At 56.5% G+C, this 114,323-nt stretch carries 105 protein-coding genes, 1 tRNA gene and 6 pseudogenes (1 of these 112 running past the window's edge); 53 read left to right on the top strand and 59 right to left on the bottom strand.

Going from position 1 to position 114,323, the window contains the following annotated elements; all coding sequences use genetic code 11:
- The 4 genes from PSEBG33_RS16335 to PSEBG33_RS16345 all read right to left on the bottom strand — a co-directional run.
- Window positions 1-208: the 5' end (the start) of a hypothetical protein gene (locus PSEBG33_RS16335; protein WP_032803433.1), read on the bottom strand. It extends 362 nt beyond the left edge of the window; the window shows 208 of its 570 coding nt (coding positions 1-208); the start codon lies at window positions 206-208; its stop codon lies beyond the left edge, outside the window.
- Between the two features lie 164 nt (window positions 209-372).
- On the bottom strand, window positions 373-969 hold the full coding sequence (locus PSEBG33_RS16340; protein WP_157264143.1) for a hypothetical protein: 597 nt from the start codon (window positions 967-969) through the stop codon (window positions 373-375).
- A 41-nt stretch (window positions 970-1,010) separates the two neighbouring features.
- Complete coding sequence (locus PSEBG33_RS29315) at window positions 1,011-1,496, bottom strand: GH39 family glycosyl hydrolase (RefSeq protein WP_005787144.1); 486 nt, start codon at window positions 1,494-1,496, stop codon at window positions 1,011-1,013.
- Window positions 1,469-2,002 carry a hypothetical protein gene (locus PSEBG33_RS16345; protein ID WP_005787142.1) on the bottom strand — a complete coding sequence of 178 codons (534 nt, stop codon included), beginning with the start codon at window positions 2,000-2,002 and terminating at the stop codon, window positions 1,469-1,471. The genes PSEBG33_RS29315 and PSEBG33_RS16345 overlap by 28 nt, the downstream gene beginning before the upstream one ends.
- Window positions 2,003-2,661: 659 nt before the next feature.
- Here PSEBG33_RS16345 and PSEBG33_RS27200 point away from each other — a divergent pair.
- A complete protein-coding gene (locus tag PSEBG33_RS27200; RefSeq protein WP_032803431.1) occupies window positions 2,662-3,270 on the top strand; it encodes a hypothetical protein in 609 nt (202 codons plus the stop codon).
- 225 nt (window positions 3,271-3,495) lie between these two features.
- Window positions 3,496-4,383: a LysR family transcriptional regulator gene (locus PSEBG33_RS16350; protein WP_005787139.1), complete on the top strand. Its 888-nt coding sequence runs from the start codon at window positions 3,496-3,498 to the stop codon at window positions 4,381-4,383.
- Window positions 4,384-4,574: 191 nt separating this feature from the next.
- Here PSEBG33_RS16350 and PSEBG33_RS27960 read toward each other — a convergent pair.
- From PSEBG33_RS27960 to PSEBG33_RS16385, 8 genes and pseudogenes are all read right to left on the bottom strand, one after another.
- A pseudogene (locus PSEBG33_RS27960) lies at window positions 4,575-5,744 on the bottom strand (XdhC family protein).
- Between the two features lie 37 nt (window positions 5,745-5,781).
- A complete protein-coding gene (locus tag PSEBG33_RS16355) occupies window positions 5,782-6,975 on the bottom strand; it encodes a xanthine dehydrogenase family Fe-S subunit (RefSeq protein ID WP_005787135.1) in 1,194 nt (397 codons plus the stop codon).
- Complete coding sequence (locus PSEBG33_RS16360; protein WP_005787133.1) at window positions 6,972-7,814, bottom strand: FAD binding domain-containing protein; 843 nt, start codon at window positions 7,812-7,814, stop codon at window positions 6,972-6,974. Before PSEBG33_RS16360 ends, PSEBG33_RS16355 begins: the two co-directional genes overlap by 4 nt.
- Entirely contained in the window at window positions 7,811-10,195 is a 2,385-nt protein-coding gene (locus PSEBG33_RS16365; protein ID WP_005787132.1) for a xanthine dehydrogenase family protein molybdopterin-binding subunit, read from the bottom strand. Before PSEBG33_RS16365 ends, PSEBG33_RS16360 begins: the two co-directional genes overlap by 4 nt.
- A gap of 175 nt (window positions 10,196-10,370) precedes the next feature.
- Complete coding sequence (locus PSEBG33_RS28615) at window positions 10,371-11,306, bottom strand: alpha/beta hydrolase (protein WP_087945236.1); 936 nt, start codon at window positions 11,304-11,306, stop codon at window positions 10,371-10,373.
- A gap of 213 nt (window positions 11,307-11,519) precedes the next feature.
- Window positions 11,520-13,016 (bottom strand): UbiD family decarboxylase, encoded by a 1,497-nt coding sequence (locus PSEBG33_RS16375; protein WP_005787129.1) that lies wholly within the window; start codon window positions 13,014-13,016, stop codon window positions 11,520-11,522.
- Between the two features lie 297 nt (window positions 13,017-13,313).
- Entirely contained in the window at window positions 13,314-13,928 is a 615-nt protein-coding gene (locus tag PSEBG33_RS16380; protein WP_005787128.1) for a nitroreductase family protein, read from the bottom strand.
- Between the two features lie 81 nt (window positions 13,929-14,009).
- A complete protein-coding gene (locus PSEBG33_RS16385) occupies window positions 14,010-14,402 on the bottom strand; it encodes a DoxX family protein (RefSeq protein WP_005787126.1) in 393 nt (130 codons plus the stop codon).
- A gap of 405 nt (window positions 14,403-14,807) precedes the next feature.
- Between PSEBG33_RS16385 and PSEBG33_RS16390 the strand changes: the two genes are divergently transcribed.
- Together PSEBG33_RS16390 and PSEBG33_RS16395 are read left to right on the top strand one after the other, a co-directional pair.
- Entirely contained in the window at window positions 14,808-15,080 is a 273-nt protein-coding gene (locus tag PSEBG33_RS16390) for a CopG family ribbon-helix-helix protein (RefSeq protein ID WP_005787124.1), read from the top strand.
- On the top strand, window positions 15,080-15,355 hold the full coding sequence (locus PSEBG33_RS16395; RefSeq protein ID WP_005787122.1) for a type II toxin-antitoxin system RelE/ParE family toxin: 276 nt from the start codon (window positions 15,080-15,082) through the stop codon (window positions 15,353-15,355). Before PSEBG33_RS16390 ends, PSEBG33_RS16395 begins: the two co-directional genes overlap by 1 nt.
- Before the next feature lie 220 nt (window positions 15,356-15,575).
- On the opposite strand, the pseudogene PSEBG33_RS16400 reads toward PSEBG33_RS16395, so the two are convergent.
- From PSEBG33_RS16400 to PSEBG33_RS27190, 3 genes and pseudogenes are all read right to left on the bottom strand, one after another.
- A pseudogene (locus PSEBG33_RS16400) lies at window positions 15,576-16,484 on the bottom strand (IS3 family transposase); the annotation flags it as partial.
- Complete coding sequence (locus tag PSEBG33_RS16405; RefSeq protein ID WP_005787119.1) at window positions 16,485-17,834, bottom strand: IS110 family transposase; 1,350 nt, start codon at window positions 17,832-17,834, stop codon at window positions 16,485-16,487.
- A gap of 223 nt (window positions 17,835-18,057) precedes the next feature.
- Window positions 18,058-18,300 (bottom strand): annotated as a pseudogene (locus PSEBG33_RS27190) (transposase); the annotation flags it as partial.
- A gap of 1,273 nt (window positions 18,301-19,573) precedes the next feature.
- Here PSEBG33_RS27190 and PSEBG33_RS28605 point away from each other — a divergent pair.
- Window positions 19,574-21,352 (top strand): GH39 family glycosyl hydrolase, encoded by a 1,779-nt coding sequence (locus PSEBG33_RS28605; RefSeq protein ID WP_005787111.1) that lies wholly within the window; start codon window positions 19,574-19,576, stop codon window positions 21,350-21,352.
- A gap of 401 nt (window positions 21,353-21,753) precedes the next feature.
- Here the strand turns inward: PSEBG33_RS28605 and PSEBG33_RS16410 are convergent, their stop codons facing one another.
- The 13 genes and pseudogenes from PSEBG33_RS16410 to PSEBG33_RS16465 all read right to left on the bottom strand — a co-directional run bounded on the left by PSEBG33_RS16410 (window position 21,754) and on the right by PSEBG33_RS16465 (window position 36,727).
- Window positions 21,754-22,764, bottom strand: a complete 1,011-nt coding sequence (locus PSEBG33_RS16410; protein ID WP_005787109.1) for an IS30 family transposase — start codon at window positions 22,762-22,764, stop codon at window positions 21,754-21,756.
- A 92-nt stretch (window positions 22,765-22,856) separates the two neighbouring features.
- Window positions 22,857-23,819, bottom strand: coding sequence for a DUF4880 domain-containing protein (locus tag PSEBG33_RS27950; RefSeq protein WP_005787107.1), 963 nt, complete (start codon window positions 23,817-23,819; stop codon window positions 22,857-22,859).
- Complete coding sequence (locus PSEBG33_RS16420; protein ID WP_005787105.1) at window positions 23,816-24,325, bottom strand: sigma-70 family RNA polymerase sigma factor; 510 nt, start codon at window positions 24,323-24,325, stop codon at window positions 23,816-23,818. Before PSEBG33_RS16420 ends, PSEBG33_RS27950 begins: the two co-directional genes overlap by 4 nt.
- 78 nt (window positions 24,326-24,403) lie before the next feature.
- Entirely contained in the window at window positions 24,404-25,597 is a 1,194-nt protein-coding gene (locus PSEBG33_RS16425; protein ID WP_005787104.1) for an MFS transporter, read from the bottom strand.
- Window positions 25,594-26,868, bottom strand: a complete 1,275-nt coding sequence (locus PSEBG33_RS16430) for an MFS transporter (protein ID WP_005787101.1) — start codon at window positions 26,866-26,868, stop codon at window positions 25,594-25,596. The genes PSEBG33_RS16425 and PSEBG33_RS16430 overlap by 4 nt, the downstream gene beginning before the upstream one ends.
- On the bottom strand, window positions 26,865-27,938 hold the full coding sequence (locus tag PSEBG33_RS16435; protein ID WP_005787100.1) for an LLM class flavin-dependent oxidoreductase: 1,074 nt from the start codon (window positions 27,936-27,938) through the stop codon (window positions 26,865-26,867). Before PSEBG33_RS16435 ends, PSEBG33_RS16430 begins: the two co-directional genes overlap by 4 nt.
- A gap of 14 nt (window positions 27,939-27,952) precedes the next feature.
- Window positions 27,953-30,615, bottom strand: a pseudogene (locus PSEBG33_RS27945) (TonB-dependent receptor domain-containing protein).
- 89 nt (window positions 30,616-30,704) lie between these two features.
- Window positions 30,705-31,559, bottom strand: a complete 855-nt coding sequence (locus tag PSEBG33_RS16440) for a class I SAM-dependent methyltransferase (RefSeq protein ID WP_005787095.1) — start codon at window positions 31,557-31,559, stop codon at window positions 30,705-30,707.
- The gene (locus tag PSEBG33_RS16445) at window positions 31,543-32,202 is read right to left on the bottom strand and encodes a hypothetical protein (RefSeq protein WP_005787093.1); all 660 of its coding nucleotides are present in this window, start codon (window positions 32,200-32,202) and stop codon (window positions 31,543-31,545) included. Before PSEBG33_RS16445 ends, PSEBG33_RS16440 begins: the two co-directional genes overlap by 17 nt.
- Window positions 32,199-33,095, bottom strand: a complete 897-nt coding sequence (locus PSEBG33_RS16450; RefSeq protein WP_005787091.1) for an alpha/beta fold hydrolase — start codon at window positions 33,093-33,095, stop codon at window positions 32,199-32,201. Before PSEBG33_RS16450 ends, PSEBG33_RS16445 begins: the two co-directional genes overlap by 4 nt.
- Window positions 33,096-33,109: 14 nt before the next feature.
- Window positions 33,110-33,619 (bottom strand): aromatic-ring-hydroxylating dioxygenase subunit beta, encoded by a 510-nt coding sequence (locus PSEBG33_RS16455; RefSeq protein WP_005787088.1) that lies wholly within the window; start codon window positions 33,617-33,619, stop codon window positions 33,110-33,112.
- Between the two features lie 30 nt (window positions 33,620-33,649).
- Entirely contained in the window at window positions 33,650-35,479 is a 1,830-nt protein-coding gene (asnB, locus tag PSEBG33_RS16460; protein WP_005787086.1) for an asparagine synthase (glutamine-hydrolyzing), read from the bottom strand.
- A 90-nt stretch (window positions 35,480-35,569) separates the two neighbouring features.
- Window positions 35,570-36,727, bottom strand: a complete 1,158-nt coding sequence (locus PSEBG33_RS16465; RefSeq protein ID WP_005787084.1) for an aromatic ring-hydroxylating dioxygenase subunit alpha — start codon at window positions 36,725-36,727, stop codon at window positions 35,570-35,572.
- A 637-nt stretch (window positions 36,728-37,364) separates the two neighbouring features.
- On the opposite strand from PSEBG33_RS16465, the gene PSEBG33_RS29730 reads away from it, so the two are divergent.
- From PSEBG33_RS29730 to PSEBG33_RS16515, 10 genes are all read left to right on the top strand, one after another.
- Complete coding sequence (locus tag PSEBG33_RS29730) at window positions 37,365-38,054, top strand: hypothetical protein (protein WP_005787082.1); 690 nt, start codon at window positions 37,365-37,367, stop codon at window positions 38,052-38,054.
- Window positions 38,055-38,228: 174 nt separating this feature from the next.
- Window positions 38,229-38,459 carry an AlpA family transcriptional regulator gene (locus PSEBG33_RS16475; protein WP_005787080.1) on the top strand — a complete coding sequence of 77 codons (231 nt, stop codon included), beginning with the start codon at window positions 38,229-38,231 and terminating at the stop codon, window positions 38,457-38,459.
- 4 nt (window positions 38,460-38,463) lie between these two features.
- Complete coding sequence (locus tag PSEBG33_RS16480; RefSeq protein ID WP_005787078.1) at window positions 38,464-39,336, top strand: ParA family protein; 873 nt, start codon at window positions 38,464-38,466, stop codon at window positions 39,334-39,336.
- 277 nt (window positions 39,337-39,613) lie between these two features.
- Window positions 39,614-41,203, top strand: a complete 1,590-nt coding sequence (locus PSEBG33_RS16485) for a ParB family protein (protein ID WP_005787076.1) — start codon at window positions 39,614-39,616, stop codon at window positions 41,201-41,203.
- Complete coding sequence (locus PSEBG33_RS16490) at window positions 41,200-41,748, top strand: DUF2857 domain-containing protein (protein ID WP_005787074.1); 549 nt, start codon at window positions 41,200-41,202, stop codon at window positions 41,746-41,748. Before PSEBG33_RS16485 ends, PSEBG33_RS16490 begins: the two co-directional genes overlap by 4 nt.
- On the top strand, window positions 41,745-42,935 hold the full coding sequence (locus tag PSEBG33_RS16495; RefSeq protein ID WP_005787072.1) for an STY4528 family pathogenicity island replication protein: 1,191 nt from the start codon (window positions 41,745-41,747) through the stop codon (window positions 42,933-42,935). Before PSEBG33_RS16490 ends, PSEBG33_RS16495 begins: the two co-directional genes overlap by 4 nt.
- A gap of 220 nt (window positions 42,936-43,155) precedes the next feature.
- Window positions 43,156-43,911, top strand: coding sequence for a PFL_4669 family integrating conjugative element protein (locus PSEBG33_RS16500; RefSeq protein ID WP_005787070.1), 756 nt, complete (start codon window positions 43,156-43,158; stop codon window positions 43,909-43,911).
- Window positions 43,908-44,426 (top strand): DUF3158 family protein, encoded by a 519-nt coding sequence (locus tag PSEBG33_RS16505; RefSeq protein ID WP_005787068.1) that lies wholly within the window; start codon window positions 43,908-43,910, stop codon window positions 44,424-44,426. The genes PSEBG33_RS16500 and PSEBG33_RS16505 overlap by 4 nt, the downstream gene beginning before the upstream one ends.
- On the top strand, window positions 44,423-44,878 hold the full coding sequence (locus PSEBG33_RS16510) for a single-stranded DNA-binding protein (RefSeq protein WP_005787066.1): 456 nt from the start codon (window positions 44,423-44,425) through the stop codon (window positions 44,876-44,878). Before PSEBG33_RS16505 ends, PSEBG33_RS16510 begins: the two co-directional genes overlap by 4 nt.
- Before the next feature lie 227 nt (window positions 44,879-45,105).
- Entirely contained in the window at window positions 45,106-47,058 is a 1,953-nt protein-coding gene (locus tag PSEBG33_RS16515) for a DNA topoisomerase III (RefSeq protein WP_005787064.1), read from the top strand.
- Between the two features lie 47 nt (window positions 47,059-47,105).
- Here the strand turns inward: PSEBG33_RS16515 and PSEBG33_RS16520 are convergent, their stop codons facing one another.
- The gene (locus tag PSEBG33_RS16520) at window positions 47,106-47,363 is read right to left on the bottom strand and encodes a hypothetical protein (RefSeq protein WP_005787062.1); all 258 of its coding nucleotides are present in this window, start codon (window positions 47,361-47,363) and stop codon (window positions 47,106-47,108) included.
- Window positions 47,364-47,571: 208 nt separating this feature from the next.
- Between PSEBG33_RS16520 and PSEBG33_RS16525 the strand changes: the two genes are divergently transcribed.
- From PSEBG33_RS16525 to PSEBG33_RS16570, 12 genes and pseudogenes are all read left to right on the top strand, one after another.
- Entirely contained in the window at window positions 47,572-47,913 is a 342-nt protein-coding gene (locus tag PSEBG33_RS16525) for a helix-turn-helix domain-containing protein (protein WP_005787060.1), read from the top strand.
- A 910-nt stretch (window positions 47,914-48,823) separates the two neighbouring features.
- Window positions 48,824-49,417, top strand: a complete 594-nt coding sequence (locus PSEBG33_RS16530) for an STY4534 family ICE replication protein (protein ID WP_005787058.1) — start codon at window positions 48,824-48,826, stop codon at window positions 49,415-49,417.
- A gap of 70 nt (window positions 49,418-49,487) precedes the next feature.
- Window positions 49,488-49,745 (top strand): hypothetical protein, encoded by a 258-nt coding sequence (locus tag PSEBG33_RS16535; protein ID WP_005787056.1) that lies wholly within the window; start codon window positions 49,488-49,490, stop codon window positions 49,743-49,745.
- A 96-nt stretch (window positions 49,746-49,841) separates the two neighbouring features.
- A complete protein-coding gene (gene radC / locus PSEBG33_RS16540; protein ID WP_005787054.1) occupies window positions 49,842-50,336 on the top strand; it encodes a RadC family protein in 495 nt (164 codons plus the stop codon).
- A gap of 52 nt (window positions 50,337-50,388) precedes the next feature.
- A pseudogene (locus PSEBG33_RS27935) lies at window positions 50,389-51,154 on the top strand (ABC transporter substrate-binding protein).
- Window positions 51,155-51,243: 89 nt separating this feature from the next.
- Entirely contained in the window at window positions 51,244-51,786 is a 543-nt protein-coding gene (locus tag PSEBG33_RS27170) for a PilL N-terminal domain-containing protein (RefSeq protein WP_032803421.1), read from the top strand.
- Window positions 51,783-52,454 carry a hypothetical protein gene (locus tag PSEBG33_RS16545; RefSeq protein WP_005787049.1) on the top strand — a complete coding sequence of 224 codons (672 nt, stop codon included), beginning with the start codon at window positions 51,783-51,785 and terminating at the stop codon, window positions 52,452-52,454. Before PSEBG33_RS27170 ends, PSEBG33_RS16545 begins: the two co-directional genes overlap by 4 nt.
- Window positions 52,455-52,463: 9 nt before the next feature.
- The gene (locus PSEBG33_RS16550; RefSeq protein ID WP_005787047.1) at window positions 52,464-53,183 is read left to right on the top strand and encodes a TIGR03759 family integrating conjugative element protein; all 720 of its coding nucleotides are present in this window, start codon (window positions 52,464-52,466) and stop codon (window positions 53,181-53,183) included.
- Complete coding sequence (locus PSEBG33_RS16555; protein ID WP_005787045.1) at window positions 53,165-53,713, top strand: hypothetical protein; 549 nt, start codon at window positions 53,165-53,167, stop codon at window positions 53,711-53,713. The genes PSEBG33_RS16550 and PSEBG33_RS16555 overlap by 19 nt, the downstream gene beginning before the upstream one ends.
- Window positions 53,710-54,225: an integrating conjugative element protein gene (locus tag PSEBG33_RS16560; RefSeq protein ID WP_005787043.1), complete on the top strand. Its 516-nt coding sequence runs from the start codon at window positions 53,710-53,712 to the stop codon at window positions 54,223-54,225. Before PSEBG33_RS16555 ends, PSEBG33_RS16560 begins: the two co-directional genes overlap by 4 nt.
- Window positions 54,226-54,234: 9 nt before the next feature.
- Window positions 54,235-56,340, top strand: a complete 2,106-nt coding sequence (gene traD, locus PSEBG33_RS16565) for a type IV conjugative transfer system coupling protein TraD (protein WP_005787041.1) — start codon at window positions 54,235-54,237, stop codon at window positions 56,338-56,340.
- 86 nt (window positions 56,341-56,426) lie between these two features.
- A complete protein-coding gene (locus PSEBG33_RS16570; protein WP_005787040.1) occupies window positions 56,427-57,158 on the top strand; it encodes a TIGR03747 family integrating conjugative element membrane protein in 732 nt (243 codons plus the stop codon).
- Window positions 57,159-57,242: 84 nt separating this feature from the next.
- On the opposite strand, the gene PSEBG33_RS16575 is transcribed toward PSEBG33_RS16570, so the two are convergent.
- On the bottom strand, window positions 57,243-58,412 hold the full coding sequence (locus PSEBG33_RS16575; RefSeq protein ID WP_005787038.1) for a hypothetical protein: 1,170 nt from the start codon (window positions 58,410-58,412) through the stop codon (window positions 57,243-57,245).
- 194 nt (window positions 58,413-58,606) lie between these two features.
- Here PSEBG33_RS16575 and PSEBG33_RS28595 point away from each other — a divergent pair, with 194 nt between their 5' ends.
- The 9 genes from PSEBG33_RS28595 to PSEBG33_RS16615 are packed head-to-tail and all read left to right on the top strand — an operon-like array spanning window position 58,607 to window position 66,095.
- Window positions 58,607-58,963, top strand: a complete 357-nt coding sequence (locus PSEBG33_RS28595; protein ID WP_157264141.1) for an RAQPRD family integrative conjugative element protein — start codon at window positions 58,607-58,609, stop codon at window positions 58,961-58,963.
- The gene (locus PSEBG33_RS16580) at window positions 58,960-59,199 is read left to right on the top strand and encodes a TIGR03758 family integrating conjugative element protein (protein ID WP_005787034.1); all 240 of its coding nucleotides are present in this window, start codon (window positions 58,960-58,962) and stop codon (window positions 59,197-59,199) included. Before PSEBG33_RS28595 ends, PSEBG33_RS16580 begins: the two co-directional genes overlap by 4 nt.
- Window positions 59,200-59,216: 17 nt before the next feature.
- On the top strand, window positions 59,217-59,588 hold the full coding sequence (locus tag PSEBG33_RS16585; RefSeq protein WP_005787032.1) for a TIGR03745 family integrating conjugative element membrane protein: 372 nt from the start codon (window positions 59,217-59,219) through the stop codon (window positions 59,586-59,588).
- 7 nt (window positions 59,589-59,595) lie between these two features.
- Window positions 59,596-60,009: a TIGR03750 family conjugal transfer protein gene (locus PSEBG33_RS16590; protein WP_005787030.1), complete on the top strand. Its 414-nt coding sequence runs from the start codon at window positions 59,596-59,598 to the stop codon at window positions 60,007-60,009.
- On the top strand, window positions 60,006-60,647 hold the full coding sequence (locus tag PSEBG33_RS16595) for a PFL_4703 family integrating conjugative element protein (RefSeq protein WP_005787028.1): 642 nt from the start codon (window positions 60,006-60,008) through the stop codon (window positions 60,645-60,647). The genes PSEBG33_RS16590 and PSEBG33_RS16595 overlap by 4 nt, the downstream gene beginning before the upstream one ends.
- On the top strand, window positions 60,644-61,456 hold the full coding sequence (locus PSEBG33_RS16600; RefSeq protein ID WP_005787027.1) for a TIGR03749 family integrating conjugative element protein: 813 nt from the start codon (window positions 60,644-60,646) through the stop codon (window positions 61,454-61,456). Before PSEBG33_RS16595 ends, PSEBG33_RS16600 begins: the two co-directional genes overlap by 4 nt.
- On the top strand, window positions 61,446-62,969 hold the full coding sequence (locus tag PSEBG33_RS16605) for a TIGR03752 family integrating conjugative element protein (RefSeq protein ID WP_005787025.1): 1,524 nt from the start codon (window positions 61,446-61,448) through the stop codon (window positions 62,967-62,969). The genes PSEBG33_RS16600 and PSEBG33_RS16605 overlap by 11 nt, the downstream gene beginning before the upstream one ends.
- A complete protein-coding gene (locus PSEBG33_RS16610; RefSeq protein ID WP_032803419.1) occupies window positions 62,932-63,348 on the top strand; it encodes a TIGR03751 family conjugal transfer lipoprotein in 417 nt (138 codons plus the stop codon). Before PSEBG33_RS16605 ends, PSEBG33_RS16610 begins: the two co-directional genes overlap by 38 nt.
- On the top strand, window positions 63,348-66,095 hold the full coding sequence (locus tag PSEBG33_RS16615) for a conjugative transfer ATPase (RefSeq protein WP_005787021.1): 2,748 nt from the start codon (window positions 63,348-63,350) through the stop codon (window positions 66,093-66,095). The genes PSEBG33_RS16610 and PSEBG33_RS16615 overlap by 1 nt, the downstream gene beginning before the upstream one ends.
- A 24-nt stretch (window positions 66,096-66,119) precedes the next feature.
- On the opposite strand, the gene PSEBG33_RS16620 is transcribed toward PSEBG33_RS16615, so the two are convergent.
- From PSEBG33_RS16620 to PSEBG33_RS28590, 3 genes are all read right to left on the bottom strand, one after another.
- Window positions 66,120-66,866 carry a zeta toxin family protein gene (locus PSEBG33_RS16620; RefSeq protein WP_005787019.1) on the bottom strand — a complete coding sequence of 249 codons (747 nt, stop codon included), beginning with the start codon at window positions 66,864-66,866 and terminating at the stop codon, window positions 66,120-66,122.
- Window positions 66,863-67,111 (bottom strand): hypothetical protein, encoded by a 249-nt coding sequence (locus PSEBG33_RS16625; protein WP_005787017.1) that lies wholly within the window; start codon window positions 67,109-67,111, stop codon window positions 66,863-66,865. Before PSEBG33_RS16625 ends, PSEBG33_RS16620 begins: the two co-directional genes overlap by 4 nt.
- 185 nt (window positions 67,112-67,296) lie before the next feature.
- Entirely contained in the window at window positions 67,297-67,638 is a 342-nt protein-coding gene (locus tag PSEBG33_RS28590) for a LasR-specific antiactivator QslA (protein ID WP_232289416.1), read from the bottom strand.
- A 76-nt stretch (window positions 67,639-67,714) separates the two neighbouring features.
- On the opposite strand from PSEBG33_RS28590, the gene PSEBG33_RS16630 reads away from it, so the two are divergent.
- The 5 genes from PSEBG33_RS16630 (at window position 67,715) to PSEBG33_RS16650 (ending at window position 72,299) form a co-directional block, all read left to right on the top strand.
- Complete coding sequence (locus tag PSEBG33_RS16630) at window positions 67,715-67,969, top strand: helix-turn-helix domain-containing protein (protein ID WP_005787013.1); 255 nt, start codon at window positions 67,715-67,717, stop codon at window positions 67,967-67,969.
- Between the two features lie 115 nt (window positions 67,970-68,084).
- Window positions 68,085-69,041, top strand: a complete 957-nt coding sequence (locus PSEBG33_RS16635; RefSeq protein ID WP_005787011.1) for a TIGR03756 family integrating conjugative element protein — start codon at window positions 68,085-68,087, stop codon at window positions 69,039-69,041.
- Window positions 69,038-70,420: an integrating conjugative element protein gene (locus PSEBG33_RS16640; RefSeq protein ID WP_032803418.1), complete on the top strand. Its 1,383-nt coding sequence runs from the start codon at window positions 69,038-69,040 to the stop codon at window positions 70,418-70,420. The genes PSEBG33_RS16635 and PSEBG33_RS16640 overlap by 4 nt, the downstream gene beginning before the upstream one ends.
- Window positions 70,421-70,423: 3 nt before the next feature.
- The gene (locus PSEBG33_RS16645; protein WP_005787008.1) at window positions 70,424-70,732 is read left to right on the top strand and encodes a hypothetical protein; all 309 of its coding nucleotides are present in this window, start codon (window positions 70,424-70,426) and stop codon (window positions 70,730-70,732) included.
- Window positions 70,733-70,742: 10 nt separating this feature from the next.
- On the top strand, window positions 70,743-72,299 hold the full coding sequence (locus PSEBG33_RS16650; RefSeq protein WP_005787006.1) for a conjugal transfer protein TraG N-terminal domain-containing protein: 1,557 nt from the start codon (window positions 70,743-70,745) through the stop codon (window positions 72,297-72,299).
- A gap of 9 nt (window positions 72,300-72,308) precedes the next feature.
- Here PSEBG33_RS16650 and PSEBG33_RS28585 read toward each other — a convergent pair whose 3' ends face one another.
- A complete protein-coding gene (locus tag PSEBG33_RS28585) occupies window positions 72,309-72,674 on the bottom strand; it encodes a DUF3742 family protein (RefSeq protein ID WP_005787005.1) in 366 nt (121 codons plus the stop codon).
- A 449-nt stretch (window positions 72,675-73,123) separates the two neighbouring features.
- Here PSEBG33_RS28585 and PSEBG33_RS16655 point away from each other — a divergent pair, with 449 nt between their 5' ends.
- Window positions 73,124-73,453 carry a hypothetical protein gene (locus PSEBG33_RS16655; protein WP_005787003.1) on the top strand — a complete coding sequence of 110 codons (330 nt, stop codon included), beginning with the start codon at window positions 73,124-73,126 and terminating at the stop codon, window positions 73,451-73,453.
- A 132-nt stretch (window positions 73,454-73,585) separates the two neighbouring features.
- Entirely contained in the window at window positions 73,586-74,548 is a 963-nt protein-coding gene (locus PSEBG33_RS16660; protein ID WP_005787002.1) for an ArdC family protein, read from the top strand.
- Between the two features lie 131 nt (window positions 74,549-74,679).
- On the opposite strand, the gene PSEBG33_RS16665 is transcribed toward PSEBG33_RS16660, so the two are convergent.
- Window positions 74,680-74,877, bottom strand: coding sequence for a hypothetical protein (locus PSEBG33_RS16665; RefSeq protein WP_032803416.1), 198 nt, complete (start codon window positions 74,875-74,877; stop codon window positions 74,680-74,682).
- A 223-nt stretch (window positions 74,878-75,100) separates the two neighbouring features.
- On the opposite strand from PSEBG33_RS16665, the gene mobH reads away from it, so the two are divergent.
- Window positions 75,101-76,825, top strand: a complete 1,725-nt coding sequence (gene mobH, locus PSEBG33_RS16670) for a MobH family relaxase (RefSeq protein WP_005786999.1) — start codon at window positions 75,101-75,103, stop codon at window positions 76,823-76,825.
- Window positions 76,826-76,899: 74 nt separating this feature from the next.
- Here mobH and PSEBG33_RS16675 read toward each other — a convergent pair whose 3' ends face one another.
- The 11 genes and pseudogenes from PSEBG33_RS16675 to PSEBG33_RS16715 form a co-directional block, all read right to left on the bottom strand.
- Window positions 76,900-78,693 carry a hypothetical protein gene (locus PSEBG33_RS16675; protein WP_005786998.1) on the bottom strand — a complete coding sequence of 598 codons (1,794 nt, stop codon included), beginning with the start codon at window positions 78,691-78,693 and terminating at the stop codon, window positions 76,900-76,902.
- A gap of 2 nt (window positions 78,694-78,695) precedes the next feature.
- The gene (locus PSEBG33_RS30125) at window positions 78,696-79,187 is read right to left on the bottom strand and encodes an ABC-three component system middle component 2 (protein ID WP_032803415.1); all 492 of its coding nucleotides are present in this window, start codon (window positions 79,185-79,187) and stop codon (window positions 78,696-78,698) included.
- On the bottom strand, window positions 79,175-80,215 hold the full coding sequence (locus PSEBG33_RS16680; protein WP_032803828.1) for an ABC-three component system protein: 1,041 nt from the start codon (window positions 80,213-80,215) through the stop codon (window positions 79,175-79,177). The genes PSEBG33_RS30125 and PSEBG33_RS16680 overlap by 13 nt, the downstream gene beginning before the upstream one ends.
- An 852-nt stretch (window positions 80,216-81,067) precedes the next feature.
- Complete coding sequence (locus PSEBG33_RS16685; protein ID WP_005786995.1) at window positions 81,068-82,909, bottom strand: tyrosine-type recombinase/integrase; 1,842 nt, start codon at window positions 82,907-82,909, stop codon at window positions 81,068-81,070.
- 235 nt (window positions 82,910-83,144) lie between these two features.
- A tRNA-Gly gene (locus PSEBG33_RS16690) sits at window positions 83,145-83,220 on the bottom strand.
- 60 nt (window positions 83,221-83,280) lie between these two features.
- A complete protein-coding gene (pgsA, locus tag PSEBG33_RS16695) occupies window positions 83,281-83,841 on the bottom strand; it encodes a CDP-diacylglycerol--glycerol-3-phosphate 3-phosphatidyltransferase (protein ID WP_003190391.1) in 561 nt (186 codons plus the stop codon).
- A 32-nt stretch (window positions 83,842-83,873) separates the two neighbouring features.
- Window positions 83,874-85,697 carry an excinuclease ABC subunit UvrC gene (uvrC, locus tag PSEBG33_RS16700; protein ID WP_005786993.1) on the bottom strand — a complete coding sequence of 608 codons (1,824 nt, stop codon included), beginning with the start codon at window positions 85,695-85,697 and terminating at the stop codon, window positions 83,874-83,876.
- 1 nt (window position 85,698) lies between these two features.
- Window positions 85,699-86,340, bottom strand: a complete 642-nt coding sequence (gene uvrY, locus PSEBG33_RS16705; RefSeq protein WP_005786991.1) for a UvrY/SirA/GacA family response regulator transcription factor — start codon at window positions 86,338-86,340, stop codon at window positions 85,699-85,701.
- A 160-nt stretch (window positions 86,341-86,500) separates the two neighbouring features.
- Window positions 86,501-86,632, bottom strand: a pseudogene (locus PSEBG33_RS29725) (transcriptional regulator); the annotation flags it as partial.
- 184 nt (window positions 86,633-86,816) lie between these two features.
- Window positions 86,817-87,254 carry a GNAT family N-acetyltransferase gene (locus PSEBG33_RS16710; protein ID WP_005786988.1) on the bottom strand — a complete coding sequence of 146 codons (438 nt, stop codon included), beginning with the start codon at window positions 87,252-87,254 and terminating at the stop codon, window positions 86,817-86,819.
- Window positions 87,255-88,004, bottom strand: a complete 750-nt coding sequence (locus PSEBG33_RS16715; RefSeq protein ID WP_005786986.1) for a carbon-nitrogen hydrolase family protein — start codon at window positions 88,002-88,004, stop codon at window positions 87,255-87,257.
- Window positions 88,005-88,150: 146 nt separating this feature from the next.
- On the opposite strand from PSEBG33_RS16715, the gene PSEBG33_RS29915 reads away from it, so the two are divergent.
- Complete coding sequence (locus PSEBG33_RS29915) at window positions 88,151-88,285, top strand: hypothetical protein (protein ID WP_269745279.1); 135 nt, start codon at window positions 88,151-88,153, stop codon at window positions 88,283-88,285.
- A gap of 338 nt (window positions 88,286-88,623) precedes the next feature.
- Complete coding sequence (locus tag PSEBG33_RS16720) at window positions 88,624-89,703, top strand: 3-deoxy-7-phosphoheptulonate synthase (protein WP_005786985.1); 1,080 nt, start codon at window positions 88,624-88,626, stop codon at window positions 89,701-89,703.
- Window positions 89,704-89,743: 40 nt separating this feature from the next.
- Here PSEBG33_RS16720 and PSEBG33_RS16725 read toward each other — a convergent pair whose 3' ends face one another.
- The 7 genes from PSEBG33_RS16725 to PSEBG33_RS16755 all read right to left on the bottom strand — a co-directional run bounded on the left by PSEBG33_RS16725 (window position 89,744) and on the right by PSEBG33_RS16755 (window position 100,411).
- Window positions 89,744-90,166 carry a hypothetical protein gene (locus PSEBG33_RS16725; protein ID WP_005786982.1) on the bottom strand — a complete coding sequence of 141 codons (423 nt, stop codon included), beginning with the start codon at window positions 90,164-90,166 and terminating at the stop codon, window positions 89,744-89,746.
- 134 nt (window positions 90,167-90,300) lie between these two features.
- Window positions 90,301-93,915, bottom strand: coding sequence for a transporter substrate-binding domain-containing protein (locus tag PSEBG33_RS16730; RefSeq protein WP_005786980.1), 3,615 nt, complete (start codon window positions 93,913-93,915; stop codon window positions 90,301-90,303).
- 7 nt (window positions 93,916-93,922) lie between these two features.
- Window positions 93,923-94,549 carry a response regulator transcription factor gene (locus tag PSEBG33_RS16735; protein WP_005786978.1) on the bottom strand — a complete coding sequence of 209 codons (627 nt, stop codon included), beginning with the start codon at window positions 94,547-94,549 and terminating at the stop codon, window positions 93,923-93,925.
- 291 nt (window positions 94,550-94,840) lie between these two features.
- Complete coding sequence (locus PSEBG33_RS16740) at window positions 94,841-95,557, bottom strand: MgtC/SapB family protein (RefSeq protein ID WP_005786976.1); 717 nt, start codon at window positions 95,555-95,557, stop codon at window positions 94,841-94,843.
- A gap of 167 nt (window positions 95,558-95,724) precedes the next feature.
- The gene (gene mgtA / locus PSEBG33_RS16745; protein ID WP_005786974.1) at window positions 95,725-98,430 is read right to left on the bottom strand and encodes a magnesium-translocating P-type ATPase; all 2,706 of its coding nucleotides are present in this window, start codon (window positions 98,428-98,430) and stop codon (window positions 95,725-95,727) included.
- A 479-nt stretch (window positions 98,431-98,909) separates the two neighbouring features.
- Complete coding sequence (locus PSEBG33_RS16750) at window positions 98,910-99,254, bottom strand: antibiotic biosynthesis monooxygenase family protein (protein ID WP_005786972.1); 345 nt, start codon at window positions 99,252-99,254, stop codon at window positions 98,910-98,912.
- Complete coding sequence (locus PSEBG33_RS16755) at window positions 99,251-100,411, bottom strand: cytochrome P450 (RefSeq protein WP_005786970.1); 1,161 nt, start codon at window positions 100,409-100,411, stop codon at window positions 99,251-99,253. Before PSEBG33_RS16755 ends, PSEBG33_RS16750 begins: the two co-directional genes overlap by 4 nt.
- A 74-nt stretch (window positions 100,412-100,485) precedes the next feature.
- Between PSEBG33_RS16755 and PSEBG33_RS16760 the strand changes: the two genes are divergently transcribed.
- The gene (locus PSEBG33_RS16760) at window positions 100,486-101,223 is read left to right on the top strand and encodes an ArsR/SmtB family transcription factor (protein WP_005786968.1); all 738 of its coding nucleotides are present in this window, start codon (window positions 100,486-100,488) and stop codon (window positions 101,221-101,223) included.
- Between the two features lie 17 nt (window positions 101,224-101,240).
- Here the strand turns inward: PSEBG33_RS16760 and PSEBG33_RS16765 are convergent, their stop codons facing one another.
- The 3 genes from PSEBG33_RS16765 to PSEBG33_RS16775 all read right to left on the bottom strand — a co-directional run bounded on the left by PSEBG33_RS16765 (window position 101,241) and on the right by PSEBG33_RS16775 (window position 103,610).
- Window positions 101,241-101,585 (bottom strand): FKBP-type peptidyl-prolyl cis-trans isomerase, encoded by a 345-nt coding sequence (locus tag PSEBG33_RS16765; RefSeq protein WP_005786966.1) that lies wholly within the window; start codon window positions 101,583-101,585, stop codon window positions 101,241-101,243.
- Window positions 101,586-101,942: 357 nt separating this feature from the next.
- Entirely contained in the window at window positions 101,943-102,563 is a 621-nt protein-coding gene (locus PSEBG33_RS16770; protein WP_005786964.1) for a hypothetical protein, read from the bottom strand.
- Between the two features lie 78 nt (window positions 102,564-102,641).
- The gene (locus PSEBG33_RS16775) at window positions 102,642-103,610 is read right to left on the bottom strand and encodes a hypothetical protein (RefSeq protein WP_019821429.1); all 969 of its coding nucleotides are present in this window, start codon (window positions 103,608-103,610) and stop codon (window positions 102,642-102,644) included.
- Between the two features lie 203 nt (window positions 103,611-103,813).
- On the opposite strand from PSEBG33_RS16775, the gene PSEBG33_RS16780 reads away from it, so the two are divergent.
- Together PSEBG33_RS16780 and PSEBG33_RS16785 are read left to right on the top strand one after the other, a co-directional pair.
- Window positions 103,814-105,310 (top strand): PAS domain S-box protein, encoded by a 1,497-nt coding sequence (locus tag PSEBG33_RS16780; protein WP_005786959.1) that lies wholly within the window; start codon window positions 103,814-103,816, stop codon window positions 105,308-105,310.
- 103 nt (window positions 105,311-105,413) lie between these two features.
- Window positions 105,414-105,686, top strand: a complete 273-nt coding sequence (locus PSEBG33_RS16785) for a DUF1652 domain-containing protein (RefSeq protein WP_005786957.1) — start codon at window positions 105,414-105,416, stop codon at window positions 105,684-105,686.
- On the opposite strand, the gene PSEBG33_RS16790 is transcribed toward PSEBG33_RS16785, so the two are convergent.
- Complete coding sequence (locus PSEBG33_RS16790; RefSeq protein WP_005786955.1) at window positions 105,649-106,842, bottom strand: MFS transporter; 1,194 nt, start codon at window positions 106,840-106,842, stop codon at window positions 105,649-105,651. The genes PSEBG33_RS16785 and PSEBG33_RS16790 overlap by 38 nt on opposite strands.
- Window positions 106,843-106,930: 88 nt before the next feature.
- Window positions 106,931-107,239 carry an RcnB family protein gene (locus tag PSEBG33_RS16795; RefSeq protein WP_005786954.1) on the bottom strand — a complete coding sequence of 103 codons (309 nt, stop codon included), beginning with the start codon at window positions 107,237-107,239 and terminating at the stop codon, window positions 106,931-106,933.
- Window positions 107,240-107,507: 268 nt separating this feature from the next.
- Between PSEBG33_RS16795 and PSEBG33_RS16800 the strand changes: the two genes are divergently transcribed.
- The 3 genes from PSEBG33_RS16800 (at window position 107,508) to PSEBG33_RS16810 (ending at window position 111,461) form a co-directional block, all read left to right on the top strand.
- Window positions 107,508-108,065, top strand: coding sequence for a helix-turn-helix domain-containing protein (locus PSEBG33_RS16800; protein WP_032803410.1), 558 nt, complete (start codon window positions 107,508-107,510; stop codon window positions 108,063-108,065).
- Between the two features lie 11 nt (window positions 108,066-108,076).
- The gene (locus tag PSEBG33_RS16805) at window positions 108,077-109,423 is read left to right on the top strand and encodes a glutamine synthetase family protein (RefSeq protein WP_005786950.1); all 1,347 of its coding nucleotides are present in this window, start codon (window positions 108,077-108,079) and stop codon (window positions 109,421-109,423) included.
- 178 nt (window positions 109,424-109,601) lie between these two features.
- On the top strand, window positions 109,602-111,461 hold the full coding sequence (locus PSEBG33_RS16810) for a DUF3857 domain-containing transglutaminase family protein (RefSeq protein WP_005786948.1): 1,860 nt from the start codon (window positions 109,602-109,604) through the stop codon (window positions 111,459-111,461).
- A gap of 123 nt (window positions 111,462-111,584) precedes the next feature.
- Here PSEBG33_RS16810 and PSEBG33_RS16815 read toward each other — a convergent pair whose 3' ends face one another.
- The gene (locus PSEBG33_RS16815; RefSeq protein ID WP_005786946.1) at window positions 111,585-112,478 is read right to left on the bottom strand and encodes a LysR family transcriptional regulator; all 894 of its coding nucleotides are present in this window, start codon (window positions 112,476-112,478) and stop codon (window positions 111,585-111,587) included.
- Between the two features lie 129 nt (window positions 112,479-112,607).
- Here PSEBG33_RS16815 and PSEBG33_RS16820 point away from each other — a divergent pair, with 129 nt between their 5' ends.
- On the top strand, window positions 112,608-114,275 hold the full coding sequence (locus PSEBG33_RS16820) for a GMC family oxidoreductase (RefSeq protein WP_005786944.1): 1,668 nt from the start codon (window positions 112,608-112,610) through the stop codon (window positions 114,273-114,275).
- The last annotated feature ends 48 nt before the right edge of the window (window positions 114,276-114,323 follow it).

The raw sequence follows: 114,323 nt of genomic DNA, 5'->3' as shown, positions 1-114,323 counted from the left end.
AAACATATTCTAAATCCTCGCTCGTGGATTTTTTTTGTGTTGAACCTGCCCGCACAGCGTCGACTACATACGCCTTCCATTTATTTATTTCCGGCAACTGTTTGACAACGCTACCAACGACATTCAACTTACTCATAGCCGAGCAGCCACCGAGCAAAAGCACGGCCAAGATAACAGAAACGGCATATTTTCTCACATCAAACTCCATACTATAGTTCATAATTAGACAAAATCACGTCAACATACACTTACGTTTCGACACCCCCACACCATCGATGAGAAACAGGGGGCATGTTTACCCCCATACCTTCCGAACATCAATTTACAGACAACACTACAAGAAAAACCATCAAATTGCAACCGCCTCATCATTTAACTTAAATCAATCTCAACAAGAAGTACCTGGTACTCTTTAAATTCCGGTCGATTGATTGATAGCTTATTATTAATGATCGTCCCTTTTTCGGGGCTAGTGGCGTTAGTCGTAAGCGACTCATCATCCAAAGTGGTAACAATATCTCCACCCGCAGACAGCCACGAAAATTTCGCTTCGTAACTCTTGACGCCAAATGAGACAGGAACGTCAAGGCTTAGTACTAGCCCTTTATTATCTTTATAGTCGAGCTTCTGATTCTCCAAGCCCCCTGCGGGAAAGCCGGGGGCTTTAGCTATTTCAGATGGGTAAGGACTTTTAAAATTCGAATAGTACCAAAGACCAACATCACTCCCAGGACTACCTCTAAGTAAGTCTTTCTGAATAGCATCTATATCGGTGGATTTTGTATCAATTTCATATTGTTTGTAGTTATACTTTTTCGACGTAATATACTCCCTATCAATCCTATAGTTTGATATTAAAATTTGTAGTTTTCTTTGACCCTTGCTGTCCAGTGGTTTGTCTGTGCCAGCCAAGCTGACAAACCCAAGAGTATCTTGTTTGTAATCATAATCCGGATTTGTGCTGCCCACCTGCCCAGGGGTCTCTATGTCTAGCCGATACGGTGTGCTTCTCATTTTTTCAAAAGCAAGAAATGCTTTTGCTGCATAAGTATAGTTTTTTCTTTATTGATAAAGCCAAGATGCATAGCGTCACACCGATAAAAATAGCTTTTATCAATATGTGCATCCTGCATATAAATTAAACTACTGCAAATAAGCGATGCGGTTTGCATTACTTGAGCGGCAGAAACCCTTCCAGTATCGACCAGCGGGGTTATGTGCCATTCTGTAAGGAAAGATTTAGTCGTAATAAATCCCTTGCGGTTGAGCAAATCCCTTACTTTTTTACCAAGTACATAACAGTCAAAGGGGTCTGATGATCCATCACAGTAATGATGCCATGAGAAAAAATCCAGAGGAACATTATTGCTTTTACAATAATCAAGCAGTCCATCTACATACCCTTTGTCGTTTGCAGCAGGGTTGGCGACGCCAGACGTCCCCACTTGTATGCTCGCATCAACGGATTTTATTTTTCTTGCTGTTTTGGCATACAATTCATAAAAACTTGAGCAGTCCCATTGTAAAAGTCACCCAAGTCAGGCTCGTTCCATACCTCAAAGTACGAAACTGGCTTTCTTAATTGGATGAGGGGTTTTCCCTCATATTTAGTTGCCCAAGTAGCTACATAAAACGCCTTTTCTGCAAACACCTCAGGGTCTGGGATTTTATTAGATGCCCCTAAAGAGCGACCAACCCTATAAAGAGTTTCGACGTCGCTCCCTAAATTGTCATAATGATTATTAATGTATATGGGGGTGGCCAGAGCTTCTATCTTGCATACCTTGGGGTCAAATGGATTAGCCGCGGACATTTCATCTGAGGATAAGTCTTTATGGAGTGTGACTCTGGAATTGGCAATGTCCGCCATAAGTTTTTTGGCTTTATCGAGGTTGCTTGGTTGAACGGAGTACACTGGCTGTGACAGATTTTTTGGATCTATATTAGTATCCGCATCCGACAATCCAAACCAATCGTGCGTGCGAATATCCTTAATCCTCATGGCCTTGTATCTATCTCATAAGTCGGGATAGCCTGGAAATAGTTTTTTAGCGGAACCATTCCCACCGCTCAGCATAACTATTTGTTTAGAAATTTGATTTTCACGTAGAAAAATATTAATCGTTTTTGGAGTATCAGCCATGACGCAGCCCTCTGATTGATAAAAATAATTGCCGATCGGTTGATGATTTGCTTGTTACTCTATGGATAAAGTTTAACGGTGTGCCCTCAAAGAGCTACCCGCTACTGGACTGGGTTATCGATGATCGAAAAAAATAGCCATTAACAACAATATGGGACGTCACGCTTTCGAGTCGGCATAACAACCCGTTAACTGCCTCTGGCGCCTAATCAATCTCAGCAAAAATTTCCATAGTTCTTATGTAACAAACGCCAATATTTTCTTAAGAAGGACAAAATATAAAGCCACAAAAATGAGAACCTTCCTGCCAAAAATGAGAAGCAATTTACCTGCTGGCTCTGTTGTCGGAGCAATTAGAGATTGAAAATCGTCAACGCCTCCTCTACCGTTTGACTTGCTACGCTAGGGACCAGCTCAGAGACTCTCAACGAGCCGAACTATTTTTTCAGCACCATGTCCCATGGTTAATGAAATTTTCATGCCTTATCCGACCACACAATTAAACGGTGATTTAAGTAATGACCTCAGGGAAATTGCTACTGCTCGTTATATCGTTACCATTCTTAATTTCAGGCTGCTCTGCAATAAATTTCATTTCAGCTGTTTGGAAGGTGGCACCTATTATCAACGAAATAGAAAAATGGGATCACTATGCTAATGAAAAAATCCCGCAGGTAGCGACACGAAAAAAAGCAAGCTCGCAAGAAATAGAGCTTGTCGACAAACGACTAAAAGTCGAACTCCCCAAATCGATAATACGACTGGGCAAAAACGTCGGAAAAAATGTGGACCCGGACAAAAAACGCGCCCAAAACGATGGCGAGCTAAAATTTAAATATCTGAATATGATCACGCTTAGAGATAAATCCAACGAGTTACTCGGCTACTGCATCCACTTTGATTTTATTAGTCCGACTGATACTGCCGAGCTAAAAACTAAATCCTCCAGCAGCTTTTTCTATTTGGACGCAACACAAGAGCTGTCTATTCTGGCGCAAGGGGAAATTTTTATGAAATCACTTTGCGGCGATGCATTTTACTCAAGCCTACCTACCGATTTAAAAATAAAAGAAAGCAATAAACCTATGCCTGCTGGAAAGGCTTCGCTCTCCCATTCGGCTCAATAACACTGCGTACTGCGGCAACCACGAGGAGTGGTGCCGATGAAGGAATCGGTGGCTATTCTATTGTCAGGCATCATTTGACTAACAGCAGCCTTGGAGGCTATGCCCCTAATATCACCCCTCATGAGGCATGGCGTAGCCTCTCGTTGACCCTAAAAAGGTAATTAAACGCTCAATGAGATAAAATGACGTAAATATTGAATGCTCTAAAAACGAGAAGGGCCACACATGGATTTCAACGCAGTCCGTATGTTCGTCAGCGTGGCTCAAACCGGTAGTTTGTCCGCCGCAGCCGAGCGCCTAGACATCCCATTAGCAACCTTGAGCCGACGCATTCGCGAGCTTGAACAGCAACTGAAAGTGCAATTGCTCGAGCGCTCAGTACGCGGCACCAAGCTCACCGACTCGGGGATACGTTTGTATGAGCATGCCAGCCGTGGCATCGAAGCACTGGTCGAGGGTGAACTAGCAGTACTCAATGATCAGACGCGGCTAAAAGGGCGCTTGCGATTGTCGCTCCCCCCCTCGTTTGAACCCTGGTGGGAAGTCTTGGCCGCATTTCAACGCCAATACCCACAAGTCCAAGTCAGTGTCCATACAGGCGCTCGACGTATAGACCTGATCGAAGACGGGGTTGATGTAGCTCTACGAGTTGGCATGATCAGCCACGAGACCATGGTCGCTCGCCACCTGATAACCTATCGCCACGTGCTAGTGGCCAGCCCGGCATTAATTGAGCAACGGGGTGTGCCTGTCAGCGTCGAGGCCTTACACGACTATCCTTGCGGCGTATTTACCCAAGGCCGCCAGGGAGTGTGGCAGTTGGGAGACAAGGCGATCACACCAGAGGCAATACTGTCGACCAATGACTATGCTCACCTACGCAGCCGTGCGCTGGCCGGCGATCTAGTGACAGAACTACCACCTTTTCTGGCAGCAACTGCGATTCACGAAGGGACACTACAGGCAGTGCTGCCCGACCACCCATTGCCAGAACAGCAAATCAACCTGCTCTATCCCTCACACCGTCATCCGTCAGCTATCGTTCGGGCGTATCTGGCATTTGCACAGGGCTATGTGGAGTATTTGGCAAATGTATCGTCGACGAATCGTTGATTCGGGTGGTACAGCAGAAAGCCGATCAACCTAACGATTGCCGCGATCAGGAGGAAGAAAGGACTCGCTCCTGCACTACACATTGCTGCGTAATCCCCCTAAACCTCGAATGCAATATTTAACCTCCATAACTTTCGAACTACGCGTCTGAAGCAATCGGTTGACCATCTACCATTGAAGAGCAGGCTGACTCACTGGCTTCGTGAATGGTCGTTTTGCGGAGTTTCAGCTTCCCGCCACTGCGCCCATTGAGGTAGGCGGTGATCTCGCCAACAATGGCCAAAGCAACACTCACGGGGGGTATCGCCTCCCAAATCCAACCCCATCGGGTAGTGAAGCCTGGATAGTGCTTGCGGTAGAGGGCTCACACCCATATCTTCGATTAGTCGTTCTGTTCGCTCGCGGGGCCCTAATTGTCCAACGTAGGTCGGTGAACAGTGCAAAACGTTTTCCAGCCAATACCGATCCTACAGATAGCTATGGGTCATGACTACCATTGCGGCACCGTCAATCGTACTGGACAGGTTGAAGGGTTGATCCACATGCACAACCATTACCTGGCTAGCAGCAGGAAATCTCTCTAGGCGAGCATAGTGCGCACGTCCATCCACCACCACCACCACCACCACCACCACCACCACCACCACCACATGCCAGTTCAGCTCCCTGGCAAACCACACCAAAGGCTGGGCATCATGCCCCGCACCGAAGATTACCAGCCGAGGCTGTGGCGCAATGTACTCAAGGAATACCTCGACTTCATCTGAGCCACTCGCGTAGGTTATCAATCGGGATTGTTTACGATCCAGGGTACGGTGTAAGCCTTCCCGTAGCGTCTGTTCAAGCGTTGTACAATAAATCCCCTCATGCGGGTTCAGGTCGGAAACCAGCCCCATCCGCGCGCCCACTCGTACGCGAGATCTTGGGCACGCCGAAATGACCGTCGCCAGGGCTGCCGGCAGACCGGTAGCTTTTACCTGTTGAAGCACATTGACCAACAAGTTTTGCTTACCGGCATTTTGGCGTTCAAGTAATACATATATGGTGCCGTTGCAGCCAAGGCCAAATGTCAGCGCCGCGCCTTCATCATCGGCGTCCGTCTCTTCCTGCTCTGCCGTGCTGTAACGACGTACCACTGCTTCGCCTGACTCTGTCAACCACCAAGCTTTTCTGGCCACGTCTTGCTCCAGGCAGCCACCACTGATGGTTCCAATGATCTGACCAAAAAGTGGGATCAGCATTCGAGCGCCAGGGCGCCGATAAGCTGAGCCCTCAACCTTGACAACCGTAGCCAGCACCGCATCTATTTGTGCGCTGTCGGCGTGATTGAGTGCATCGAGCAAGGCGTACAAATCAGACATGACCGCTCGTCCCCGTCATATTCTCAAGATGACCTTTTCAGCCGAACCAACCCTTGATACGGTTCCAGATGATGCTCATACCCAGGGCAAAGACATTCAATTTAGGCGGCTCGGTCAACGGTTTCGCATGGGGGTCCATGCGCAGTTCCACATTACGACCGAAGTCGAGGATCATCCGTGCAACGAAGTCTTTTACCAACCCTGAGCGCGAGAATTGCGCCAAGGGTCCTTGCAGCGAATAGAGCATTTCTACTTCCACCAGCGTGGCCCCCGCTTTACCGGGCAAAACTCGGTAGCAAATCTCGCCACTGGCACGTGATTGGCTGATCGTGTCCTGACCACCGCCCTTAAGCATGCCCAAACGTTGTTCCTCGTTACGCGTCAAGCGCGCCGCGCCGGCGAATTTGGCTGCCATTGGGCCGAATTTGATGGCAATGAAGCCCTTGACTCGCTCGCCATCGTTTTCTTCAAGGTTGGCACCAGGAAGACATCCGGCAACGGCTTCCAGATCAGCCATAAACGCCCAGACCTGTTCAGGCGGATAAGCCACATTGAAGCGTCCATCCATACGGGTTCCACCTTTGACTCCAGCTGGCACGCGCTCGCTCGAGGACTCTAGCGCAGGGCTGGCGGAACGCTCGACATCAGATGTCTGCACGTTGTGCTCTGTGGTAAACGAAACGAAGGTCCCACCACTGGTGGGTATCGCAACACCATGGCCTTTCAGAGCCTGTGCACGTGCAGACCCGATCGCTGCGTCCGGCTGTTCACGCAACTGCTTAAGGACGCTACGAATAGCTTCAACTATGCCCATGTAGCCCGTGCAACGACAAAGATTGCCTGACAGCTCGACGCGAATCTGATGCTCATTGGCCTCGGGCAAACGCAGCAAAATGTCACGCGCTGTGGTCAACATGCCGGGCGTGCAGTAACCACATTGCAGGGCATGGTGCTCAGAGAACGCTTCACGCAAGAGCGCCATCACCGGGTCCTGCTCAAAGCCCTCGACAGTCGTCACCTGTCGGCCTTCACAGGCCACGGCAAAAGTCGTGCAAGAGCGCACGGGCTGACCGTCGAGCAATACGGTGCAGGCACCACAAACGCCATGCTCGCAGCCCAAGTGTGTGCCTGTAAATCGACCCTCCTCGCGAACGAAGTCGCCCAGGTGCATCCTCGGTGTAATGTCACGCTCGAGCACATGACCGTTAACATTGATGCGTACAGACGTCATAGCCGAGACTCCTTGAAAATCGAATCCAGACACCGACTCAAGGCGGTGAGACTTTGTTGCCGCTCCACTGCGTCTTTACCAGGTGTCACACTTGCAATGGCGTTTGCCAACGCGCAAGGTTCAAGTGCTGCGGCTCCAAGACGCGCGACCTCTACCGATAACTCCTCGAGCAATGCAGGTGGACCATCCAGCGCGCCGAGAGCAATCCTGGCCAAGCCACGATCCGGGTCGAATACCGCCGAGCAACTGGCTTCGGCGAACTCACCAGTTTTTCGACACAACTTGTGATAGCCCCAGGTTGCACGCGGTCCAAGACGCGGAATACGCAGCCCGACAATCAGTTCATCCTCAGCCAGCGCCGTGGTATAGGCGCCGAGCATAAACTCGGCCATCGTCAACTGACGCGTTCCTCGAACACTACGTAACTCCACTTCGGCGCCCATGACAAAAGCCACCAACACCCAGTCAGCCGCCGGATCCGCGTGGGCCAGGCTGCCACCAACCGTTCCGCGGTTGCGGATAGCCCGGTAGGCGATCTGGGGAGCGACCTCGGCGAGCAACGTTCCGCGAAGTGTGGCGAACACGCCATCTTCAATCTGTGAGTGAGTAATCGAACCGCCGACCAGCAGCCACTCGCCGTCCTCGCTCACCTGTTGCATCTCGGTAAATCCGCTTACATCCACTACTCGATTCGGACGTGCCAGACGCAGGTTGAGCATGGGGCCCAGTGACTGACTGCCGCCCATGACCTTGATGATATCCCCCGACTGATCGGCCAATGCTTGTAGCCCGGCCCACAGAGTTGCAGGACGTAGATAATCGAACGCAACGGCTTTCATACCGCCGCCTCCCGCTTGTTGCTTTCTGCCCGAGCATCGGCTAACGCCTGTAGCAACCGGCGCGGCGTCAGCGGAGTTTGGACCAGTTCTACGCCAAGATCCGCGAGAGCATCATTAACCGCGTTAAAGATGGCTGCGGGAGGTGCGATAGCTCCACCCTCCCCCATACCTTTGGCACCAAACTCGGTATAAGGAGAAGCCGTCTCAATGTGATGAATCCGCACATTCGGTACTTCGGTCGGACCTGGCAAGATGTAATCCGCCAGCGTAGAGGCCAGTGGCTGACCATTACCGTCATAGGGCATTTCTTCATACATAGCAGTGCCAATACCCTGGGCGATCCCGCCATAGGTCTGCCCCTCCACCAACATCGGGTTGATCATCGTTCCGCAATCCTCCACCACAACGTAGTCAAGGATGTCCACTTCTCCGCTGTCAGTGTCGACGGCAACCAGCACCGCATGGGTCGCGTATGTAAACACTCCAGTATCGACGGTAGGCTTGAAGCCCGTGGTGACCTCCAGCCCAGCGGGGTTAACGTCAGTCGGCAGCGTATGAGGCTTGAGGTACCAAGCAGCCCCTACGTCATCCAGTGACACTGAGCCTCGATCGCACAACACCCTGCCATCTTGCAGATGGACCTGTGCATCTGGTACTCCCAGCAAAAATGCCCCGATGTGAATCAAACGCGGCAGTAACTCGCGACAGGCGCTGGCAATGGCACCACCAGCCATGACCATGGACCGCGAGGCGTACGTACCCGTAGAGAATGGTGTCCGCCCCGTATCGCCATGCAACACCTTAATTCGAGCAATATCGATCCCCAGTATCTGGTGGGCCACCTGGGCTAAGCTCGTTTCCATGCCCTGACCATGAGAATGCACACCTACCCGTACTTCAAGGCCACCGTCCGGTGTCATACGCACAGTCGCCTGCTCGTGACCGGGTATAATCGGAGTTCCCCAGCTAGCGAATACCGAAGTCCCGTGGGCTGATTGCTCGGTATAGGTCGCATAGCCAAGACCAATGCGACGACCGTCAGCTTCACCCCGATGCTGCCGCTCTCGAATCGCCAGTGCATCGATCATTTCCGCGGCCTTGCGTAGACTGGCCGGATAGTCACCGCTGTCGAGATGTTTGTTGGCGACGTTAACAAACGGCATTTGCTCAGAACGAACCAGATTGTCCATCCGTACGTCCAGTGGATCACGCCCAACCGCTCGTGCCAGAGCGTCGATAGTCAACTCCATGGCAAAACAGACCCCGGTACGGGCTACCCCGCGGTAGGGCACAAAACCAGGCTTGTTGGTTGCCACGCATTCGGTGACGCAACGGTAACCTTGAAAAGCGTAGGGGCCAGGCAGATTGCCAATTGCCTGACCGGGCTCCAGGCCAATGGTGAACGGCCAGACCGAATAGGCACCGCCATCAATGACGATTTTGGCATCAAGCGCTAACATCCGCCCCTGAGCATCTGCATAAGCGGTCATGACATATTCATGCTCGCGACTATTAGCCCCCGCTGTCAGATGCTCACGGCGATCTTCGATAAAGCGGAACGGCTGCTTGAAGGTCATGGCCAGCCAAGCGACACAAAGCTCTTCCTGCTGCAATACGCATTTATAGCCAAAAGCACCACCAACATCCGGGGAGATCACCCGTACTTGCTCCTGATCCAGTTTCAAACACCGGGACAGGATAGTGCGAATCATATGCGGTACTTGAGTCGCTGTAATGACAATGAGTTGACTCTGGCTGTGATCCCAATACGCTAGAACAGCTTTGCCCTCCATCGGGACCATGCATTGGCGTGCCAGCTTCATTCGGCGCGTGACCGTCACGCTGGCCGTCGCCGCATGCTCACTGAACGCCTTGTCGGCATTCAAGGTGACGAAGCGGTTGCTGTGCCACGACTCATGAATAAAATCATCTGTCGCCGCGACGCTACCGGCTGTGTCGGCATATACAGGTAGGTCTTCATAATCGACCATCACTTGCTCAACCAGATCTTCGGCCTCTGCCCGAGTCGCCGCACAGGTCATCACCACCGGCTCACCAACAAAACGCACCTTACCGCTGGCTAACGGTGGTTGAGACGAGGGCTGATACGTGGGGAGGGTCGAGTCGGCCACGATGTCGCTGACACTGTTCATGTCAGCGCGTACGAATGCTTGCCCCTTCAAGGTTGTCGGTACGTCTATCGAGGTGATCAGGGCGTGAGACAGAGGGCTGCGCAGAAAGGCCACTTCCCGAAGCCCTGGCATGTGGTAGTCAGCAACAAACTTGCCCCGACCGTGCAAATGCCGCTCGTCTTCCTTTCGCCTAACTCGAGCCCCAACCCCCTGACCCGACTTGCCAAAATCCACGTTACCTTCGCTCATATCTAGTTGACTCCGAAATTTCGAAAAGCGAAAAGACGATACTTGCTGCTTTACAGGTAAAATGACTGAATCAAACCTTTAAGAAAAACTAATGACTTACACAAGCGTGCCTATCTTTCTTCGGAAGCTTATATTTACCAAAGCTCCCCCCTGAAAAACCAGACGCGCCCATACCCTAAAAATTATCGAAGATTTTCTTTATAAAATTTGCCACTTGATTAAGTGCTTGCTCACCCATAGGTTGATTATGTTGAGCCTGAAAATATTGTATAAACCCATGCTCAACGTCGTAATAAGTATCCTCCTCTACGACGACGCCGGCTGCTCGCAACTTTTGTGCATACAAAGCTCCCTCATCTTTAATTGGGTCAAACTCCGCAGTAATAATCAAGGCGGGCGGTAACGCCTCCAACTCAGCACGGAGCGGCGCAGTCATCGGCGCGTGATGTTGAGTCGGACTCTCGGGCACATAACATTGAAGCACTAGCTCCATCACATCGCGCGTTGGAAAGCGCCTATCTGAAAGCTTTTTCCACGACTCTGTCTCACCGTAGTTACCAGTATTAGCATAAAGGAGTACTTGCGCTTTAACTCGAGGTCCACCTTGGTCACGCGCCATTAGGCAAACTGCAGCCGCTAAGTTTCCTCCTGCACTATCACCTGCAACAATGATGGATTGTGGATCTCCACCAATTTCGCCTCCGTGTACAGCAAGCCATTGCAACGCAGCATAAGTATCCTCCAGACCGGCCGGGAAAGGTGCTTCAGGCGCCAACCGATAGTCAAGTGACACCACTGTACAATCACTACGATTGGCCAGAGCTCTTAGCATTACGTCATGGGTATCCAAATCACCCGAAACGAAACCACCCCCATGTGTGTATAGCACGATCCCCCGTCGCTGGCCGTCTTGGGCTTGCGCCATCGAAAAAGGGGTATACACGCGTGCGCGCAACATTCGAAGTGGCGCATCGGCAGGAATATCAATATCCGATATTGCAGATACTGGCTCCGGCTTACCTGCCATTGGAATCATCGAACGATAATTGGTCCGCATCTCATTAGCAAAAGCGAGGAGTTTAGGATCAGAACGATATTGCTGATTACGCATAGCGAAGAGCCTATATAAATTAAAAATTAAACCGAGCACCTACCCTCGTGCAGCGGGCAGATCAACTATAACGTTAGATCTAGCATTGAACATACCGCACTCAACTACCTCTCACCACACATGTCATTATACACGCCACCAATCGACGGCCAAAAAAACAGTCAAACAATTCATTATACTCCGAGCCTGACTGCAGTGTAGCCATATACTTTATTAGTTATCTGCGAACCCATAATCCTTCCACCTATCTAATACTTGGTTCACAACTGTATCAGGATAGGAGTGTTTGAACGACGCAGTGGTGGCTCGCATCTCACCTTTAAACTGTTCGGGAAATAGACAATTGATAATTGCCTTACCACCTGCCCCACGCTGCTTATCGTCTGCATTAAGATACGGCACCATTGGAAACTCACGCACATCGGGCAGCGAGTAATGGTCAAAATACGGATGGTATCGAGTTGCAAGACCCCATACAACTTCATCGATATTGGTGACATCAATATCATTACTCACCAAGATTAATTTTGGAATCAGATATCCAGCATGTGAGCCGAACACCACTTCCGAAACCTTGCTCACAAACTCATCTGCAGTGGTATTCATTTTCACGAGGGCGCCAATCTCTACCGACAGCACAGCCCAGCATGTCGCCGCCTCATACGAACACCAAACCATATCGACGGGCAAACCAGCTTGCTGGCAAACCTCAAGCAACTGAGCAGAAATCATAGTTCCCCAAATTGTGTGGTTTTCCTCTGGGGGAAGACCTGCCACACAAATTGGAAGAATGGGGCTATTACGAAATGTCACTGCATGGACATGGAAGATGGGTTGCATACTACCCTGGTGATGCTGATAACCATGGTATTCGCCCATCGGCCCTTCGATGGCCCTTTCAGTCAGACTTATTTCACCTTCCAGTACGATTTCGGCATTTGCAGGAACCATCAGGTTATTAGTTTCAGCTTTGACAACCTCTAGGCCCTGCCCCAGCAAGGCTCCTATGTAACCAGATTCGCTCACCCCCTTCGGCAATGGCATACCCGCAACTGCAAGTGCTGCAGGCGGTGCGCCTAGGACCATGGCCCAGGGGGTGGGTTTACCCTGCAGAGTCCACATCTCTCTTACAATGCCAATATGCTGAGTAGAGATTGCCGGCCCGGTTAAAGAGTTACGGCCATTGAGCATCATGCGCCCAATACCCCAACTGTCCCAAGAACCGTCAGGCGATTGGACAACGTGGAAACCATACGTCCCAAAATAGCGACCGCCATCGGCCTGATGGAGCAAGGGTACGGGGAACTTTGTTAGGTCGACAGCCTCACCAACCCATATATTTTCCTTGACCGGCCCAGTATCTACAACAATTGGCTCTATTGGTTTAGCTTTTACAGCACTTCGGATTTTCTCCACCAACTCCTGTGGTGAGGTAGTTTCAGGCATGCCGAAATGAAGTGCGAGGCGAGAGTATGCCTTTCGTTTTGAGCTGAGCATACCGGCAGGAGCACCTAAAATTCGCGCACCTGGCATTGCCCCTTTAAGCACGTGGAATAGCGGTGCAGGAAGCCGTTTTTCATACACGCGCCGGACGATCGCGGCCACTTCCAGTATTGGATCAACTGCAGTCTTAACGTCCACAAGATCCTCTCGTTGACGTAGCGTATCAACAAATGTGCGGAAATCCAGAGCGCTTTTAATGAGACTCATACTTTAACTCCTTTCTTTATGAGAAGGATTGCCAAGTGATCTGTCCGGAGGTTTGAGGCCGCTAGCCTCATGCTCAAGCATATCCAGAAGGCGACCAACATTCTGAATAACGGCGGCGCCCAATGTTTCCTATCCTTTATAGATAGAGCGCACGCCGGGGAAAACCGTCACACCTAAATCGCCACTAATTTCGCAGATATACTTCTATTCTGTGCGTGAAGCTCAGCGGTAGTAGTCAAGTCAACGCTATAACCGGCAAGGTGTGAAAATAAAAACCGGAGCGATTGCCCTGCCCACTTAAGCGAACTTGAGCACTTCACTGACGGGTTTACGCGGTTTTTTTGGCCAGTTGGCCGTCCCCGGATAACCTACTGTTACCAGCATGACGGGCACATCCGTCGCCTCCAATTCAAATAATTGGCTCACCCCCTGCGAGTTAAAACCGATCATAGGACAGGAGACCAACCCCCTACCTTGCGCGGCGAGCATAAGGGTCATCGCTGCCAGCGAACCTGAGCGGATAGCTTCATCGCGCTGAAACTCAGCATTATTTTTGTACATGTTTTCCGCAGCCCCCAACCAGCCACTGTAAATAGCCTCAGTGATAACGCCAGCCTCAAGGGTAGGCTTTAGTGTAGCCGGCAGTGCCAGATGAGGAGCCAACGTCCCACAAACAATAAACGTTACAGCAGCCTCGACGATTTTCGGCTGGCCATACGCTAACGGCAGCAAGCGGGCCTTGGCCTCATCACCGCGAACAGCAATGAACTTCCAATTTTGCAAATTAAATGCAGACGGCGCATGAGTCGCAAGACTAATCAACTCCGTTATTTCACTATCTGATAGTGTGCGGGCTGGATCGTAGCTACTTGCAGAAGTGCGAACCTTGATGATTTCGTCGATGCTCGGCATGATATATTCCTCGACCGTGAGAGCGATTTAGAGCAGAAGACATTTTGACATGCCCCAAAAGTGAATTTTGTATGACTGGAATCATACTGTATTACGTTTCCCATCAAGGCTAATTTGACCCGCACCGACCGCCGCAAGCAACAACAAGCCACCCACCATGGAGATATTCTTTAAAAACATTGTCAATTGAATCTGATCGTCAAATTGGCTATGAAAAATCAAACCGGTGAGAAGTGAAAAACCGGCCATTAGCAGTGCGACAAGACGGGTACGATAGCCCAACATAATAAGTAAGCCGCTGCCAACTTCAAACAAGACAGTGGGCCAAAGCAAGAAGCCAGGTATATGCACGCTCTCCATATAACCACGAACAGCATCAGGAGTAGCTATTTTTGAAAGGCCGGAAAGTAGAAAGATCAATACAAGCATGATGCGAGCGACCAGCATTACAGCAGCGTTTTGTTTAGCGGTCATTTATTTCTTCCCAAGTCGTAATGGTATGGCAGGCGCATTAAAGCCAAAAGCAATTGGCAGGCCCGTGTTTGAAAGAATGGCCTTTATTTTCTAGTATTCAATTTTAAAAATACACACCTCAAAATGACATGCATCCTATCAAAGATGAGAAGCCGACCTAAGCCCCACCGAAACGCACTCGAGTTAAGTCGCACAGGTAACTCCGCCCAAATGTGTCTCAAATGAATGCGATAAGAAGCTTCTTGTTCTAAACTAACTCAAAGCCCAGCCGTCAGATAATGCACCATAACAGTGAGCCACCTGACGCCCGGTTAAGGTGTAACCCAACCTGCCGGCCCCCTTGACGACGCATAATTATTCGATATGATTCACTTTGAATCGATTGGAAATTTGGAGCATCCCATCATGGCAACCACCGCGAAAACCCGATCTGTCACGGCTCACGTTCCTGAGCAACTGGCACAAAAAGTCGATTTGATGGCAGAACGTCTGGAGCGCTCCAAAAACTGGATCGTCAAACAGGCTCTGTCCGCTTGGATCGACCAGGAAGAGGAACGCAGTCGCCTGACCCGCGAAGCCTTAGCTGATGTTGATGCTGGCAGTGTTATTGACCATCAAGCCGTCCAGGCCTGGGCTGACAGTCTCAGCACCGACACTCCATTGCCGGTGCCGCGCTGATGAGATTGAAGTGGACAAGCAAGGCGCTTTCCGACATGACCAGGCTATATGAGTTTCTGGCTGCGGTGAATCAGTCTGCGGCCGCACGCACGGTACAGCAACTTACGGCTGCGCCGACCACACTGCTGGAAAATCCGCGTATTGGCGAACGCCTGGAAGAATTTGAACCTCGGGATGTGCGCCGAGTTCAGATAGGCCATTACGAGATGCGTTACGAAATAGTGGACGCCACCATTTACCTACTGCGCCTGTGGCATACCCGTGAGGATCGATAGCCCGGCAGAACTAGGGACCTAAACCTCCGCTGGTTATTTGCAGATAGCGTGAGCCCGTCGCGATGAAATCGCTAGCCCGCGCCTTCAAATGTAAGCTCATTTGCAGTTAATGTGAGCGAGAAATGCCGTTGAATGCTAGCCCGCGTGTTTTCAAACGCGAGCCCCTACAGTTAGGCCTCTCTTTGACGAACTCGGTTCAGAGTGAATCGCCCCAGGTTCTCTAGACACCTTGCAAGCTCATTGCGTAACGCTTTTCAAACTCTACCGGTGACAGCTGATTGTTGAAACCATGGCGGCGTTTTGAGTTGTAGAACATTTCGATGTAATCGAACACATCACTACGTGCATCTTCCCGTGTGGTGTAGATTCTCCGTTTGATCCGTTCTCGTTTCAGAAGCTGGAAAAAGCTCTCGGCCACGGCGTTGTCATGACAGTTACCTCGGCGACTCATGCTGGCAACTAAATTGTTTGCCTTCAAAAAGCTGCGCCAATCGGAGCTGCTGTACTGGCTACCTTGGTCGGAATGAACCATCACCTCCTGCTTCGGTTTACGCCTCCAAACCGCCATCAACAACGCATCAATAGCCAAATCACTGGTCATTTGCGGCTTCATTGACCAGCCAACGATCTGACGAGAAAACAGATCCAGCACCACCGCCAAATACAACCAGCCTTCATACGTACGAATGTAGGTGATGTCGGTTACCCAAACCTTGTTGGGTTCCACGACATCGAACTGGCGCTTCAACAAATTGGGTGAGACGACCGCTGGCTTACCGCCGTACTTTCCTGGGCAGCGTCGATAACCTGTCTGAGAGCGCAACCCTTCAAGACGCATCAGCCTTGCCACACGATGGCGCCCGCAAACTTCACCGACCTCGCGCAGATCGTCATGGATTTTGCGATAGCCATAAACTCCGCCGCTCTCCAGCCAGGAATGTTTGATCAAACCCAGCAGTCGCTGGTCGTCTTTGGCGCGTGCAGATTGCGGCTCAGACAACCAGGCGTAATAGCCACTGGGATGGACTTTCAGCGTGAGGCAAAGCCGTCGAATGGAATAGTCGCCGGCGCGCTGCTTGATAAAGGCGTACTTCAGCCGCACTCCTTGGCAAAGTACGCGGCGGCCTTCCTAAGAAACACCCTCCGTTGGCTGAAGAGTGAAACCAAATTCGGCAGCACGGCGATGTAGACCCTTTACGACTCGCTCCCGATATCTCTGCTCGTACTGGTCTGCTCCGGGGTCCTGATAGTTCATACCGAAACGCATCGCGTTATAGAATAAAATCGCAATTTTTCGGGCAGTCGCGGTGACTGCTTTGGCTTTTCCGATTCGAGCTGCAAGGCGTCTATAGAAGGCCCCAAGCGCAGTACTCGTTCTCCCGACTGTGACAGCGGCCAAGCGCAGGTGGGCGGTCACTCGATTCTTGGTTTTCCGAGTATGAGCGGAAAGCACCTTACCTCCACTGATCCTACATCCCGGCGCAAGCGTTAGCCACGAAGTGAAATGATGACAAGTGCGCCATCGGCTCAGATCTGTACCGCATTCGGCGACCAGCCGCAGTGCCAAAAAGGGGCCAATGCCATGTATTTGCGTGAGGTCTACACCGACCAACTGATAGAGCAAGGTGCGAACATCGAAGTTAAGCGCATTGGGTTGCCGGGTTTTATGGCGCGGTTTAGGTAATGGTTCTGACGGACGCACCTTTTCCTGCGAAAGCTTGATGAGCACTTGTGCAATTTGCTGATCGCAGATGAGGAGTTGCGCTTGGTATGCGTCATACATCGTCAGTGCTTGTGACAGGGCAAATGTATGCTCCGGTTGATAATTGCCGACTAGCGCTGCCTTAATGACATCGATACCGGCTTTGCAGCGGGTATCACTCATGGCAGCCAATACTGACGGGCTTCGCTCACCGGCCACAATGGCCCGTATTATTCGCATGCCGGTCACTCCGGTTACGTCCGCCACAACATGGTGCAGTTGCAGATTCATATGTGTGAGGGCTTTTTGCATGTGCTGAATATCCGCGGCCGCGTAGTCAAGGTGGCGCTCTCGCAATCTTAAATAGCTACGTAAAGCCGAGATTTCGCGATCTGGACGGAAGCTAGCTCGAAGTAATCCGCAGGAATGGAGTCGTTGAATCCACTGCGCATCATTCACGTCGGTTTTACGCCCTGGCACCGCGCGAGCATCGCGGGCATTGGCAAGTACTACATGAAGTCCGTGCGTTTCGAGTATCTCGTAAACCGGAATCCAATAAACGCCGGTCGACTCCATGGCGACTGTCGAGATGCCGAGGCTCACCAGCCAGTTAGCCATCCGCTCAAGATCAGCGGTGAAGGCATTAAAGGTTTGAATCGGATCTTGCGCGAGATCCGCTGGAACGGCGACAACATGAAAGCGTGAGCCGATATCAATGCCGGCCGCTCGAGTATTAACTACCGGTAACCCTCTGGTTTTTAAGTCAGAATTTTTCATACGCACCTCCAGTCAAGGGCAGGACTGGACGGGGACTCGGATCAAATCACATTCCTAAACGGGGTCATAGAAGCGCCACCACTAACGGGTCCGCAGCTTCCCCTGGGTCACGTTTTTTGACGGGGACTTAGCCTCCAAAAAGCCAGCGACCACTGTCCAGAAATGTAAGTGTAGTACGTAGTGTTTCTAGCCCAATGGGCCGCGGAGTGCCGGGGAGGCGGTTTTTTAATATGTCTCGCTCTTCGGTGACCAGCTTGAGTTCGGCTCGCAGACGACGCAGTTCAGCGTGCTGATCATCATCCTGCTTCCGTTCTTCTTGAGGTTTGCTGTAGCGCTTTATCCAGGCATAGAGGCTATGCGTCGACACGCCGAGACGGGCCGCCACATCAGCGACAGGCAGCTTCTTCTCGATCACTTGATTGACCGCTTGGATTTTGAATTCTTCCGGGTAACGCGGGTTGCTCATGGCACCTCCTGATTGGCCTCAGTTTAAGGCAAAGAGGTGTCTAGGAAACCCGGGGCGATTCACATCGTTCATTTTTACCAAGTAAAACCCAATTGCCGTCCGATTATCGGCCACCTTCCGGGATTGCTCTAGGAAGCACTCGTATTACCCCGGACTTGCTGCCTTTGACCCAGCGGGATCAGGCCGCTATTGATCTGATCTGTGCCGCGACCAACCAAGGGCGGTGCGGAGAATGTTCAAGACATCTATCCATTGTCCCCTTTGCAAGATGGCATGTTAGGCCGACGGATGTTATCGGCCATTATGATTAGCTCTCCTGATCAGATCGGGCCGTTCGTAAAAAACGAAATTATAATTCGATTTTTACAGGGTTACTTCAGTCGCCTCATTCCTTTACGTTCTTAGACAGTCGAGATCGACCGTGGTACCTGAATCGGGAGGCGGATATGAACAACTACGACCATATCAAAACTGTGGTACAACGCGTTGCCGAAGGCGCCCGCAGGTCCCGGACGTACAGGTCACAATTAAAGACTATGGACCCTGAAGTGTTCAAGGCAGCCTATGGCAAAGTCGATCAAGAAGCACCGTTCGCATCCCGAGCCGAACTGAGCGACTACGATGCGATAATCTTTGACACCCTGACACGTCTCAGCAACGTATCAGGGCAGATATGTAATCTCCTAGACCATCCCGGTGGGCTAAGGACGTACTGGATGATAAAGTAGCAAGTGTGTTTACCCCCTTAGCAGTGGCCTGGAAATAACCATAGCGCCCATCTGGAGTACGTCGGCACACTACGGCATGAACTCTCCTTCTATAGTATGCCTGCTTTGCTCTATACCTTAGGAGTAAGTGTTGGGACGGCTTATGACGCTTTGACCATTGGAGGTGATGAAAGATTTTGCCAGCCGCACACCTGTTAGTTAGACATACATGTCATCAAGGCAAACATATAGTCATGATCAAATTGGTCTACTAGGTGCGGCCCAATAAGCTTCAATGTTCGTTTTTGAGCTCTGCTCCTTCTTATGACATGAAGAAAGGGGTAGATAATATATTTTACCTAACTAGTTCTAGTTTTAGCGCTGTAATCAACAGGCATCTTCAAAGATAGCAAAGCCGTGTTTGGGTGATTATTGAAATAGACAATGGGTTTTCCGTAGCTGACGATGTAAGTGTTGTACAAATAAATGATGAGGCTTATCGCTAGAAAAGTGAAAAGTTAGCATGTAAAAAACCTTCTATTTGTTTAAACTGTAAGGGGCAAAATATGACTGTACTCATTAAATACTCGGCAAAAGAAGCGACTGAAAATAATCTTGGAGCACTAAAAAGAGTCGTTAGTAAAGGTACGTATTTGAATCAGGTTAATGGAACTCCAATATCGCTTTCGCCAGGCTTGTCTGATCTAGAAGATCAATTTGCGCAGCTTGGGTTCATAGACCTAAGGGCTCATGACTGGTACGGGGTTGGAGATATTGATAGTTATTACGATATAAATAGAGAGGGATATATTGGGCAAATAACTAACAATGCTCCGACGGACAAAGTAGACTCAATCAAATCTTTTGCAATGGATTTTTTTAACAGAAGAACAATATGTCTTAATTCCACTGCCTTTTACTCTGGGGCGGAGGCTGCTAAACTTAATTGGGCGCCTACTGATTCATATTTGAAAAGAAGTTTGTCAAATAAATTTTATAAGGGGGCAGAAAGGCCGAATATTTTATTTAGAATTGGAAGGATGTTAGACGGTGGTAGAGGGGTTCCTGCAAATATTGAGAAGTACTGTGAGTTGGTCCAGCAAGTAGTTTCCAGATACAGTAAGGATTATAAAAAAACAGGGCTTCCATATCCTGTAACAGAATACGAAATATGGAATGAGCCAGACCTGGGGTTGTTTTGGTCTACTCCTAACGATCCACAAAATTCTGTTAAGAATTATTATGAGTTTTATAATAAGGTTTCTAAGGCGATTAAAAGCATTTATCCAGATGCCAAGATTGGTCCATGCGGAACCGCAAATGCTTATGGAAACAAGGATTATGTTGACAACTTAATTGAGTATGTAAGCAAGAACAAGCTTCCCTTTGATTTTTATAGCTATCATTTTTATGCCGATGCTACTGGCGACTCTAAAAATATTTTTGAAATACAGAAATATGTTAAAGATATTTTAAGTAAATATAAGTATGATGAAGTTAAGACCTATATTTCAGAATGGAATTTAACCGCTTTTGCTAGTAGGGAAAACAATTCCAAACTACAAAGTGTTTTTGCTGGAAGCTTCATGGTTTCATTTCTGATTAACGCAGAGCAGGCTGGTGTTGACAAAGCTTATCTTTATAGGGCGGATAGCGCTGAGTTTGGTCTTTTTAATGATCAAAGTAGCAGCAGTGATCCATCAAAGAAAAACTTTGCTACATATGCAGCGCAGTGTATGTATCTTTATAATCAATTCGCGCAGAAGAGAGAAAAATCAATTTTGCTCAAAGAGGATGTATCAAAATACGGTATCGCAACAGCGGGATCAATAAACAAAAGTGGAGATGAGCTTGTTTTTCTACTGGCGAATCATAAAGTCGACATAAACTATGTAGGTTCTGGCAATAAAGATAAACTTCCCCCAAATACTCCGTTGCTAGCTCAGAACTACATCGACTCTAGTTTATCAGCATCTAAAATAGATGCAAATAAATGGTATGGTTCTGGTTCGGTTCCGGATGTCAATAAAAATAACCCAGGAAATGTTTCGTCAGGGCCATTTTCATCTAATAGTAATGGCCAGTTAAAAAAGGATTCTTCGGACCACAGCCAGTCGCGTACTGGATATAATATTCAGGTAAATGATATACCAAGTAAGTTTACTAAATTTACTGCCACTTTTAAAAGGGTGTACTTTGGTGGGCAGCTAGCCTCGCTTGATGGGGAAACTGTGGTCTTAGAAGATATTGCAGTGCTGCCAGATCATACTATAAATTTAGTTGGTGATAATCCTGACAAGGCAGGGGACAATACAGTTGTGCTGATTGTGGTTAAGTTAAGTTAGCGCTCCCGTTGGTTCTGTCACATAATCACTGGCGTGACAGAACCAACAACTCACTAAACTGTTGTGGCGGGCTTTAGTGTTTTCGAGTCAAATTCATGAGTGCGTAATTTATTTTGTGTATTGGTTTTATTCCTGAGGTTTTTCATACCCAAATTACTCTGAAGGCTTAGTGCTCAGGGTGGTGTCAATTGTAATCTTCTTAACGGCTGATGCGAATCAATGTAAATTTTCTGAAGTCTTTCAGACTTTTTGCGTAACGTTCTATAACCCCCACATTCAACCCTTTAGTGCTTTGGCTGTGCTATATAGCTTCGTAGCCAGCAAAATCGGGCTCATTCTTTGTCCTGAGAGTTGGCCCATATCTTTGTAAGGGGCGATTGCAGGAACTGAGTGCAACACGGTTATTGAATTAAAGCGGGCGCAGCATGATGCATGCCCATCACCTCTGTAATCATTTCAATCGGACATTTGTAACCGAAACGTTTTTGGGGACGAATATTAATTTGATACGAAATAGCATCCAACACTTCCTGACTATGTACCGACAAGTCCGTGCCCTTGGGCAGGTATTGGCGAATCAAGCCATTAATATTCTCATTACTGCCGCGCTGCCAAGGGCTATGCGGGTCACAAAAATAAATCGCCACCCCGGTGTTTTGCGTGATTTCAGCATGTTTTGCCATTTCGCGGCCTTGGTCATACGTCATGCTTTTACGCACCGCCAGCGGCATGCTGTTCAGTGCTGCACTGAAGCCTTGAACAGCAGAAGTCGCCGTAGCATCGTTCATTTTTACCAACATCAAATAACCGCTCGTACGTTCCACAAGAGTACCGACAGACGACCCATTATCCTTGCCCTTAATCAGATCGCCTTCCCAGTGGCCGGGCATCAAACGGTCTTCGATTTCCGGAGGGCGCACGTGAATACTGACCATCTCCGGGATTTGTCCACGACGATCAACCCCATCAGAACGTGGCCTACGGGTACTTTTCCCCTGGCGAAGGCACTGGATCAGTTCTTTGCGCAACTCCCCGACAGGCAACGCATAGATGGCGCTGTAGATCGTTTCGCGGCAGACGTAGGCTTCTTCAAAATTGATTTTCATAAGGCGCAGCTTGCCCGCGATTTGCTCGGGAGAAAAGCGTTCTCGAAGCAAGTGGATAACCAGCTCAAAGCGCTCATTACCCATGATCAGTTTCTTGAGCGGTCGACAGACTATACGCCGACCACGAGTAAACGCTTGAGCCTCGTGGGCCGAATAACCGGCAATGAGCCGATTTCGACGAAGCTCACGACTGATCGTGGACGGGCTACGGCCCAGCATCCGGGCTATTTCGCGCTGGCTAAGTTTCTTGTATTGCCCGACTTGAATGGTCGCGCGTTCTTCAATGCTGAGTTCTGTATAGGACATGGCGGCACCTTACCGGAGGGTGAGGTGTTGCACCCAGTTTTTGCGGCCGCCCCTCATAAAATCCGTCATGATCAACATAGAAAAAACCACGATCAAGGGTGTAAGGAAATAATACTGATCCAGTAATCACTGTAACGGACAACCTCAACCGGCAAACTCTGTTCCAGCATATCTAGTGAAATCGTTATATCGTCTAATGGAAACAGGCCATTGACACGAATCTTTTTGATCCTGTCGTCGAGCATAATCAAACCGGGCAGGTAAGGTCTGAACGCATCGGTGACCCAACTCAAAGGCTTGTCGTTCACTTCAAGCCACCCACTGGCCCAGGAGCCTTCGCCCGGTTGCAGCGGTGCCCGTGACAGCACGCCATGGGCATCGAACAGCAGGGAATGGGCGCCGGGCACCGCCACGTTCTCGCCATTGGGTAAACGCAGGAACGCCACGCCTTGCAAGGTCAGCAGACGAATACCTACCCCCTCTTCTCCCACCTGCAGCCGCCCCGCCTGGCTGTGCACGACCCCGACCGCCGTCGCGATCTCGAAAGACGAAACAGTGTTCTCGGCGATGTCCAGCAGCAGCGTGCCCTTTCGCAAGACCAACGCCCGCTGCTGGTCGAAAAAGCGCGGCAATACGCGGCTGCGGGCGTTGAGTTCCAGGCGGCTGCCGTCGTCGAGCTGCCAGTGTCGCCGCTCGCCCGGTACCGGTCGCCCACTCACCAGGCAGCCCCGTGCCCGATTGCACCAGCGTCCGAATAGCCCGGCGCCCAGGGCAACCCCGAGCATACCGAGGCTATTGCCGATAAATCGCCTTCGACTGGAAGGCTGCTTCAGGGCACGCAATAAAGGCGTGCTGGTACGCCCGCGCCAGGGAGAGGCTTGAACGGCCGCCAGCCCTTTGAGCAACTGATCGAATACCTGGGCATGGCGTGGCGATTGCCCGCGCCACCGCTCCAGGGCGCGTTGCTGCTGGCTGTCAAACGCGCCGGACTGAATCTGCGCCATCCATTCAATCGCCTCTTCCAGCAACGGGTCGTCGCGCTCGTCCGTGCTCATTCGGCCAGCCCCCGGTAGCAGCAGCGCAACGCCTCTTTCATCAACTGATGAATGCGCGCCTGAGACAACCCCACACGTTCACTGATCTGCAGGTAGGTCAGGCCCTCCAGTTGACTGAGCACGAACACCGTCTTGGCTTGCCCCGAGAGGCCGTCGAGCAGGCGGTCGATGGCTTGCAGGCTTTCGATGAGCATCCACTGTTCATGGGGCGAAGGGTGGACCTGATCCGGCGCCTCGGCCAGCACTTCTAGGTAGGCGCGCTCCAGATCCTTGCGCCGCCAGGTCTCGTACATCAGACGCTGGGCAATGGTCGCCAGCAGCGCCCTGGGCGAACGAATCGCCGCTGGATCCGGCAGCAACCAGACCTGCAGAAAGGCCTCCGCAGCCAGGTCCTCGGCACTATGACGGCAACCGGTATGACGCGACAGGCGCCGGCACAACCAGCCGTAGTTCTGCTGGAACAATTGGGCAATCAGAGTGTTCTTGAAAGATGACGGGCTATCCATATGCATTCAGTCAGTTGAGACACCCCACGCCAACGGAAAAGACGGTAGTGAGCTTGCCGTGTTGAAGTTTCTCGACGGTCAGTCGTTGTCCTGAGTGTTGGGCAGCCGTGCCGACCACCAGCCGCACCCCGCACCGCCGAGTACCAGGGCCGCTCCCAGCCACGGCAGCAGTTGTACGGAAAAATGATCCACCACACCGGCGCCGAGGAAAGCCCCCAGGGCCACGCCCAACTGGATTGCACTGGTGTTGAGGCTGATCTGCACGGCGGCGTTGTCGGGGTTGAGCTGCACCAGGTAATTCTGGATCGCGGGGCCCGGCGCCATGTTGAAAATACACCAGGTCACCACCGCCACCAGCAGCGCCGACAGGGAAAACGTCGCCAGGGGCAACAGGCTCATCGCCAGGGCATGCAACAGCAGAAACACCACGAACGTGCGTGGCCCGGGCCAACGGTCCGCCGCGCGTCCGCCCAGCACCGCGCCCACGATGCCACCGATACCGTAGAGCAGCAGCACCAGGCTGATCACGGTTTTCGACAGGCCCATGCTGCGCACCAGAAACGGCACGATGTAGGTGTAAAGCGTGAATTGCCCGGTCATTTGCAACAGCGCCGCCCCATGGGCGAGAAACACCTTGGCCCGCACCAGCTCCGCCCATTGCCGGAACGGCGCTATGCCGGGTGCGCCGGGAATATCCGGCAGCCACTGTGACACCAGCGGCACACTGAGCAACGCCACGCCCGCCAGCAGCAGGAACAGGCTGCGCCAACCCCAGTACTCGCCAATCAGCGTGCCCAGGGGCACCCCCAGCACCAACGACGCCACGATGCCGGCGAACACCAGGCCGATGGCCTGCCCGCTGCGATTGGCCGGCACCAGCGCCACAGCGACGGTGATGGCGACCACCACGGTGACCGAGGCACTGGCCGCCACCAGGAGCCGGCTGAGCAGCAACAGCATGAACGTCCCCGCCGCTGCCCCGGCCAGGTTGGCTAGCACAAACACCAGCAGCGCCACCAGCAACAGGCGTCGCCTGGGCACCCTGGCGCTGAGGTAGATCAATACCGGACCGGCCAACGCATAGACCAGCGCATAGAGGCTCATCAACAAGCCGGCTTGCCCCTGGGTGACGCCGAATGTCTGGGCGAGCTGATCGAGAATCCCCGCCACCACCAATTCAACGGTGCCGACCACAAACGCCAGGACTGCCAGTAACCACACACCGGGCGCCAGGCGGTCGCGCTCGCTTGCGGCTTCCAATGCCTTACTCATGGCGGTGTCGCTCCCTTGTTTGATAAACCGGTGGCGGTGTAACGATAACGGCCCAGGCCCAACAGCAATACGGTAGCCAACGAGAAGGCCGCCAGCAGCACCTGACTCGATAAGCCGTAGCCGCCCGAGCGGTCATACATCAAGCCCAACACATAGGTGCCCAGGCTGATCGCGATGGCAAATGTAAACGGCTGCACCGAACCATAGATCACGCTGAAGTGGCGCAAGCCAAAATACCGCGTCAGAAAATACTGGGTAGTACCGGTTTCACCGCCAGCACCAAGGCCGATCAGGAACACCGCGGCCCACAGCCAGCCCTGCTGGCCGGCCTGAATCAACACCAGCATGCCCAACACCGCCAGCAATGCAAATGGCAGCGCCACCCGGGGGCTGTTGTAGCGGTCCAGTGCAAGCCCCAGCAGCGGTTGCGACACGATCATGCCCAGCCACATCGCCGACAGCACGTCTACGGCGTCTGAGCGTGCCAGGCCCTTTTCCACCAGTAAGGGCACGCCATGGATGATCACCCCAGTGACCGCAAACACCCCCAGCAGCAAATTTGCCAGGATCAACCAGAACGTTATACCCGCCCAGGCCTGGCGCGGTGTGCTGCCCTCGGTCGGGCGCCGCCGGCTGGATGCAGACACCACCACAGGCCGCTCGCGAAACAGCCACCACAACAGGGGCAAGGCCACCAGCCCCTCAAGCAGGCCGTAGATCAAATAGGTGGTGCGCCACCCAAACGCCTCGATACACAGGTTGCCGGTGTATAACGCCAGCGGACCACCGACGCCGAAACCCAGGCCCAGCAGCCCATAGGCGGCCCCCCGTCGATGATTGAACCAACCGCCGAGAATTCGCGCACAGGGAATGTTGCCCGGCGCCAGCAAACCCATCAGCAAAAATAACAGGTACAACTGCCAGTCGGCCCGTACCCAGGCCGTGCAGGCCATGCACACCGCCAGCAGTGCCGTAAGCGGCAACACCAGCGCCCGCGCGCCCCAACGGTCTACTGCCCAGCCTTTGAACGGGCTGCTCAGCGCCACCGCCAAACCCAGCCAGGTCACCAGCAATGCCACTTGGCTGCGGTCCCAGTGCAATTCGGTGCTGATGGGGTCGATAAACAACGAGAAGCTGCTGATCACCAACCCGGTGGGGCCAACGATGACGCCGATGACACAGGCCAGCAGCACCCCCAGCGTCACCGGTGTGAACTCAGAATCACGAAGCTCGACCAGCGGTTCGGTCCGGCTGATGGACGTATCACTCATGAGGCCGCCCTCAGGCGCTCGATCAACTCGCGCCGCAACTGAATATCGAGCGCACTCTCGGTGGAGGCCTCCAATTGGACAATATCGATGCCAGCCTGATGAAACGCCAGGATTTCCAGGGCGACCTTGTCGATCGTTCCGACCCGCAGGCCGGCGAACGCGCGCTCGACCACTTCGACCGCCCATTGCTGACGCCTGGCCGGGCTCAACTGCCCGAGCAGCTCGCGTTCGTTGTCCCGCGCCAACTGAGGTGAGGCACTCAGTTCCGCAGCGGGGCGCGCCAATAACAAGCCCAGGGCTGCCTCACGCCACTTTCGCGCGGTGTCCCGCGCCGCCTGTTCTGTCTCGCCGAGAATCACCTGGAAATGCTTCCAGAACTTCAAGGAGCGCCCATCGGCCAACGCCTGCAGTTTTACTTTCAACTGATAGGTGGCCTCAGGGCTGCTGAAGCTGCCGGCGTATATGTCGGCAAAGCGCACCGCCAGTTGCTGGGCACTGTCCGACGAACCACCGATGGATAAGGGCGGACGAGGCTGCTGCACCGCCGAAAAGCCGCTGCCGGCGTCCTCGAGCCGATAGAACTCGCCCGCATAATCGAAGGGCTCGGAACTGGCCAGGGTGCGGGTAAAGATCTCCAGGTATTCGAAGGCTCGCCGATAGCGTTGCTCCTTGTCGGCAAAATCACCGTCGCGGCGCACATCGGAGTCGCTGGAGCCGATCACCACATGCACCGCCGCACGTCCCTGGGACAAACGGTCCAGGGTCGCCAGGGAGCGTGCCGCGACGGTGGGTTGAGTGACACCTGGACGGTGGGCCACGGTCACCCGCAGTGTGTCGGTAGACGATAAGGCATAACCGGCCACCAGCCAGGGGTCCGGCCACGCGCTGGCCACTGTCACCAAGGCACTGTCCAGGCCATCGGCCTCCTCCAGCCGGGATTTCTGCTGAATATCGAAGGGGCACACCGGACGGCTGCGCAGGTCGGGCAGGAAACGCCCGGCCTGGCGCTCAAACACCGTGTCACCGGCGACGGCACAGGCACGCACGCCGCCGCGCAATTCAATGGACATCGTGTTCACCTCCCCTAGAAGCTGTAGACCGCGTTCACGTAATAGAAAGCCCCGTTGAAGCTGATCTGCGAGGCATAGGTGTCGTAGTGGTTGAACCCCAGGTAAGCGCTTTCAGCGGGCAGTTTGTCGGGTTTGACGTCGAACACGTTGTTTGCACCCACGGCCAGCGACAGTTGGCGAGTCGCGGCGTAGCGCAACTCGATGTCAGTGAGGTACTTGGGGGAGTTCTCGAAATGGTTGAACTCGGTGGTGGAGTACGCATTGGGCCCCGTGTAATAGTCCAGTTCAGAGATGGTTTTGCTGTAGCGCGTCTCGCGTACGGTCAGGCCCCATTTATCGCGACTCCAATTGGCTTCCAGGGATACCTGGCTACGGGGTGTGGAACTGGAGATCCAGGCCTGTTGCTGATCGTTGAGCAGCGGCCGGCCGTCGCTGCCGATGTGGTTTTTCAGCAGCTTGGTGCGGTTGAAGTTGGCGCCCAGGCGCCAGTCGATCTGGCCCCAGCCGTCGAGCCGGGTCAGGTAGGTGGCCGTGATGTCGACACCGTGGGTGCGGGTGTCAGCGCCATTGGTCATGTAGTGGGTGCTGACCGAGGCCAGGCCCGACGGCACCGAAATGCCGCCGGCACGTAGCGCGTCGATGGCTTGCTGGCCCGAGTAGGTGCCGCCGTCGACGATACGGTCACGCAGGGTGATCTGGTACGCGTCGATGGCGATATTCAAGTCGCGCTCAGCGGGTTGAGCACCAACCCCAGATTGTAGTTGATCGACTTCTCGGGCTTGAGGTCCTCGGCTCCCAGCATCTTGGCCGCCGCCGAGTTGGCGGCGAGCAACCCGGTGGCAATCGTCGGCGAGACCCCAAGGCTGGTGTAGTTCTCCTGGGCCAGGGACGGCGCACGAAACCCGGAACTGACACTGGCCCGCAGGCCCACCTGGGGGTTGAAATCGTACCGGGTCGAGAGCTTGCCGTTGGTGGTACTGCCAAAGTCGCTGTAATGCTCGTAACGGGCCGCCGTCGCCATTTGCCATTGCTCGGTCAGGTGGGTGGAGAGGTCCAGGTAGCCGCCCAGCACGTCCCGCGTCCACTGTCCGGCGGTGGCGGGTGCCTGGCCGGGCAAGGCTTTGGAGCCTCCGTTGTAGTAGGAGTAGTAATCGCCGGCGCCAACCTTATACAGGTCGCGGCGCAGCTCCAGCCCCCAGGAAAAGTTCAGCGGCTTGGGCAGCAGCGCCACGTCGAAGGCACGGCGCAAGTCCAGGTTGTTGGTCCATTGGGTGACCTTGTATTCGGCCAGGTCAAACTTGCGCGGGGTGGTGCCGGTTTCGTTGTACAGCGCGAGGTTGACCGAGTGGTCCATTCCGATATCGGGCTTGTCGGCGCCATAGGTGGAGCTCAGGTCCCAGTCCCAGTCACCGAACAGTTCCACGCCGCGCAGGCCGGCGGTGAGGGAATAGTCGTCCTCATCACTGGTGATGCGTGGCGTAAAGCCGTTGGGGTAAATGGTCGGCACCAGTGTGGGCAACTGGTAGATCTGCGCCGACGACACCGTGCGATGGGTGTAGGTCGCGAAGCTGTAGAAATCCAGCTGGTCGGTCAGCGCCGCCCCTGTGTTGAACGCCAGGGCCTGGCGATGCACGGCCGGGTCGCCAATGGAGGGGTTGCCGTAATGCCCGGTACGCTCGTCGATGCCGGCGCGGATCGTACTCTTTTGCTCGCGGAACTCGGCGCTGAGATTCAGATAGCCGGTCTCCCCCACCCGGTAGCCGTTGTTCACCGCCCCGCCCTGGGAAAAGCCGTCACCCGCGCCGTACTGGCCAGCGTTGTAAGAGACCAACCCGCCGTGGTCGGCCGAGCGCAGAATGATGTTGATCACCCCGGCAATGGCATCGGAGCCGTATTGGGCCGAGGCGCCGTCGCGCAGTACTTCGATGTGGTCGATGGCGGCCATGGGGATGGTATCCAGGTCGACCCCGGTGGAACCACTCTGCAAGCCGCCGCTGACGTTAATATTGGCCGTCTCGTGGCGACGCTTGCCATTGACCAGCACCAGTACATGGTTGGGGCTCAGGCCCCGCAGGGACTGCGCGTTGGTCAGCGCCGAGGCGTTGTAGGCCTGGGCCTGGCGCGACAACGAGGGCAGTAACTTGATCAAGGCTTCGCGCACATTCTGGGTGCCGGTCTGGCGCAATTGCTCGTTGGAGACCACGTCAATCGGGCTCAGGCTGTCAGTGGCCTTGACGTCGGCCTGGCGAGTCCCCGTCACCACCACGGTGGCCAGGGTTCCCGCCGAGGTGGTGGGGATTGAGGTGATGGGCTGTGGCGCCTGGGAGGCCACCGTGTGCAAGGTCAAGACGCCGGAGGCGCTGCGGCTGAAACCCAGGCCGCTGCCGCCCAAGGCTTGCTCCAGGGCCTGGTCCACGCTCAACGAGCCTTTGATGGCAGGTCCCGACAACCCCTGCACCCGCGCCTGATCAAACGAGATCGGCGTGCGGCTCTGGCGGACGATGCTCAGCAACACCTGAGACAAATCCCCCGCCGGAATATCAAAGGAAAACACCTGAACCTTGCCCGCCGGCGCGGCAGGTTGGGCCCAGAGGGGCTCGGCCGCCATCAGGCAGGTAAATCCCACGGCCCAGATCATGGGAGTACGGTGCAGACAGGATGGACGTTCAATGGACATCATCAACTTACCCTAAGGGAATCACGTACCTGTGTGTGCAACTGCCCCAGGTTCTTTTCAGCAGCGATCCAGACTGTTTATTCATAAGGTTATGCCCCGCTTTTTTCTGCACGTCGTACACAGCGCCAGACGCTGACGGGGATGTCTGTCACATGCCCCTGGTGCGCCATGCGTTGTGTGGCGATGGCGCCCAGGCGGGCAAAGAACTCCTCGATTCGTTCCGGTGGCACCAACGGGCTGAAGTAGGTACCAAAGGTGGCGGCGTGAAAGCGCTGGTATTCCTCGATGCTGTGGATCCGCAGCGCCGCCGAGCGACTGGCAATCGAACGCACCTGAAAATGGCGCTGCACCAGCGCTTCCAGCGCCACCCGTGATCGGGTACGCGTGCCCATCGGCAGTACCGCCGCTTCGGCGAAATGCACCTGCACGTGCCCCGGCGTGACCAGTTTCATTGCCAGCAGTGCCTTGCCTACCAACTCATCCTCACCGCCCAACCCTTGCGGCGAACCGGGGTGATGAGACGTGAAGAGAAACACGCCCTGTTCATCCAGATGCCGTGCCACCCACTGGAACAACTGGTCCTCATGGGGATACAACCAATGCAGGACAGCCGTCATGCTGATCAGGTCAAAACGCTGCTCCAGCGTGGGCAGGTCCAGCAGGTCGCCCTGCTGCAACACCACCTCGGCCGGGGCATGGCGCAACTGCTCGCGCGCCAGGTCCAGGCGCAACTGCGAACGCTCGATGCCCCACACCTGCTCCAGGCTCGGCCAGCGCTCCACGGCCCCCTGCAACAGCGAACCGATGCCGCAACCCAGGTCGAGCAAACGCCTGGGCTGGATCTGTGCACGCCCCAGGACCCAGTCCTGGTCACGCAACTGCAAGAGTTGGCTGGAGGTTTCATAACCGGCCAGGGTACGGGCTTGCTCAATGATCGTGCTCATGCTCGATGGCTCCTGCGTGGATGAGGATTTCCCTGGTAATGGTCCATTCGCAGCCATGGCCCTGTTCGTCGGCCAGCAACGTCCAGCGGGCGTCACACCCCTTGGCATGGACCAGCGAAGACAGCAGCTTGGTGCAATAGGTGCAGGCCGACTTCAAGGTGATCGGCACGCCGTTGGTCCGGGCACGCTCGCGGTAGTCCCAGATGCCGCAGTGGTGCACCTTGAACAGGCTGGCGTCGGGGGCGACCTCGCGAATCTCGAAGCACGTGCCGTAGAGCGAAGCCTGGCGCCCCAGGCGCTCGGCTGCCGCAGCGGGTTCACCCTGGCCGGCAGGCTCCAGGGCGCGATACACCTGGCCGGTGGCGGCTGCCCAGGCATCCAGGTCGTAAACCTGCTTGCGCTGTACGATGAATTGTTCGATCAACGCCTGGGTGCGGAAAAACACCGCCTGCCACTCGGTACTGCCGGCGCCCAAGGCGGGCGGCATGTCGCGGAAGATCCGCCCGGTGACGTCAACCCAGTCGGCGAGGTCCTGCGCCCGATGTTCCTGGATCAGGTAGGCCGTCATCGCGCTGTGGGCCTCAAACAGACGCTGACGCCACAGCGCACCTTGCTCGGCTGGCGTCAGGGGTGCCGCACTCATGGCTGCGCAACCTGATGCAGGAAGGGCAAGAGCTGCTCCAGTACCGCCTCGGGTGCTTCTTCGGCCAGCATATGGCTGGCCGCAATCGCCGCGCCCCGCACCTCCACGGCCCAGGATTGCCATACCGTCAACGGGTGGCTGGCCGCGGCGTAGGGACGGTCCTGCCACAGCACCAGCACCGGGCAGCGCACCTGGTGACCGGCGTCGCGGTCGGCCTGGTCGGCGGCGGCATCGACGCTCGCTGCCGCCCGGTAGTCTTCGCACATCGCGTGCAACACCTCGGGACGGGCAAAAGCCTGGTGGTAACTTTCCAGCGCCAGCGGATGATAAATATCGCGCCCCTGAGCCATGCGCTGTAACGTCCAGTCGAGGAAATAGCCAGGGTTGGCACCGATCAGCCGCTCCGGCAGATCAAACGGCTGGGCCAGGAAAAACCAGTGGTAGGCGTTCAGGGCAAAAGCCTTGTTGACCCCCGCCCAGACGTCCAGGATCGGTACCACTGTCAGCGACACCAGAGCACTCACCACCTGCGGGTGTTCCAGCGCCAAGCGATACGCCACCCGTGCGCCACGGTCATGGCCCACTACCGCGAACCGCGAAAACCCCAGCTTCTGCATGACGTCCAACTGGTCCAGGGCCAGTACGCTCTTGTCATAAGCGCCCGGAGCGTCAGCATCCAAGGCGCGGGATTCGCCGTAGCCGCGCAGGTCTGCCAGCACCACGGTGTAGTCCTCGGCCAGGCGCGGGGCAACGCGGTGCCAGGCCAGGTGGTTTTGCGGGTAACCGTGCAACAGCAACAGTGGCGGGCCACTGCCCTTGACCGCCACCTGAATCCGCGCACCGCGGGTGGTCAGGGTCGAGTACTCGAAACCGGGAAGCAATGAATGACTCATGAAGGGCTCCTGCCTCATAAAATGATGCTGATGCGCCGCTGGGCACTGATGGTTTCGTGGTCCAGGCGAATGTCGCGCTTGAGAATCCGCAAGCCACGAGGGCTGTCGTACAGCACATGGGTGGCCTCTCCGACGAAGTACCAGGTTTGCTGGTTGCGAAACTGGTGCACCACAAAGTTGCTTTTGATGGTCAACTGCTCGCCGTCCCGGGACTTGATCCGCACGTTGCTCACCAGCCGTCGGGTACGCGAAGGCGGCGTCTCCATCCAGCTATGGCCACTGAGCAGGCTGTCGACCCGCTCACGCAGGCGGCCGTAGTCATCGGCAATGATGAACAGGCTGTCGTGGGGCTCGCCCTCAACCAGATGGCTTTGCAACGGCAGCACCCGGTAATGGGCGGGTTGATCGAACAGGCCGATCCAGGTTTCCAGCTCGCGGTTGTCCAGCAGCTCGGCTTCGCTGATCAGGAAGTCGCTGACCCGGGCCTGCAAGCTCGCGGCGCTGATGTTCAATGGAAGGCTCATGGGCATGTCCCCTGAAGGTTGAAAGCGGTGCTACAGGCGGATTTCCACCTGGTACAGGCGTAACCAGCGGTCCAGGTTCAGCAGGTAGGCCAAGCCGGCCGTGGGGCTGCTCGAGGCCCGGGGACTGGGCAGCGGCTGCTCCAGTTCGAGCAACTCACCCACCCGGCGCGCATCCACCAGGTCGAACACCGGCGAGTCGCCGTCAATCAGCAACTGCCTGAGCTGGCTGCGCAACAACGCCAGGTAGCGCGGGTCGGGATTGGCCGGAAAGCCGCTTTTCCTGCGCTCGACAATCGCATCGGGCAATTCACCGCGCACTGCGTTACGCAACAGGCTCTTGCCCTCCCCGGCCACGCTCTTGATGGACCAGGGCACATTCCACACGTAGTCCACCAGGCGGTGATCGCAAAACGGCACCCGCACCTCCAGGCCCACCGCCATGCTGATGCGGTCCTTGCGGTCGAGCATCGCCGGCAACCAGCGCGTCAGCGCCAGGTACGTGACCTCGCGCTGTCGCCGCTCAACCGGGCTGTCTGCGGCCAGGTGCGGAACCTCCGCCAAAGCCTCCTGGTAACGCTTGGCCATGTACGCCTGCGGTGCAACTCGCTCGGCGACCTCGGGCCGCAGCAGTTCCCAAAGACCACTCTTGCCTGCCAGCCAAGGAAACCCGGAAAAATCCAGGGCCTGCTGGTCGTGAAAAAACGGATAACCGCCGAACACCTCGTCCGCCGACTCCCCCGAGAACACCACCGTGGTGTGCTCGCGCACCTGCTGGAACAGCAGGTACAGCGAACTGTCCAGCTCTCCCCAACCCGGCAGGTCCCGGGCACGCAGTACCGCCTCTTCTTGCTCCTGCACCTGTTCGGGTGCGACCGCCAAGGTGGTGTGTGGCGTACCCAGTGCTGCCGATGCCAACTGCGCGAACGGTTCGTCCCAACTGCTTTGCCACGGGGCTGGGGTAAAGCCTTCACCACCGCCGGTAAAGTCCACCGAAAAAGTCGGCAACGAGCGCCCTTCACGCCCCAGCGCCTGAGCGGCATAGGCGCTGATGGCGCTGGAATCCAGGCCGCCGGAAAGCAGGCTGCCCAGGGGTACGTCCGCCACCAATTGTTCCTCGACCACCTGGCGCAACAAGCTGCCAACCTGCCGGGCAGTGTCGGCCGGGCTGTCACTGTGAGGCTCGGCCGTCAGCGACCAGTAGACAAGGTCCTGTCGCCCGTTGGCATCGAACCTCAAGGCATGGCCAGGCTTGAGCTGATAAAAACCCTGGTAGATCCCGTGGCCAGGCGTGGGCGCGGTACTCAGGGCAAACAGCTCGGCAACCCCACTGGCATCCAGCACCGGGCGTACCTGGGGATGGGCAAGGATGGCCTTGGGCTCGGAGCCGAACAGCACGCCGGTGCCGGTGGCAAAGTAATACAGCGGCTTGACACCAAAACGGTCGCGAACCAGCCACAGGCTTTGGTCCCGTTCATCCCACAGGGCAAAGGCGAAAATCCCGGTCAACCGGGCGAAGGCCTGCTCGCCCCATTGCAGGTAGGCACGCAGCACCACTTCAGTGTCCGAACGGGTGGTGAAGGCCTGCCCCAGCGCCTGTAGTTCTTCGCGCAAGGCCAGATAGTTGTAGACCTCTCCGCTGTAGGTCAGTACCACTTCGTCGCTGGCGTCAGCCATGGGTTGGGCGCCATGGGCCAGGTCAATGATCGACAGACGCCGATGCCCCAGCAGCGCGTGGGGCGCCACCCATATCCCTTCGGCGTCCGGGCCCCGCAGCGCCAGGGTGCGCGTCATGTTTTCGATCACCTCGCGCTGGGGGCGCAGGTCTTGGGTCCAATCGGTCCATCCGGCAATTCCGCACATGAATAATGCCCTTGCAGTGCCCGATATTCCCCACGTAGCCCAAACTTGGTGCGCGTGGAGGATCTGCCAGGAGTCAGTGATAGTGGATGGCTAAACAGCAATGGCCAGTTGGCGCAGAGGAATCTGTTGCCCGAGGCGACGGCTCCATTCACGCCAGAAACTGCGGTTTTGTTCTTCATCGGTGTGACGCTGGGTGCCTGGCCCCATGCCCCGGGAAAAATCGCTGTAGCCCTGGGCACTGTGGGCATAGGCCCGCTGGCAGGACTCAAGGATTTCCACATCATCCGGGGTGCCGAAGCCGCCCGGGCCAATAAAGGAGATCAGGCCGTTGATCCGCGCCGCCCGCTCCTCGCGGCTCTCGTTGCTGAACCCCGCGCCCCATACGGTGACATTGACCTGGGTGGCGGAGACGGGAAAAAAGGTGCGGATGTTCAGGCCCAGGATGTCGTTGATCACCAGGTTGGGAAAGATGAACAGGCTCTTGTTGGTGTGGGCAATGGTCTGCGCCCGCGCCAGGCCGAAGCGCTGCACCAGGTGCTCGAACTTGGCGGCAATCGGCGCTTTCAGTGCCTCGGGAAACAACGGGCTCCAGTAGGCAATCGGCCGGCCCGTGGAGGGAGGCCCGCTCATGATCAAGCCGTGCCCGTTGCCCAGGGACAAGCCTTCGCCGGTACGCTTGTGGGATGCCGGATCGGTGCCCAGGGTGTTGAGGTATTCGAGATAACGCTTGTGGGCGAACGGCAGGTGGTAGGCATCGACACCGTTCTCGGCGAGCAATTTCCAGTTGCCTTGAATGGCATGGTCAAACGCGCCAGGGATAATTTCCAGGGAGGATTCGGACTGGTCGAGGATCAGGTCGATGTAGTCGGCAGCCTGTCCGAGGTAGTCCTCCAGGGTGTTCTGCGTGCGAGCAAAGTGGATGAACACAAAACCCTTGTAGACGGAATGCTTGATGCGGGCCAGCGACAGGTCGAGGTTGCATTGGCCGTGATGCTCGTAGGCTGCCTTGTCAGGCTGGCCGATCAGCGCGCCCGTCGTGTCGTAGGTCCAGCCGTGGTAAGGACAGGTAAAGCGCTGGGTATTGCCCTGAGGCTCGGAACACACCCGTGCGCCCCGGTGCGAACAGGCATTGAGGAACACCGCAAGTTCACCGTTGCCCTGACGCTGGAAGATCAGGTTGCGCCCGCCCACGTCACGGGTAAGGAAGTCCCCGGCCGCGGGGACCTCGCTGAGGTGGGCCAGATACAACCAACTCTTGTCGAAGACCGCTTCGAGTTCTTGCTGATAAACCTGGGGGGAAACATAAGCCTGTCGATTGACTTTGAAATAACTAAGATTATCGGTCTCTATAAAAATCCATTCACGTCACGGCCTCCCTTGCTGTTTCGATAAAATCACTAAAAACCTAACACAACAAAACCAGCGATAACTATAACGATTGACCATTAGCTCATAACTGAAAGCCGCAGGCATAAGCACTGAAAAAATAAATCTAAGGCAACAGTAAAAAAATCCAGGAGCTATTGCACTCATAAAGGGATTCTTTGCACTTAGCAAAAACCAAAGCCGTCACTGGCCACTCACTAGTTCCCCACAGATAACGACAACGCAAAATTGCATTATCCAGGAAGTAAATAATAATTTTCGGTTACGCGACGACGTGATCGTTTGTCTAGATTTTCCTTCGCGCACCGAGCTCAAGCCATTATTTCGCTAACTGCTGGGATCGGCGAATGCACGCGCTGGGTATTTATCCCTAACGACTGCCAAGCCGCGACTTGCATGAACAAATTCACACTGGCAGCAACCGCACGGAAGCCTATTTGATCGCGTAAGGCATTCAGACCTCCCGTAGCGGACTACCCTTCTATTAGAGGCCACCTCTATGGACAAAGCTAGTAGAGTGACTCCAACCGAAAAGCTGTTCTACAGGCCCATCGAAGCCGCAATACGTTGGAGTAATTTAACTGCTCATGAGTCCGTGATCCTTGAGTTCGCATGGGGCCATCCCGATCGCCTAAGCAATGAGTTTCCGCAGTGGCCGTGCCTGCACGCGAACTTCTGGAAGATTCTGGATGCCATTCGAAATCGTGAGATTCCGTACGGAGCCTTGGGTATTACGGTCACTTCAGGCACACCTGTCGACTTCAGGCTCCTGACCATCCGACATTCAGATTTAAAGCGCTGGATGTCTATGTACCACCCTGATCAACGACCATCTTTTCTTTTCGGCCCACCGCTAATCAGTCAGGAAACAATCCACAACCACACGTACTTGATCTTACAAGCCGATCGAGATGCCCTACAGGTACAGCTAAAAGCTAGCGACGCGAAACTCCAAATTTTGACTGACGAGTTAAAAGCTGCGGGACTGGAGCGCGAGCAGCTTCGCGAGCTCGCCGAAAACAAACTCCAACTTAGTGAAGACAGCAAGGAAACTTTGCTTAACATTATCGGCGCGCTGGTCGAAACCATCTTGGGCTCAACCAGCTCCGGTAGACGACACTCTGTTTTTGACAGCCAAGCGTCTCTCGTCGACTCGATTGTCGCGCACTACGACGGCGTAAAAGGCTGAGCAAACGCACACTAGACGGAAAGTTTGCGGCCGGCAGACGCAACCTTGCAAAGGCTAAAAAGTGAGGTTTGCACTGCAATCACTTCAATTGCACTGCAATGACTACTCTCACTATCTACTATTGAATCCAGGTCACTTCCCACCCGATGCCATACGGCGCCAGGAGTGACCAACATGCTTAATCAATCCTTCTCTTTGGCTGATGCACCTAATCCTCAGGTCGAGCGGCATATCATGCGCCGTGAAGAGGTGGAGCGAAAAACCGGGTTCAAGCGGGCGCATATCTATAACTTAATGAAGGACGGTAAGTTCCCCAAAGCTAAACGTATTGGACTGCGTGCAGTCGGATGGGACTCGCTGGAAATCGAGCAATGGATCACCGAGCGTTTGGCGCAACAGGGCTGATGTCATGCGTGTGATATCGATTGTTTCGACCAAAGGCGGTGTCGGCAAAACCACTGTAGCGGCCAATCTTGGCGGTCTGCTAGCGGACGCGGGCCTCCGTGTGCTGCTACTTGATCTGGATAGCCAACCCACCCTCTCCAGCTATTATGCATTGAATCAAAAAGCGCCTGCGGGTACGTACGAGTTCATAGCACTCAATCAGACATCTCCTGCACAGATTATTTCCAGGACAGAGGTCAAAGGTCTCGACTTGATTATCTCCAATGACGATCAAGGTCGGTTGAGCACATTACTGCTGCATGCCCCCGACGGTCGGCTGCGGCTGCGTAATTTACTCGACCAATTCGGAGCCAGCTATGACCTTCTATTGATCGACACCCAAGGTGCACGCAGCGTGCTTCTGGAAATGGCCACGCTGGCCTCCGATCTTGCCCTCTCGCCCGTCACTCCGGAAATGCTCGCCGCCCGCGAGTTGCATCGCGGCACCCTAAAGCTGCTGAGTGAACTAGAACCGTTTCGTCACTTGGGCATAACAACACCACCGCTGCGACTGCTGCTTAACCAAGTGAACCCACGGTGGAGGGATACCCAGATGATCATTCGGGGCCTGCGCGAAACCTTCGCGAATGAAACCAACATCTCAGTTCTAGATACCGTCATTCCCAATCGAGTGGCATACCTCAACGCCGCATCTTTTGGACTTCCGGTTCATAGAATGGTGAATCGCCAGTCACTCAAGCGACGTTCGACATCAGCGCTTGAAACTATGCAAGCGCTGGCCGCCGAGTTATTTCCGGAGTGGCACCTGGCAATCTTCACGGTTGATAGGTGCTCGGCGCTTCAACGAGATGACTCATCGCGAGAGTATTTTCGATAACTGTTTAGTTTAATCGACCTTGATGCCAGCAGAATCTGGCGAGGAGTTTTTTGATGTTGGATCAATTTCCCATCATTGTTCATCCATCTAGTCGACCACACTATCCACCTTGCGAGAAATACTGCACTGTAGTGTTTCGGCTACAGGGTGGACGCTCGGCCACAGGTTGGTTTCTTGCCGAACTTTCCCACCATTTTGAGGGCACAGGTACCGCGGTGATCGTTAAGTTCAAAGTCGGCGACCATCTGCGCGAGCAGCGTTAATTGAGATTTTCCAGATGAAGAAGCTCAGTCAGGAGCAGATCACCGAGAAGCTGCATCAGGACCACTTTACTCAAGGGGCGGAACTGGAGCGGCTGTCTGATCCACTTACTGACACGCCTATGTTGGTCACACTGGAGGAGCTGCGGCCCTACGAACACAACCCGCGCTTCATCCGTAATCCGCTTTACGAAGATATCAAGACATCGATCCGTGAGCGCGGGCTGGATCAGCCCCCGCCGATTACCCGCCGCCCGGGTGAGACCTCTTTCATCATCCGCAACGGCGGTAATACGCGCTTGGCAATTCTTGGCGAGCTGTGGCAGGAAACCCGCGACGAGCACTTCTTTCGCATTCATTGCCTGTTCCGCCCCTGGACCAATGAAGTCACCGCGCTGCTCGGCCACCTAGCCGAAAGCGACCTGCACGGCCAACTCACGTTCATCGAAAGGGCCCTGGCAGTAGCCAAACTCAAAACCATGCTTGAGTCGGATGGCCCAGAGCTCTCACAACGGGAGCTGGCTCGACGTCTTGCCGCTGGAGGCTATCCAGTTTCGCAGTCGCATATCAGCCGGATGCTGGACACCCTCGAACACTTATTACCCGCCATTCCACAAACTCTGTATGCCGGCTTGGGTAAGCCTCAGATAGAACGTCTGATCGGTCTACGTAGTCAGGCTGAGCGAACCTGGAACCGCTATCCAACCGCCAAAGTCGCGTTTGCAGAGTTCTGGCTGGAGACCATGGGCTACTTCGATAGCGATCCTGTATCCTTTGATCTTGAGCAGATCCAGGACGAATTGCTCGAACGCATGAGCCACTTGCTCGGACAGTCCTACCGTATGCTGGCCCTGGAGCTGAGCGATACCCAACGGGTCATCTCCGCGCCTGGGGCTGTCACCACCACGCCCCCAGAAAGCAGCCATCGGTCAAGCGTGCATGAAACTGCGGCAGAGCTGCCCTCCTCCGACACTAAACCCGAATCAACTGATGCCAAGAGCAAGATAGAGCCAATTTCAGAAGAGCGGCTCAACGCACCCGAAACAAATACTTTACCTGCGGTCAGTCACCTATCACGCGTTCAACAGATTCGTGAGCAAATCGATCGCGAGATCATTACCGAAGCGGAGTCTTCATTCGAAACCTGCACAATCAACGACCTCTGGCCCATCGCACCAACGCTAGATACGCCCGAACAACTGCGTTTAAGCATTGCAGGACTGGCTCGGGAAATGGCGGCCTATGCCGGAGATGCCGAGTGCATCATTGATCAAAAGCTTGGCTTGGGCTTCGCGTTGGACATTGAGCGACTCGATCTTTCAGCGCCTCGCTCGACCGGCGTCCACCTAATGCTCCTCGCCCTGCTACGTGCTCAAGACGAGGTGAACTGGGAAGATCGCAAGCAAATACCTTCCGCACTGTTCGGGCAACTGTTGTTAGGAGTCTATCAACTCTATCTGCCAGATCGACCAGTCACGGACGTGGGGCTGGAGCGACTGCCTGACAGTCTGTTAATTAAGCTGTTTCGCCTGATACGCCTGGCCCGGCGTCTAATCGACTTAACACTCATCTCTGAAGACAAAAACTCACCGGAGGAGCTGAGATGAACTTGTCCTTCAATATGCTCAATCAAGCCATGCTAACCCAGGTACTGCACGAACTACGCCTGGGCAACCTGCAACGCTGCAAGGCACTTGGACTGAGTGAGGATGACATCTTCGTGCTGCAATCCTTACCGCCGACCACACTATCGCGCCTGGCCCATGCCACAGTCCCTTGGCTTGAGGTCAAGATTGACTCGCCAGTGCTGCATCGTTTGATTGAGCAATCTGAACGCGACGAACAGAACGAACGGTTGATCAACCGAGCGCTCAAACTCGGCGCCAGCAGCACCATTATGTACCAGTGTTTTGGCTTGGCGCATTCGGAAACAGCCATGCGTCGGCGTCTACTCAAGATAGAAACTCGTAAAGGCCGCCCCCAACATTTAAGCGAAGCGCAGGAGCATGCGTTGTGGCAACGTTGGTGCCAAATACGAACAGAGGACGGCACCGAGGATAAACTCGACGCCATGATGATGCTTGCCGAAGAACAGCAGATCAGCTTGACCATCGTTTGGCAGCAAATCGACCAGTACAGCAACAAAACATGAATGCTGTTCCTGCCAGTCGCTGGCAACGTGTCCTGCAGCAATGCACACAGCAGCTGCATGAGCGCTGGCCAGCACGCCCTACCACTGAACAGCCCTCCAACCAGGCTCTACAGGCTGGCTTTCTGTTTAGTGGCCAATCACACGAAGTCGTGCCACGTCGGCTGCTGTTGGATAATCGGCTGACGCCATTGGAGCGAAATGCCTGGCAGGTATTTCGACTCATGCTGCAAGGCCAGGGCGTGGTCACGCCGCGCTATGAGGATTTGCAGCCTTACCTCTCGAGCGTGCCCTACGGTGCGTCAGCCTCGCGTGAAACCATTGCTCGCGTGTTGACGATGCTCAGGCTCACTCGTTGGCTCAGTTTGGTGAGCCGCGGTCGCGATCAAGTTAGCGGGAGGCTACAAGGTTCTTTGTATGTTCTGCACGATGAGCCGTTAACCCCCGCCGAAGCCATGGAGCTCGATCAGGATTATCTAGAACTGGTCGGGCATGCCCTCGGCCATGCGACGAAGTCCGTGCGTATTGTCGCCCAGCACATTGTGGAGGAGGTCCGACAGGACACAAATATCGATCGGGGTCGATTACCGACGCGGCTCGACAGCTGGGGCGAACAGTGGACGCAGCAAGGCTTGGATCAGCCATCCGATGATGCATTCCACGATTCCGAACGGGGGAAAGATCACCACGTTCGGAATCGTGCAAACCCTCGTTCGGATTCCGAATCAGGCTTGAACGCTAACGTTTCCAGCACCGTTCGGAATCCGAACGCCGCCTGTACTGTATTAAAAGAAAGTAACTGTACAGTACCGCGCGCGACCTCAGCGGTGGATAACCTGCACTGGCCCACTTCGCTGCACCTGAGCCCAAGCGAACGTCAGGCCGTCACCGTGGTGCTGAACAAGCTCAAAACGGCGGATCAACAGGCGGTGCTTAACGAAGCGGGGGCACGCTGTGGGGCCGGCGGTATACGCAAGCCAGCGGCCTATTTGATGGGCTTGGCCCAGCGTGCACTGAAAGGCGACTTTCGTCCTTGGGCAAGTCAGGCCGAACCGTCACCCATGGCAGAGCCGCCCCCACCCGCCCCCTCACGGCCGTCTCGAAAAAAGGGCGAACCTGCATCAGCCCTCGCCCAGGCGTGCCTGAATGAGCTGCGCCAACTGCGTGCCAAACACAGTGGACGTCAGTAGATTTGATGCCAGTGGCATCAAATCCATAGAGTTCCAATCGACGGAAGTATCGGACCGTACCACGGAGCATTTTGGGGATTCCGGGACTCCATTTCGATAAGCGCAAACGTCAGGTATTTGCCATCTCTCAGCAAACCGAACAGACCGCATTCAGCTTTCTGGCTGTCCTTGATCCTCAACTGTCGCAACGTCCCGTCCAAGCCAATGCGAGGACAACACCATGGCCGATCACTATCAACTCAACCTGGGTTCATTGCGCAGCAGCATCACCTTGACCCTGCACACTCACCACGCCGCTCGTATCTGGCAAGGTCGAAACGCTCGTGAAGGTGTTCGCTCGATCATGGGCATGGCGGGTTACATCAGTGTCACCAACCTGATCAAACAAACCGCGGCCCACGACGACCCCTATGCCGACTGGGCCATTGTGCAATTGGAAGAAAAACTGATGCAGGCCAAAGCAGGGATGCAGGAACTGACCCAACAGTTGGATCGGATCAGGCAGGACCTGCCGCGCCAGATCGACATGAGCGACAACCTCAACATCCATCCCGTTACGTTGCCGCTGTACATCGGCAGTCAACTGGGTTTTCTGGCGGTCTACCTACTGACCGACTACGACATCCTGGTACGCCATACCCTATTGGCGCATCACACTGCCTTGATCGGCCGAAGGGACATGGAAGCCTGGATCGACGATGGGGCCCATCTGCTACGCAGCCTGTTCGGCCAGGCACAACGTTATCGACATGCCGGCGTTACACGCGATGATATGGCCGCAAATAATGCTCGCGCTCTAGCAGCCGTGGAGAAGTATGGGCTGCCCCCGATGGACATTCTCGAGGGTCATCGCCGTTCTCAGTTTGCGCCGCCGATCATTCGCCGCGGCGCTGCGGTAGTAGATGACGCTAATGCGTCGGCTGACGATGCGGGAGAGCCATTTGCGACAGTGGGCAACCCGGAGAACGAAGCATGAATCCTATGGACTCAGCTCATCCAACGTTTTCCGGCCCATTGACACAGGATGCCTATCGAAAACTCGAACACGCTGCCTCCCTAAAAGGCCTTTTAAAGCCATTTAAGGGTAAGGGGGAGTTGGAGCACCTGGCGCAGACGGCGAGGGAAATCGAGGCGCAGCTATGTCACCTGATGGAGGCTGTCGTGCAGCAAGACGGGCAGCCGCCGTACTCGCTACTGAAGATACGATTGGTTCTGCAGAACACCAGTGCGGGTAGCACCTTTTTGCGTTGGCGCACTCGTGATTTTGCTCGCATGGGTGTGGCGGTCTGGGAACGTCAGATCTCCAACATAGCGCTGCCGCAGATCGTACGAGAGGGATTACACCGTTTCGAATGCGAGCGCATTGCATTGAACCTGCAGATGAGTGTGGTGCATTCGCTTTACCGCCAGGCTACGACCTGCGCGATCAAAATGGCCAGTGCCGAACAGTTGCTGCGCCAGTTCACACCAGCAGTGGAGGTATCACGATGAGTACTTTTTTCGTCGGCGAAGGAAATATCGGCAGTGCGCCAGAGTTCCAAGAATTCCCGTCAGGCAATGACGAACCACGGCGTTTGCTACGGCTGAATGTGTATTTCGACAACCCCATTCCCCGCGAGGGAGGCTACGAAGATCGTGGTGGCTATTGGGCACCGGTTGAGATCTGGCACCGAGAGGCTGAACACTGGAGCAAGCTGTACCAGAAAGGCATGCGCGTGCTGGTCGAAGGTCGTACGGTGCGCGATGAGTGGGAAGACAGCGAAGACAATGCACGGGTGACCTTCAAGATAGAGGCCCGTCGAGTCGGCATCCTGCCTCACCGGGTGCACAGCGTGGTCATGCGGGAACGCTCCAGTGAACCGACGGCTGCTCAAAATACTGAGCAGGCCAGCTCGCCGACGTCGAACCCCAAGAAACACAGAGGGCAATCACCTAAGGCCTGAACGACTTCAGGCATAAAAATTGCTCCTTTGCGCGAAGTTCCTGGCCTGTCATTGCTCGCTGCCCGTGAAGCCACCACCCAATTAGGAACGCTCCAATAAGGTAGCAGCTTCAGCCCATTCAAGGCCGCCCTTACCGACTAATATGAGGAACCTACCATTCAGGTTTCTCATATCTTGCTCCTGCTACTTCGAACAACGCTGCTCCGAACTCAATCCGGAGTAGTTATATGCGCCTCTTCCTCTGCGAAAAACCTTCCCAGGGTCGTGACATCGCCAAGGTTCTCGGAGCCACTCGGCGTGGCGATGGCTGCCTGATCGGCCCCGAGACAACTGTCACATGGTGTATCGGCCACCTGCTGGAGACGGCCCCGCCTGAAGCCTACGGCATTCAGTACAAGAACTGGTCGTTGGATCATCTACCGATCATTCCGGCGCAGTGGCAAGCGAAGGTCAAACCCAAGACTGCCGCGCAGTTCAAAATCATCAAACGCCTGCTCAGCGAAGCCACCACCGTTGTCATCGCAACCGACGCCGACCGCGAAGGTGAGATGATTGCCCGCGAATTATTGGAGCTCTGCCAGTACCAAGGCTCTGTTCAGCGCCTCTGGCTGTCCGCACTCAACGAAGCATCGATTCGCAGGGCACTGACCTCGCTGAAGTCTGGTCAGGAGACCTTCCCGCTCTATCACTCGGCCCTCGCCCGCAGCCGTGCCGACTGGCTGATCGGCATGAACCTCAGTCGTTTATTTACCCTTCTTGGTCGGCGGGCAGGCTACGACGGCGTTTTGTCAGTGGGGCGCGTCCAGACACCCACCTTACGTCTGGTGGTCGATCGGGATCGTGCGATTGCCGGCTTCGTCCCGGTGCCTTACTGGAACGTTGAGGTACACCTATCGTCGATGGGCCAGCGATTAATCGCGTCGTGGTTACCGCCATGCTCAGGACGGGAAGAGTCGGGGCGCTGCCTACAACAAATGCTTGCCCATCACGCGGTACAAACAATCACCGACGAGAAGTCCGCCACGGTAATCTCGTTACATACTGAGCATTTCCGAGAACCGCCGCCCCTGCCCTTCGACCTAAGCACGTTGCAGGAAGTCTGCTCGCGTAAGCTGGGGCTCGGCGTCCAGGAAACCCTGAACATCGCCCAAGCCCTGTATGAAACCCACAAAGCCACCACCTACCCGCGCAGCGATTGCCGCTATTTGCCAGAGAATATGCTCAACGAGGCTCCCGCGGTACTCGACGCCTTGCTCAAAACGGATCCTGCACTCAGACCTGCATTCGAGGACCTCGATCAATCATTGCGCTCCCGCTCATGGAACAATGCCAAGGTCACTGCGCACCACGGCATCATCCCCACCACCGAACCGGAAAACCTGGTGCGGATGTCCGAACAAGAACGCCATGTCTACGAACTGATCCGTAGCCACTACCTAGCACAGTTTCTTCCGCATCATGAGTTTGATCGGACCCAGGTCGAACTGGCGTGTGGCGAAGAACGATTGACCGCTGTGGGCAAACTGATCTTGGTCCAGGGCTGGAAAAGCTTGCCCTCCGAAAACACCGAGGAGGATGAGCCCAGTTACAAATCCCAAGCCTTACCCATCTTGCAACAGGGCACGCAGTGCACAGTGGACTATGTCGAACTCAAGCCCCTGCGCACTGCAGCTCCCAAACCTCTCACCGAGGGCGATCTGATCAAGGCGATGAAAAACGTCGCCAAGCTTGTCAACGACCCACGCCTGAAACAGAAACTTCGGGAAACCACAGGTATCGGAACCGAAGCCACACGAGCCGGCATTATCAAAGGGCTAATTGATCGCGGTTATTTGCTGAAGAAAAAACGCGCCTTAACGGCCACGGCGGCGGCCCATACCCTGATCGAGGCGGTACCCTCTGCAGTCGCGGATCCTGGCCTGACTGCAATTTGGGAGCAGGCTCTTGACGAAATCGAAGCGGGACGCCTGACCTTGGATACATTTGTCACAAAGCAGGCGAAATGGATCGCGAAATTGGTCGAACATAGTGGTGCGCTCACCTTGTCGATAGCGGTCAAAGCCGGACCGGCCTGCCCCATTTGCAATGCCTCAATGATCAAGCGAAAGGGCAAATCTGGGCCGTACTGGTCATGCTCGCAGTACCCGAACTGCAAGGGAACTACTCCGATTCGAGAATAAACGCGGCGCCTATGACAGTTCGGTTGGGCTCAGGGGTGCTACGCACCTCAGTGCATCATCAGCGGCGCCTGATCCTGCTCCAAATCGATCAAAGGTTGTCCGACTTCACGGGCCAAGGCGATGCCTGTCGAAATCCATATCTGCCCCAGTTCGTTGAACGCTTTTAGGTGAGCGGGATCTGCGTTGAGCCAATTAACAAGGCTTTCGAAATGCTCGGGGTTATCCGGGCAATCATGAATCTTGATAAACAGCTCCAGTGTTCGATCCCAGATCAGATCCATGACGTCATCGCTTTCATCTTCCATGCTCAACCATTCCTCGACTTGGTCCTTTCAGACCGTTGTTCTTGCTAACCATCCTGGACTCTGATCCCGGGAAAAACAGAAACCATATCGCGACACTCAGCTGTTTCAGTCACTATGGCAACCCCATGAGTCGATACTCAACCCTTAAGGATGTTCATGTCAACGGGTCTTTGCTCAACCATTCGGGTTGAACTGGAGAACTCATCACTTGGCACATAAACATCCAACCCAAGCCCAAATCGGGCGCATGATCGCGAAACACCGAACCGAGCGTAATCTGACCCAGGAAGAGGTGGCTGAGCGCATGGGGATCGGCAGTGAAGCCATATCGCGCCTGGAGCGGGGGTTAGTGGAGCTATCAGTGGTCAAGCTGATGCAGTTAGCGGATATTTTCGACTGCCGAATGGATGAACTGCTGACAAAATCGAGTAATCGCCCCAATGACCAGGGTCAGATGATCGTGGGTCTCCTAAGCGGACTGAAGGAAAAAGACCGCGCCTTTGTCCTGGCAACCGTCGAACAATTGGCCGCGCATCTCGGCAGTAAGTAACATCTCTCATCGCACTCAATATGAGTGTCTTACGAGGGACCACTGACTTGACGTGAATCCTCCCTCTCTGCTGTAGTGTCTCCGTACCATCGCCAACGGCGACCCAAGACCGATTAGCTCCGCGCAGTTCGGTCAAACTCTTCGAGTTCGGAGCCTCCTATTCTGCGGAATTTAATTCCCGTTTTTTGCTCGACATGATTGTGGTGGCGGATGACCACTGTTGCCTCTACCCGGCAATAGCGGTCATCCGCTTCGGCGATCGTATTCAGTCCCGGAGCCCACCGGGGAAAAACAGGGCACCCTTTGTGCGCGGATGCGTGCCAGCGTATTCCGACCCAGGCCACGACAAGAGTCGGTTGGCGAATCATTGCGCAGTTAAATCAAGTTTTGCGAGGAGCTTGTCGACTGCGTAAGACCGCCAAAGGTGGCTTTTCTCTTCCTCGCCTGGCGCCCCGACAGGCCCACTCTTCATTTTTTTCCTTTTCTTAATTCCAGTGACTTCCATTGTATTCAGGCCTTAAAAAAACGGGTTGCAGCGTCTTGACGCCCCCCTGTGACAGGCCTATATAAAGGGCGTGGTTCGCTGTCGTTGACAGCCCAGCCTAGGTAGCTTGAACCTTCAAGGCTACGCCACGTTCGTGGTGGTTTACCCAAGTGCGATCAGCATTCGGAAGCTCGCGCGGTTACCGCTTCAGCGGTGATGAATGCCCACTACCCTAGGTCCGCAGACCACTACTGCGGATTCCCTTCTGCTGCATCGCTATTCCTCAGGCGCATCGTTCTGATTGTCAGCCGGCTTGCCGGTGCCGAGTCGTTCATTGCCCGACTTCACCTTACCCACCCTGACGGGGGCTCACTTCCCCATCAGGGACTGTGCGTCGCCGTTTTCCCTTGAAACAGGAGAACCACCATGGCCCACGCCAACAAATCCCAAGAAGCGACCACTTACTTCAATCTGCACACCGTCGGTATCGGCTACCTCAACCGTGTTCGTGAAGTGCAGGTCCGCCGCGGACAGCCATTCCTGGCCTGCGATATCGCCGCCCTGCACGGTGCCACCGATGCGGTGGAGTACACCCGCTTCGACTGCAAAGTCGCAGGGGGCGAAGCTGAACGCTTGATTCGTCTCTATATGGACGCCGTCAAGGCCGAGAAAAAGGTCTTACTGTCGTTCCGTATCGGCGACCTGTGGATCGATCCATTTCTCTACGAGAAAGGCGATAAACAAGGTCAACCAGGTGCCAGTCTTAAAGGTCGTCTGCTGTACATCGACTGGATCAAGGTCAACGGCGCGTACGAATACAAAGCGCCTGCCAGGCAGGAGGCAACAGCACCTGCTGAGCAAGCGCCCACCAGTGAACCTTCCCCACCATCGGCTGATGCCGAAGCAGAGGAGATCCACAACCCAACAGAGCCTCAGGTCGAGCCTGACTTTCCACCCACTCCACCCACTCCCCGCACTGCGGCCCGCCGTGATGCCTCCCGTACTGTTCAGTCCGCCTGAACAATCCACGATGTTTACATCAAGGCGCTCAATTGAGCGCCTTTTCTTCAATCAGCACAGGAGAACCGACATGGAATCCTTCTGGCTTTGCGACGACTGTCTGTTCGCGGCTGCTTATGAGGACTACAGCACGTTATCGCTCTACTACAGGACGGATGAAATCGAGAAACGCATCGCCGGCATCCACAGTGGACTCGTTCGGTTAATGCCCATCAGTGCCGACTTCGATCTCGAAACCGGCTGGGGAATAAGAACCTTTTCCCCATTGCCCTGCGACGGTTGCGGCTCACACCTGCACGGTCAACGCCACCGATTCACTCGACTGTAAACAACGCGTCATCGGCTAACGCCCGCGACTCTATATCCTCGGGGACACTACTCCCCTCGGGCGTGTGCCCCGGATTATTCCTTTCGGAGGTACCTCATGAACACTCAGCTCACCCTGATTGAAACCTCGGATTTCGAGGCTGATCGTATCGTCCACGAAAACCGGCTCATCGACGAAGCGCTGCATATTCTGGATCGCCGGCTGTTCGCCCGCGGCCCTAACCTGACGTCGCCTGGCGCCGTGGCCTCATATCTAAAACTGCATCTTGCGCAACAAGAGCAAGAAGTCTTCGGTGTGATTTTTCTCGATGCCAAGCACCGAGTGCTGGCGTTCGAAGTCCTCTTTCACGGCAGCATTGATGGCGCCAGCGTTTACCCCCGCCAAGTCGTCAAGCGTTCCCTAGCGCATAACGCTGCGGCCGCCATTTTTGTTCACAACCACCCTTCAGGTTGTACAGAACCCAGCCAGGCGGATCGCGTCTTGACCGAACGGTTGAAAGAGGCCTTGGCCTTGATCGAAGTGCGCGTACTGGATCACTTCATCGTGGGTGAAGGTCGTCCACTTTCCCTTGCCGAACATGGCTGGCTTTAACCCTCTCAGGCGTCTTCGGGCGCCTTGTTCATTTTCATTCTGGAGAACCCTCATGCCCCCCACACACCAAGCCCCGGCCCTGCTGACGACCACAACTCCATTTGCTCGCGGTTACGACAACCTTCATATCGAACGGCTGCTACTGATCACCTACGAAAACGACTGCCCTCCCTGCTTTCGACCCGTGCACGACTCACAAGCCCATCTGCCCGACAATGAGCTGCAACTGTTCGCCTGCGTGTTCAATGACGATTTCGCCTTGAATCAGCGAAGGCCAATCCATTTCGGATGATTTGGATGAACGCTGCCAGTCCACTGGGCTAGTACGCCAAGTAATCTACGCCGTGATGGGCGAAATGCTCAACGAGCGGCATCACCTCGGTGATCTGTACTCCCTGGAAGAGGCACAAGCCATGGTCCATCGCTTGAGCTTCGAAACGGGACACTACAGTCGAGCCTGGGAAATCAGTACCGCGCACCTTCCCGAAGAATCGATGCTTTATCTGGAGGAGTGGGTCAGTAACTTCGCTCTGCGGCAAACCGGCCTCTTGTTCGAGCTTTTTACGCTGCCAGATTGCTGCGGTATCGGTTGCAAACTGATCGGCACGCCGTGGACGGACGAGAACTTGCTGAACATTGAGGGCAATCGTTATTCGAGCTTGAGACAAGAACAACTCGACGCAGGCACACCGGAAGCCTTGCTCAACGTACTGTATCTGGCGGCATTAGCGGATGTGAGGTTGTTGATTTTCGACCCCGACGCTGCCGTCTTGGATGGGCTCGCCATTTATGACGAAATAGCAACGCGTTCAACTTAAACACGACCCGTCTTGAATCAACTTACTCACTGAATCGCTCCTTCACCTCATGTCAGGTTCTGCACTGAAACTGACATGAGGTTTTTTCCATGGAGCGTTTTTTCACGCCTGTCTGCCTGCTGGGTTTATTGAGCGCCTGCACGGCGCAGATCCCCACCCCATTGCCGACTAGTCCAGAGAATGCCGGTGGTTCCAATCGGGCCCAGCTTTCGAGGAGTACAGCCGATGAGAGTCATCCGACAGAGCTCCGCTATGGCCGCTATACGCTGGTCAGCACCGAGCCCACCACGGAACAACGTAATCTTCTCGCTCAAATCGTTGACGTGAGCATTCCGTCCAACCTGAATCCTTCGGTACAGGAAGCGATGTACTACGTGCTGCAACGCTCAGGTTATTCGCTCTGCCCTGCTGCCGAACCAGTAAAAATAATGTTTACCCGGCCTCTGCCCGCCGCCCATTACCGACTCGGCTCGATCTCACTACGCAACGCGCTACAAGTACTGGCTGGCCCCGCCTGGCAACTCACGACCGATGAGGTCAGCCGTTCGGTCTGCTTCGAACGGATAAAAAATGATGCTGCCGTCGTGCGGCTCGCACCCAGCGCGGCCCATCAGCCGGAGGCACGCCCATGAAAGCCACGACGTTTCAAACCCTCATTGTCGGCTCACTTTGCCTGGCGGTCTCCGGGCTGAGTGGTGGTTTGTATAACCAGTATCAACGCGTGACCGAGCTGGAAAATGCGAACGCCCAACGCCTACAGACCCTGGATACCCTGCGACGTGATTCAAGCACCCTCTTGGATGCACAGGAGAAGCTGCAGTACGCACTGAAAGACCTGAAGCAGATGGTCGATTCCGGTATGCAACAGGCCAATACCCTCGATCCGATGTTGGATCAATGGGCGCAGGAGATACAGGAACTGCGCGATGGTCTGGCAGCCCGTGCTACCGAAGCCGACATGATCGCGCTACGCGCACGACTTGAGCACGTCGAGCAGCAACTCCTGGACCTCAAGAGCCAGCCACCACTCCCACCACCGACGCCTTCCTCGGCCAAGCCGGTAAAAACCGCTCAGCCCAAGCCTGCCCCGCTCCTGCCGCCATTTTCAGTGTTGAGCGTCGAGTACCGCGGTGGCGAGCGCTTTCTGGCGGTCGCACCTCCTGACAGTCGCTCGCTCAATGATATCCAGTTGCTGCACAACGGCGAGCAGTTCGGCACATGGCAACTGAAGGTGCTGGAGCCGAACGCGGCTATCTTCGCGGTGACCGCTCACCCAGACCAGACCGTGCACCTCCCTTGAGAAGCGATCATGAACAGAGCTCCGCTGAGTCCCATCGTCTGTTTCGTTTCATTGCTGAGCACGGGCGCTGCGCTGGGCAACCCCGTCACGACACCGTCACGGACCCAGGACACGCAGTCTGCTCCGCTGGAGCGTTCGCACTCTGAACAGGCGGCAAGCTGGGGTCTGACGGAGCAGGAGTGGACACGCTTCGAACAGATCCAAGCCGGCCCGCGTGGTTACTGGAGCCCGAATCTCGATCCGCTGACTGCACTCGGCGTCGAAGCAGAGAACGACCAAGAGCGTCAGCGCTATGCCGAACTGCAGGTAGCGCTGGAAGCCAAACGTGCCGAGCGCGAGTTGGCTTACCAAAACGCCTACACCGCAGCTTGGGCCAAGCTGTTTCCTGGACTGTTGCCGATTCAGGGTATGGCATCCCCGCCCGCTGCTAGCTCACCGATAGAGCCGCGCCGTGCTCTGTTTGTCGAAGACCATTGCCCTGCGTGCACCGCTGAAGCGCAGCGTCTGCAAAGCAGTGATACAGCGTTCGATATCTACCTGGTGGGCAGCCAAGGTGAGGATGAACATGTCCGTGGCTGGGCGCGGCAAGCAGGCATTGATGCGAGCAAGGTCCAACACCGGCAAATCACCCTGAACCATGATCGCGGTCGCTGGTTCAGCCTGGGAGCCCCGAGACCGTTACCCGTCACATTTCAGCAGGTGAACGGACAATGGCAACGTCTCGATTGATTGCTATTGCGCTCCTGCTGATGGTGCACGCCGTCCGGGCAGACGAACTTCCGCCTCCGGCTTATCAACTGGCAGCGCATGACGCCAACGTCCCTTCCACGGTGTTGTTCGCGATTGCCCTGCAGGAGAGTGGCGCCCGCCTCCGTGGCCGACTGCTGCCCTGGCCCTGGACGCTGAATATTGCCGGTAGCCCTTACCGTTTCGCCAATCGTCAGACCGCCTGTCACGCCTTGCTTCAGGCGCTTGATCGGTATGACGCCAAGCGGGTCGATGCCGGGCTTGGGCAAATCAACCTGGGTTATCACGGACAGCATTTTTCCAGTCCCTGCGAAGCCTTCGAACCCTACCGCAATCTGGCCGTAACTGCCGCGCTGCTACAAGAGCATCACGCCGTCACCGGTGATTGGGTGTCAGCTGCTGGCCGATATCACCGCCCGGCAGGAGGAACTCCGGCCGCGCGTTACCGCGCCGGCTTTTCCCAACAACTCGAACGACTACAGGTTTCCTTTAAACAGGGCACACCACCATGAAGCGAATTCCCAGTGCGTATTACTTTGCCGTGCTCTTGGCTGCGCTCGCCCAGCCGGGACTGTCGTTTGCAGAAGTTCAGCCTGGCGGTTTCACCCGCCCCCAGTTTGAAGCTTCCAGGCCGCCAATAAACAACAAGATCCAGCCTGCTCGGGCCATACATGCAGACCTATCTGCATTTGCCGATGAAACCTGGATACTGCCCGTGCGCAGCTCTCACTTGAGCCCAGGCCAGATCACAATTCGCACCCTGGACATGCCAGGCTTGCAGCCATTTTTCCTTGTCGGGGAGGATCCCCAATCGTTGGCTTGGCTGCATCAGCGTGCGACTGAACTGCATGAAATGGGTGCAGCCGGACTCGCCGTCGAAGTGACCGATACTGAAGCCCTGGCCCAAATTCGAGCAGCCGCTCCGGGCATCACCATCCTGCCGGTCAACGGCAACGACATCGCCTCTCGCCTGAAAATTGAGCACTACCCTGTGTTAATCACAGCCACCTCACTGGAACAGTGAGTCTGGGTCATGGCAGAGCATGCGATGGAGTCCAAACTCCGGCCCGCAGTCGAGCTGTATACCGTGGCGATCTGCGTCGCCGCGGTGGTGTTATGCGTGTATTCGCCCTGGGCCGTGGCGCTATCACCCGAGATCGGTCTGATTGCGGCTCTGGCCTATGCCCTGTTCGGTTTGATCCGCCTCCGACAAGCCTGGGAGGTGTTGCGCTATCGGCGCAATATTCGCCGGCTGCCTCGCTACGAACTGACCAGCCGGCAGATTCCGGTGAGCCGCAAACGTCTGTTCATGGGCCGCGGCTTTCGCTGGACCCGCCTGCACACCCAGCGCTTGGTCGAGGCCCAGGATCCGGCGGTCGCCCACTACGTCGACCAACCGACCCGTTACCGCCTGGCACGTGGACTCGAACGTCGCCTAGAACATGCACCGTTTCCGCTCTCGACACTGGCCCGTGTCACGGCCTGGGACAGCGCCTTTAATCCGTTACGCCCTTTGCCTCCGGTAGGAGGCTCGCCACTGCTGCATGGGATCGAGCCAGATGAAACAGAGGTCAGCCTGCCGCTGGGCGAACGGGTGGGTCACACGCTGGTGCTTGGTACTACCCGTGTCGGCAAAACCCGGCTCGCGGAGGTGTACATCACCCAGGACATTCATCGTATCGAACACGAGGTCGTCATTGTCTTCGATCCGAAGGGCGATGCCGATTTGCTCAAACGCATGTACGTTGAAGCCAAACGCGCCGGTCGAGAAAAGGAATTCTATGTTTTCCATCTAGGCTGGCCGGAGATCTCCGCCCGCTACAACGCCGTGGGACGTTTCGGACGCATCTCGGAAGTGGCGTCGCGCATCGCTGGGCAGCTCAGTGGCGAAGGTAACTCGGCGGCGTTTCGCGAGTTCGCCTGGCGTTTCGTCAACATCATCGCCCGCGCCCTGATCGAGTTGGGCCGACGTCCGGACTATCTGCAAATCCAACGGCATGTGGTCAACATCGACGCATTGTTCATCGAGTACGCCCAGCAGTTTTTCGCCAAGACCGATCCGAAGGCTTGGGAAGTAATTGTCCAGCTTGAAGGCAAGCTCACCGAGAAGAACATTCCCCGGCACATGGTGGGACGCGAAAAGCGTGTGGTGGCCATCGAGCAGTACCTGGCAGTGAAAAGGGTATTTGATCCAGTAATGGACGGACTGCGTTCGGCGGTACGATATGACCGTACTTACTTCGACAAAATCGTGGCCTCGCTACTGCCGTTGCTGGAAAAACTCACCACCGGCAAGACAGCCCAACTGCTAGCCCCCAACTACACCGACTTGGATGACCCGCGGCCAATCTTCGACTGGATGCAGATCATCCGTAAACGCGGCATCGTCTACATCGGTCTGGATGCGCTGACCGACGCCGAGGTGGCCGCCGCTGTGGGCAATTCCATGTTCGCCGACTTGGTCTCGGTCGCGGGCCACATCTACAAACATGGTATAGACCACGGCCTGCCTCAGTCGGGTAGGAGCAGTGACAAGCTGCCAATCAACCTGCACGCCGATGAGTTTAACGAGTTGATGGGTGATGAGTTCATCCCGCTAATCAACAAGGGCGGCGGAGCGGGTATCCAGGTGACGGCTTATACTCAAACCCTTAGCGATATCGAGGCGCGCATCGGTAACCGCGCCAAGGCCGGCCAGGTGATTGGCAACTTCAATACCTTGCAGATGTTGCGCGTACGTGAGACCGCGACGGCAGAGCTACTCACCCAGCAGTTACCCAAGGTCAACGCACTGACCAAGACCCTTGTCTCGGGCGCTACAGACACCTCCGATCCTGAGGCCAACACAGACTTCACTTCGTCCTCGCAGGATCGCATCAGCAGCACCAGTGTGCCGCTGATCGAGCCAGCGCATATCGTCAGTTTGCCCAAGGGGCAGATGTTCTCCTTCCAGGCCGGCGGCCAGCTCTGGAAAGTCCGCATGCCGTTGCCAAAACCCTCTAACGACGATGCCATGCCAAAGGACCTGCTTGAGCTCACCCAGCGGATGCGGGCCACCTACAACGAGCAAGCGGGGCAATGGTGGAGCGCGAGCGGTGGCGGCCCAACAATTAACTTTGATCTGGATCAGGTGGGGTAGCCCGCCCCTGCTACAGGTTTTGACTCATCAGAAAATCCAGAAGGATCGTGACGACATCAACTCTGCAACGCGCAATGGAGTGAACAATGGCGACTTCCACCCAGAACACGCCGCCACAACCGATCCAGCATCCGGGATTGATCATCTCGGCGATCAGCCTAGTCCTGCGCATCGTCGGTTTGCTGATTGCCTCGTTGCTGCTCTCGATTCTGATTGAGTTTGCTGGTCTGCTGCTATTCTGGGGTGATCAGGGCTGGCGGCATAGTCAGGCCATGCTAACCAGTGAGTTAGGTTGGCTCAGCGAGAGCTTCAAATCTTCACTTCTCATCCAACAGCCTGGGCCAATGATTCTCCAGTGGCTGGATTTCCTCAATCGGTGGTTGTTGGTCAAGACTGGTTTTGTGGATTTTGCCCAGCAGGCGCGCGCGTCGAGCCAGAGTAACAGCTTCTGGGGCTGGACCAATCAGCTCTACGTGAGCATTGAGGATTTCGTGCTGGCGTCGGTGTATGTAACATTTACCTTCGTGGTGCGCCTGTTTATTCTGGTCTTGGCTACCCCCTTGTTTCTGCTCGCCACGCTCACCGGTTTTGTCGATGGATTAATGCGCCGCGACCTACGCAAATTTGGGGCTGGGCGGGAAAGCAGCTTTGTCTATCACAGGGCTAAGCGGGCAGTTATGCCGCTACTGGTCGTGCCCTGGATCATTTACCTATCCCTCCCCATCACGCTCAATCCAATGGCCGTTTTTATACCTTGCGCCGTATTGCTTGGCGCGGTCATGGCTATTACAGCAACAACATTTAAAAAATACATTTAAAACAATAAGCACCACTACTACTCAAGCGAAAAGCTCACATCACTTTTAGCTAAAGAGGCGGCAAACCTGGTCTAATACCACCTTTCATCTACCCCTTAATCTTAAAAAAAACCACAAATTAAAATACATCAATCTCGCTACACCTAACAGCCAAGAGCGGGATTTCATGTTACCCTCCCCAATTAATGATAGCGACGCAGTTGCTGCCTTACCTCCCGCAAGAAAAGAAATAATACAAAAGAGAAAATATTTCAAATTTTCATGCTCGTGCGCCAATTTAACTTTATCAACCAGCCTCCCCAGCCTGTCATACAACTTACCTACACGCTCCCTGTGATCAGGTAGCGGAATGTAATCCTTACGCCCAAACTCCTGACTATTTACCATTAAATGCGAAGGCGTTTCACGACACGCTCCATTTAAATCAGCACGAGAGCAAAAATATGTATTTATTCTAGCGATATCACTGGATTCTGGTAACGATTGCAACCAGGAGTCCCCATATCGTCTTAACTCAGGCTCATTCCCTACAATGTTAAATGAGAGTATTGAAAATACCTTTGCGGCGGATTTACAGAGCGCCTTTTCGTCCTTGGCAAACGAGGCATCAACCAGACAGTACTCTTTCAAATTCTGATAACGCCCTTTATAAAATTGCAAGTAATCCCCTAGCAGTTTATTCGTTTCCAACATTTGCTCCCGATCAGACTTCGCTTGAGAGTCAACAACCAAATACATGCACCCCACGAGACTTAACATGCACCACAAATGGTCATACCCGTGTTTGAACTTTGGACTTTTAAAGCAATTAGCCAGCATCAATACAGCCGACCACCCAAAACCGAAGGCGATCAGAAAATTTATTCCACTGCTCCAGAAACCGCCTATGTATCCTGCCCCCAAATGAAATTCTTCAGGTATGAGCAACCACCAACTCGGAGAAAACCCGATTAAGGATAAAACCCCAGGTAAAAATACGACTAATAGGCTCGCCAGACCAGGCCTACGCCCCAGGACGAATGCTCCCCTAACAAAAATCAAACTCATAAAAACAAAAGACATGAAAAACAACAAAGAGATTGCTTTCACACCAGCGACGGGACTGAGATTCAACAACGGGTATGGTATACCCGGCTCATATATATTATTAAAATAACCAAACCACCCTATCCCTTCAAGATTCTGCGCCACACCGTAAGAGGCGATGAAAGACACCCAATAATACGGTTTTATAAATACATAAAACCACTGCATCAAGCCACTCCCCAAAAAAGCCAGGCTCACGTTTAAAACTGAAAGGGTAGCCCCACCAGTTCGTCTTTCCCGTCAAAGCGGATGTAGGCCATACCAAACCAAAATACTCGACAAGGTCAATCGCCATTAAAAGCGATTGCCTCCGTCTCAGTTTACCTGCGGCTTTAGCTGGTCATTTTTACAATCCTGCATGTATGAATCCAGAGCCAATCGCCATGCCTAAAATCCACATCCCTCGCCCTCTGATTTCCATATTATTCGTATCGTCTAGTTGTGTCAGCGCGGCCCCCAGCCATGAACAAATTGCGATGGCCCAAATCAAAAATCAATTTGAAATTATTGAGCGTCTTGCGAATCGCGCGAGTTTAACAACTACACCCGATGCACAAGAGCGCTATCGGTTCGACTATCACCAGTTTATCCAAGACACCCAGCGAATTCGACGGGGTGTAGAGAGTTATCTATCCCCCTCTCGCGCTCAACCCCGTGATGCCAGTGAACTGGTCGGCGATTACCGCCTCGACACTCCGCCAGCGGAGCCTTTGCCATGAGCATGACTGACGCTCAAACCGCTGCGTTCCAAAACGCCTCCGGCTTCTCACCGCAAAGCAGTTCGACGCTCTGGCTGTCCTTGGTTCTCGTCCTGGCTTTGCTGTGGTGTGCCTGGGTGATGTGGACGGCTTACCGGGGTTGGGCCGCCGGCAGTTTGCGCTTTGGAGCCTTTGGCGGCAGCGCCGCGCGCGTCTTGCTCGCCCTGCTCGTACTGATGTTCTTCACCCTGTCCTAATCCAGGAGATCGTCGCCATGCTCAAGTGCCTTGCCCCCCTAAAAAACAATCTCCGTGATGGTGCAAGCCAGCGCTTGATCGGTCTGCTGCTAGTACTTGGTCCAAGCCTGGCTTTTGCCGAACTCCCGACCATGGAGGCTCCGTCACGTGGCGAAGGTTCCGGGCTGATCGAGACGATCAAAAACTACGCCTACGACGGCGGCATCCTGCTCGGTCTGCTAATCGCCCTGCTCGCGTTTCTTGGTGTGGCTTGGCATTCGTTGACCGTATACGCCGACGTGCAAAACCAGCGTAAGACCTGGAAGGATTTGGGGGCAGTGGTCGGCATCGGTGCCCTGCTGGTGGTGATTATTATCTGGTTCCTGACCAAGGCTGCCGCGATTCTGTGAGATTGACATGAACGACACTATCGAACGCCTTGCCGACGGCACCTTGGTCTTTCTGCCTGAGCGACTCAATCGTGATCCGGCCGTATTGCGCGGCTTGACCAATGATGAGATGTGGGTAGCACTCGGTACTGGCGCCGTCGTTGGCCTGATGCTGGGCGTTCCTCTGGCGATCGCCACCGCGTCCATTGCCGTGGCGCCCACCAGCATGATCGGGGGCATGGCGGTGGTGTTATTTGTCGGTGGCACGCTACTGCGTCGAGCCAAACGGGCCCGGCCAGAGACCTGGTTGTACCGCAAGCTCGAATGGATACTGGCCAGTCGTTCGCGCCTGGGTCGCGGGAGTTTAATCCTTCACTCCGGCGCCTGGACGGTTCGCCGTTCGCGTCGACCGCGCCCAGCCCTGTCCCGGTGGCAGTCATGAGCCGATTTCGGAACAAGGTGGATGCCCAACAGGCCCATATCTTCAGTTTACGTCTGGCAGTAATGATCCTTGCTCTGCTCTGTGTCGGACTCTGGTATGGCTGGCGTTCGGCACCGACCGATCTGACAGTGCATGTCCCCCCGGATCTGCGCTCGGGCAGCACGCGCAAGTGGTGGGACATCCCATCAGAAAATGTCTATGCCTTCGCCCTATACATCTTCGGTCAACTTAACCGCTGGCCTTCGGATGGCGAACAGGATTACCGCCGCGCTATCTACAGCTTGCAGTCCTACCTGACACCCGGCTGCAAGGCCTTCCTCGAGGGCGACTACGAGTACCGCAAGGCCGCCGGCGAGCTGCGCCAAAGGGTACGTGGCGTCTACGAAATACTGGGCCGAGGCTACAGCGAAGATCCCGAACTCAGAGTCAAGCAACTCGATCGCGATAGCTGGCTGGTCAAGCTCGACCTCAACGCCGATGAGTATTACGCCGCCGAACCGGTAAAACGGGTGGTGGTGCGATATCCATTACGCGTGGTGCGTTTCGACCTGGATCCCGAGCGCAACAAGTGGGGACTGGCGCTGGATTGTTATCAGGGTACTCCACAAAAAATCTCCCTGCCTGGAGGTGAGCCATGAAGCGGATGCCTACCCTGGGACTCACCGTCGCACTGTTGCTAGGGGGAGCTGCGGCACAGGCTGTCGAACTGATGCACTGGGAACGACTCCCCCTCGCGGTCCCACTGGTGATCAATCAAGAGCGGGTGGTCTTTGTCGACGAAGATGTTCGAGTCGGTGTGCCCTCAACTCTGACCGGCAAGCTGCGCGTGCAATCTACCGGCGGCACGCTGTACCTGCGCGCGTCAGAAGCCATTGCACCTACCCGATTACAACTGCAATCGGTCGCGACGGGCGAGATCATCCTATTGGACATTGCAGCCACGCCTGGCGACCAACCGCTGGAACCCGTGCGTATTATCAAGAATGCTCCGGTGCAGGCTACTGAGACTGAATCCAGCACCGCCCCTGTTCCAGAACGTACGCCGATCCCGGTCGCTTTGACGCGCTACGCCGCGCAAAGCCTGTACGCACCTCTACGCACCGTTGAGCCTCTGCCCGGCATACGGCGCGTCCCGTTCAAGTTGGGCGCTGAACTGCCGCCCCTGCTGCCGACAGAAAACGTGTCCAGCACACCCATCGCCGCCTGGCGACTCGGTGACTACTGGGTAACGGCGGTGAAATTGTGCAATCGTAGTTCAGAGACTGTGCAACTCGACCCGCGTCGGCTTCAGGCCAAGCTGTTCGCCGTGACATTCCAGCATGTTTTCCTTGGACCTGTTGGCAGCGCTGAAGACACCACGATCGTCTACCTTGTCACCCGCGGTGCCGGCCTTGAGCAAGCCGTGCTGTTGCCGCCCGTTGCGCGAGGTGCTGACGATGAAAGCTAATGCCTTGCTCAAATGGTTGGTACCGGCAGCGCTGCTGGCCGTGGTGGTTATCATCCTGAAAACCTGGGTCGCAGATGGCAGCAGTTCTTCTCCTGAGAAGCCGATTGATCAAGGCAATCTTCAGTTATCCGCCGAGCAAGCCAAGTCGCTCGGCATTGCTGGCGATACCCCACGCGATACGGTTGCCACCCTCGTCGGCCAGGTGAAGGCCATGCGCAGCGACATGCTCGGCTTGAAGAAACATAACGATTCGCTGCAGACGGAGAACAACCGCCTGCGCGAGCGGGAAAACAGCGTTGATTCGCGTATCCAGACCGCGCTTGGCAGCGTGACCCAGCAGGTCGACGAAGGCCGCCGACAAGCCAACGAGGCTCGACTTAAAGCGGAACAAGACAGTCGCCAAGCCCGTGGGCTGCTGACGCAATTGCAAGAACAGTTGTCGGGGCTAACCGGCAAAAGCAAAGAGATGCCGATCGGATTGGGGCTTGAGCCAGGCGACGGTGTTCAGTTCGAAGGGCAGCATTCTGCCGATGATGCGCTGCAGTGGATTGAGCCCTCGGATGCACCGTCCACCGGCACCCGAGACAAAACCAAGACCAAGACCTCCTCCGCACTAAGTCTGCCTACCGCCTTCGACTCATTGGAAGATTTGAAAGACAACGTTATTGATCGCAGCCAGAAGCCGCTAGGTGCAGTCACCAACAATAAGCGCGACCTGCCGCGACCCGTCGATCGTGCCGAAGGCGCGAAACCGGTCTACACCATTCCCGAAAACGCGACATTGATGGGCTCGGTCGCCATGACTGCACTGATCGGCCGAGTCCCGGTGGACGGTACAGTGAATGATCCCTACCCCTTTAAGGTGCTGGTCGGTCCGGAGAACCTGACAGCCAACGGCATCGACCTGCCGGACGTCGCAGGGGCCGTGATGAGTGGTACAGCCTCCGGCGACTGGACCCTGTCGTGCGTACGCGGACAGGTCGAGTCAATTACCTTTGTGTTTACCGACGGCAGTATTCGCACGGTCCCTCAGCCGAAGGCAGTCGCCAGCCGCAATGCCTCCACCGCCCAGAGCTCGAACACCGACAAGATCCGTGGCGGGCTCGGTTATCTGTCCGATCCGTATGGCATTCCTTGCATTGCTGGCGAGCGCCGCTCAAACGCTCAACAGTACCTCGGCAGCCAGAGTTTGATCACTGCCGCCGGCGCCGGTGTCGCCGCCTTGCTCGGGGATGAGCAGAACAACAGCAGCGTGATTAGTTCGGGCGGCAGTACGCTCGGGGTCACCAGCAGCGGCGGCAATAGCGCGCTGAATTCAATTCTAAGTGGTGGGGTCAGCGACATCCGTGAGTGGATCAACAAACTCTATGGCGAGACCTTTGCTGCCGTGTACGTGCCACCGTCCGCCCAAGTCGCGCTACACCTCGACCAGGAGATCACCATCGACTACGAGCCCAAGGGCCGGAGTGTTCGCCATGAAAAAGTCCACGTTTCTCTGCATGACCTGGATTAGCGTGTTTTCCTTGGTCCTGACAGGGTGTTCCACTGACAAGGAGACTCTGCTGCCCCATGGCGAGCAAACCATGCTGGACATCTGGAACGGTGCCGGGTCGCAAGGCACTCAGCAGCAACTGTTGGATGCTCGGCAGCAGTTACGCCGTCCGTTGGCTCAGGTGGATTTCTCCGATTCTCTCCAGGAACCGTACACGCGCACTGCGGCGAACGAGATCCGCAACCTGTTCCCTCGCCTGCCCAATCCCGATCTGGTGCTGTACGTGTATCCGCACCTGAGTGGTACCGAGCAGGCACCGATCCCAGGTTACTCGACCGTCTTCCCGCTCTACCAACGGGTGCAATACGCATTGCCGGGTGAACGTCAGGAAGACTTGTAATGCGTAGCGGCGATTCGGGTCACCGCACTGGCGCGTGGAAAGCCTGGCGCAACCCATTACGTCCTCGCGCCACGTTGGCCGATGACGCCGCACTCTATGCACACAACCCCAGCTTCACCGATCACCTGCCTTGGGTCGAATACCTCGACAACGAGCAGTGTTTTCTGCTGGATGACAATCGTTCGGTGGGCGCGGTGTTCGAGTTGCTACCCATCGGCACTGAAGGGCGCGAACCCGATTGGCTGATAGCCGCCCGCAATGCCCTCGAAGGCGCCCTGCAGGATAGCTTTGACGAACTGGATCAAGCGCCGTGGGTGGCGCAGTTTTTCTGCCAGGACGACAACGACTTCACCCCCTACCTGACGCGTCTCACCGATTATATTCAGGACAGCGCCCGAGGCACGATCTTCACCGAGGCATACTTGGAACTCACCCGCCGTCATCTGCAGGTCATCGCCAAGCCCGCCGGGCTGTTCGAGGATAAGGTGGTGGCACGCCTACGCTGGCGTGGCAATAACCGCCGGGTGCGCCTGGTGGTCTATCGCTGGCTTGAGTCTGGCGCCGACGAGACGGGACTCAGCCCTGTGCAATCCCTGCAGCAGGCTTGCGAACGTATTGCGGCTTCGTTGCAGGCGTGCGGCGTGCAATCGGCACGCGTTGATGGCCGCGGTTTGTATGCCTGGTTATTGCCCTGGTTCAATCCGGCGCCCAGGCTCACGGATGAAACGCCCGAGGGCTTTTACCAACGTGTTGCCTATCCGGAGCCTGCTGATGGCGAGTCGCTGGAATTACCCTTCGATCACGACTTCGCCGAACGGTTGTTCTTCAACGAACCGTGTTCGGATGTGCAACGGGGACTCTGGTACTTCGATGGGCAACCCCATCGGGTCATGGTGGTGGACAAACTGCGACGGGCACCGTCGATTGGTCAACTCACCGGAGAAACCCGTAAGGGTGATGCAACCAATGCCCTATTCGACCAGTTACCCGAAGGCACGGTGATGAGTCTGACCTTGGAGGTCAAGCCGCAGGATGTGCTCGAAGACCAGTTAAACCGATTGGCGCGCAAAGCCATCGGTGAAAACCTGGCCTCGACCCAGACCCGTCAGGATGTCGAAGAGGCTCGCGCGATCATCGGTCGCCAGCACAAGCTGTACCGCGGCACCCTGGCGTTCTATGTGCGCGGTCACGATGAACAGCAATTGCACCAGCGCTCGGTCAGCCTTGCCAACGCGCTATTGGTCGCGGGGCTGCAACCGGTACGTGAAGGCGATGAGGTCGCCGCCTGCAACAGCTACCTGCGTTGGTTGCCGATGGTTTACAACCCGGCCCGCGACACGCGCAACTGGTACACGCGGCTGATGTTCGCCCAGCACCTGGCGAACCTGGTTCCGGTGTGGGGACGCAGCACCGGCACCGGCAACCCCGGCATCACTCTATTCAATCGTGGTGGCTCACCGTTGACCTTTGATCCGTTGTCACGCCTAGACCGGGCCATGAACGGCCATCTGCTTTTGTTCGGGCCGACCGGCGCCGGTAAGTCGGCCACCCTGGTCACCCTGCTGATGCAGGTCATGGCGGTGTACCGCCCTCGCCTGTTTATTGTTGAGGCCGGTAACTCATTCGGCTTGCAGGGCGACTACTTCGCAACGCAGGGCCTGTCGGTCAATAAAGTCCAATTGAAACCTGACGCCTCGGTCAGTCTCTCCCCATTCGCCGATGCCTGGCGCCTGGTCGAGCAGCCGGATGAGGTGGCTAGTCTTTCGATCGATGAGCTGGACGATGAGGCGGTAGCCAGTCGCGAAGACCAGCGCGATGTGCTCGGCGAATTGGAAATCACCGCTCGCCTGATGATTACCGGCGGCGAGGCCAAGGAAGAGGCGCGCCTGAGTCGAGCTGATCGCAGCCTGATTCGCGAGTGCATTCTAGATGCGGCGCAGACCTGTGTCGCAGCGAACCGCCAGGTGCTGACCCGCGACGTGCGCGACGCGTTGCTGCGAGTCGCCGCCGACCCGCACTTACCAGAAAAACGTCGCGAGCGTGCCCAGGAAATGGGCGAGTCCATCGATCTGTTCTGTCAGGGTTTCGAGGGTGAACTGTTCAATCGCGAGGGCACGCCTTGGCCCGAGAGCGATGTGACCATCGTCGACCTGGCCACCTATGCTCGTGAAGGTTACGAAGCCCAGATGTCCATTAGCTACATCAGCCTGATGAACACCGTGAACAATCTCGCCGAGCGCGATCAGTACCTGGGCCGACCGATCATCATGGTCACCGACGAAGGCCATATCATCACCAAGAACCCGTTGCTGGCACCGTTCGTGGTCAAGGGCACGAAGATGTGGCGCAAGCTCGGCGCCTGGTTCTGGCTGGCCACACAAAATCTTGCCGACTTTCCCACGGCTGCACAGACGATGCTCAACATGATCGAATGGTGGATCTGTTTGAACATGCCGCCAGCGGAGATTGAAGACATCGCGCGGTTCAAGAAGCTTTCACCGGCGCAAAAAGCCTTGTTGCTCTCCGCCAGCAAGGAACCGGGTAAATTCACCGAAGGGGTTGTTCTGTCGAAGAAGCTCGAAACGCTGTTTCGGGCCGTGCCGCCCAGTCTTTATCTCGCCCTGGCCATGACGGAGCCCGAGGAAAAAGCCGAACGCTGGACACTGATGCAGAGCACCGGCTGCTCGGAATTGGAGGCGGCTTACCGGGTAGCTGAACGGATCGATAGGATGCGAGGAATTAAGTGAAACGGAGCTGATCCTAGGTTTCGATCAACCCGGCAGCAAATCCTTGAACACCTTCTCCACGTAGGCTTGCATGAACCAGTCAGGGATCTCATCAGCCCTGAATTCAAGGTCAATCCCGTCCGTTACTTCAGCAAGCAGCACCAGGTCCGAGCCCGAGTTATCAAAGATGTAGGCCCGGTTAGAGGCTGCAATGGCCGCTGGTAACAGGTACAGACAGCGACCGTAGCGCTGGACAATTTTTTCGGTCGGCACTGGATGCCCACCAGCTGCAACACGGTTCTTGACCCTATTGATATTGATATCCGGGTCTTCAGTGGCGACAAAATATAGGTAGGTGCGATATCCCGACGCTCTTGCCTTGAGCATAAAAGCGATTTTGTCCTCGCTAGACATCACCGTTTCGAAGGTGAACGACAATTGGGCTTCGAGGAGCTTGTGCCGGATGAAATCAGAGAGCACGGAAGCAAAATAGGAATTCATTGCCACGGTCTGAAAATTCAGGCCGTTGCTGCTGAAGTCTATTTTGGCCGCCTCTTCACCAAGCTGGGCCGACCGGATCAGGTGATGCGCCTTGATAAAACCGAGAACCTCATCACCTTCGGTTTCCAGCTGAAAATCGCTGAATTCCAGACGCCCGCCCTCTTTGGCAGCCTTTTCGATTTCATCCGGGTTGATATAGATGCCGATCAGGTGGGAAGGGACGGCACTCTTCATCGTGCTTTTGCCGGAACCGTTAGGACCGGCAAACATCCTCAGCCGAGGAACTGTCATGAGCAGCGACGCACCTTGATAATGCCGCCCACGGTCACTTTATGCTTGGGCTTGGCCACTCGAATAACCTTGTGCTTACCATCAGCAGTCGTCTCAACGAGCATGCCGTCCATGACTTCCATCACGCTGCGTCCGGCCGCCAGCGCGTTGATATAGGCCGTATTGATCGCACCTTCAGCCATGGCTGGAATTTTACCCTCCAGTCGGCTCACCAGATCATCACTCAACACTTGTTCGGCTTTCATATCGAGCTCCACGTTCTCAGAGCGTGCAGATATCTGCACTTACCAGAATCCTAGCTACGTAGTCTGTTTGTAACAGCACAACGCTACTTCCGTCAGACCTCCATTCTAGAGGAATGGTGTCTGGAACCATACCTTCCAGTAAAGTTTCGTCTACGAGCCATATCGTCAGGGTTGGAGCCGCACGACTAAGGGGAAACGCCTTGAAGCCGTTGTTGAACTCTCAATAAAAACCCTGCTTCAAAAGCATCCTGAGAGTCTCCTGCCGGAAAAGTCTTACGTGCCTGCGCCAATTCCCACCACAGCGGTACGTCACCAGGTGTATTGAGCCAGGCCTGGGCGCATTGCACGCCACGATCGATCATGGGCGCGTATTCACTGCCCCACGGCGTCAAAAGACTCGGGCAGCCGTCCGCAGCCGGAATTGAAACGTAATTTTCGTCCATAGACACCTTAGCTTTCGATTTAATTATTAATGCTGGGTCTGTCCCAAGCAGCATAGAAACAAAACTGGCACTTCGCTTAAGCATCAAAAAAGCGCCCGAATTAGAGCCATGTAGACTATATCCCGTGGATTGAGAGTCCCTCAAGGCGCAGTTTGCGCGCATGACTCAAGACTACGAACAGCTCCGTCTGCAACTGGCGGAAAATATCCGCTCGATGCGACGTGTGAAGAACCTTACCCAAGAGCAACTGGCGCTCATGGCCGAGGTGGATCGTACCTACGTGAGTCAAATCGAACGAGGGGTAGGCAACCCGTCGTTACTGGTCCTCTGCAAACTCGCCAACATTTTCGAGATCAAGACGGATCAGTTGCTCATCGAGTCTGACGCGCTTGCTCGTACGCTGAACGCTGAATGATCCTCTGCTGATCTAGAAAATCGTTGTAAACCGACGATCCTACGTTCGGTTTTCTCACTGACACCCCTCTCTCGATTATTGAACCTGTCTAGGCCATACACTCAGAGCCTGGATCATGTCTGCTGCCTGCCCGCACATTTCGCCCCAGAAGTTGCATCCTTTGGTGCTGAGCATTCTGCTGGCATCCGGGTCAAGCGTAGCGCTGGATACCGGCAACATTACCGCCTCCGTACTTTCTCCAGACTGCCTCGAGTACAGAGTCGTCGGCATCTGCTTTTGGTTGCTCTGCACCCCCTTCGGCTGCACGGTTAAAACCTCAACCAAGGTTCGTCACTTCATTCCTGAGCTGGTGGTCTCGAGCTATGCCACCACCGGTGCCAATCCTTGGACCGAGACGGCCACCCTATCCTCTCCTATCAGTGGTGCGGAAGGAGGCGGTAACCTGATCACGCCGAACACCCTGCGCGATAATCTGCCTCGTTTCAAAAACGTTGATGCCATCGGTCATCCAGGTGGCTGGGCCGCCACGCAACTGGCCTCGCAATCCGGCTACGCCTGCGCCAGCGGCGCCACTGCGTTCATGCCCTATTACCTGAGCACTTTGGACTCACTGGCCTGGCGTCATGGCATCCCGGAAAGCCTTTACCCCGAGTCGCTTGTGCCCGGGATCCGTGAAACCGGTCGTCAGCTCGCGAGCAACATGTGGGGCAACGTCTATCCCCGGCAAGGATTTTTGGTGCAACCCGACGACTTCAAAGCCGCTGCGGTGATGGCGCAGCGAGCGGGTGACGTCATTACCCGCAACTGGCAACCGCACGTGTATGTCCCGCTCACACCCGTACCACGCGATGGTTATTGGCCGCCTGGCCCAATCGTTGAAAACGACGCTTCGACCCACAAATGGCAATTGCTCTCTCCCGTGGTTCAACCCACATGTGCCATCTTCCCCAGCGATCCGGTGCAGAGCGCGGATGGAGGCTACGCCTGGTCGCTGTGGCGTCCTTATAGCTGCTGCAAGCGTGAGGGACAGACCTTCCTGTTCAGCATCGACTTCGAAGGTGGTGCTTCATGAGGCGGCTTCTTGCAGGACCATGGTTGGGCCCGATGAGTTTGTTGCTCTGCGGACTGCTCGCCGTGGCCACGCACGCCCACGCCGCCGAGGACGATTACCGTCTAGGCACTCAAGGCGAAGTGCTCGACGACCGGGTGATGTACACCATCGGTGGCGGCTCGGCAGCGGGCTCGCCGAGCTCGCTCTATCGCCCCAACGGGCTCGGTGTCGGCGGATCCTGGCAAGCGAACATGATGTGCGGAAACATGAGCCTCACCAACACCCTGCAAAACCAGTTTAACGGCGTCACCGAAGGGTTCCAGCAGATCATGGGCAGCATTGTGCAGAACGCGACCCAAGCAGTGATGTCGCTGCCGGCGTTGATCATCCAGCGTGCCAACCCGGGTCTCTATGAGTTGTTGAGCAACGGAGTGATGCAGGGGCGTATCGACTTCGACCGTTCTAAGCTGACCTGCCAGGCCATGGCTGAGAAGATGGCGGACAAGGTCGGTCAAGCCGGCTGGGGCGCATTGGCCAAGAACCAGGAAATGCAGGGCAACCTCGAACAAACCGGCGGTGATGCGGTGGCCGCGGTGAAAAACACCGAGGCCCGTAACGGCAACAATGGGGTGTCATGGGTCGGCGGGCAGAAGGCTGGAGGTAGCGGACAAACACCCATCCGGGCAACCTCCGATGTGGTGCGCGCGGGCTACAACCTGCTGCATAACCGGTCCGTGGATGACAGCGCCTCGATCAGTAGCAGTGATTGCCTGGGCGGCGCTATTTGCCAGGCATGGACCTCACCCCAAGAGGAATCCGAATGGGCTGTTCGAGTGTTGGGCGAGACCGAAGTCGCAACCTGCGACACCTGCGAGACTCTGCGGGCTACCGCTGGCAACGGACTGACGCCGCTGATCCAGGAGGCCTACGGTGACCATCTCAAGACCCTGCAAGGATTGCTGTCCGGATCTCTGCCGCCGAACCCTGACAATCTGGGCAAAGCCTCCAGCCCGATGCTGCCGGTGACCCGTGGTGTGATCGAAGCCCTGCGCGACGATCCTGATCAGGAACTCCTGGCGCGGCGCCTGGCCAGTGAGACGGCCCTGTCCAGCGTACTCGACAAAGCGCTCCTGCTATTACGCACGCTGCTGGCAGGCAGCCACGAACCTAACATCGCTTCCGCCGAACCGGCCCAAACGGCCTTGACGAAAAACCTCGACACGCTGGAGCGTGAAATACGCCTACTGCAGACTGAGCTGCAGGTCCGACAAATGTTGGCTACCAATACCGCCAGCCTTGCACTCGATCGACATGCCGGAGGTGCTGATGCGTCGCGTACCGTCGAGCAAGGCGACCCTGAACCTGGCCGACTCAACGACGCTGACGCCAGGCGCAAGTGAGCCATGAAACGCTCACTGCTATTCACTTTGCTTTCAAGTCTCTGGGTTGCAGCAGTGATGATCCTGACCGCCGCACTGCTCGCCTGGATCGGCCGCACTGCGCTGGGCAGTTTCGAGGTCTGGCAGCAAGCCTTGGAATCGATACGGCCTTATCTGCGGTTGTGGCGCGCCCTGCTCTACGGCGTCCTCTTTGCACTCTGGTGCGACCTGCTGAGGCGCTACCGACATCGACCACAGGACCGACTGCGCGTGAAACGCGCCGGGACATTCGGGCTCTTGCTCTTTACCTGCGTCGAGCTCACTCGATTGTGAGGTCACCACCATGCTCATGAGCACCAACAGCTACCTGGAGTTTTACCTCTCCCTGCTGGCATGGATCATCAACAACGGTATCTGGAACGTCCTGTCCGATACTGGCCTGTTCGCCGCCCCCTTTGGTGCAATCATCTTGCAAGAATGGTTGTCGGCCCGTCAGCAAGGCGCGGATGAAGGAAACAAAGGATTGCTCTCGGTACCTCGAATCGAGAACCGGCTTTGGCTGGCCTACATTATCGTATTGTTCGGCTGCGCGCCGGTCTTTCCGCTAAACCTCGCTTCAATGGCGTTCGACGATGCAGCGAGCCAACGCTGCGGTGTCAGCGTGGCCAAGCCAGCGGAAACCGCCTGGGGTACCACTTTCAACACCATCGGAGAACGCTCTGCCAATGTGCCAATCTGGTGGTTTCTGGTGCACGCCTTGAGTAAAGGAGTGACCGCAGCGGCCACCGCCTCCATTCCCTGCGCACCGGACATCCGACAGATGCGCATGGAGATCGACAGTTCTCGCATTGATAACCAAGTGTTGCTACAGGAAGTCGCCGATTTTACTCGCGACTGCTACGGCTATTCCCGCTCTCGGCTGTTCACCAATCGCCCGCAGTTGGACAAGGCACAAAGTCATGATGCGTCCTGGGTCGGCTCAAGCTATTTTCTCGACACTCCGGGCTACTACGACACCGATCGCTCACGGACACCGCGTGTCAGCTGGCCCTATGATGAAACCCGCGATGTTTCATTGCCACGGCTGGAGAATGGCGCAGGCTACCCCACTTGCAAACAGTGGTGGAGTGATAGCGGTATCGGGTTGCGAGCGCGCTTGATCGAGCAAGTCGATCCTTCGCTGCTGACCCAGCTGAAAGGCTGGTTGACTGGCCGCTCAAGCAACGAGATCGAGGATGCCACCCTGCGCGAACTGGTCAGCCCACGCCAACAATCGATGTCCATGTCGCCCGGACAGGTGTACCAGGACTATGGCTCCAGTGCTCGCGGTGGGTCGATCAATCAGGGGCTCAATAACCTGGCCACCAACACTGGGCTGGCCCTTGGCTCGTTCAGCAACTTCCCGGCAATGAATGCACTACGCGCTGCCCTGCCGATGGTGCAGGCTTTCCTGATCATGGGCGTCATCATCAGCCTGCCACTGATCCTACTCGTCAGTGCCTACCAGCTAAAAACCGTCATGACGGTCACGTTCACGCTGTTCACGCTGCACATGCTGACCTTCTGGTGGGAGTTAGGCCGCTGGGTCGACTCCAGCATGCTCGATACCTTGTACAACCAAGTGTCGGCGTCCAATCAGGTGCTGCTGTCGCTGCCCACATCCGGCTTTATGGACGGAACCGTCACGGCGCAGGTGATAGAGTATGTGATGGGGGCGATGTTCATCGTACTGCCGATGGTCTTTCTAGCCGCAATGAGCTGGGCTGGGTATAGCGTAGGTTCGGGTGTAGAAGGAATGCTCAGCCGGGGAACCCAGGCTGCGCAGACAGCGAGTTCTAACGGAACCTCTCAGTTGATGAGCGGAGCAAGAATGGTTTCAGGTAAATCGGGCTCAAAATAACCAGGGAGGCTACTTCAGTGAACCCCATTTATCGTACCGCTCAGGCCAAGACGCTCTGTGAATCGGATCATCGATATCATCAATATCTGGAGTGTCTGAATCTTGAACTGGGATAGCTGCTAATGCGACGAATGTGCATACCAGCAGAAACAACCAAAAGCTAACAAAAAGAAGTGCTCCGAACAGGGCCACCTGGGCAAGCAGAAAGATCCCGCGAACGAGTAAATTACCCGCAGGCAAACCTGCCGTCACTGCACGCTTGGCCACACGAGACTCAAACCCTTTCAACCTGCGATAACCACGTTTGGCGAACATACCGCATGCATATGCCCAGCGGTGTGCGCGGGAGATTTGAAGTGGCTGCTGAGCCGGCATGGTTGCGCCCTCTTCTGAGCGTGTTCCTGTGGAAATCGAGATTACAGACTACTACTGAAAATCGCCCATGCTTAACCGTTTATCAGCTTGCTCGGGCGAAAACTCTTCACTGGAAGACAGAAGACGCAGCTCGTGCACCTGTGCCTCTATGGCCGTTGACCCATCCATATAATCCAGCTACATAGAGGGTACGGATCGCTGTTATCGACAGCACCTTCCCAGGTAGCCAGAGCCTTCAAAGCTACGTCACTCCGGTGATGGCTCCCCCCAAGTGCGATTAGCGTTCGGTGGCTCGCACGGTCACGCTACACGGTGATGAACGTCTACTGCTCTCCCGAGCGTCTTTCGAGCTCGGCTCGTCCCAAACCCTTTTGTTTTTCTTCAACCCACCACGGGGAATTCTTTCCCCTATGGGACAGGTTTCTTCGCGCTACCAACGGAGGCACACCATGTCCGACTCACTCACAAGCGAAGCACTGAACACCCTGCGCTTGCCCGTTGTGTTCACTCCAGACGCGTGGCAACACGCAGTATTGCTCGATGGTTCAAGTCATCCTGAAAAGCTGCAGCTCGATAGGCTGAGCAACGTCGTACGCGCAGCCTTCAAAGCTCACCTGGCCGATCCAAACACACCCTACGTGGTGTTCGAGGTAGCCAAGTTCGGCTCAGCGAGTGATGCAGATCATGAGCCATTACTGCGACTGAGCCTCAGCCTGCTTCAGGCATCAGACCAACCTAACGCCTTGCTGATAGCGCTTGCGGAAGAGCAGCAACGCTAAACGCAAACGGCCATACCCGGCCACCGATCCAACTCAGGCTATACGCAGTCCTGCACCAATCCAATCAACACCCACCAGGGAACCCTCCCCGACGGGCAAGGCGTTCCTCCGCTTTCTCTCGAGGAAAATGCCATGCGTAATATCTACCAAGACGTGACTGACAAAATTGTTGCCGCGTTAGACCAAGGCGTAGCGCCCTGGATCAAACCCTGGTCCTCAAATGGCTCAACTGACGTCGCTCATCACCAGCCCTATCCCATCAACGCCATCACGCAGCGCCCCTATTCGGGCATCAATTTACCGTTGCTCTGGGCCGAGGCCCGATTGCAGGGGTTCACTCAAGACCGTTGGCTAACCTTCAACCAAGCCAAAAAAGCCGGCGGGCACATCCGGAAGGGTGAGCACAGCACCCTGGCAGTGCTCTACAAACCGATGGAACACGAGGAACAGACCGAATCAGGCCAACCCGTACTTGATGAGAACGGTCAGCCCAAGGTCGCTCACTTTGGCATTCTCAGGACGCATCTTCTGTTCAACATCGAGCAAACGGAAGGGCTCGAAACGCTCAACGAAACCGTGCTCGAGACGGAGCCGAGCGATCCCTTCCTCCCCAACGGCGCTGCGGAAAATCTGCTGTTAAGTTCGGGTGCACAGATCGTTCATCGATCTGCCGACGAAGCCTTTTACCACCCGATCAGGGATCTCATCCAACTGCCGACAAAAGCACAATTTCACGATGAAGGTGGGTACTACGCCACCGCACTGCATGAGCTGACGCACTGGACCGGGCATCACGCTCGGTTACAGCGCGAAGGCGTGACGTCAGCCTGTCCCTACGGCTCACCAGGCTACGCGTTTGAAGAGTTGATCGCCGAAATGGGCGCTGCGTTTTTATGTGCCTATACCGGCATACAGGGAGAGCTTCGGCACGAGGGCTACATCGACTCCTGGCTCGGCCTGCTCAAGGCTGACAAACGTGCGATCTTCCGCGCAAGTGGCCACGCCCGCAGCGCCTCGGAGTATGTACTCAACCTGGAGCAGCAACTGAAGCAGGCGGTCTTGGATGACTCGCCTTGCATGAACGATGGAGCTTGATCGTTATCTCACCACTGCAAACGCTTCACAGGGCCCAACGCGAGTTGAGCCCTTTTTATGCTCAGAAGAAAGGCTCCATGCCGCGGGACCCTGACGCAAAGAACAAGAGAGGCGCGCACACCAGCAGCTTGTCATTCCGTATCCAGGTTCTGCGCCAGAAAATCCACTAGTTCGAGGGGACTCCGGCTGTCGATCACCTTGTAGATCAGATCGCGCTTACTGCGCGGCAACTTCTTGACCACGCTCTTCGCCGAGGCTCTGACGGCTTCGTCTGTCCCATGGATACGTGCCGCAAGCAGCAGCACCAGCGTGGCGTCAGTCAGATTCATGGCAAACCCCGAGAAAATTCGCACCGCAGTGTACCGACTCTTTTCTTTTCCGTACTAGCCCCCAAAAAAATGATGCCTAGGAGTATCCATATTCCGATTGCCGCACAAAGGGACACGAGCCAAAAGGACGGGTAAGGGTTGGAAGGGAATGGGCACTCAAGGGTAAGAGCGCTATCCGAAAAGGCTAAAAGGCCAATGACCCAGCCACTTCCCGGAGGTCACGATGCTCAGTCTGTTTCGCCACAAAAGGCAGAAGCCCCCTCCGCCACCGACCGTCAACGTCGCCGAAGGTTACCTGTCCATCGAGTCAGCCCATACCCTCTTAGCAGTGGAGCACCGCCGTCAGTTGCTCGATCGCATCTGGCAATACACCGCCCTCTCCCACGTCCAATTCACCCAGCTCTACTTAAATCCGATCCATCGCTACGCCGAACAGGTCCAGCAACTCCCGGCCAGCGAGACGCACCACCATGCGTATCTCGGTGGCATGCTCGACCATGGCCTGGAGCTGGTCGCTTGCAGTTTGAAACTACGTCAGTCGTATCTACTGCCCACCGGCGCCGCGCCTGAAGAACAAGCTGCCCAGACCGATGCCTGGTCGGCTGGAATCGCTTATGGCGCCCTGCTGCATGACATCGGCAAGATCGCCGTGGACGTGCTGGTCGAACGCCAGGATGGCCGTGTTTGGCATCCTTGGCAGGGCTCCCTGGATCAGCCCTACCGTTTTCGTTACATCAAGGGTCGTGACTACCACCTGCACGGTGCCGCCGCTGGCTTACTCTACACCCAGATTCTGGACCGCCCGATCTTAGACTGGCTCAGTGGATTTCCTCAACTCTGGGCCAGCCTGCTGTATGTCCTGGCCGGCCAGTACGAACGTGCCGGCGTGCTCGGTGAGTTGGTCATTCAAGCCGACCGCGTCTCCACAGCACAAAACATCGGGGGCAACCCAAACAAGGCGCTACAAGCGCCGATTCATTCGTTGCAACACCATTTGATCAGCGGACTGCGTCATCTGGTTCAACACGAGCTGAAACTCAACCAGCCGGGTGCCGCGGCATGGCTGACCCAGGACGCACTGTGGCTGGTCAGTAAGACGGTCACGGACAAGCTGCGAGCCTATTTGCTGTCGCAATCGATTGAGGGCATTCCTTCATCCAACCTCGCGGTGTTCGACGAGCTGCAATCGCATGGATTGGTTGAGTCTACGCCGGAAGGCAAAGCCATCTGGACTGCGCTAGTGGTTCAGGGAAATTGGCAGCAGAGTTTCACCTTTCTGCGCCTTCAACCCGCACTGATTTGGGGGAACGAAGACCGGCCCGAGGCTTTCAGTGGAACGGTGAGCATTGCAGCCCATGACCACTCAACTGACACCCAGATACCAACACCAGTGCCTGAGGCAGCCAGTGCAGGATCAGCTCAAAGCCAACCGCAGCCGGATCCCATGGTACTAGAGGATGTCGATTACCTCGGCACGCTGCTGGACATGTTCGAATTGATAGACCCTGAGACCAGCAATGCGCCGGCAGAAAGTACTCTCGAAACCTCAACGCCTCCATCGGATAAGCCAGGCCAGGCATTCCTGAATTGGGTCAAGGAAGGCATCCTGAGCCATAAGTTGATCATCAATGACAGCAAGGCCAAAATCCACACGGTGAGTGGCAGCGTATTTCTGGTCACGCCTGGTCTCTTCCAACGTTATGTCCAGGAGTTTCCTGGCATCGCCAAGAGGGTCGATCAAGAGATTAACGAATGGCGTTGGGTACAGAAGCAGTTCGAGAAACTGAAGGTCCACAGGAAGCGAGACAACGGCCTGAACATCTGGGCATGCCAAGTGCAGGGCCCTAGGAAGAGAACCACCTTGAAGGGGTACTTGATTGAGGATCCGAAGCAATTTTTTGAATTGATACCACCCGATAACCCTTTTCTTAAAATCGAAACAGATTAATTTCCGTGGTGCTCAATGGCTGTCATTAATCCCTTTGTTTTCTCGACCTGCATAATTTCAATACCTGTTTGACCCTACGGGTAAAAACCAGTACGTCCCTCGTCCCCTGCATCTCCAACAAACTCAATAGGTTTAAGCAATTCACGCGCGATCTGCTTCAGATCCTGATTTTCAAGAATGATGATCTGGCCCGGGCCGGACCAATTTGCAAGCCAGCTATAGAAGCGGTCAGTTACCGTGAGGACTGCAACATCTCGCTGCTCCTTACTTTTGGGGTCTGCATAAGACTTTAAAGGCGAGTCAATGACGACGAATCCGAGATGCGGGTACCCCTTTTCTATAGCATGAGCCATTACGGCAACGGTTAGCGCTGCCAAGAAAATGGATCGTTTACCTGCACCAAAATCAAGGCGTGCACGACCGTTAATGGTGAGGTCGCATACATTCGCATCTAGCAATACAGAATCGATCAGTTCAAAACCCCAGGCATGCAAATACTCCTTTGCAAGCGAAGCTACATCTCTGGCGGCATCGCCGACATTACGCTCGAGACGCGTTTGCTTGCCGCCTTTGAATTTTGACAGGCGTTCAATTTCGGCGACTAGGTGGCTTTCCTCTTCGAATCTAGCTAGATACTCAGAAAGTTCACTGCGACGTAAGGCTAGAGACTTAGGATCCCCGCTGAACTCCTGATGCGTTGATGCTGAACGTTTACGCTCTTCTTGTTCCAACTGTTTAAGGCTTTCGCTCCACTCTCGGCTTTGGGCATCAATCTCCGAAACGCGTTGGAGCTCCCGTTTCAGGGCATCAGCCAATCCGTGACGTAAAACAGAGATCTTTTCCAGCTCCACCTTCAGGGCTCGTCTGTAGAGATCTTGATTGCCTTGAATAAGCTGTCGTTGATCGGTTTGCACTCCAGGCGGAGCGCAGCACAAGGGGCATGGCACCTCAGTTAGCGCTTGAAACATAGACACACCCTCCCAGGTTGCGCCTAGCCGCTCACTATCACTACGATACTTTTCATCGAGCAACTCAAAACGGTCGGCCATGGCTCGACTGTGCTCACGTTTGGATCGAGCATCGATCAGTTGTCTTTCGACACGATAAATCTGCTCACGAACATCACGCAGATGCGACGCCCGCTCATCATAACGTTGTGTCATGGCACCTAAAACGCTATCTACCCTTTCAAGAGCATCGACTATCTCGTCACGGCTCTGATCGGATGGCAGTTCCGATCGCACTCGTTTTAGGCTTTCTTCCGCTCCTAATACTTTCCCAACAATCTGTTGTTTTTCCGCATTTGACTTGGTCAGCTCAATCGCAGCGTCATCGCTGCCAGTGATGAACATGTGGAATGCTGCAATACGCTGAGTCGCCGATACCACCTGGCCACTAGTCGGGTCTTCACTGATCATGTTCGGCTGCGATAGAAGAAACCAGTGACGTAAATCCCCGCCCGTTACAAATCCCTTTTTTGCACGAGATCGAAGTAAAAGCTTGCCAGCAGCACCCGACATTTTTACAAGAAAATCACCTATGTCTTCTTCAAGCTCCTCACGAGCATGCGCACCGTCCACCGCTAATGTAAGTGAGCTCAGCCTTGTCTCCCCTCCAGCTAATGCGCGGCGAATTTCATACAACTGCCCATCACCGTCCAGCTGCAAGGTAAGGGTGTCGTATCCGGTTGCCTGAGGGATTTTCTTGGGGTTTTTCTCGCCACCAAGGAGTACCCATAAACAGTCGCGAATGTAGGACTTACCCGTGTCGCTTGGCCCGCGAACGAGTGTTGCTGGAAACTTAAAATCAATGAGCGCGTCTGGCTTTCCCGGTCCGGATGCCTTCAGCTGAATAAGCGCGACAGCCATGTCTACAATAGCCTCCTTACGGTATCAAGTTCGGCACCCCACAGGTGCCCTTTTTCAGCGAACTCACTCTGCAACGCGCTTGACTCTTTTGCTCCGAATCGAGTTGCAACCCATCTGCATCTAGTCTCGAGCTCTCGCCAGTACTTTGATGATAGGGAGCCAACCATCGTGAAGCTGCTTGGCCCAGCCACATAGGTCATACCTCGATCATCCAGTACAACATCGACCAAGCCACGTGTGCTCATCAGGTACAAACCCTGCTCGATTCGCTCACGTCTGCTGAACAACTCGGCGTTACGAAAGGGTACTGGAGTATGAAGACTATTGGGCCCTCCGACGTCGCTCGAGTACACAATTGCATAATCCAATAACACCAATTTTTGAAGATCAGCGCCTTCAGGTCGAAGCGCTGACAGCAGGTAAACCATCCTTAGCCCGAGTTCAAAAGGGGTATTGAACAGTTCGGGTTGCTTCCTTGATTTTATCGAACCCATTTTAAGTGCTTGTCATTAACTAGGTGATGGCATGTGCCCGGCAAATCTCCGCCCCGAAGTCGAGGATGCAGAGCACTATCTGTGAGAGCGACGCTACTAACTGCACCTATGGCTGCATCATGGCGCTCCATCCCCGTTTTTAAACTTGGGCTGTACACCTTTAGCTTGATCCCTTTTCTAACCATATCGAGAAGTTTTGCGAACTCGTCCTCAAGGTAAATATCGCGGCTAAACCGTTTTAGCCCTTCCGCAGAGTAAAAAGCCTCGCGAGCAGCAGCAAAATGGTCGTTGTAAATTTCTGAGTCGAGAACATCCTTCAATGCTATTGGCGTACCATCGAGCTCACCATACACATTAAGGAGCTCAGTCACATACACCATCTCGTATGCTTGAGCTTCATTCGGCACTTCGGGATCGTCACCGCGCTCAGGCTCGATGCCGAATAGCTTGTAGTGGGCGGAGGAATCTTGCTCGTGCCATGCGAGGAGGTCATGAACCAAGTACTCTTCGAAACGGCTGAAATCGAACGCGATCACAAACGCCTCCATCTCTGGAGTCAACTTCGCCTTCTCAGGCCCTAGGCCTTGGGAACCCGACCTCCATGCGGCAAGAAATGTTTCGCGAAGTTTTTGAGGGTCAGCCAGCAAATCATGAAGATCAGGCCCTGCATTAAGAGGGGCACAAAAATAATACTTACGAGGAACCGGGTAACTTTTCGACAGTAAATGACCAATAAATTTAGCTATTTCCGGGAAGGCATCACTGGGCGTCAATCGGTCTTTATAGTGTTTCGCTTGAAAAAGGTCCCAACCATCAGCCACAAGCGCACCCTGGAAGCGCGCTTCCACATCCCGCCCTTTATCATTGGCATTGCCCAGCCGCTTAACCTGAAAATACCTTCCGCCATGCCGGCAAGCATCCTCGATAAAAAGCTCCCATTCTTTATCCGATATATGCATCAGATACACAGAGGGGGGGATTGCTCCGCGCTTGACGACAAGTTGATTTGGGGCCGGTTTCTTGGGCATGAGGAGCTTCGGCAATATTCTATTTCGGCGTTGCGGCCACGTTGCGGGCATGCAACAGACTTGTGCTACCACTATGCCATATTGCCATTCAATGAAACACATCGAGCTTGCTTGAGTGGAGCCGATTGCCAAAGCCCTCCTTAGCTCACGCCGCTTAGAACTAGAAAACCCCGAAAACCGCCACGTGAACGCATTACCCCATAACTGTCGGTACTCGGTACCGCGGACCAGCTTGTGAATCACCTGCATGTTCGGTTGCAGTGAGGACTAAAGGCTACATTTGGTAGTTAGCATCCTGTCGCGACCGGTAGCTCGGCCACAAGCGGGCTCCCACCTGTAGCACTGACAGGTGTAGATCAGCAGAGACAAGGCGGTGCCCCCATTAGACTCCCTTAGACGTCGAAGCCAACTAGATCCAGAATATCCGTGGGAGTAAATGTGGGAGTATTTTTTCAGACATGAAAAAGCCCAACCGGTGATGATTGGGCTAAGTCATTGAAAAATATGGTCGGGACGGAGTGATTCGAACACTCGACCCCTAGCACCCCATACGAGGGGTAGCTGAATTCCATGTTTATCCGCCAGCCGTATCTGCCGAACGCATAAAAACCCGGCACGAGACCGGGTGATTACCCGCCCCTCAAAAACTCAGCCCCCAAATGAGAGGGATGGAGGGCTGACAAGAGAGTGCGGGAGCGGGATATTGCCAAATGGCGTCTTCCTGCGCAATAGAATCCTCTAGCCGACCAGCTCCGAAACGTCAGGCGACTTGCGTAGTCCACACATTCAAGAGTAGCTCTAGATGGGCCCAAGAAAGCAGCGACATTCGTTATCACCGCACGAGACAGCACTTCAGCTTGAGCCAAGGGCGCTACAAACGATTCGTACAGCCACGTCGAAATTCTCCAGAGTGAGCGCATCGATCGGCGAACGGCCCTTAAATCGCTCATGAGGCTCACAGACCGTCCGATAAAGCCTCCATGCATCGACATCCGGAAACAGCGCTAACGCAGCAAGCACCAACTTGTGCCGCAATGGATCAAGCTGCCAATCCGGAATGCGCTGACCACGATTCCCCAGGCTAAGGGACAGCAGACGCCGAGCCTTAATGTCACGGTTGATCTGATCTCGGGATTTGCCAGCCAATTTAGCAAAAACCAATAATGGCAAATTACTTGCGGCCTCATAGATGGCAAGCATCTCGGCGCGTTCGCGCTGGATGTCAGACACATGAGATTGATGCAGTTTTTCACTCGGCACCAAAAGCGGTACGACAGGCGACTGGTGCGACGCGATAAGAGCTGGTTCGTTGCTAACTGAAGCCTTGGGCACCGAGACAATTGTCGTTGGAAAGGTGCCGCTGAACTGAACGGAATTTGCGCTCGCGTTTTCGAGCGATGGCAACGAAGCGGCGCCCTCCAATCGGATGGTAAGCGGAGAGCTTGCTGCCTTTAAATGGCCCTGCCCCCAAAGGTCCAGACGGTTCGCCCAATCCTGCATCATGGTCCGACGCTGCTCGACATATTCAGCATGATTGTAGGCCGCACTAACCTTATCCGGATCAGCATGAGAAAGCTGAGCGTCCACCCATACCTTTGGATATCCAATCTCGTTCAGCGCCGTCGAGATCGTTGCCCTCATCCCGTGACCAGTAAGTTGATCGGCATACCCCATCCGACGTAACGCGCCATTCAGCGTATTCTCGCTGATGCGTTTGCTTAGATCGCTTCGATGCGCAAATAGGTAGCGCTGTGCGGGGACAACTTGGTCCAGCATGTGGCGCACGATCTCCAGCGCCTGAACCGACAGCGGCACGATATAAGGCGGTACATTTTGGGTCTGCTTACCTGGCTTCCGCATCGCTAGCTGGAGTTGTTTCACCATTTCCGCCGGTATGACCCACAAGCGCTTCTCCAGATCGAACTGGTCGGGTGTTGCCAAGCGCAATTCGCCCGTGCGGACACCGGCCAGCAACAACAACCGAAGGCCAAGCCGAGTTTGGTCGGCACCGCCGTAGTTTCGAAGCGCAGCCATCAACCCCGGGAGCTCGTCCATGCGGAGAAACGGATTGTGCGTCACGGGAGGTTTGGGAAGTGCGACCACATCAAGGTCCGAAGCCGGGTTGTATTCCAGCCCCTCGATTTTCACCAGCGCATAGCGGAACAATTGGTTGAACCAGGTCCGGCATTTTTCGGCGGTCGTTAAGGCCTTGCGCTGTTCGATCCTGCTTAATAAATCCAGCAGATCGTGACGATTGATATCGTAGACGGACCGCCCGCCCAGAGTGGGCAGGACGTCTTTATTGAAGATTCGCAAGATTTGCGAGAGCGTACTCTGGCGGCCCTCCTTCAGGCTTAGCCTGCGGAACTCCACCCACTGATTGAACACGGCCTCGAAGGTGTGCTCTGCCGCAAAACGAACAGCACGACGCTGCTGTTTACGGTGCTCATAGGGATTGATGCCTTGGGCGACCAAGGCGCGCGCCTCATCACGTCGCGCACGGGCTTCTTTGAGGCTGATTTGCGGATAACTACCCAGAGACATGCGCTTCTGCACGCCCGCCCAGTAGTATCTGAAACGCCAGATTTTTCCGCCGCGGGCGGTCACGTTGAGCGCCAGCCCATCCGTGTCGCCTATCGTATAGTCATTGCCGGTGATTCGGGCTTGCCGAACGGTCGTATCCGAGAGTGCCATAGCGAGCTCCTGAACAGAGTCAGGGCCAGATGCTCGTCTCGCTATCCAAGCTGCTCCAGCAAAAAACCGATTCAGTGTACATCCAAATTCAAGATCCTCATTCGGGACTTAAATCGGGACTTAAAAGCACTGGATGGAGCTGGACTTCAGTGGTTCCCGCTGGAACGAAAAAAGGGCCTAAAGGCCCTTTTTTCAATCACTTACAGAATTCAGTGGAACTCTGTAGTGCAATATTTGGAGCGGGAAACGAGACTCGAACTCGCGACCCCGACCTTGGCAAGGTCGTGCTCTACCAACTGAGCTATTCCCGCTTGGTGATGCGCATTCTATAGGATCCTCAGCACCCGTCAACCCCTTGATTCAAAAAAGTTTTATTTCTTTTCAACGGTGGTTCGCAGATGGGGCCAGGCCGCACGCAGATATTGCAGCATGGACCACAGGGTCAGGCCAGCGGCAACGAGCAGCAAGGCGTAGCCGGTAAGCACCCAGAACGAGAAGTCCGACGGGTTGGCCAGCAGGATGACCAGCGCGAGCATCTGCGCCGCGGTTTTCCATTTGCCCATGTTCGATACGGCGACGTGGGCGCGGGCGCCGATTTCGGCCATCCATTCGCGCAGGGCCGAGACGACGATCTCGCGGCCGATGATGACGGCAGCCGGCAGGGTCAGCCACAGGTTGCCGTGTTCCTGCACCAGCAGCACCAGGGCGACGGCGACCATGAGTTTGTCGGCCACGGGGTCGAGGAACGCGCCGAACGGCGTGCTCTGTTCCAGGCGGCGGGCCAGGTAGCCGTCGAGCCAGTCGGTGGCGGCTGCGAAGGCAAATACCGAACTGGACGCGACGTAGCTCCATTCATACGGCAAATAGAACAACAAAATGAAAATCGGGATAAGCAGGACGCGTAGTACGGTGATCAGATTAGGGATATTCATCGGCACAACTGGCTACGAGGTGAGAAGGCATTCTATTCGCTGTGCAGATTGGCATAAATCAATTCAGCGAGCTTTTTACTGATACCGGGTGCTTTGGCTATTTCGTCAATGCTGGCACGGGAGAGCTCCTGCAAGCCACCAAAATGTTTAAGCAAGTCGCGACGCCGCGTCGGGCCAACCCCTGCCACCCCTTCCAGGGTTGAGGTTCGCCGGGTTTTGCCACGGCGCGCGCGGTGGCCGGTAATGGCGAAACGGTGGGCTTCGTCACGGATTTGTTGAATCAGGTGCAGCGCAGGCGAGTCGCCCTTCAACGTGAACTCATGGGCGGCATCATTCAAGTACAACGTCTCGAAACCGGCCTTGCGCGTGGTGCCCTTGGCGACGCCGAGCAGGATCAGGTCGGGCACGGCCAGCTCGTTGAGCACGTCTCGCGCCATGGACAGCTGGCCCTTGCCGCCGTCTACCAGCAGGATATCGGGCAGCTTGCCCTCCCCGTCCTTCAACTTGCTGAAACGCCGCGTGAGCGCCTGGTGCATCGCGGCGTAGTCATCGCCGGCGGTAACGCCTTCGATGTTGTAGCGCCGGTAGTCGGACTTGATCGGCCCTTCCGGCCCGAACACCACGCAGGAGGCCACCGTGGCCTCACCGCTGGAGTGGCTGATGTCGTAGCACTCCAGGCGCTGGGGCGGCTCGTCCAGGTTGAGGACTTCGGCCAGAGCGTCGAAGCGTGTGGCAACGTGCTGTCGATTGGCCAGGCGCGCGCTCAGGGCCTGTTCGGCGTTGGTCACGGCCAGTTGCTGCCAGCGGGCACGGGTGCCGCGTACGCGGTGGCTGATGTCCAGCTCGCGGCCCCGCAGCTCGTGGATCGCTTCGATCAAGGTGGGGAAGTCTTCGTGTACCACATTGACGATCAGCTCCGAGGGCAGGTCGCGCTCTGGGCTGCTCACGTAGTACTGGCCAAGGAATGCGGCCATCACCTCGGCAACGTCTTCGTCGATACCGGTCTGCGGGAAGAAGTTCTTGCTGCCCAGCACCCGCCCGCCACGCACGCTGATCAGGTGCACACAGGCGCCGCCCGGGTTGACGAACGCGGCGATCACGTCGACGTCACCGGTGCCGCCTTCCATGCTTTGCTGGTCCTGGACGCGACGCAGCAGGGAGATCTGGTCGCGTAGCTCGGCAGCCTTTTCGAAATCCAGGGTGCTGGCCGCCTGCTCCATGGCCCCGGACAGCTCATCGGTGAGCGCGTTGCTGCGCCCCTCGAGGAACATCACCGAGTGGCGCACATCCTCGGCGTACTCTGCCGGCTCAACCAGGCCCACACAGGGCGCTTTGCAGCGCTTGATCTGGTATTGCAGGCACGGCCGCGTGCGGTTCTTGTAGAAGCTGTCTTCGCACTGGCGCACAAAAAAGGTTTTTTGCAGCAGGCTCAGGCTTTCACGAATCGCCCCGGCGCTGGGATAAGGCCCGAAGTACTTGCCCTTTTGCTTTTTCGCCCCACGGTGAATGCTCAGGCGCGGGAAGTTGCCATCCGATAAAAACACGTAAGGGTAGGATTTATCGTCACGCAACAAGATGTTGTAGGGCGGCCGCCATTCCTTGATCAGCGTCTGCTCAAGCAGCAGCGCCTCGGTTTCATTGGCGGTGATGGTGGTTTCGACCTGGGCGATACGCGCCACCAGGGCGGCGGTTTTCGGCGCAAGGCCGGTCTTGCGAAAATAACTCGCCAGCCGGTTCTTCAGGTTCTTGGCTTTGCCCACATACAGCAGGCGCGCCTCGCTGTCGAACATGCGGTACACGCCGGGGCGGCCACTGCAGGTCGAGAGAAAGGCACTTGGATCAAACGGCGTAGTCATGTCAGGCGCTGGCGTCCACCATGCCGTGGCGCACCGCGAGCAGGGTCAATTCAACATCACTGCTGATGGCGAGCTTCTCGAAGATGCGATAGCGGTAGGTATTGACGGTCTTGGGCGACAGGCAGAGCTTGTCGGAGATCGACTGCACTTTCTGGCAACCGACGATCATCAAGGCGATCTGGATTTCCCGCTCCGACAGCGTATCAAACGGCGAATCGCTGGTGGGCTGGAAGGATTTGATCGCCAACTGTTGGGCGATCTGCGGGCTGATGTAACGCTGGCCGGCAAAGACCAGGCGAATGGCCTGCACCATCTCCGCCAAGCCCGCGCCTTTGGTCAGGTAGCCCGCAGCACCGGCCTGCAGGAGCCGCGTCGGAAACGGGTCTTCCTCGCACACCGTCACCACCACGACCTTGATGTCCGGGTGGCTGCGCAACAGCTTGGTCGTGGCACCAAGACCGCCGATCCCGGGCATCTTGACGTCCATCAACACCACATCGGGTTTCAATTCCCGAGCCTTGATCAGAGACTCCTCCCCTGACTCAGCCTGGCCGACTACTTGCAGGCCGTCGATGTCAGCCAGCATTCGTGTAATGCCTGTACGAACGAGATCATGATCATCGACTACTAGCACCCTAATCAAGCAGACACCTCGCGATATGGTCTTATAGATTGCTGAACACCTTAGCAAAAAAGCTGGGCACAGACCTAGCCGCAAGCGTCATATATATGGAGTTTGCCTGCCCGGTAGTCGTCCAACGGGTGGCGGACGACCGAATTTATTGGGCAAAAGGTCAGAAATCCTGGGGCGCACGCCCGCCGTTTTCATATTTGCCTTGAGCGTTGGCTTCAACGCCTCCGATTTCACCAAAAACTTTATGCGGCAGGCCGAGTCGCTCTCTTTCTTGCCTTAAACGCGAACCGATTCCACTCATTTGGATGCATGATCCCATTTTGCACACATCAAGAGGTGACACACTCATCTCTTCGTTGAACGAACTTGAGCGGTTTTGAACTATGCCCGGAATCCGCACGGCTGCACAAGCCAAGGCCTGGCTGGAACATCAAGGGAAGTCGGCTCCTGAATCAGTATGCGCTTATTAGGATTTTGCACAGGGTTTAGCGTGCGCGACAGTCACGCTCCATCCGCCAGAAGCCATCCTCTTCGCCAACAATGCTGAACCCCATGCGCTGATAGAGCCTTCTGGCCGGATTGGTCTTGAACACGGTCAACCGCAACAGCCCAAGCGCCTGCGCCTGCGCCTTCAGCGCTATCTGCTCCAGCACCCAAGTGCCTGCGCCCTGCCCGCGATACGCCTGGAGCAAATGCAACTCACGGATGTATAGAGCGCCACCGTCGCGACTGAGGCTGATAAATCCCAACGTGTGGTCATCTCGGCAAATCAGCCAGTTTTCCCGACCGGCCCAGGCCGTGTCGAAGCCGGCATTGGACCAAATCAGCTGGTTTTGCACGTAGTAGCGGTTCATCGCCTCGTGGGTCAGGGCCCGCGCAAACGGCAGATCCTGTTCTGTGGCAGCACGCAGGTGAAAAGCCATTTATACGGCCACCACTTGGCCCACCCAATGCTCGTCGTCGCGACGGGCAATCACCAGCGCTTCGCCGACACCGGGTACCGCTGCAAGCAAACGGCCATCCGCGGCCCAGATCGCGCTGCGACCTGCACAGGCCCAGCCACCCGATGGGCCACCGTGGTTAGCCATCAGCACCAGCAGACGATGCTCCGCGGCATAGCCCTGCAGCAGCGCGCTGTCTTTTGCGTAGCCGCCTTCGCTGATCAGCACGCCTGCTGCGTAGACATTGGCGCCCGCTTGCGCCGCCTGGCGCGGATGACTGGCGTGGGAGAAGTCGGCGCAAACCGCCAGGGCAACACGATCATTCCCCCATTGGAGAGCACCACCACCCTGCCCGGCCGCAAACGCCACGTCTTCGCCTGGATGCAGATGCTGCTTGGTGTACACCGCCAGTGAGCCGTCGGCACCCAGCACCAGGGCGCCAATCAAAACATCCGTTTGCGGGGCCAGGCGGATCGGCATACCCACCACTGCCGTCAGCTGCAACTCGCGCGCCATCTCGCGCAGGGGCGCCAACACTGGCGCATCGGGAGCGATGGCCAAGTCAGCGGCCAGCGTGGGTTCATAACCGGTCAAAGACAGCTCCGGAAACACCAGCAATTGCACACCCTGCTCTGCCGCAGCCTGCATGAACACCCGGTGCCGTGCGATATTGGCTTCAACATCGCCAGCAATGGAAAGGGTTTGCGCCGTAGCAAGGGTCAAGGCAGTCATGGTCGCGTCCTGGCAAACATTATTAATGAGTCACCAGCATAGCGACACTCATGCCATAGCCGTAAGTACCCTCAAGCAATAGAAATTACTGATTGAATCCACCCGTACGCCTCTAGTAAGCTCCCCCCATCATTTGGAGAGCCACCATGTTGCAACTCACCCACACTCAGGTTTGCCCTGCTGCCAGCGCCTTGCGCTCGGTGTCGGTTACCCGCGTGAACGGTTCGAGCGCACTGGCCGGCTTTTATTTTGGGTATTGGTTTAGCCACTGGCGCGCCTGATACCTGAAATCGGCGCCCACTACTCAAGGGGTCGCCTACCAGAGAAATCTAAACCCCCGGTCGGCTCCCCGACCGGGGGTTTTGTTTTTCAGCCGCTAACCATTTTGTTTGTTCAAGAACACTTAAAGGAATCACACCATGAACTACGCCACTTATTACCGCTTCGACACTTGCACTGCATGGCGATTTAGCCAGCTCCGTTCGGGACAGCCTGCCGCCTCCGATCGGTCACCTATTGGTGGCAAACCAACACACCTCGCCAGTACGGCCAATTGTCGAACACCCCAGTAGGCCAAGCGCGCGGGAACAACCCGCCGCTTGCCCAGGAAGCCTTGAATATGAACTCCTCCGTCGCCGCTTTGCCCGTCTGCACCCTCAACAGCGCCAATGAAGCCCTGACCCAGCGCCTGCCCAGCTCCCTTGAGCTGAAACACCAGTTGCCCCTCAGCCCGTTCCTCCATGAACAGATCCACGCCCATCGCCAGGCCATACGCGCCATCCTCAATGGCGAAGACTCGCGCTTACTGGTGATTGTCGGCCCGTGTTCGATCCACGATCCGCAATCGGCCATGGAATACGCACGCAACCTGAAGAAACTCGCGCTTGAAGTCAGCGACCAGATGCTGCTGGTGATCCGCGCCTACGTCGAAAAACCGCGCACTACCATCGGCTGGAAAGGCCTGGCCTACGACCCGCACCTGGACGGCAGCGATGACATGGCCGCCGGCCTGACCCTGTCCCGCGAACTGATGCGTGAAATGCTGCGCCTGGGCCTGCCGGTCGCCACCGAGCTGTTGCAGCCCATGGCTGCCGGCTACTTCGATGACCTGCTCAGTTGGGTCGCCATCGGTGCACGCACCACCGAGTCGCAAATCCACCGCGAGATGGCCAGCGGCCTGGGCATGCCCGTAGGTTTCAAGAACGGCACCGACGGCGGCGTCGCGATTGCCTGTGATGCCATGCGCTCAGCGTCCCACCCGCATCGCCATTTCGGTGTCGACAGCCAAGGCCATCCCGCCATCATCCAGACGCCAGGCAACCCCGACACGCACCTGGTACTGCGCGGCGGTCACCGCGGGCCAAACTACGATGCACAGAGCGTGGCCCAGGTGAAACATGACCTGGCCAAGGCCAAAGTGGCGGCGCGGATCATGGTCGATTGCAGCCACGCCAACAGCGGCAAGGACCCACTGCGCCAACCGGCAGTATTCAATGACGTACTGGAGCAGCGCTTGCAGGGTGATACGTCGCTGATCGGCATGATGCTTGAGAGCCACTTGTTCGAAGGCTGCCAGCCGCTGAGCGCGTCAATGCAGTACGGCGTGTCGGTAACCGATGGTTGCCTGGGTTGGGACGCGACCGAGCAGTTGTTGCGCAGTGCGGCCGAACGCCTGCGCGAATCTCACAAAACCAACTGAGGGGTGCGGAACAACATGCGGCAGCAGCGTTGAAACGAAGCTAGGCCCGGGCCACCCGCGCCCGGGACAACTCCCGTAGCCACGGCAGTACCCGCAGGCCATGGGCAGCCTCGGATGGGTCGACGATGTCCATGAAGTGTTCGAGGCTGACGCTGTCCGGCACGCCCGGCAGACGCACCCGCACCGCTGACGTTGCACCGGCAGGCTCACCCAGGTCGATGTGCTCGTATATCAACACGTGGTGCACTGACTGCTGGAGCCCAATGGCATGGTCCAGCAACCCGGCATTGATGATGAGCGCATCGAAGGGTTCGGCTGGAATGGAGGTCAGAATCTGGACTTCTTCGAGCGTTTGCACCGGCACGATCCGGTAATACCCCAACTGGTTGAGCATTTTCTCGATGTACAGGCGTTGCAGATGCTGTTCATCGGCAATCAGGATGGTCAGTGCTTTGTTTGGCATGGCAAACCCCTGGGCAGGCAGTGCTCGGCAGTGAGCGTCGCCCATTTTCCAGACATATGCCGACGACAAAATCAGGCATGTTCCCCGTTTACGTAAGAGTTTTCCCAAATCGCCTGAATGGCGATCAACCGCGATCAAGGCTGATTGCAATACGCGTTCAAGCCTTGCTGCAAAATACCGATCGCTTCACTGACGCCATCAACCGCAGGGCCCAATGCCAGGCGGTCCTGCTGTTCACACACCGCCTCCAATGTTTCACAACACGCGATCACCCCCTGCGCCTTGACCATCCGTGCGCCACCCTTGGCGCGATGGGCCAGGTCGTGCAGCTTGGCAAAGTCGGCCTGGTTTGACAGCTGTGAGAGCAAGGCACGGTCCGTTTCCAGGCTGTCGAGCAACGGCGCCAACAACTCAATAAGCGCGGAGCGATCATCCCCCGTCAATGCGACCAGGGTGCTCAAGTCAAACGCCTGCATTTGTGGCGGGCCCAACTCGGCGGAACGCGAAGCCAATGCCGAGCGCAAGTCGTCCAGCCCGGTGGGTTTGAACAGGCAGCCGTCCATACCGGCTTGCCGACAGCGCTCGGTTTCCTCCGGCTGGGCGTTGGCGGTGAACCCCAACAGCAGGCAAGGTGCCTGACCCCGTTCACGTTCTTGCGCACGAATCTCCCGCGCCAACTGGTAGCCATTCTTGAAGGGCATATTGCAATCGGTGATCACGCCGTCGAATTGTCCCGTCCGCCACTGCTCAAACCCTTGGGCGCCATCTTCGGCCGTAGTGATCTGGTGGCCCAGGAAGGTCAACTGGCGCGCCAGCAGCAAGCGGTTGGCCGGGTAGTCATCCACCACCAGGATGCGCAGCGCACGGCCCGCTGGCACTGCATCAGCAGTGTGTGCGGCGTGGGCCGGCAAGCTGTCCGTCAGGGCCAGGGCCAGCGTCACATCCACCCGGGTGCCCTGCCCCAACACGCTGCTCAAGTGCAGCTGGCCGCCCATCATTTCGCACAAGCTGCGGCTGATCACCAACCCCAGGCCAGAACCGCTGCGGGCCGACTGCTGGTTATTGCTGCCCTGGATAAACAGGCTGAACAATCGCTGCTGATCTTTGACGCTGATCCCAATGCCGGTGTCTTGCACCCATAGCTGCACATTCAACCGGTCGCCCTCGACTACCGCCCGGGCCCCGAGGGTTACCTGGCCGCTGGCGGTAAACTTGATGGCATTGCTCAACAGGTTCGACACCACCTGTTTGAAGCGCAGCGGGTCGACCAGCACCGTCCGCTCAACCAACGGCTCCAGCTGGACTTGCAGCGCCACCCCCTTGGCTCGCGCCAATCCCTCGAACACGCGCGCCACCGATGCCAGCAGCTCACGCAGGTTGGCCGGCTCCAGGGTCAGCGACAAATGCCCGGACTCGATCCGCGCGATATCGAGAATGTCGCCAATCAACTCCAGCATGCCGCGCGAAGCCACCGATGCCACTTCCAAGGCATCACGGTCGGCCCGCCCCTGTTCGGCATTTTTCAAGGCCAACTCGATCATGCCGATCACGGCGTTCATCGGCGTGCGGATTTCGTGGCTCATGGTCGCCAGGAAGGTCGTCTTGGCGCGGTTAGCGGCGTCGGCATCGTCCTTGGCTTCCTGCAATTGGCCCAGCAAGCGATGACGCTCGCTGACGTCCACCCAACCGGCAATCATACCCACCACCTTCTCGTCGCCGTCGCGATACGGCAGCATCCATTGGTAGATGGTCAGCACATCGCCGTTGGGCACCTTGAGTATCCGGTCATGAATCTGCGGCTCGCCGGCGGCCATCAAGCGCAGGTAATCCTCATGAAACGACTGGGCCTGTGGAGGATTGTCGACGTCGGTTTCCATCACCGTCTTGCCGATCACGTCTTCAAGTTTGTAGCCAAACACATCGAGGTACGCATTGTTACAGGCCATCAACCGACCCTGGCGGTCGCGCACATAGATCGGATGCGGGGTGCCGTCGATCAATACGCTCATGAACCGCATCTGATCGCTGAGCGCCCGCTCGGCCTGCACGCGCTTACGAATCAAGCTGCGCAAGTAGATGATCCAACCCAGCGTGACCACCAACAACAGTGCGGCCAACCCGAAGCCCTGAATGATCACGTTGCGATAACGCAGCCAGTAGCTGTCCTCGATGATGACTTCGCTGCGCCATTGGCCAATCAATTCATCCATTTCCTGCGGTGTGATGCTCAGCAGTGCCTTGTCCAGGATCGAATACAGCTCCAACTGACTGCGGTTGACTCCGAAGGTCACGCGCGCCGGTTCAGTGCCGACCGTACTGGTGATACGCAAGCGGTCACGGTAATGCCGGGTGATCAGATAGCGCGCACTGATCAGCGAGTTCACGGCGCCCTCGGCGTCGCCATTGGCCACCAGCGCCATGGCTTGCAGCGGGTTTTCCACGTCGATAAACGCAACCCCTGGAAAGTTTCGCGCTATCTCATCATGCAGGCCATTGCCGGTCACCATGGCCAGGCGTTTGCCGACCATATCCTCCAGCGTGAGCGGGCTATCAGGGCTGTCGCGGGTCACCAGCACAAACGGGTTGGTCAGGTAGGGCCGGGTAAAGCGCACTTTGTCGGCACGCTCCATACTGGGGGTGACCACCGCCAGCATATCCGCCGTGCCCGCACTGACAATATTGACCTGGCGCGGCAACGAACTGCCCGGGACCACATCGAACTTCAAACCGGTGCGCAAGCTGATGCGCGACAGCACCTCCGCACTCAGCCCTTCGAATTGCCCCTTGTCACCGATAAAAGACAATGGCAGAAAGTCGTTTAGCACCGCGACTCTGACCCGTGGATTTTTCTGCACCCAGCGTTGTTCATTGGCACTCAAGTGCAGCCGGTCGATGCCCACGATGCCCAGGTTGCCACCGCTCCAGCGGCGCAGGATCTCCATGTGCTCACTGGCGGGAATGGCCTCCAGCGCCGCATTGATGATCTGCAGCAGCCGCGTATTGTCGCGGGTGACGGCAAACGCAAACGGGTTGACCTCCAGGGCGGAAAAATCAGCCATGCGTACATTGTTCAGGTGGTTGCGATTGATCAGGTAGTTGCTGCTGATGGCATCGCCCAGGTAAACATCGGCGCGACCAAACGCCACGGCGCCAATGGCCTCGAAGGTCGAGGCAAAAAGCTCCAGCTGTGCACGGGGGTAAAATGCCCGGACGGCGTCGGGCTGCATATAGTGATACAGCATTGCCACCCGCTTGCCTGCCAGGTCGTCACTCAACGCTTGGCTGTCACCGCTGCGAGTCACCAGGGTCGGTTGATCGTTGGCGTAGGAACGAGACAACTGCAATTGCTTGTCGGCAGCCTCATAACCATTGGCGGAACCGAGAAAATCCACGCCACCCTGCTTCAGGGCCTGGATCACATCATCACGGGTTTCGTAACGCCGAACCTCGATGGAGATATGCAGGGCCTGGCCAATCAGCGCGGCAAAGTCGGCCGTGATACCTTCAAGTTCATCGTTGTTATTGGTCAGGTCAAAAGGCACGTAATCGGGGGCAGAAATTCCCATGACCAATGTGCGCCGCTCGCGTAGCCAGCGCCAATCAGCCTCGGTCATCTCTACTTTGGGGATTTCGAGGTGGGAGTGCCCCAACAGTTGCAAAGCCTGGGGCTCTTCAAAGGCCACCGCGATCAATGGTAATAGGCTCATCCAAAGGATCGCGACGAACCTGGTCAACGCGGTGGTGATCATTTGCAGCTCAGATGAGATGGTTGCGCTGGGCAAACTTGGACAAGTGCACTACCGAAGACATACGTAACTTCTCCTTGAGTCGAGTCTTGTAGGTGCTGATGGTCTTGAGGCTCAGCAGCATTTTCTCGGCCACTTCCTTGTTGCCCAGCCCCAGGGCCAGCATCTGCAATACGGTCAATTCACGGTCCGACAATGACTCGATCATTTGCCGTTCCGTTTCCTGCAGGTCATCACGGCGTACCGAACTGGTCGGCAAACTGGGGAAGCAGCTGTAGCCCGACCTGATCGCCCTGATGGCTTTAATCAACTCGTCCAACTCCCCGGTCTTGGCCACGAACCCCATGGCGCCGGCACGCATACAGCGGGTAGAAAAGAACATCGCCATGTAGGAGGTGAGCACCAGAATCTTGCACGGCAGGGCCAGTGCCTTGACCCGGCTGATGACCTCCAACCCACCCAGTTTTGGCAGCGCAAGGTCGAGAATAATCAGCTCGGGACGTTGCTCCCTGGCCAACTGCATTGCATCTGCCCCATCCCCTGCTTGGTAGATTTCAGTAAACCCTTCCGATTTCAGAAGGTGTTTGACCGTCGCGCGGATAAACGGATGGTCATCCACAATTAATGCTTTGCTCATAAAACTTCCCTATGTGGACAAAATACCCTTACACATCACACCGGGACTGGATACCTGTGAGAAATGACAGTTCCGACGAGCGGCACTGCACACCCTCATGACGATAACCAGGCGGTGTCTGGCCCCCTTCAATTAACTCAGCATAACCACGGACGCAGGACCACAACGACCCAACAGCCGCAAGTGCGCAACCTTAGCAACGCCAAGATGTTTCAATTGAAGGGATATTCCTGACTACATGTAGGATTTTTCCACAACCAAGCTTAGCCAATCCTGGCGTGCCCAGAGGGGTCAGTCGGTAGTACTCGGGCTCCAGAAGGCCTGTACCACCAGGGTTGAGGTGGAGATGCGCGTCACCAGTGCATCCAGTTCGTCGCCATCGACCGACGTTGCGGCCAGGGTGGCCTCGATTTCCACTTCTTCACTGCCGAATGGTCGCACGTCGACATCGCTGGCCGGGTAGTTACAGCGCGCCAGCTCGGCTTCCAACAGGACCATCACAGCCTGTTGCTGGCTGCGCCGCGCAATCACGTAAAGGATGTTGGTGACCTCTGCCGATACCACGTCCAGTGGCTGGCGGTTGATGTTGTTGACGATCGGTCGCAGCAAGGTATTGGCCGCCAGCACAAACAGCGTGCCCAGCAATGCCTCAAGGATCAGGTCGGCACCGGCACAGGCGCCCACCGCCGCCGAAGCCCACAGGGTGGCCGCCGTATTGAGACCACGCACATTGCCTTCTTCACGCATGATCACACCGGCCCCCAGGAAGCCGATGCCCGACACCACGTAAGCGACTACACGCACAGCGCCTTCCGCACCACCGAGGCGGTTGGCCATGTCGACAAAAATCGCCGCGCCCACCGCCACCAGCACATTGGTACGCAAGCCCGCGGTGCGCTGGCGGTACTGGCGCTCGAAGCCGATCAAACCACCCAGAATAAACGCCGCGCTGAGGCTGACCACGGTATCGATCAGGGAGTTGAGGTTGATGTTGTTGATTGCCTGCATAAAAAAATCTCCATGAATGCAGCGGCAAATTGGAAGCACCGCAGGTCCCTGTGGGAGCTGGCTTGCCTGCGATAGCGGCGCGCCAGCCAATGAATCAGGCGACTGATGCACCGTCATCGCGGGCAAGCCCGGCTCCCACAGTTTTTTGCGGTGTTGCATAAAACGTATTACTGCCAGCCAAACTTGCGGATGTAGTAGCCCTTCACCGCTTGGGTCAGCGCCATGTACGCCAGCAAAATCACTGGCAAAAATACGAAGTACAGCGACGGCAGCGCCTGCAATTTGAAGTAGTGCGCCAGCGGCCCCATCGGCAGAAAGATCCCCACCGCCATGATCACGCCCGTCATCAGCATCAACGGCAGTGCAGCGCGGCTTTGCAGGAATGGAATTTTCGGCGTACGGATCATGTGCACGATCAGGGTCTGGGTCAGCAGCCCCACCACGAACCAGCCGGACTGGAACAGGGTCTGGTGGTCCGGGGTGTTGGCATCGAACACATACCACATGAGTGCGAACGTGGTGATGTCGAAGATCGAACTGATCGGCCCGAAAAACAGCATGAAGCGCCCCACCTCCCCCGGCTGCCAGCGTTGCGGCGTGGCGAGCATTTCGTCATCGACGTTGTCGAACGGAATTGCAATCTGCGAGATGTCGTACAGCAGGTTCTGCACCAGCAGGTGCATCGGCAACATCGGCAGAAACGGGATAAACGCACTGGCCACCAGCACCGAGAACACGTTGCCGAAGTTGGAGCTGGCCGTCATCTTGATGTACTTGAGCATGTTGGCGAAGGTGCGCCGGCCTTCCAGCACGCCCTCCTCCAGGATCATCAGGCTTTTTTCCAGCAGGATGATGTCGGCCGCTTCCTTGGCAATGTCCACGGCGCTGTCCACGGAAATACCGATATCCGCCGTGCGCAGCGCCGGCGCGTCGTTGATACCGTCGCCCATAAATCCCACGACGTGCCCATTGGCCTTGAGCAGGCGCACGATGCGCTCCTTGTGGCTGGGTGTGAGTTTGGCAAACACATTGGTGGTTTCCACGGCCTGGGCCAGCTCGGCGTCGGTCATGGCTTCGATGTCGTTGCCCATCAGCAAGCCTTGTTGCGCAAGGCCCACTTCGCGGCAGATCTTCGCCGTGACCAGTTCGTTGTCGCCGGTCAAGACTTTCACCGCCACGCCATGGGCCTTCAGTGCCTTGAGAGCCGGAGCAGTGCTTTCCTTGGGTGGATCGAGAAACGCCACATAACCGATCAACGTCAGCTTGTTTTCATCCGCCAGGCTGTAGGTATCACGCCCGGCCGGCATCGGCTGCGCGGCTACTGCCACCACACGCAGCCCTTCTTCGTTAAAGGCGGCGGTCACTTGGCGAATGCGCGCCAGCAGCTCTTCGCTCAATGCTTCATTGACGTCGCCATGGCGCACGCTGGTGCACACCGACAAAATCTCTTCCACCGCCCCTTTGCAGATCAGCAGGTGCGGCTGATCCCGCTCGGCCACCACCACCGACATACGGCGGCGATTAAAGTCGAAGGGGATCTCATCCACTTTGTGAAACGCGGTGCCGACCTTCAGCTCGCGATGGATTTCCACATGCTCCAGCACCGCAACATCCAGCAGGTTTTTCAGGCCGGTCTGGTAGTAGCTGTTGAGGTAGGCCATTTCCAGTACGTCTTCGGACTCCTGGCCCCACACATCCACATGACGCGCCAGGAAAATCCTGTCCTGGGTGAGCGTGCCGGTCTTGTCGGTGCACAGCACGTCCATGGCGCCGAAGTTCTGGATCGCGTCCAGGCGCTTGACGATGACCTTCTTGCGCGACAAAAACACCGCGCCCTTGGCCAACGTCGAGGTGACGATCATCGGCAGCATTTCAGGGGTAAGGCCCACGGCAATCGACAACGCGAAGAGCAGCGCCTCAGTCCAGTCGCCCTTTGTAAACCCGTTGATGAACAACACCAGCGGCGCCATCACGAACATAAAACGAATCAGCAGCCAACTGACCTTGTTGACACCCTGCTGGAACGAGGTAGCCCCACGGTCAGTCGCCGTGACCCGTTGCGCCAAGGCCCCGAAATAAGTGCTGTTGCCGGTGGCCAGGATCACCGCCGTGGCCGCGCCGGACACCACGTTGGTACCCATGAACAGAATGTTTTCCAGCTCCAGCGGGTTACGGGTTTGGGCGTCCTGCTGATGGGCGAACTTCTCCACTGGCATGGACTCACCGGTCATCGCCGCCTGGCTGACAAACAAGTCCTTGGCGCTGAGCACGCGACAGTCGGCTGGGATCATGTCGCCGGCCGACAACACAATCAGGTCGCCCGGCACCAGTTGCTTGATCGGCAGCTCAATGCGTTTGGCAGCGTCGCGGCGCAGCACCGTCGCGGTGTTGCTCACCATGGCCTTCAAGGCGTCGGCGGCCTTGTTCGACTTGGCTTCCTGCCAGAAGCGCAACAGGGTCGAGAGCACCACCATGGAGAAAATCACCGTGGCGGCCTTCATGTCTTCGGTCAGCCAGGAGATCACCGCCAGCAAGGTCAGCAGCAAGTTGAACGGGTTTTTGTAGCAGTGCCACAGGTGCACCCACCACGGTAGCGGCTGCTCGTGTTCGACTTCATTAAGGCCGTATTGCACGCGCAGCGCGTCGGCATCCTGGGTGCTCAAGCCCTCGGCGTGGCTGCCCAGCACACCCAGCAATTGCACGGCGCTGCGGTTGGCCGACGCCACCAGGGTGTGCGCCAGGCTGGGCGGTACTTCGCGGCTGACACTGGCGTCGGTCACAGTCTCAAGCATCGCCAGACGGCGAAAATGCCGAGCGATATGCCGGGTCCGCAGGAAACCGGCGAAGAACTCTTTAAGCAGCGTGAGGTTCATGGTGTAGCTCCTGCGCGAGGAAAACCGCCGTGCAGGTACGGCCCGTCCACACCGCGCCCGTCACACAGGCACAGCCGAACCTGGCCCGCCCACCGTAAAAGGCAGGCGCGTCCGTAGCATCCAGGCGTTACCCCGGTGCTGGTCAGCGTCGATGAGAGGGATTCAGGCAGGCGCCAGGACGGGCCACTGCCGGGATACCGCTTCTCGCTTTGTGAGGCGAGACAACGGCATCTGGAAAATGCGCGTTACCTTGCCAAGTAGATGCCGGTTACCGAAACCGGCCGACGACTGTCACTCGAACAAGTACCCACTGAGGGTCTCCGCTATTAATGAAAACGCGCGAAGCTTACGCCCCGATGGTGGCCGAGTAAACTGTAGGAAAGTGCCAGCGTGGAGAATACGAAAATTCTTCAGGATGGGTTCAGGTAATGACTGTAGGAGCGAGCTTGCTCGCTCCTAGAACAGGCGGTGTGCTGCTTTCATTCATGAGCTTGCCTGCTATCGGCCGGCGCTTGGACACGATCCTCGAGACTGTAATCGCGCACTACCTGAGCAATACGCAGGTGGTAGTCAGCAAAAACCTGCCGACGGCCTGCTGATTGAGCTGCTCGATGTAGCTCAAGGCGGCGCCACTGCTGGATTGCTTCCTCGTCACGCCAGAATGATAGCGAGAGCAGTTTTCCAGGTTCACTGAGGCTCTGGAAACGCTCAACTGAAATGAAACCATCGATTTGAGCAAGCAGCGGCTTGAGTTCGGCAGCGAGGTCGAGATAACGCTGGTAGTGCTCCTCGTGCGGCCAGGCTTCAAAAATAACAGCGATCATTGTTGAGTCTCCTCATCACGGCAGAACTGCGGGATACGGCCATTCAGGGAAGGCAAATAACGCCAGCGATAATCACGGGCAGAAGCGTTGGGCTTTCGATGCAAGAATGCCGAAATCACTTCTGAGGCAATAGCCAATGCCAAGGGTTGGCCTGGACATTGATGTCTGCCTGAGCCGAAGCTGAAGGTTCGTCGTTGCGCTCGCTTGAGCAAGAAGCTGTCGGGGTCTGGGTTGGCGCAGGGGTCTCGGTTGGCAGCAGCGAGCAATAATAAAATGGTATCGCCCGCCTCTAAAACGCTGTCGCCAATCTTGCATCGCCTGGCAACAAACCGCCGAGTGTTTTGTACCGGTGAATCGTGGCGCGCGACCTCTGCCACCCACTCAGCGACAAGCGTCGGTGTGGCTTGCATGCCTTCAAACAGCTCAGGCTTACGTTGGAGCGCTATGAGGCTGTTGCCGATCAGCCCGGCGGTGGCTTCGCAGGTCTGTGACAATAGCCCGATCAGATTCGCTATCAATGCATCATCGTCTTCCCAGGCTGAAGCGTCGTAATCGCTATAAAGACGGCCCAACACACCACTACCTTTATCATCGTTATTCAGCAGCGCCTGGAGCATCTGGCTCAGCCGTGCCGCCGCGCAATGGGCTTTACCGAGTTGAGCCTCGTCACTTAACGGCGACAGACAGGCAACAAAATCCCGTGTCAGCTGCGCGACTTCCTGTAACTGGCTGGATGTGAAACCTATCAAAGTCGCAATGACCGAAACCGGTAACGTGAACATCCACTCATTCGGGTTATCGCCCGAGATATCAAATGTCTCGACAACCTGCGCCACGAGGCCTGCGATATTTTGCGTGCCCATCGAGGCCAGGATGGGCTCGATAACCCCGCGCGGGCACTGATGTTGCGCCCCCTCGTTCATGCGCATCAAACGACCGAAAATATGGCCTGCGGCGCCTTGCCCAAGGGCAGCCGGAATCGGCTCGTGCAGTGGACGTACAAGGCAGTCGGGATGTTCCAGAATGGCCTGGACAACGCCGGCGCCACTGGCAATCCATACACCAAGATCTGCATCGAACAACAGTTCCCTTTGCTGCCTGAGGCATGAGTAATAAACGTAGGGATCGACATGAGTAGCGGCTTCAAACGGCGTCATTTTGGCAGTCCTTTTCACAAAGAACGGCTACTATCGAGCAATCGTCACCCCCACAATTCGCTCAGGAACGAAATATGGATTCCCAAAGCAATGACACTGCTGTTTCCCGTGTCGCAGGCGCCATTGCGGAGCCCGCGAGGACGAAAATGCTTTGTTCGCTGATGGACGGTCACGCCCGTACCAGCACCGAATTGGCAGTCATCGCCGACGTCAGCGCATCCACGGCGAGCGCGCACTTGGCAAGGCTCAAAGAGGACGGTTTGATAAAACTGAACACGCAGGGCAGGCACCGCTACTTCAGCCTGGCAGACGCGCACGTGGCCCAAGCTATTGAAGCTCTCATGGTGATCAGCCGAAACGCGCAGACCCAGTTCGTTTCGCCGGCCCCCAGTCGATTGCAGTTGGCGCGGACCTGTTATGACCACATGGCAGGATCCCTGGCTGTACAACTGCACGACTATTTCATCGACGCCGGCTGGTTGAGCATGCCAGTCGCTGGTGACGGTACGTATCAGCTCACCGCAGAGGGCGAAAAAGCGATGACAGGGCTCGGTGTCGAGATAGAAACCGTAAGGGCACAGCGACGTCGTTTCGCTTGCTCATGCCTGGATTGGAGCATGCGCCGCCCTCACCTCGGCGGCGCACTGGGGGCCGCTGTTCTACAAGCCGTTATAAGCCGCAAATGGGTGATCCAGGACCTTGATAGTCGAGCATTGGCCTTGACGCCCAAGGGGCGAAAGGAGCTGTACGGCAGATTTGGGATCACGGTTGAAAGCAAGGAGCTGGAGAAATCAAGCGCCGCCTCCATATGAGGCCATATTCAATCTCTTCAATCATCCCGCGTCAGCACTTCCAGCAGTTCAATCTCGAAACGCAGGTTACTGTTGGGTTTGATATGCGCGCCCATCGAGCGCTCGCCATAGGCCAGGTGCGCCGGTACGTACAAGGCGCGCAGGCCACCAACCCGCATGCCCATCAAGCCCTGGTCCCAACCCTTGATCACGCGACCGGTACCGATCACACACTGGAACGGTTTGCCCCGCTCCCAAGACGAATCGAACACCGTGCCATCTTCCAGGGTGCCGGTGTACTGGGTGGTGATCAGCGCGCCCTTGACCACGGTTTTGCCAGTGCCCAGGCGGATGTCGGTGACTTGCAGTTCGTCGTTGCTCATGGGGGTCTCATTGAAGGGTGAAAGGCTGGGTTTTCCCAGATTCGGCTGGGTTTGGCAAGCGTAGGAACAGTCGGAACAATGACATTTCCCTTTAACTTGAAGGACCCTTGCGAGAGAATCCCAACCGCTTGCGCCGTTCGAATCACGTGGCTAGTCTTCGTTGGTCACTGCCAATTAGATAGCCGTCCGCTGTCAGGCTGCCAACAGCCTCGCCACAGAACCAGCGCCGTACCGCAATCTACTGTGGGAGGGGGCTTGCTCCCGATGGCGGTGCATCAGCCCCTGCATCATTGACTGACACCCTGCTATCGGGAGCAAGCCCCCTCCCACATTTTGATTTGCGTGCAGCCCCGGTTTCTACAACCAATGCCAGAACCGGCTCCAGAAGCCTCGCCCCAACTCATCCTTGCACCCGGCATATTGCCGCGCATACATCTGCGAGCGCGCCTGTACCTTGCTCGCTACCGGCGGCAGCCAGGCTTTGCTGGCGTAGGTGCGCTGGCGATAGCCGCCCCAGCCTTCGTGGTAGTTCAGGTATTGGCCGTAGGCGTCGTATTTGTAGACACCGTTGATGGTGTACGTCTTGTCCATGTACCAGCCGATAAAGTCGATGGCGTCGTCGAAGTCTTCGCGATCAGCACCACTGCGGCCGGTGGCTTTGCGGTAGTCGTTCCACACTTCATCCTTGGCCTGGGCGTAGCCCGCAGCGGTGGACACTCGGCCCCAGGGGATGATCCACAACAGGTATTTACGCGGGGTCTTGGCGTCGTAGCGAAAGCCCGACTCCTGATACATGATCGCAAACGGCACCTGGATCGGCACGCCCCAGCGCTTTTGCGTGACCTTGGCGGCGTCGTACCAGTCATCTTTTTCGCGAAAGATGCCGCACAGGTCGTTGGGCGTGCGTGGCGGCGAGGTGCCGCACGCCGCCAACAGAGAAGTGAGTAATAACAGTCCAACGGCTTTGCCTGCGCTCAAGGGGCACCTTTGCGGGATACGGGTAAAAGGCCAGCATTTTACCCGTTCCCACAGGCGGCGTCCTTGCCGCAGACAGTTTTACGCCAAAGGCACGCGACGGGTAGTCAACGCGATACGACCGATAAAGAAGCTCAAGGCCGCGCCCAACAGCAGCATGGCCAAGGTGCTCCAGGCAGCGCGGGACAATTGCTTGGCCGCCACTTCACCGGCTTCACGGGCTTTTTGTTCGGCCTGTTTTTTCAGCTCATCGACCTTCTGCATGGCTTGCTGATAAGCCTGGGCATAGTTGTCGACAATCTGGGTGGCTTCTTCTTTGCTCTTGCCGGTACGGGCCGCAACGATGTTGACCAGGGCCTCTTTATCCGCTGCATTCAAGGCTGGCTCGCCGGACGCTTTCACGCGTTCAAACCACTGCTTGAGCTCGTCACCGGCCTGAGCAGGGTTGGTCGCTGCATCGGTGGCCGACTGTTTGCCATCGGCAGCCGCCTGGTCGGCTTTTTGCTCAACGTTGGCCGGGTCCAATTCCGCCTTGCCGCTTTGCTTGAGCAAGGTATCGAGTTGGCCTTGCAGGCTGTTCCAGTCCAGCTCGATCCCCTGCTCGTTCAGCTGCTGCTTGATGCTGTTGCCGATCCCCGGCGCTGCGGCCGCAATGCCACTGCCGGCAGCAGACAAGCCTTTACCCACGACGTTGCCGGCAGTGCCGACGACGCTGGAAGCCAAGCCTGCCAACAGCCAGGTGGTCAACAAGGTGGTCAGGGTCCAGGTCAGCACCCCGTGCAGGCCGCCGCGATCCGGCGCCGTACGTCCAGCCACAAACGCACCCAATGCGATGGCGACCAAGGTCGAGACAAACAACCAGATACCCGCACCCGTGCCGAAGCCGCTCAACGGGTTGCCTGCTTCCATCGGGTCAACGGCGCTGGCGCCGATAGCCGTCCCCAACACACTCAACACCAGGTAGGTCACCAGTGCGATTGCACTACCGGCCAATACCGAGCTCCATGACACACGAAATAGCGATCGATTGGTTTCATAGACAGTGGTCATACAAAGGTCCTTTTCAAATTTGGGAGCAAGGCAATACGCCTTGTTGAGTGTGAGTGTGGCGAAACGACATACGTTCAGTCCTGGCCCATATGCACCAGACCGGCTGGTGCATTCGCACTCCCCCCGAGGCAAATTCTCTGCACTATCCTGAAGCCGGGATGTCGTACTCGAATGCACTCAAGCCTCGCCCCCTCGGAGACGTTATGACCCAGGATGTTCTCGCCAAAGAAACCAATCGCCGCCAGTTGCAGCAGATCATTTCCGGGTTGTCCGACGGTGTGATTCTGGCCGAGGTCGACCAGACCATCCTCTGGGCCAATGACGCTGCCTTGACCATGCACGGGGTCAGCGCCGTCGAAGACCTGGGCGCCAATACCGAGGCCTACGCCGAGCGTTTCGCCTTGCGCTATCGCAATAACCATCCTTTACAGCTGGACAGCTACCCGTTAAGCCGCGTGGCCGCTGGTGAAGATTTCAGCGATGTGGTGGTGGAAGTCACCCCTGCCGCCGACGAGAGTCGCTACTGGGTGCACCGCTTGCGCAGCCTGATACTGTCCGACGCGCAGGGTGAGCCGGAGTTGCTGGTGCTGATCCTCAGCGACGCCACCGAATGGGCGAGCGCCGAGCAACGCTTTGAAAAAACCTTCAACGCCAACCCCGCACCCGCCGTGATCTGCCGCCTCAGCGACCTGCGCTACATCAAGGTCAACCAGGGTTTCCTGGAGATGACCGGCTACAACCGCGACCAGGTCATCGGCAAATCCGTGTATGAACTGGACGTGCTGGAACAGGCCGAGCGCAAAGACCTGGCGATCCAGCGCCTGGGCGAAGGCGCAACTATTCCGCAAATGCAGGCCGAACTGAGATTGCCCGAAGGTGGCAGCAAACTGGTGATTGTCGCCGGCCAACCGTTGGACATGAACGAGGAAGACTGCATGTTGTTTTCCTTCACTGACCTTGAGCCGCGACGCAAAGCGGAAGTTGCCCTGCGCCAGAGTGAAGAGCGCTTCGCCAAATCCTTCCGCCTGACGCCGGTGCCGACCCTGGTGTGCAGCGCCGACAACCGCCAGGTGGTGGATGTCAACGAAGCCTTCATGACCATCACCGGCTACATCAGCGAGGAGTTGATCGGCAAATCCATCGAAGACATCAACTTTATCGACAGCCCCCAGGCCGGCGCGCAGTTGTTCGCCACCCTGGAAAAAGCCGGCAACCTGGACGGCCAGGACCTCAAGGTGCGCAAGAAAGGCAACGAGGTGATCGACTGCGTGGTGTCAGCCGATACGGTGATCATCCAGGACGTGCCCTGCTACCTGATGGTGCTGATGAACATCACCGAACGCAAACGTTCGGAGCTGGAACTGGTGGCGGCCATCGAGGAAGTCATGCAGGACGCGTCCTGGTTCAGCCAGACCCTGATCGAGAAACTGGCCAACGCCAAGAGCGTCAACAGCCCCAACCTGCCGAATGTCTCATTCACCGACCTGACCGCCCGTGAGCGTGATGTGCTGGGCCTGATCTGCGAGGGCCTGGCAGACAAGGAAATCGCCTCGCGCCTGAAACTGGCGCCCAATACCGTACGCAACCACGTTGCCACGGTGTATTCCAAGCTGGGGGTGCACAGCCGCAGCGCGGCCATCGTGTGGGCCCGTGAACGTGGGCTGTTCGCCGGTGAATTGCGCCTTAAAACCAAACCCTGACCCTTGCAAATGCACTAGTTCACCTAGTGCGAATTCGCCTTATGGCGCGAGGGTGCACGCCATAACCTTCAAGGGATCGTATTTATGCCTTGAAGGAACCTGCATGTTTACCCTCTCTCAACTGCGCAACTGCATCGAAGAAGGCCTGTCACCGCTGACGTGCGAATTCACCCTGTGCCGGGATGCGTCCCTGACCCTCAAGGTCTACGACGCAGAAACCGGCCGTGTCGACCTGGTGGTTACCGGCATCAGCACCAACCGCCTGCAAACCCCCCAGGAAGTGGCGAAGATGGTGGATGAGTTGCGCTACGAACTGCAAAGCAACAACGTCGGCAAGCTCACACTGGATGATTTGCCTTCATCGCCGCTCCCATGAAATAGAACACCCCGCCGCCAACGATAAACGCCCCCAGCATGTAGAACATGTAGTGGGCCGGCAGGCTGGCCAGCACCAGACCACACAGCACCGGCCCCAGCGCGGCACCAAGATTGGACAAGTTCTGCGCCCCGTAATACATGCCCCGCAGGTGGTCCGGGGCGATTCGGTCGATAAACATGTACTCGGCCGGGAACACAATGATTTCTCCCACGGTAAACACCGCCATTGCCAATACCCACCACAACACGCTGGTGGACAGCGCGAACCCGATCAACCCCAGCATGAACATGCTCAAGCCCGCGATCAGCCACTGGCTGAGATAGCGATGCGAGATGCGCCGACCAATCAGGTACTGCAAGGCAATCACCAGCACGGCGTTGGTGGTCAGCACTGCGCTGATCACGGTGTAGGTGTATTCGGCGGTGGTGGTGGTAACCAGGTATTGAGACAGGTAGGCCGTGAACTGGCCGAACACCACCGCACTGAGCAAACCGCCGAGGGTGAAACACACCAGGCGACGATCTTGCAGCAGCACGCGGGCGACGGCCAGAAACGGCACCGGTTTTTGCGTGGCATCCACAGTGGCCAAGGTGCGGTCGCCCCACCGCCAATACAGCAGGAAAAAACCGAGCCCCAGCAGTGCCGACAGAATAAACGGCAGGCTGATATCCAGCTTGGCCACCATCGCCCCGAAGGCCGGCCCCACGGCATAACCGATATTGGTGAGGGTGTATTTGATGGAAAACACTTCACTGCGTGCGTCTTCGGGCAGCAGGCTGGCGAAACCGGCTTTCACCGCAATGTCGATGACCGCGTAGGCCAGGTTGATCAGGATCAGGCAGCCATAGAACGCCCAGATATCCTGCGCCAACAGCGTGCCGATAAATCCCAGTACAAACACCAGGCTCAATGCGAGCAACAGCCGATAACTGTTGATGCGGTCGACCAGGAAACCGCCGTATACGCTGAGCAGCGAGCCGACGATCAGCGAACTGCCGATCACCAGGCCAACCTGGCTAATGTCCAGGGCGAAGTGGCTGGTGAGGTAGATCACCAGGTAGGGAAAGGTGATGGCCTTGGCCAACGTCAGCAGCAAGGTGGCGCACAGCAGCAGGTTCACGGTGCGCGGGTAGGTTCTTATTGTGGCAAGCATCCTGCTTCTTTCCTGTGAAGGTAACGCGACCATTGCGGTCGGTTACCTTAACGCATGAACCACGAAACGAGCAGGTGGCCCGGCAGAATTATTTCTTGACCGGCGTAATCTCAAGGATAGTGCCGTTGGTGGTCTTGAGCAGGACGTACTTGTCGCCTACACGCGCCCATTGGCTCTCATCCTCAGGCTGTTTGAGGCCGCGCTTTTTCCAGTCTTTAATCGCTGATTCCTCGCGCATCAACATGTCCGGGGCGCGATCACCCTCTTTCAAATCACGGGCGTTGATGTTTGAAGGTTGCACGGTTTCCTGAGGGGTATCGCCGGCTTGCACTACAGCGCTGGCGGTGGAAAAGCTGGCAGCGACCAGCAGGCAAGCGGCTAAGGTTTTCGACTTCATGGGTGCTCCTTCAATTAATGGTGCGTACCCAGGTTCCGACCGCGGCGGCGCAGAATCATTCAGCCCGCTCAGTTTCCCCTGTGGCCAGCTCGGCCTTGCTGACCCATACAGTCCGGCCAACAATTGTCCCAATCGATCCGCATCCGATCGCGTAGTACAGCCCTGCAGCTCCTGTCCCAGCGAGAATAAATGCGCTTTGAGTTCCACCCCGATTGCCTCCATGAAATTAATCCTGTAATTTTTCATGAAATTATTCGAACTAAATTTCATGAACCAGCAACAAGAACTCGCCACTCTCGCGACCCTGATCCATGACCTGCGCAAGCACAAGAAACTCACCCTGGCGCAATTGGCGCAAAAGATCGAGCGCTCGGTGGGTTTTCTGTCCCAAGTGGAACGCGGGTTGTCGCAACCCACCGTCGCCGACCTGACCGCCATCAGCCACGCCCTCGATGTGCCCACCACCTATTTCTACAGCCTGCCCAAACCCAAAGCGGTGGACTGGGTGACACGCCCCAACGAGCGGCGCACGGTGTATTACGCCAATGGCATCACCGATATCCTGGTGTCGCCGAGCATGAACGGTGCTTTCTCGATGCTCGACAGCTTGTTGGCCCCCGGTGCCAACAGCGGCGAGCAAAGCATGAGCGATCGCGCCGAGCAGGCTGGCTTTGTGCTGGAAGGCGAGCTGACCCTATGGGTTGAGGGTGAGCCCGATGCAGTCACCCTCTACGAAGGCGACAGTTTCCACCTGGCCAGTTTCGCCCACTGCCGCTACGCCAACCTGACCGACCTGCCCGCCCGCGTCCTGTGGGTTTACAACTAGGAGCTGCACCCGTGAAAAGCCCATCTGCAACGTTGCTGGCCGAAGTACGGACCTTTCGCCAGAACCACCCCGACGTGCGTTATGTCGACCTGATCGCCCTGGACATTCCCGGGCATTTCTACGGCAAGCGCTACCCGGTGGAGATGCTTGAAAAAGTCGCCGCCGGCAGCCCGTTGAAGTTGCCGCAGAACGCGGTATTGCTGGGGGCTCAGGGCGGGTTGTTCAAGATTGGTGACTACTGCTTCAACGACGGTGACCCGGATGCCAATCGCCGCCTGGTACCGGGCACATTGAAGCCGGTGAGCTGGGAATCGCAGCCCTTGGGGCAAATGCTCATCACCTCGGACGGCACCGCAGCGCCGATCGAATTCGAGCCCCGCGAAGTATTGGCCAAGGTGCTGGAACGCTTGCAGCACAAGGGCATTCACCCGGTGGTAGCGTTTGAGCTGGAGTTCTACCTGTTCGATAAAAAGCTCGACAAAGGCCTGCCGCAATTTGCCCGAGACCCGCTCAGTGGTGACGCCGACGACCAGCCCAACCTGCATATCGAGCGGCTCTCGCGCTTCAGCGAAGTGCTGGACGACATGGCGCAAACCGCCCAGGAACAGGGTATCGACATCACCGTGATCACCGCCGAAATCGGCCCCGGCCAGTTCGAGATCAACTTTGGCCACTGCGACGACGGCTTGCGCGCCGCCGACTGGGCCGCGCTGTTCTGCCGCAGCACCCGGGGCGTGGCACTCAAGCACGGTTACCGCGCCAGTTTCATGGCCAAGCCCTACCTGCAATTTCCCGGCAGCGGCATGCATGTGCATGTCAGCCTCTACGACGCGGCGGGCAATAACCTGCTTGCCGCCCATCAACAGCAACCGCTGCGCCACGCCGTGGCCGGCTGCCTGGAACTGCTGCCCCACTGTATGCCGATCTTCGCGCCCAACCACAATGCCTTGCGCCGCCTGGGTGGCACCGTCAACGCCGCCACCCGCGCCAGCTGGGGCTTTGAAGACCGGGACGCGTGCGTGCGCATCCCCGAGTCCGACCCGCGCAACCTGCGGATCGAGCACCGCCTGGCCAGCGCCGACGCCAACCCCTACCTGGTGCTGGCGGCAATCCTGATGGGCCTGGAGCATGGGCTTGAGGCCAAGCGCGAGCCGATCACATCGCTGAACGAAGACCGTAACAGCGGCACCGATTTCCCGGTGGAGATGCTCGACGCCGTGCGCGCCATGCAGCAGCAACCGGTAGTGCGCGACAAGCTGGGCGCGGAATTTGTCGATGTGTATTGCGAGAACAAGCGCCAGGATCACTTGGCTTTCCAGCAAGAGATTCATGCGCGGGAATATCGCTGGTTTCTTTAAAAACTGCCGAAACCGACTGGCAAAAAACCTGACTTAAATCAAACAAAGGCTCTAGCACGGGCCTTTCAGACGGATAAATTGTCGAACAATCCTGGCTTTTGCCGTTGAGACCCATTATCATCCGGCGCCTTCTCGCTACCCGCCGGGTAGCTGTTTCAATGTGTCACCCGAGGCGCCCATGTACCGTTTTTCGTTTCACCGCCCTTTGATTGCCATCAGTCTGGGGCTTGTTTCCCATTCCGTCAGCGCTGCCCTGCAACCTATTGCCGAAGCGCCGTTGGCCAACGACACCGAATTGCACTGCCACTTCAACCGCGACGCCAGTACCGACTGCACCACCACTTACCGCTACACGATCCTCAAGCCCAACGGCCGCGAAATACTTTCGCGCATCGACTTCGATTACTCCGAAGGCGATACCTTTGAGGTGATCAGCGCACAGTCCACCCAGCCTGGCGCCAAGCCGGTCCCCCTGGCGGCCACGCAAATCGACACGCGCAGCGCGCCCAACCCGGACCAGGGCTTCAGCCGCGACAAACAAACCTCCCTGGCCTTCTCCAACTTGCGCGTGGGCACAAAGATCCGCTACACCGTACGCCAGCACTACCCGGCCAAACCGCTGATGACCCAGTTCCATTACGTGCTCAAGTTCGGCCCCGGCGCGGCCCGCCGTGACCGCTTCAAGGCGCGCTTCACCGCCGAACGCCCGATCCAGTGGCGCAGTGAAATGTTCGACGCGTTCAACGTGACCCCTTCGAGCAACGGCAAGACCCTGGACGTGGCGCTTAAAGCCCCGATCTACCTCAACTACATCAATGAGTCCTCCGCTGCCGCCCTGCTGCGCATCCCACGCCTGGAAGTCGGTAGCGCCGTGGAACGCCAGGCTTACTTCGGTGATTTCGCCCAGCGTTACAACCAGATTCTCGGCGCCAACCTGCCGGCGCAAGCCGCCGCCGCCGTGGCCGCCGCACGCAGCCTGGCACCGGCCGAGCAAGTGGCCGCGCTGATGCAGCACATCAATGATCACTACCGCTACCTGGGTGACTGGCGGGCCAGCGAGCGTGGTTATGTGCCATTCAGCCTGGCGGAAATCGAGCAGCATGGCTACGGCGACTGCAAGGACCTGGCGACACTGCTGACGGCCATGCTCAAGGCCAGTGGCATCAAGGCCGAGACCGCCTGGGTGAGCCGTGGCGATGTGGTCGATGCCTTGCTGATTCCGGGTACCCAGGCGCCTAACCACGCCATCGTGCGTGCCGAAGTGAATGACCAGGTGTGGTGGCTTGACCCGACCAATCCGGTCTTCGCCCCCGGCCAGATCATGCCCGACATTCAGGACCGCTGGGTGCTGGTCAACGACGCCCACGGCCAGGTGCGCGAAGAGCGCATCCCGCTGGAACGCCCCGAAGTCTCGATCCGCCTGGACAAACAGGTGCAGTACGGCAAAGAGGGAGATGGCGCGGTGAAGGCGACTATCACCTTCAGCCGCCTGCCGCTGATGCAAATGAGCGTCGCCGACCGCCAGCAAGGCACCACCGCCACCGACCAGAATATCTGCGCCAACTTCGGCAACGACATCAGCGACTGCCAGATCACCCGTGAACCTACCGGCTTTGTGGTGCATGACGGTTATAGCGTCACCGCGCGCATGAATGATCAGCGCGCCCTGGAAAAACTGGCCAATGACTATGTCTACACCGACCCGTCGTTGAAAGACCGTTGGGAGGGCTACATCAACTATCGCCGTCAGGGGCAAAAGGCCGACCTTTACCTGGGCAACCCGGAAACCTACGACTACACCTACACCCTGACAGGCGGGAAGATGGAAAAAGCCATCCCCGGCTGCACAGTGCGCTCGCCCTGGTACGACCTGGACCTGGACGGAAAACTGCAGGATGGCTCGCTGCGCTACCACTATCGCCTGAGCCAGAAGAAACGCTGGCTGACCCATGCTGAAGTGGCCAGTGATGCGTTCGGCAAGATGATTGACGAGGCTCGGGCGTGTGCCGAGCAGGTGCATCAGGTAGTCAAGCTCTAAAATCAAACTCAGATCAAATGTGGGAGCTGGCTTGCCTGCGATGGCGGCGGGTCAGCTTGCACATGAGTGACTGATACACCGCCATCGCAGGCAAGCCAGCTCCCACCTTTTAGTCCGTGTGTGTCAGCGGGATTCGCCGAGTAGCAAACGCTGCTCCCGTGCACACAACTCCACCACATAATCCCACAACACCCGCAACCGCACAGACTTGTGCAACTCCCGGCGCGAGCTGATCCAGTAGCTGCGCTGGATGCTCTCTGCCGGCAGCAACGGCACCAAATCCTTATCGCCCGCCGCCATAAAGCATGGCAACACGGCAATGCCCAACCCCGACCGCGCCGCCTGGTGCTGGGCGATCACACTAGTGCTGTGGAACACCACCTTGGGGTTGCGACAGAAGCTGTTGAGGAACTTCAGTTCCTGGCTGAACAGCAGGTCATCGACGTAATCGATCCAGGCATGGGCGGCGAGGTCTTCGCGCTTTTCGATCGGCGGGTTGCACGCAAGATAAGCGCGGCTGGCATACAGCGCCAGGCGGTAGTCGGTGAGTTTGCGTGTCACCAATTGATCGACGCTGGGGCGTTCCAGGTGGATGCTGATCTCCGCTTCGCGATTGAGGATGCTGACAAAACGCGGTACGGCCACCAGCTCCACTTCCAGACCTGGGTAACGCTCGAACAACCCGCCCATGCGCCCGGCGAGGAACATCACGCCCAGACCTTCGGCCACCCCCAGTCGGATCTTGCCCAAGGGCGCGGCTGAGTGGGTGAGTTCGTCTTCGGCCAGCAGCGCCACGTTCTCCATGACTTCGGCATGTTTGAGCAGCGCCTCGCCCGCGGGTGTCAGTTCGTAGCCTTGGGCGTGTTGCACAAACAGCGCGGTGCCGAGGCTTTTCTCGATGGCCTCGATATGCCGGGCCACGGTGGCATGCGTGGTTTTCAAGCGTTGCGCGGCGGTGAGCAGGCGGCCACTGCGCTGCAACTCGAGAAAAAACCGCAGGTCATTCCAGTCGAACATATCGCCTCCATTGCCTGAGCCCGGACCGCGCTGTTTAAAAACGCACAGCAGCTGGGTAAAAACTAACATTTTTAAGACGAAAACTAACAACTAGGATGGGGCCAACAAGAAAAACAAGCGAGCCCCCAGATGCCCATTGCAACTGCTGAATACGATTACATCGTGGTCGGCGCCGGCCCCGCCGGTTGCCTGCTGGCCAATCGTTTGTCCGCCAACCCGGCCCACCGCGTCCTGCTGCTGGAAGCCGGTGGCCGCGACAATTACCCCTGGATCCATATCCCCGTCGGCTACCTGTTCTGCATCGGCAACCCGCGCACCGACTGGTGCTTCAAAACCGAGGCGCAGGCCGGCCTGCAAGGTCGCGCCCTGAGCTACCCACGGGGCAAAGTGCTCGGCGGCTGCTCGTCGATCAACGGCATGATCTATATGCGCGGCCAGGCTCAGGACTACGACGGCTGGGCGGCAGCTGGCAACCCGGGCTGGGCCTGGAACGATGTGTTACCGCTGTTCAAACACAGCGAAAACCACTTTGCCGGTGGCTCGGAATTCCACAGCGATGGTGGCGAGTGGCGCGTCGAGCAGCAGCGCCTGTCGTGGCCAATCCTCGATGCGTTTCGTGAGGCGGCAGCCCAGAGCGGCATCGCCAACATCAACGATTTCAACCAGGGCGACAACGAGGGCTGCGGCTACTTCCAGGTCAACCAGAAGGCCGGGGTGCGCTGGAATGCGGCGAAGGCATTTCTCAAGCCGATCCGCCAACGCCCCAACCTGACTGTGTTGACGGAGGTGGAGGTCGACCGTGTGCTGCTGGAAAATGGCCGAGCCTCCCAGGTTGTCGGGCGCCAACACGGCCGACAGCTCAGCTGGAAAGCGCGCAAGGAGATCATATTGTGCGCCGGTGCCGTCGGCTCACCGGGCATTCTGCAGCGTTCCGGGATCGGCCCCACCAACGTGCTCAAACCGTTGGGCATTGATGTGGTGCATGAACTGCCGGGCGTGGGCGGCAACCTGCAAGATCACCTGCAACTGCGCCTGATCTACAAACTGGAAAATGCACGTACCCTGAACCAGATCGCCGGCACGCTGTGGGGCAAGATGGGCATGGGCCTGCGCTACCTGTACGACCGCAGCGGTCCGCTGTCGATGGCGCCAAGCCAGCTTGGCGCATTTGCCCGCTCCGGGCCGGAGCAGACGTCGGCCAACCTTGAATACCATGTGCAGCCGCTGTCCCTGGAGCGCTTTGGCGAACCGTTGCACGGCTTCCCGGCGTTTACCGCATCGGTCTGCGACCTGCGCCCGCAAAGCCGCGGCCGCGTGGATATTCGCTCGGCCAACCCGGCAGATGCCCCGCTGATACAACCCAACTACCTCAGCCACCCCGAGGACTTGCGCGTGGCCGCCGACGCCATCCGCCTGACCCGGCGCATCGTCGCCGCGCCCGCCTTGAGCCAGTTCAAACCGGTGGAATACCTGCCTGGCGATGCGCTGCAAACCGAAGCACAACTGCACGAAGCCGCGGCACGCATCGGCACCACCATTTTCCACCCGGTGGGCACCTGCCGCATGGGCGATGACAAGGACGCCGTGGTCGACAGCCAACTGCGTGTGCATGGCATTCCCGGGCTGCGCATTGCCGATGCGTCGATCATGCCGCGCATCACCTCCGGCAATACCTGCTCACCGACGCTGATGATCGCGGAGAAGGCCGCGCAGTTGATCCTTTCACCGAACACTGTAGGCGCGAGCTTGCTCGCGAAAAACCCACCCGCACCGCGCACCGCAGGGCACCCCGCGTAATCGTTAACGGTATATGAAGTTGAAAAACAGCGGCGCTGAGGTTGGCGC

Origin of the sequence: Pseudomonas synxantha BG33R, from assembly GCF_000263715.2 — a bacterium.
Classification (GTDB): Bacteria; Pseudomonadota; Gammaproteobacteria; order Pseudomonadales; family Pseudomonadaceae; genus Aquipseudomonas; species Aquipseudomonas synxantha_A.
This window is presented reverse-complemented; position numbering and strand designations above follow the sequence as displayed.

Bases quoted from the DNA above. Each gene is read 5' to 3' on its own strand.
- PSEBG33_RS16660 (WP_005787002.1), top strand. From the start codon at position 73,586: ATGCGTAATATCTACCAAGACGTGACTGACAAAATTGTTGCCGCGTTA.
- PSEBG33_RS16360 (WP_005787133.1), bottom strand. From the start codon at position 7,814: ATGAAAGCCGTTGCGTTCGATTATCTACGTCCTGCAACTCTGTGGGCC.
- PSEBG33_RS16420 (WP_005787105.1), bottom strand. From the start codon at position 24,325: ATGGATAGCCCGTCATCTTTCAAGAACACTCTGATTGCCCAATTGTTC.
- PSEBG33_RS16455 (WP_005787088.1), bottom strand. From the start codon at position 33,619: ATGAGCCTTCCATTGAACATCAGCGCCGCGAGCTTGCAGGCCCGGGTC.
- PSEBG33_RS28585 (WP_005787005.1), bottom strand. From the start codon at position 72,674: ATGCCGGCTCAGCAGCCACTTCAAATCTCCCGCGCACACCGCTGGGCA.
- PSEBG33_RS16450 (WP_005787091.1), bottom strand. From the start codon at position 33,095: ATGAGTCATTCATTGCTTCCCGGTTTCGAGTACTCGACCCTGACCACC.
- PSEBG33_RS16620 (WP_005787019.1), bottom strand. From the start codon at position 66,866: ATGACAGTTCCTCGGCTGAGGATGTTTGCCGGTCCTAACGGTTCCGGC.
- PSEBG33_RS16810 (WP_005786948.1), top strand. From the start codon at position 109,602: ATGTACCGTTTTTCGTTTCACCGCCCTTTGATTGCCATCAGTCTGGGG.
- PSEBG33_RS16725 (WP_005786982.1), bottom strand. From the start codon at position 90,166: ATGCCAAACAAAGCACTGACCATCCTGATTGCCGATGAACAGCATCTG.
- PSEBG33_RS28605 (WP_005787111.1), top strand. From the start codon at position 19,574: ATGACTGTACTCATTAAATACTCGGCAAAAGAAGCGACTGAAAATAAT.
- PSEBG33_RS16795 (WP_005786954.1), bottom strand. From the start codon at position 107,239: ATGAAGTCGAAAACCTTAGCCGCTTGCCTGCTGGTCGCTGCCAGCTTT.
- radC (WP_005787054.1), top strand. From the start codon at position 49,842: ATGAACACTCAGCTCACCCTGATTGAAACCTCGGATTTCGAGGCTGAT.
- PSEBG33_RS16530 (WP_005787058.1), top strand. From the start codon at position 48,824: ATGGCCCACGCCAACAAATCCCAAGAAGCGACCACTTACTTCAATCTG.
- PSEBG33_RS16785 (WP_005786957.1), top strand. From the start codon at position 105,414: ATGTTTACCCTCTCTCAACTGCGCAACTGCATCGAAGAAGGCCTGTCA.
- PSEBG33_RS16800 (WP_032803410.1), top strand. From the start codon at position 107,508: ATGAACCAGCAACAAGAACTCGCCACTCTCGCGACCCTGATCCATGAC.
- PSEBG33_RS16410 (WP_005787109.1), bottom strand. From the start codon at position 22,764: ATGTCCTATACAGAACTCAGCATTGAAGAACGCGCGACCATTCAAGTC.
- PSEBG33_RS27950 (WP_005787107.1), bottom strand. From the start codon at position 23,819: ATGAGCACGGACGAGCGCGACGACCCGTTGCTGGAAGAGGCGATTGAA.
- PSEBG33_RS16615 (WP_005787021.1), top strand. From the start codon at position 63,348: ATGCGTAGCGGCGATTCGGGTCACCGCACTGGCGCGTGGAAAGCCTGG.
- PSEBG33_RS16680 (WP_032803828.1), bottom strand. From the start codon at position 80,215: ATGCCCAAGAAACCGGCCCCAAATCAACTTGTCGTCAAGCGCGGAGCA.
- PSEBG33_RS16555 (WP_005787045.1), top strand. From the start codon at position 53,165: ATGGCAACGTCTCGATTGATTGCTATTGCGCTCCTGCTGATGGTGCAC.
- PSEBG33_RS16775 (WP_019821429.1), bottom strand. From the start codon at position 103,610: ATGACCACTGTCTATGAAACCAATCGATCGCTATTTCGTGTGTCATGG.
- PSEBG33_RS16390 (WP_005787124.1), top strand. From the start codon at position 14,808: ATGGCAACCACCGCGAAAACCCGATCTGTCACGGCTCACGTTCCTGAG.
- PSEBG33_RS16625 (WP_005787017.1), bottom strand. From the start codon at position 67,111: ATGAAAGCCGAACAAGTGTTGAGTGATGATCTGGTGAGCCGACTGGAG.
- PSEBG33_RS27200 (WP_032803431.1), top strand. From the start codon at position 2,662: ATGACCTCAGGGAAATTGCTACTGCTCGTTATATCGTTACCATTCTTA.
- PSEBG33_RS28590 (WP_232289416.1), bottom strand. From the start codon at position 67,638: ATGCTTAAGCGAAGTGCCAGTTTTGTTTCTATGCTGCTTGGGACAGAC.
- PSEBG33_RS16380 (WP_005787128.1), bottom strand. From the start codon at position 13,928: ATGCCGAGCATCGACGAAATCATCAAGGTTCGCACTTCTGCAAGTAGC.
- PSEBG33_RS16820 (WP_005786944.1), top strand. From the start codon at position 112,608: ATGCCCATTGCAACTGCTGAATACGATTACATCGTGGTCGGCGCCGGC.
- PSEBG33_RS16480 (WP_005787078.1), top strand. From the start codon at position 38,464: ATGCGTGTGATATCGATTGTTTCGACCAAAGGCGGTGTCGGCAAAACC.
- PSEBG33_RS16605 (WP_005787025.1), top strand. From the start codon at position 61,446: ATGAAAGCTAATGCCTTGCTCAAATGGTTGGTACCGGCAGCGCTGCTG.
- PSEBG33_RS16485 (WP_005787076.1), top strand. From the start codon at position 39,614: ATGAAGAAGCTCAGTCAGGAGCAGATCACCGAGAAGCTGCATCAGGAC.
- PSEBG33_RS16505 (WP_005787068.1), top strand. From the start codon at position 43,908: ATGAATCCTATGGACTCAGCTCATCCAACGTTTTCCGGCCCATTGACA.
- PSEBG33_RS16610 (WP_032803419.1), top strand. From the start codon at position 62,932: ATGAAAAAGTCCACGTTTCTCTGCATGACCTGGATTAGCGTGTTTTCC.
- PSEBG33_RS16780 (WP_005786959.1), top strand. From the start codon at position 103,814: ATGACCCAGGATGTTCTCGCCAAAGAAACCAATCGCCGCCAGTTGCAG.
- PSEBG33_RS16430 (WP_005787101.1), bottom strand. From the start codon at position 26,868: ATGAGTGATACGTCCATCAGCCGGACCGAACCGCTGGTCGAGCTTCGT.
- PSEBG33_RS16445 (WP_005787093.1), bottom strand. From the start codon at position 32,202: ATGAGTGCGGCACCCCTGACGCCAGCCGAGCAAGGTGCGCTGTGGCGT.
- PSEBG33_RS16740 (WP_005786976.1), bottom strand. From the start codon at position 95,557: ATGCAGGCAATCAACAACATCAACCTCAACTCCCTGATCGATACCGTG.
- PSEBG33_RS16750 (WP_005786972.1), bottom strand. From the start codon at position 99,254: ATGATCGCTGTTATTTTTGAAGCCTGGCCGCACGAGGAGCACTACCAG.
- PSEBG33_RS16645 (WP_005787008.1), top strand. From the start codon at position 70,424: ATGAAACGCTCACTGCTATTCACTTTGCTTTCAAGTCTCTGGGTTGCA.
- PSEBG33_RS16435 (WP_005787100.1), bottom strand. From the start codon at position 27,938: ATGTCCATTGAATTGCGCGGCGGCGTGCGTGCCTGTGCCGTCGCCGGT.
- PSEBG33_RS28615 (WP_087945236.1), bottom strand. From the start codon at position 11,306: ATGCGTAATCAGCAATATCGTTCTGATCCTAAACTCCTCGCTTTTGCT.
- PSEBG33_RS16665 (WP_032803416.1), bottom strand. From the start codon at position 74,877: ATGAATCTGACTGACGCCACGCTGGTGCTGCTGCTTGCGGCACGTATC.
- asnB (WP_005787086.1), bottom strand. From the start codon at position 35,479: ATGTGCGGAATTGCCGGATGGACCGATTGGACCCAAGACCTGCGCCCC.
- PSEBG33_RS16735 (WP_005786978.1), bottom strand. From the start codon at position 94,549: ATGAGCAAAGCATTAATTGTGGATGACCATCCGTTTATCCGCGCGACG.
- PSEBG33_RS16595 (WP_005787028.1), top strand. From the start codon at position 60,006: ATGAGCCGATTTCGGAACAAGGTGGATGCCCAACAGGCCCATATCTTC.
- PSEBG33_RS16425 (WP_005787104.1), bottom strand. From the start codon at position 25,597: ATGAGTAAGGCATTGGAAGCCGCAAGCGAGCGCGACCGCCTGGCGCCC.
- PSEBG33_RS16570 (WP_005787040.1), top strand. From the start codon at position 56,427: ATGGCGACTTCCACCCAGAACACGCCGCCACAACCGATCCAGCATCCG.
- uvrC (WP_005786993.1), bottom strand. From the start codon at position 85,697: ATGACTACGCCGTTTGATCCAAGTGCCTTTCTCTCGACCTGCAGTGGC.
- PSEBG33_RS16640 (WP_032803418.1), top strand. From the start codon at position 69,038: ATGAGGCGGCTTCTTGCAGGACCATGGTTGGGCCCGATGAGTTTGTTG.
- PSEBG33_RS29915 (WP_269745279.1), top strand. From the start codon at position 88,151: ATGTTGCAACTCACCCACACTCAGGTTTGCCCTGCTGCCAGCGCCTTG.
- PSEBG33_RS16550 (WP_005787047.1), top strand. From the start codon at position 52,464: ATGAACAGAGCTCCGCTGAGTCCCATCGTCTGTTTCGTTTCATTGCTG.
- PSEBG33_RS16440 (WP_005787095.1), bottom strand. From the start codon at position 31,559: ATGAGCACGATCATTGAGCAAGCCCGTACCCTGGCCGGTTATGAAACC.
- PSEBG33_RS16560 (WP_005787043.1), top strand. From the start codon at position 53,710: ATGAAGCGAATTCCCAGTGCGTATTACTTTGCCGTGCTCTTGGCTGCG.
- PSEBG33_RS16355 (WP_005787135.1), bottom strand. From the start codon at position 6,975: ATGACGTCTGTACGCATCAATGTTAACGGTCATGTGCTCGAGCGTGAC.
- PSEBG33_RS30125 (WP_032803415.1), bottom strand. From the start codon at position 79,187: ATGGGTTCGATAAAATCAAGGAAGCAACCCGAACTGTTCAATACCCCT.
- PSEBG33_RS16495 (WP_005787072.1), top strand. From the start codon at position 41,745: ATGAATGCTGTTCCTGCCAGTCGCTGGCAACGTGTCCTGCAGCAATGC.
- PSEBG33_RS16395 (WP_005787122.1), top strand. From the start codon at position 15,080: ATGAGATTGAAGTGGACAAGCAAGGCGCTTTCCGACATGACCAGGCTA.
- PSEBG33_RS29730 (WP_005787082.1), top strand. From the start codon at position 37,365: ATGGACAAAGCTAGTAGAGTGACTCCAACCGAAAAGCTGTTCTACAGG.
- PSEBG33_RS16405 (WP_005787119.1), bottom strand. From the start codon at position 17,834: ATGAAAAATTCTGACTTAAAAACCAGAGGGTTACCGGTAGTTAATACT.
- PSEBG33_RS16760 (WP_005786968.1), top strand. From the start codon at position 100,486: ATGGATTCCCAAAGCAATGACACTGCTGTTTCCCGTGTCGCAGGCGCC.
- PSEBG33_RS16675 (WP_005786998.1), bottom strand. From the start codon at position 78,693: ATGGCTGTCGCGCTTATTCAGCTGAAGGCATCCGGACCGGGAAAGCCA.
- PSEBG33_RS16500 (WP_005787070.1), top strand. From the start codon at position 43,156: ATGGCCGATCACTATCAACTCAACCTGGGTTCATTGCGCAGCAGCATC.
- PSEBG33_RS16685 (WP_005786995.1), bottom strand. From the start codon at position 82,909: ATGGCACTCTCGGATACGACCGTTCGGCAAGCCCGAATCACCGGCAAT.
- pgsA (WP_003190391.1), bottom strand. From the start codon at position 83,841: ATGAATATCCCTAATCTGATCACCGTACTACGCGTCCTGCTTATCCCG.
- PSEBG33_RS16655 (WP_005787003.1), top strand. From the start codon at position 73,124: ATGTCCGACTCACTCACAAGCGAAGCACTGAACACCCTGCGCTTGCCC.
- PSEBG33_RS16590 (WP_005787030.1), top strand. From the start codon at position 59,596: ATGAACGACACTATCGAACGCCTTGCCGACGGCACCTTGGTCTTTCTG.
- mgtA (WP_005786974.1), bottom strand. From the start codon at position 98,430: ATGAACCTCACGCTGCTTAAAGAGTTCTTCGCCGGTTTCCTGCGGACC.
- PSEBG33_RS16580 (WP_005787034.1), top strand. From the start codon at position 58,960: ATGAGCATGACTGACGCTCAAACCGCTGCGTTCCAAAACGCCTCCGGC.
- PSEBG33_RS16515 (WP_005787064.1), top strand. From the start codon at position 45,106: ATGCGCCTCTTCCTCTGCGAAAAACCTTCCCAGGGTCGTGACATCGCC.
- PSEBG33_RS16635 (WP_005787011.1), top strand. From the start codon at position 68,085: ATGTCTGCTGCCTGCCCGCACATTTCGCCCCAGAAGTTGCATCCTTTG.
- PSEBG33_RS16765 (WP_005786966.1), bottom strand. From the start codon at position 101,585: ATGAGCAACGACGAACTGCAAGTCACCGACATCCGCCTGGGCACTGGC.
- PSEBG33_RS16520 (WP_005787062.1), bottom strand. From the start codon at position 47,363: ATGGAAGATGAAAGCGATGACGTCATGGATCTGATCTGGGATCGAACA.
- PSEBG33_RS16545 (WP_005787049.1), top strand. From the start codon at position 51,783: ATGAAAGCCACGACGTTTCAAACCCTCATTGTCGGCTCACTTTGCCTG.
- PSEBG33_RS27170 (WP_032803421.1), top strand. From the start codon at position 51,244: ATGGAGCGTTTTTTCACGCCTGTCTGCCTGCTGGGTTTATTGAGCGCC.
- PSEBG33_RS16630 (WP_005787013.1), top strand. From the start codon at position 67,715: ATGACTCAAGACTACGAACAGCTCCGTCTGCAACTGGCGGAAAATATC.
- PSEBG33_RS16710 (WP_005786988.1), bottom strand. From the start codon at position 87,254: ATGGCTTTTCACCTGCGTGCTGCCACAGAACAGGATCTGCCGTTTGCG.
- PSEBG33_RS16600 (WP_005787027.1), top strand. From the start codon at position 60,644: ATGAAGCGGATGCCTACCCTGGGACTCACCGTCGCACTGTTGCTAGGG.
- PSEBG33_RS16720 (WP_005786985.1), top strand. From the start codon at position 88,624: ATGAACTCCTCCGTCGCCGCTTTGCCCGTCTGCACCCTCAACAGCGCC.
- PSEBG33_RS16490 (WP_005787074.1), top strand. From the start codon at position 41,200: ATGAACTTGTCCTTCAATATGCTCAATCAAGCCATGCTAACCCAGGTA.
- PSEBG33_RS16790 (WP_005786955.1), bottom strand. From the start codon at position 106,842: ATGCTTGCCACAATAAGAACCTACCCGCGCACCGTGAACCTGCTGCTG.
- PSEBG33_RS16730 (WP_005786980.1), bottom strand. From the start codon at position 93,915: ATGATCACCACCGCGTTGACCAGGTTCGTCGCGATCCTTTGGATGAGC.
- PSEBG33_RS16585 (WP_005787032.1), top strand. From the start codon at position 59,217: ATGCTCAAGTGCCTTGCCCCCCTAAAAAACAATCTCCGTGATGGTGCA.
- PSEBG33_RS16575 (WP_005787038.1), bottom strand. From the start codon at position 58,412: ATGCAGTGGTTTTATGTATTTATAAAACCGTATTATTGGGTGTCTTTC.
- PSEBG33_RS16715 (WP_005786986.1), bottom strand. From the start codon at position 88,004: ATGACTGCCTTGACCCTTGCTACGGCGCAAACCCTTTCCATTGCTGGC.
- PSEBG33_RS16375 (WP_005787129.1), bottom strand. From the start codon at position 13,016: ATGAGTCTCATTAAAAGCGCTCTGGATTTCCGCACATTTGTTGATACG.
- traD (WP_005787041.1), top strand. From the start codon at position 54,235: ATGGCAGAGCATGCGATGGAGTCCAAACTCCGGCCCGCAGTCGAGCTG.
- PSEBG33_RS16475 (WP_005787080.1), top strand. From the start codon at position 38,229: ATGCTTAATCAATCCTTCTCTTTGGCTGATGCACCTAATCCTCAGGTC.
- PSEBG33_RS16345 (WP_005787142.1), bottom strand. From the start codon at position 2,002: ATGAGGATTAAGGATATTCGCACGCACGATTGGTTTGGATTGTCGGAT.
- PSEBG33_RS16650 (WP_005787006.1), top strand. From the start codon at position 70,743: ATGCTCATGAGCACCAACAGCTACCTGGAGTTTTACCTCTCCCTGCTG.
- PSEBG33_RS16350 (WP_005787139.1), top strand. From the start codon at position 3,496: ATGGATTTCAACGCAGTCCGTATGTTCGTCAGCGTGGCTCAAACCGGT.
- PSEBG33_RS16365 (WP_005787132.1), bottom strand. From the start codon at position 10,195: ATGAGCGAAGGTAACGTGGATTTTGGCAAGTCGGGTCAGGGGGTTGGG.
- PSEBG33_RS16385 (WP_005787126.1), bottom strand. From the start codon at position 14,402: ATGACCGCTAAACAAAACGCTGCTGTAATGCTGGTCGCTCGCATCATG.
- mobH (WP_005786999.1), top strand. From the start codon at position 75,101: ATGCTCAGTCTGTTTCGCCACAAAAGGCAGAAGCCCCCTCCGCCACCG.
- PSEBG33_RS16755 (WP_005786970.1), bottom strand. From the start codon at position 100,411: ATGACGCCGTTTGAAGCCGCTACTCATGTCGATCCCTACGTTTATTAC.
- PSEBG33_RS16815 (WP_005786946.1), bottom strand. From the start codon at position 112,478: ATGTTCGACTGGAATGACCTGCGGTTTTTTCTCGAGTTGCAGCGCAGT.
- PSEBG33_RS28595 (WP_157264141.1), top strand. From the start codon at position 58,607: ATGAATCCAGAGCCAATCGCCATGCCTAAAATCCACATCCCTCGCCCT.
- PSEBG33_RS16510 (WP_005787066.1), top strand. From the start codon at position 44,423: ATGAGTACTTTTTTCGTCGGCGAAGGAAATATCGGCAGTGCGCCAGAG.
- PSEBG33_RS16535 (WP_005787056.1), top strand. From the start codon at position 49,488: ATGGAATCCTTCTGGCTTTGCGACGACTGTCTGTTCGCGGCTGCTTAT.